Source organism: Qipengyuania sp. BR81-2, assembly GCF_055693895.1.
Window position 1 is genome coordinate 1,676,819 of sequence record NZ_CM146344.1, and the last position, 112,092, is coordinate 1,788,910.

Genomic DNA, 112,092 nt, shown 5'->3' on the forward strand with positions numbered 1-112,092 from the left:
GGTGAAAGTGAGAACGCGCGGCGTCTGGCTGCCGGTGTCCTGTACGATGGTGCCTTCACTAAGGCGCAGGATGATCGTATCGGGATCGTCGGTCGTGGCGAGGAAGGAGCCTTCCTTGGCGCTGATCGACAGCACCTGTCCGCGCTCGTTGGCGACGCGCGCGAAGATGCCTTTCAGGTCGCGTCCGTCATTCTCGCTTTCCTCGATACGCAGGGCCATTCGGTCGGCGAGCGTGGTGAACTCTCCCACCTTGATCGATGCGCCCAGAGCGCCCGAACGCAGCTCGTATTCGAGCCTCTCGTAAGTGAAGCGGCTGACCGGCTGGATGAAGAACACCAGCGCGACGTTGACCGTCATCAGTACGGCGGTGATTGCGAAGGGCACGCGCAGCAGGCGGCCATAGGACAGGCCCACCGCGCGGAACACGTCGAGCTCGCTGGTGGTCGCCAGCTTGCGGAAGGCGAGCAGGATGCCGAGCAGCAGGCCGAGCGGGATCGCGAGGCTCGCATATTCGGGGATCAGCGTCGCCAACATCTGGAAGACGACGCCGATGGGGCCGCCCTCCACCGCGACGAAATCGAGCAGGCGCAGCATCTTGTCGAGCAGCAGCAGCGAGGCGGCGAGCGCGAACACGCCCAGCATTGGCACGATTACCAGCCGGAAGATGTAACGGTCGATTGCGGGAAGGAAACTGAGCACTCGAATTCCGGTCTATCGTCGGTCTGCTGCGGCCCTAGCCGGAAAAAGCCGGTTCGTCATGCCCTACCAGAAACGGCTGCCGGGAATGCCCTTGAAATGGCCCGCCTCGCGGCTGGTGATCCACCCGCCGTAAAAGCCGCCCGGCTGCGGGATGACCTGTTCGCCGTCGACGAGGCATTCGTCGAAAGGCTCGGGGTAGAAAGCGAAAAAGCCGGCGATGCCTGCGAAGCTAGTGGTCGGCTGCGCGTAGCTCCAGCAAGCTGCATCGAAACGGTCCTCGCTGATCAGCACGTCCCAGTACCGCGCCTGCCCCTTCCACTCGCATATCGAGCGGCGTGCATTGGGCGCGAGATATTGCGTCTCGACATCGGCAGGCGGGAGGTAATAGGTCGGCGGATGGCTCGTCTCGAGCGTTCGCCATGCAGAACGCGTATCGGCCAGCGTCACGCCCTGGTGGCGAATGACGATATGGCGATCGGTGGGTTCGGCGATTGCGGGTCGCGGATAGTCCCAGACGCTCTCCTGGCCTTTGCCCACCGGATCGGGCTCAGGGTGGCCGAGGAAGGCTATCTTCTCAGGCCTTTTCCAGCGTGCACTGGAGCGGATGCTGGTTCTGGCGGGCGAAATCCATCACCTGGTTCACCTTGGTCTCGGCGACTTCGTAGGGAAAGATGCCGCAGACGCCGACGCCCTTTTGGTGGACGTGCAGCATCACGCGGGTCGCTTCTTCCATGTCCATGCGGAAGAAGCGCTTCAACACGATCACGACGAATTCCATCGGTGTGTAATCGTCGTTCAGCAGCAGCACCTTGTACTGGCTGGGCTTCTTGGGCTTGGTGCGCGTCTTGGTGGCGAGGCCTGTCTGGCCCTCGCCATCGCGCTGATCGTCATCGCCGCCTGCGGCGCGGATGTTCATGAGATGATGCGACTGGGTCATCGGAGGCGCCAATATCGTAACGCTTTGCCAATTCGCAAGCGTTGATAGCGACAGCATGCGTCGAGGCGGGTCAAGAAAGTGTCAACGCGCGCCCACGCACGGGCTCAAAAGCAAACGGGCCGGACGACACCTTGGTGCCATCCGACCCGCCGTTTCCAACTACCGGGCAAAGGGAGAGAGGAGAGAGATGCCCGGCGGGTTGAAGCTGGTTAATGCGTTTCGCGCTTAGGCGGCCTTGCGGACCTTCTCAGCGGCGAGGCTCATGCGGCTCGAGAGCGGAGCGAAAGCTTCGTTGGCGAGCTTCAGCATGGCTTCGGTGTTCTTCGAGGTGGTCGAAACCATGGCGTCGAAGTTGCGACGTGCGATTTCGCCCTGCAGCTGGAACAGCTCGGTCGGCGACTTCACAGCGGCCATCTTCTTGACGTCGCCCTGGACGGTTTCGGCAGCCGACTTGGCTTCTTCGACATAGGTACGGCCCATGTCCTGCATGCCGCCAGCAAGGATCTTGCCGCTCTCGACGAGAGCTTCGAGGTTGCCCTTCTGGAATTCGACGGCGTCCTGGGTCATTTCTGCACCCTTGTCGTAAGCAGCCTTTGCGCGGGTCTGCATGTCTGCAGCCATTTCCTTCGCCTTGGCGGTGTAGTCGGTGGTCTTTGCGTTCTTGGCAGTGGCCATGATGGTTTCCTTCAACTTGGTAATCGGGGTGGTCGAGGTCTTCGCGGCCTTCTTCGCGGGAGCGGCCTTCTTGGCAGCGACCTTCTTCGGAGCAGCCTTCTTGGCGACCGGCTTCTTTGCCGGGGCCTTCTTGGCAGCAACCTTCTTCGCCTTCTTCGGAGCTGCCTTCTTCTTGGCAGGCGCCTTCTTCGGCTTGGCTGCAACAGCCTCGGCGACCTTAGCCGTCTTCACCGGAGCGGTCGTGTCAGCTTCGACGGCCTTTTCGACAGCCTTGGTGTTCACCTCGGCAGTCTTCTTTTCGGCAGCCTCGGCGTAAGCCTTCTCAGCAGCAGCATCGATTTTGGTCTGGCTCTCGGCCATGGGATTAACCTCGCTTTATGTTGCACTGCACAAAATAGGCATTGCAGCTGCGAAGTCAAGGATTTTTTGTGCAGTGCACAATAGGCCGCGACGAGCTGTTTTTTCAGTCAGTTAAAGCGCAATTCAGCGCGTGGCGACGTAGCGTCCCGGTGCGTCTTCGATGACTTTATCGCCTTTTCCGCCCGGTTTGCGCCTGCCCGTGGCGGGTACGGTTTCGCCGTCCTGCGTGCGCAGCCAGTCGATCCAGTCCGGCCACCAGCTGCCCGGATGCTCTTGCGCCCCTTCGCGGAACTCTGCCAGCGTGCGCGGCGACCCCTCATTGGTCCAGTACTGGTACTTGCCCGAGGAGGGCGGGTTCACCACGCCGGCGATATGGCCGGAGCCAGCCAGCACGAACTTGATCGGGCCGGTGAAGTGTTCCTGCAGGCGCCACACGCTTTCGGCCGGCGCAATGTGGTCTTCCTTGCCTGCCTGCACATAGGTGGGCGTCTTGACCTGTCCGAGATCGATCGGCGTGTTGTCGACGCTCAGCGCATTCGCTTCCACGAGCCGGTTGTCGCGATAGAGGTCGCGCAAATATTGCTGGTGCCACTTGGCCGGCAGGTTGGTCACATCGCCGTTCCAGTGGAGCAGGTCGAAGGCCGGATAGTCCTCGCCCAGCAGGTAATTGTTCACGACGTAGTTCCAGATGAGGTCCGTGCCGCGAAGCAGGTTGAAGGTCGCCGCCATGTAGCGCCCGTCGAGATAGCCGTCGGGCGAGAGCGCCTTGATCGCGCCCAGCTGCTGGTCGTCGACGAAGTTGAGCAGCTCGCCCGCTTTTTCGAAGTCGACCTGCGCAGTAAAGAAGGTGGCGCTCTTCACCTTGTCCTCTTCACCGCGGGAGTGGAGCAGCGAAAGCGTTGCAGCGAGGGTGGTGCCCGCGACGCAGTAACCGATCGTGTGCACGCTCGGCACGTCGAGACGGGTGCGGATATGGTCGATCGCGTCGATCTGGCCGCGCACGTAATCGTCCCAGACCACGTCCTTCATGCTGGCGTCGGCCGATTTCCAGCTGACCATGAAGACGGTTACGCCCTGGTCGACCGCCCATTTCACGAAGCTCTTCTTCTCGTTCAAATCGAGGATGTAGAAACGGTTGATCCACGGCGGGAAGATCACGAGCGGGGTCGCCATGACCTTCTCGGTCGTCGGCGAATACTGGATCAGCTGGTAGAGCGGTGTTTCGTGAACGACCTTGCCCGGGGTCGTGGCGATGTTCTCGCCCAGCTTGAAGGCACTGGCATCGGTATGGGAGAGCTGCCCGCGCCGCATGTCGGCGAGCAGGTGCTCCATGCCCTTCACGAGGTTCTGGCCCTTGGTCTCGAGCGTGCGCTCCATCACGACGGGGTTGGTGAGCGGGAAGTTGGCAGGGCTCGCCGCCTCGGTGATCGCCTTGGTCGTGAAGCGCAGCTGTTCGCGCTGTTGCGGATTGAGGCCATCCATCCGGTCGGCCATCTCCTCGACGCGCTCTGCAAGGAAGAGATAGGTCTGGTGGATCAGCGCGAAGGCGGGGTGCGCGCGCCACTTCTCGTCTGCGAAGCGCCGGTCCTTGCGCGGCAGTTCGACTTCGCCGTCGGCTTTTTCGGAAGCTTTCGGCCCGAGACCGTATTGGCCCAGCACGTCGTTCCACAGCGCCATGCCTTCTTCCCAGAGCACCTTCTGCTGCTCGGCCTGAGCGATCGGCATCTGCTTGTACCAGTCGGTGGCCAGCGCCATCCAGCGCGCGGGATCGAAATAGGGGACCAGCGCCTGCGGATTGCTCATCTGCTCGGTCTGGTACTGCGCCCACAGCGCCTGCAGCTTCGCGCCGGTTTCTGCCCATGCCTGCGCGTCCTCCGGCTTCATCGCCGCCTCGCCCATGATCGCCGGATCGACCGCTCCCGTCATCGGCGCGAAGATCGCGCGCGCCAGCTTGGCCGGATGTTCGAAGAGATTGGTGAAGGGATCGGGCGTTTCGTTCATTCTCTTTCCTTAGCGTGGCGAAGCGCTGTTTGTCGCGGACTTAGAATATTCCGCGCCTCCATGCATCTATGCCGTTTGCGCGTGCCGCATGAATAGGTAATCAGTATGACACGATAAACGCCCGACGGAGCCTAAATGTCCGACGAATTCTACCGCATTAAACGCATGCCGCCCTATGTCATCGCGGAGGTCAACGCGATGCGCCACGCGGCACGCCAGGCGGGCAGGGACATCATCGACCTCGGTATGGGCAATCCCGACCAGCCCCCGCCGCAGCACGTCATCGACAAGCTGTGCGAGGTGGCCTCCAAGCCCGACGCACATGGCTATTCGCAGTCGAAGGGCATCCCGGGCCTTCGCCGCGCACAGGCGAATTATTACCAGCGCCGCTTCGGGGTCGACCTGGATCCCGAAAGCGAAGTCGTGGTCACCATGGGCTCGAAAGAGGGCCTGTCGTCGATGGCGACGGCCATCAGCGCACCGGGCGACGTGATCCTCGCGCCTAGCCCGGCCTATCCGATCCACACCTATGGTTTCATGATCGCCGGCGCGACCATCCGCAGCGTGCCCACCACGCCTGACGAGAACTATTGGAAGGCGCTCGACAACGCGATGGCCTATACCGTGCCGCGCCCGACGGTGTTGGTGTGCAACTATCCCAGCAATCCGACGGCAGAGACGGTCGACCTCGACTTTTACGAGCGGCTGGTCGCATGGGCCAAGCGGAACGAGGTCTGGGTCCTGTCCGACCTCGCCTATTCGGAGCTCTATTACGACGGCAATCCCACGCGCTCGATCCTCGAGGTGTCAGGGGCGAAGGACGTGGCGGTCGAGTTCACCTCGATGTCCAAGACCTTTTCGATGGCTGGCTGGCGGATCGGTTTCTGCGTCGGCAACAAGAAGCTGATCGCCGCGCTGACGCGCGTGAAGAGCTATCTCGACTATGGCGCGTTCACGCCGGTGCAGGCCGCCGCCTGTGCTGCACTCAATGGACCGCAGGAAGTCGTCGAACAGAACCGCGCCCGCTACCAGGCGCGGCGCGATGTCATGGTCGAAAGCTTCACCCGCGCAGGCTGGGCCATTCCCAACCCGCCGGCCAGCATGTTTACCTGGGCCAAGCTGCCGCCCGGTTTCGAACACATGGGCAGCCTCGAATTCTCGAAGCAGCTGCTCCAGCATGCCGAAGTCGCGGTCGCTGCCGGCGTCGGCTTCGGGGAGGAAGGTGAGGGCTACGTCCGCATCGCCATGGTCGAGAACGAACAGCGCATCCGGCAGGCCGCGCGCAACATCAAGAAGTTCCTCTCTGACCACGCCCGGTGATCCCGCCCGGGGTACTCGGGAAATCACCTAAGTATTTGTGCGGAATTTAGAAAAAGTGCGCTGTCAGCCATTGGTTAAGTGACGGGTGGGCATAGGAGTCCACTATGTCCCTTGCTGAGTATTCATGGCTATCGGTCGCGCCGAGCCCTCCGGGCAGGTGGGACCTGCGCATGCTGGGATGGCGGATCAGGCCATACTTCCGCTGCGAGAACCTGCCGTCCGGCATACCGACACTGCTCGACTGGCGGATAGGCTGCCGGTGTCCCGATTGGGGTCTTCTGTCCGACAAGCAGAATGTCATCGCGATCGGCGTCGACGATGCCGAGACCCGCGCCCAGCTGCTGGGCGAAGGCTTCGGCGATGCGCTCGATTCGCAGCACGCACTGGTCGAACTGGCAGCCCGGCTGCTCAAGCTCGACGGGCTGGCAAAGACCATTCCGCAGCAGCGCCGCGTCGGTCCGCTGGTGCTCGACCTCTTCCACCGCGATGCGCGTGTCGACCACCGCTGGATCGGGCTGCACCCGCGCGAATTCGGATTGCTCTGGCGGCTGGCTGAAACGCCCGATCGGCAGGTGTCCCGCAAGGAGCTCTTGCAGGACGTGTGGCGGCTGAAGCACGAGCCGGAAACAAACTCGCTCGAGGTCCATGTGTCGCGCCTGCGCGCCAAGCTTGCAGTCTCCGGCCTCGGCTGGATCGTTCAGACGCATCCCGGCGGCGGCTACCGGATCGGCGCTCCGGACGAGAAGGGCGCAAGTCCCGCCCCGATCGTCGCCATGCGCAAGCTGGACAGCAACGGCCCGATCAAGCAGGAAAGGCGTTCACTCCAGCTGGGAATAGCAGAACGCCATGAGCACAGAGAACCGCGTTACGATTGATCTTGCCGACAACGGCGTCGCGCAGGTCCGTTTCAATCGCCCCGACAAGATGAATGCACTCGACCCTGCGCAGTTCGAGGCGATCATCGCGGCTGGCGAGGAATTGCGCACGATGAAGGGGCTGCGCGCCGTGGTGCTGGCGGGCGAGGGCAGGTCGTTCTGCGCCGGCCTCGACGTGTCGAGCTTCACCGCCACGCCCGATGGCGAGCGCAAGCCGCTGACCGAGCGCACGCATGGCAACACCAACACGTTCCAGGAAGTTGCCATGACCTGGCGCAAGTGCCCCGTACCGGTGATCGCCGCGATCCACGGCGTGTGTTTCGGTGGCGGCATGCAGATCGCGAGCGGTGCGGATATCCGCGTCGTCCATCCGGCAAGCCGCATGGCGATCATGGAGATGAAATGGGGCCTCGTGCCCGACATGGGCGGCTATCACCTGTGGCGCGGCAATGTGCGCGACGACGTGCTGCGCGAGCTGGTTTACACCAATCGCGAGTTCACCGGCGAAGAGGCGAAGGAATACGGCCTCGCGACTTTCGTTTCGGAAGATCCGCTGGGCAAGGCGAACGACATCGCCAACGAGATCGCCAATCGCAATCCCGAGGCGATCCGCGCCGCCAAGCGCCTGCAGGACGCGATGATCGAGCAGTCGGGAGACGATATCTTGATGGCCGAAAGCGTCGAGCAGGCCGGCGTGATGCGCAGGCCGAACCAGATCGAGGCGGTCATGGCCGGCATGCAGAAGCGGACGGCGAACTTTACGGACGTATGAATGGGCGTTGGTCCGCTAACGACCCGATAGCGGACGTAGGCCAACCTTCTATCCTAGTCCGACGGTGGTCGGGCAGATAACGCCCCCATTTCGTCAATCCGACACCATGAAGGCGATAGCCCATGCTCGAATATCTTTTAGGCTGGATCATAGGATCGAACAAAGAGCGATCCGACAAAGATGTCCCCCGTTGGCAGGTTTTGGCGTCCTTGGCCTTCCTCGCGGCTGTGGTGTGCGCTAATATCTATTTTATTGTGGTTGACTGACGAGCTCAGACCTTAATTTGCTCGTCTGCTTCCCACCCACTAACGGACACTCCGATACCTATGCTGTCAGGCTGCTACCGCGCCACCTCGCCATAGATCCACGCGAACGGGCCCGAATAGCTCACGATCGGGGTGTAGTCCTCCACCTGGTAGGCGGGCAGGACCATATCGGTGCGGTTGTCTAGGATGACGAGCCGCCCGCGCTGCTTCACTGCCAGAACTGCATGTTCGCCCTGCTGCCTGTCGCGCAGCAGCACGAGGAACATGTCGTCCGAAGGCACGCCGATCGCCTTGAGCAGCGCCATCTTGGCGAGCGCGAAATCCTCGCAATCGCCGAAGCCGCGCCGGATCGTGGCGGGCGCGCTCGACCATTGGTCGACGCCCGGCGGCTCGTCGCGGTAGCGCACGTTCCAGTTTACCCAAGTGTTGACCATGGCGACCGGATCGCGTGCGCCCGGCTGGCTCGCATTGGTGATGAGTTCGCGCCACGGGCCGGCTTCCTCGCCGAGGTCGGCGAGCCGGACGCTGTCCCATTTCGTCATCGGCGCGGCTGCGTAGCCGACCGGCATGGCAATCATCCGGAACAGGCTGGGGTTCGCCGGACGGACCGGTGGAGGCGGCAGGGGCGGGGCGCAATGATGCGTTTCCTTGGCCATCTCGGGCTCGTCGGAGGGCAGGGTGAAAACAAAGCCGGTCGTGGGCATCACAAATTCCTCTTCGGCGGGCTCTTCGGCCCTTTCCTCGAAGACGCAATTAGCGGTCGGCGGGATCGGCTGGACCATCTGGAGCGGTCCTGCCTGCTCCGTCTGCGCGTGCGCTGCGGGCAAGCCGCTTGTGGCGCTGGCCAGGAGCAGCACTGCCGGAAATGCCTTTGAGAGTGAGTGCCTGTTCATGCGGATCCCGTCGAAGAGGCAAGATGCCAAGCGGCAACGCTGGCGGCAAGCTGGAGGCGTGTCGGTCCGACTCGAATGCAGCACCGCGTGCCGCATGGGGCTTCCGGTTTCCTACAAGCGGATGACGCGCGTCAGCCGAAGATCGCGACGCTCTGCATCCCGTCGAGCACCTGCCGGCCCTCGGTATTCCAGAGACGCAGCCGCTCCGAGGAATAGCCGCCCGCCGCATGCTGGCTGGCGTTCTCCGAAAGCCACCAGCCGTCATCGGTCGTCGGCGCCGTGTCGAGGAGGTTGAACGACCAGTTGATCGAGCTGATCGGCCCTTGCCGCTGCATGGCGCGCATCGCCCCCGGAGGAAGCACGTCGCCGAGGAGGATCAGCTCACTGATCGGATCGAGGCCCTCGCGGTCCTTCAGCCGCGCCCAGCGGCGTACCACCGGCGCACCGGGGCCGCGCATGTCTTGTGCGCGGCGGATCTCGAAATTGTTCTGCAGGAATGCAGGGCCCTTGCCCTCCATCGCTGCATCGGCCTCTTCGGGCGAGCCGGGCCAGTTTTCGACCGGCGCTGCCTCGTGCACTGCATTGGGCTCGCGTTCGGTGCCGAACAGCCAGAAAGCCGTCAGCGTGCACTTGCCCTCGCACCAGATTTCGCTGCGGACCTGCGCCACATTGCGCCCTTGGCGCACGATCTCGCGCTTCAGTTCGACCTCCGGTCCGGTCGGAGAGACGAAGGCCACCTGCCCTGCCCGCAGCGGCGGCAGGTCGTCGAAGGCGCGCACTGCGGCCGTGTAGGCGATGAGCGCCGAGGCCCCGCCATACATGGTCCGGCCCTGCAGCCAGTGTTCGAGGTTTTCAAAGCGGATTTTCCCGCCCTCGGGCGAGATCGGATCGGTCAGGCTGGCAATGCTCATGCCCCTCCATCGCCCGCCAATCTGTCTTCGTCCAGACTGACGTTACGTAAGGCGATTGCAAAGCTTCCTGAGAATCGCTAGTGGGCCGCTTCCCGCCTCCCAAAGGTCGGGCGAGGCCCGATGGCGGAGTGGTGACGCAGAGGACTGCAAATCCTTGTACGCCGGTTCGATTCCGGCTCGGGCCTCCACTTCCCTCCTCGGGAATGTGCCGCTTTAGCTCAGTTGGTAGAGCACATCATTCGTAATGATGGGGTCACGTGTTCGAGTCACGTAAGCGGCACCACCACTTTTCCAGCACTGACAGTCTGACACCCGGCCCGGTCTGTAGACACGAGCCGGGTCGACAGTTTTGCGCTTACGCCAGCGAGATGTGCCGCTTCAGGTGGTGATCGACGCTGCCGAATTCGCTTTCAAAGATCGTCAAGCGCTTGAAGTAGTGGCCGATCGCATATTCGTCGGTCACGCCGTTGCCGCCGTGGATCTGCACCGCTTCCTGACCGACAAAGCGGGCCGACTGGCCGACGCCGACCTTGGCTGACGAGGCCGCGCGCTTGCGCTCCTTTTCGCCAGCATCGAGCTTGAGCGTTGCGAGATAGGTCAGCGAGACCGCGGTCTCGTAAGCGGTGTACATGTCGACCATGCGGTGCTGGAGCACCTGGAACTTGCCGATCGGTACACCGAACTGCTTGCGCTGCTTCGAATATTCGAGCGTCATGGCGTGGGCGACCTTCATCGCCCCGCATGCTTCAGCGCACTGTGCCGCGATGGCCTCGTCCGTGACCTGCTCGATCAGCGGGAGGGCGGCGCCCTCTTCGCCGATCAGCGCGTCGGTTGGGACCGAGACGTTCTCGAAATAGACTTCCGACGCGCGGCGGCCGTCGACGGTCTCGTAATCGCGCGTCACGATGCCGTCGGCGCTCTTGTCGACGATGAAGACGCTCACGCCCTCGGCATCGCGGCGATCGCCGCCGGTGCGCGCGGTGACGATGAGGTGGCTCGCCCAAGGCGCGCCGATGACGACGGCCTTGTGGCCATTGAGGACATAGCTGTCGCCGTCCTTCTTTGCCGTGGTTTCGAGATCGGCGTAATTGTAGCGCCCGCGCGGTTCAGCATAGGCGAAGGCGAAGACGCGGCTGCCGTCGATGATGGTGCAGAGGTGTTCCTCGCGCTGGGCTTCGCTACCGGCGTGCTTCAGGAAACCGCCTGCGCAGACAACGGTGGGGACGAAAGGCTCGACCACGAGACCTTTACCGAATTCCTCCATCACGATCATCGCATCGACCGCGCCGCCGCCGAAGCCGCCGACTTCTTCGCTGAACGGCATGCCGAGGATGCCGAGTTCGGCCAGCTGCGCCCATATCTCGGGCCGCCATCCGGCATCGCTGGCGATCGCCGCGCGGCGCGTTTCCCAGTCGTATTGTTCCCTGACGAGGCGCGAAAGTCCGTCGCGCACCATATCCTGTTCTTCGGTGAAATTAAAATCCACGGGTCTCTCTCCGCTCGTGCTCTGGCCTCAGAGGCCGAGGATCATTTTCGTGATGATGTTGCGTTGGATCTCGTTCGATCCGCCATAGATCGAGGTCTTGCGCATGTTGAAATAGGTTTCCGCCGCATGCGCCGAATAATCGGGGCCGACCGGATATTCGTTGCTGCCGTCGTCGTTCGCGACACTGTGATAATAGGGTGCGGCATAGCTGCCGACCGCCTCCAGCGTGAGTTCGGTCAGGCGCTGCTGGATCTCGGTGCCCTTGATCTTGAGGATTGAGCTTTCCGGTCCCGGACCCTTGCCCGCCTGTTCACCGGCGAGCGTGCGCAGCTCGGTGATTTCGAGTGCGGCAAGGTCGATCTCCAGTTGGCTCACTTTGCGGGCGAATTCGAAGTCCTCGATCAGCGGTTCGCCGTCGACGGTCTCGTTCGCGGCGATCTCGCGCAGCTTCTCGACGCCGCGCTTGGAGCGGGCGACACCGGCGATGCCGCTGCGTTCGTGGGCGAGCAGGAACTTGGCGTAGGTCCAGCCCTTGTTCTCTTCGCCGACGAGGTTTTCGACCGGTACGCGAACGTCGGTCAGCCAGGTTTCGTTGACCTCGTAGCCGCCGTCGAGAAGCTTGATTGGCTTCACTTCGACACCGGGCGTTTTCATGTCGACGAGGATGAAGCTGATGCCTTCCTGCGGCTTGGCGGCGTCGGTGTCGGTGCGGCAGAGGAAGAAGCCCCAGTCGGCATATTGAGCCAGCGTGGTCCAAGTCTTCTGGCCGTTGATGACGTAGTGGTCGCCGTCGCGGACCGCAGTGGTCTTGAGCGAGGCGAGGTCCGAGCCTGCACCTGGTTCGGAATAGCCCTGGCACCACCACACGCTGCCATCGCGGATCCCCGGAAGATGCTTCGCCTTCTGCTCTTCATTGCCGAAGGTGTAGATTACGGGGCCAACCATCGACACGCCGAAGGGTAGCGGCATGACCGCGTTCACGCGGGCATTCTCTTCCGACCAGATGTAGCGCTGCGTCGGGGTCCATCCTGTGCCGCCGTATTCGACCGGCCATGCGGGGACCGACCAGCCCTTTTCGCCAAGGATCTTGTGCCAGGCGAGGAAGTCCTCGCGCGAGAGGTCTTCGCGAAGGCCGACATCGCCGAGGTGTTTGGGATAATTCTCGGCAATGAATGCGCGAACCTCTTCGCGGAAAGCCTGTTCTTCGGGGGTGAATTCGAGATTCATGTGCTCAAGCTCCGATAGTCGTTCAGCCGTGCTCGCCATGCCCTTAGGGCAGTGCCTGAAGGCGGCAGATAACCTCACCTAGGCGAAGGTCAGCGGGAATCGCAATGGGCTGGCCGGGGCCGGCGCGAAGATTCCTTCGGGAGTGCGAAAGCCGCTTCGCCGGCATAGCAGACCGAAGCTCGTCGCGCCTTGCAGGAAGCCGTAACGGAAATATCGTGACCGGAGACGATGGTGGGCGCGGCAAGGATTGAACTTGCGACCCCACCCGTGTGAAGGGTGTGCTCTACCACTGAGCTACGCGCCCGCCCGATTTCGGTGCCTGAAGCACCGGGCAGGGGCGCGCCTTTACGCGGCGAATCGCCCCATGGCAAGCGCCTCAATCGGTGAAGAAGGCAGCCACGCGCGCGAGGAATCCATCGAGCGTTTGCTGCCCCTGCGCCTTGGCAGAAGCGGGCGAAGGGCAGGCGAGGCAATAGGCCTGTGCACCGCGTGCCCTCAGCAGTCGCTGGGCATCGGTGACGATCATCCCGGTGCGCGCGACTTCCTGGCCTGCGAGCATGGCGAACACGTCACGGCCCTCCGCATCTTCTTCGCCGATCAGCAACTGGCGCAGGATCGTATCGGTCCTGCTCGACTGGTCGCCGAGATAGGCTGCGTGCCACTCGCCATCGCCGAGCTCGGCCTGGGCAGCGACCCACGCGAGGGCTTCTTCCATGCCGCCATATTCGTCGACGAGCTGGAGCTGGCGGGCGGTGCCGCCGTCCCAGACGCGGCCCTGACCGACGGTGTCGACCTGGTCGCGGGTCATCGAGCGGGCGGATGCGACGCGCGAGAGGAAGTCTTCATAGCCGTCCTCGATCGAAGCCTGCAGGATGCGGTCGACCTCGGGCGTGAAGCCGCCGATGAGGTCCGGCTGGCCCGAAAGGGGGCCGGTTGCCACGCCGTCGCTGTTCACGCCGATGCTGGCAGCGGCTTCCTCGAAGGTCGGGATGACGGCAAAGATTCCGATCGATCCGGTGATCGTCTCGGGCTCGGCAAAGATGCGGTCGGCCGGGGTCGAAACCCAGTAGCCGCCGCTTGCCGCGACATTGGCCATCGACACGGCGACGGGAATGTCGCGCGCCTTGTGACGCATGATCGCATCGCGGATTTCTTCCGATGCAAGCACCGAGCCGCCGGGCGAATCCACGCGGACGACGAGGCCTGCAAAGTCGCGGTCGAGCGCTTCGTCGAGCAGTTCTGCGATGCGCGCGCCGCCGGCCGTACCGGGACCCGCGTCGCCATCGACGATCTCGCCGGCCACGGTGATTACACCGATAGCCTTGCCGGAACTGTCCCACGGATTTGCTTCGAGCCATGCGTTGAGCGGGGTCGAGGGATAGGCGCCGGGAAGGTCGCTCCACTCGTCTTCGCCCACCAGTTCGGCAACGCGCGCGCCGAACTCAGCGGAGTTACCCAGGTTGTCGACGAGGCCCGCCTCGAGAGCGGCGGTCGCGAGATCGCCATTGGCGGCTTCCACCCACTCAGCAGGCGAATTGGTGACCCGGTCGAGGTCGACCGAGGGACGCGCGGCCTTCACGCTGGCCTGCCATTCTTCCCACAGCGCGCCGTAGAGCGCGTTGGCATTCTCGCGCGCAGGCTCGGACATGCCGCTTTCGGTAAAGGGTTCGACAGCGCTTTTGTAGGTGCCGACCTTGTAGACGCGTGCGTTGACCTTCAGGCGTTCCAGCAGGCCCGCGAAATACAGGCGGTCGCCGCCCGGACCCGCGACGATTGCGCCGCCAAGCGGGCTCATCCAGACCTCGGTCGCGTGTGCGGCGAGGAAGACGCCGTCATCGGCATAGGCGGTGGCATAGGCGAGGACGGGCTTGTCGGCCTTGCGGACGCGATCGAGTGCTTCGCCGATATCGTTCAGGTGGACCTGGCCGGCACCGAGGAACCCGTCGAGGTCGAGTACAACGGCGGTGATGCGATCATCCTCGGCTGCCTTGTCGATCGCACGCACGAGGTCGCGTGACTGGAATTCGCCGATCGGGGCAGTCTGGGAAAGCAGGGCTTCGAAAGGGTCGATCGGGGTGCGTTCCTCGACCACGACACCGTCGAGTTCGATCAGGAGCGCGCCCTCGCGGACCTGCGCCGGGCTCGGCCGCGCGGTAAGGACAGCGAATAGCGCCCAGAAGAACAGCAGCATGAACAGGAGGACGAGACCGTCCTTGATACCGACCAGCAAGCGCCAGACTTTGCCTGCAAAACCCATGAATTCTCGCCCCTTGTTTGCGTCTTTCATCCTAGACGTAGGGAAGGGCGGTGCGATGTGCCACAGGAATATGCTTGAGGCGCTTAAACCACTCGACTAAGGGCGTGGCTTTAATGACAGCTTCGGACACCTCGCCTCACGCGGCCCGCTATCCTGCGGGTGCGCTGGCCTTCCCGCATCGCGACCTGCTCGGCATCGGCCAGCTGGAGCGACACGAAATTCTGTTCCTGCTCGACGAGGCGGAACAATGGGTCGATTTGAACCGCCAGCGAACCAAGCACAGCGATACGCTGGCCGGACTCACCATCATCAATGCCTTCTTCGAAAACTCGACGCGCACGCTGCTGAGCTTCGAGATCGCGGGCAAGCGCCTCGGCGCCGACGTGGTCAACATGCACGCCGCGCAGTCCAGCGTGAAGAAGGGCGAGACGCTGATCGATACTGCGATCACGCTCAATGCCATGCGCGCGGACGCTATCGTGATCCGTCACGGGTCGAGCGGGGCGACCGGACTGATCGCGGACAAGGTCGATTGCCCCGTGCTCAATGCCGGTGACGGCCAGCACGAGCACCCGACGCAGGCGCTGCTCGATGCGCTGGCACTGCGCCATGCGCTGCGCGAACGCGGCGAGACGGCGGACGACTTCACCGGTCTCAAGATCGTGATCTGCGGCGATATCCTGCACAGTCGCGTCGCGCGCTCGAACCTGCTCTGCCTGCAGGCGCTGGGTGCAACCGTGCGGCTTTGCGCGCCGCCTGCGCTGATGCCGAGCGGGATCGAGGCGATGGGCGCCGAAGTCTACCACGATTTCGACGCAGCGCTCGACGGGGCGGATGTCGCTATGATGCTGCGCCTCCAGACCGAGCGCATGAGCGGACAGTTCATTCCCTCGGCGCGCGAATACCACCACCTCTACGGGCTCACGAAGGCGCGCCTCGAAAGGGCGAAGGACGATACGCTGGTGATGCACCCTGGACCGATGAACCGCGGGGTTGAGATCGACAGCGAGGTCGCCGACATGATCGACCGCTCGATCATCACGCGGCAGGTCGAGATGGGCGTCGCCATCCGCATGGCATGCCTCGACGTGCTGACGAGGCGCGGCCGAGGGGTCGAGGGATGGGGAGACGCGGTATGAAGCAGGTTTCCCCCATCACTATCGCCAATGGCCGCATTCTTACGCCCTCGGGCATCGAGGATGGCGCGCTGCGCCTCGCCGACGGCGCGATTGCCGCCATCGGGCAGGACATTGCCGAAGAGGGCGACAGCATCGTCGAGGCGCGAGGCAAGCTGGCCGCTCCCGGCCTCGTCGACCTCGGCGTCTTCGCGGTCGACAAGCCGGCCTTCCATTTCGGCGGGATCACGCGCGCGGCGCTGATGCCCGACCAGTCGCCCATGCTCGATTTACCGAGCCGCGTTTCCTACATCGCCAAGAGCGGCAAGCCCGATTTCTGGGTCCATCCGCTGGCCGCGGCAACGCGCGGCCTCGAAGGCCGTGAAATCGCCGAGATCGCCCTCATGCGCGAGGCAGGGGCCAGGGGCATTGCCACAGGCCGCAAGTGGATCTCGGACAGCGGCGTGATGCTGCGCCTGCTGCAATATGCAGCGATGCTCGACATGCCGGTCATCACCCATGCCGAGGACGCGGCACTTGTGGGCGATGCGGTTGCGACGGCAGGCGAATATGCAACGCGTCGCGGCCTCCCGAGCGCGCCCGCAGAAGCCGAAGCGATCGCCATCGCGCGCGATCTTGCTCTCGCAGAACTGGCCGGGGCCCGGATCCATTTCCGCCAGGTCACGACCAGGGCCGGCCTCGATCTCGTCCGCAAGGCAAAGGCAAGCGGACAGCGCGCGACTGCGGGCGTGACGCCTGCGCACTTCATGCTGTCCGATCTCGCCACCGCCGAGTTCAGGACCTTTGCGCGCCTCTCCCCGCCGCTGCGCAGCGAAGCCGATCGCGGTGCAGTGCGCGAAGCTATTGCCGATGGCACGATCGATGTCGTCTCGAGCGGTCACGATCCGCGCGGCCCCGAAGACAAGCGCCTGCCCTTTTCGGACGCCGAACCGGGTATGGCGGGGGCCGAGACGCTGCTCGCCATGGTTCTTTCGCTGGTGCGCGATGAGGTCATCGACCTGCCGCGTGCATTCGACCTCGTCTCGCGCAACCCGGCAAACCTGCTCGGTGTCGATGCAGGCCAGCTCAAGCCCGGTTTCGAAGCCGACATCGCGCTGGTCGATCCGGACAAGCCCTGGGTCATCCAGAGCGCCAAGATGGCGGCGACGGCGGGCAATACACCCTTCGACGGTCAGCCCACCCAGGGGCGCGTTACCGCGCTGTGGAAGGGCGGGGTCGCAATCGACCTATAGCGCATAAGAAAAGCCCCTCCCGGACGGATCCGGAAGGGGCGAGGCTCGGTGGTATCTCTATCTGTGCGCTTAGCGCGCTGCGACCCGTACCGTTCCGTTGTCGAGCAGTGCGCCCGGCAGCGGGTTATTCTGTGCGTAGGCGATGCATCCGCCGCCCTTGCCCTTGACGCTCGAGCACATGTCGCGGGCCGAGTCCTTGGCATAGCCGACCGCCGCGACGCGGAAGTACAGCCGGCCATTTACGCGGGCCTTGCTGATCGACCGCTCGGCGTCAGCCAGTTCGGGATACATGGCCTTGAACTTTTCCCAACCGGCCAGCGCGTCTTCCATCGTGAAGTAGGAGCCGAGCTGGATGTTGTAGTCACCCTTCGACACCGCGAGGGTCGGAGCAGCTGCCGGCTTCGGTGCCGGAGCAGGCTTTGCAGCCGTTGCCGGTTTCGCGGCAACCGCGGGCTTCGCGGCAACGGCGGGCTTCGCCACCGGCGCGGAAACCTCATCTTCACCATCAAGCGACGCAACCACGACCGGCTTCGAGCGATCAGCATCTACCGGCACGAAGCGCGGCTCGTCGCGCACCGGTGCGGCAGGAGCTGCAGCGGCGACTTCGACTTTGTCACCGGCATCGACGTCGAATGCGACGATCTCTTCTTCAGCGACCGGATCGGCGGCGGGAAGTTCGGCGACGAAAGCGAAGTCGCTATCAGCCTGTTCGACGTTCTCCGATGCCAGCATGTCGACGCTGGGATTGTTGTGCAGCGCGAGCATGGTCGGCAGGCCGGGATCGTTGCTGATCTCGACATTGAGCAGGCTTGCGACGCGGGTGCGATACTGTTCCGGACGGGCGATGGCGCCCCATTCGGCCATGCGTTCGCCGACCTTGTCGGCCGGTACGTCCTCGGCAACCATGATGCGCGCTTCGCGCCACTGGCCGCTCATTGCGTAGGCATAGGCGAGGTTCTGGCGAACCTTGGCAGTGTTCTGGCCATCGCGCAGGGCGTTGGAGAGAACGTGCACGCCGCGCTGCGGCTGGCCGGCAAGGGCGATGGCAAGACCGAAGTCCGCAGCATCGAGAGCGGTTTCATGGCGCTCGAGCGTGTAGATCGCGGCGGCGCGGTCGCCCATGCCGGTCTGTGCCAGCGAGAGGCTCACGACGGTGCGCGGCGAGGTGTCGCCGAGTTCGATCGCGTCCGAGAATGCCTGGGTAGCCGAAGCGAAACGACCGGCCTCCATGTAGGCATTGCCGAGCAGCGTGCGGGCATATGCGTCGCGCGGGGTCGCAAGGACCGCGGCTTCGGCATGGTCGACAGCCTTGCTGCCCTTGCCTTTCTGGAGCGCGGTTTCGGCCTTTGCAGCCGAGTGGGCCGCCGTCGGCGCGACCTTGCCGGTGCAGCCGGCGAGGGCGGTCGAAGCGATCGCCGTCGTGACAGCGAGCCGGATCAAGGTGTTCCTGTTCGTCATTGCATTACCCCTCAAAAGGCGATCCCACGTCCTTCAGGTTTCTCAGTGTGAGCGCTGCTGCACCTGGGCAGCAAGGCTCGCGATTTCCGGCATTTCGGCCAGGAGGCCGTCAAGTGCGTCGGTCACCAGCTGCTGTGCGCTGCTGCCGCGAACGGTGCAGGCTAGGCGCAGCATCAGGTGACGCTCAGGGTCGAGGCGCAGCGTGAAGGCAGCGCGCTTGCCCTTGCTCGCCGCGCTGGTGCGCTTGGCGTGCTTGGTCTTCTTTTTCTTCTTCGGCGCAGCGATGGCGGCGGCAGCGTCGAAGCGAACTTCGGTCGGGCTTGCGACCTCGTCTTCGGCTTCCTGCTGGCCGAGCTGGCTGGCGATCTTGTCGAGCGATTCGCGCACGCTGTTCGCGCTCATCGAATCATCGTAATGGCGCGATCCGATGGGCACGATTTCCGCGCTCGCAGCTTCGTGGTCATGCGCATCGTTGTCATGCGCAAGATCTGCATCTTCGCCGTCTTCGGCAGCACCGCTCTTGATCAGGCCCGTTTCCGCCAGCGTGGGTGCCTTGGGCATGAAGCGGCGTGCTTCGCCGGCATCGGCATCATCGAAGTTAGCGGGCGAGGGTGCAGGGGCGTCTTCGCCCATGTCGTTCCAGCCCAGGTCTTCGAGGTTGGCCGCGGCGGAAACGCCGTCGACCGGGCCCTGTGCCGCCGACTGCGGACGCATGGCAGGCTTCGCGCCGCCCTTGCGTGCGAGCAGGGTCGAAGAAAGAGAAGCGAAATTGGCGTCTGACATCCGGCTGGCCTCCGCCTTTCCTTAGTTGCTCTTACTGTGCCACCCGACGGCCGAAGCCACCGGCTGGGCGATAGGCACCGGGCTGCTGCGCCTGCTGGTTGGGCGCAGAGAAGACGGTGCGGCGGAACTGCTTTTCGAGCCGGTCCGCGACGTATTTCCAAAGAGCGGTAATTTCGGCCGAGGAACGGCTTTCCGGGTCCACTTCCATTACCGTGCGCCCGTCGATCATCGAAGCGGCGAAGTCGGTACGGTGGTGAAGCGTGATCGGGGCAACGGTGCCGTGCTGGGAGAGCGCGACTGCTGCTTCCGAGGTGATCTTCGCCTTGGGCGTTGCAGCGTTGACCACGAAGATCAGTGGCTTGCCGGCGCGTTCGCAAAGGTCGACCGTTGCACCGACAGCGCGCAGATCGTGCGGGCTGGGGCGAGTCGGGACGACGATCAGTTCGGCAACCGAAATCACCGACTGGATGGCCATGGTGATTGCCGGCGGCGTATCGATCACAGCGAGCTTGAAGCCCTGCTGTCGAAGGATCGCGAGGTCCGAAGCGAGCCGTGCAACGGTGGTCTGTGCGAAGGCGGGAAGTTCCGCTTCACGCTCGTTCCACCAGTCTGCAAGCGACCCCTGCGGATCGATATCGATAAGGACGACCGGGCCAGCGCCCGCTCGCTGGGCCTGAACGGCCAGATGTCCGGAGAGCGTGGTTTTACCCGATCCGCCCTTCTGCGATGCCAAAGCCAGTACACGCAAGGCTAGGTCCCCCTATAGCGCCTGTTCAATCAATCTGCCGCGGTGTTTGCGGCGGTCTCGAAACCGGGATCGCAGACTACCCCTAATTTAAGGTTAATCCCGTTAAACATTCCGCATTTTGCGGGTAGCGACGGGATGTTAAGACGCGGCCTGCTATTCCGGTCCCAGCGGTCCGGTGAGGTCCGGCGCCGCTTCGTAATGGATTGGGTTATGGCGATATCTGGTAAACAATTCGTACTGCCCTGCGCCGCGGCGATTGCGGTGCTGGTGACCGCGCCCGCATTGGCGGATACCCGCGCTGGCGTCTCCGCATGGCAGGCCGGCGATTACAGGGAAGCGGTACGCGAATTCGAGGCGGCAGCAGCTTCCGGCGACAGCCACGCGCTCTACAATCTCGGCCAGGCATATCGCTTCGGGCTAGGCGTTGCGCAGGACCTCGTGCGCGCGGAGAGCTATTACGCGCAGGCCGCCGAAGCAGGGAATGAGCAGGCGGCGGACATATACGGCGTGCTCCTGTTCCAGCGCGGCGCCGAAGCCGATGCCTTGCCTTTCCTGAGGGCAGCAGCGCGCCGCGGCGATGCGGCCTCGCGCTATTTCCTCTCCGTCGCGCATTTCAACGGCGACGTCGCGGAACGCGATTGGCCACTCGCCTTTGCGCTGGCCTCTCTTGCGAGTGACGGCGGGCTGCCGCAGGCCGGAAGGGCGCTTGCGCGGATGGAGCCCTATCTGAACGAGGAGCAGAAGAGCGAGGCCGTGATGCTCGCCTCGCGGATTCGCGAAACGGCGCAGGCACCCGCAGCCGACAGCAGGCTCGCTGTTGCATCGCCGTCACGAAGTGCCGCTCGGGCTTCCGTTCCCGCTCCGGCTCCTGCGGCTGTGGCAGCACCAGCGCCACCGCCGCCGCCCTCTCCGGCTCCTGCGCGCCAGGCACCTGCACCTGCAACCGCCACGGCAAGCGGTCCGTGGAAGGTCCAGCTTGGTGCGTTCCGGGTCCCGGGCAACGTCGGCCGGATGTGGCAGAAGGTTGCGGACATGCCCGAATTTTCGGGGCGGCAGCGAGATCGAGACAGCTGCCGGGCGCCTCACGATCCTGCAGGCCGGTGGCTATGCGAGATCGCGAGGATGCACGCCGGGCTTGTGCCGCCCTCAAACGGCGCGGGGACGACTGCCTCGTTACCCGCTGACGAAGCGCGGACGCGTCCCGAAATCTGTGCGGTTACAAGAAGTGCGTATTCCTGCAGCGCCTCCTCGGTCTATGAAGGAGGCATGAGGCGGGAGGAAACGACGTGAGCGATGCGCATTCCGATACAGGGCCGGTGCCAGCCGAGGTGAAGCCGGTAGCCGAGGCAGGGGGACGGATCGCCAGCCTCGACTTCATCCGCGGGATCGCGGTCATGGGCATTCTCGCCGCCAATATCGTGGCCATGGGCCAGCCGTTCACGGCCTACATGTATCCGCCTGCTTTCACGGTCGATCATTCGGCAAGCGAAGACTGGATGTGGGTGGCCCAATTCGTCCTGATCGACGGAAAGATGCGCGGGCTGTTCACCCTGCTGTTCGGCGCGGGCCTTTATCTCTTCATGGAAAAGGCCTGGGCGAAGGGTGCGACGCGCTGGCTTCAGGCGCGGCGATTGGCCTGGCTGGGCGTCTTCGGACTGCTCCACTACTACTTCATCTGGCGCGGCGACATCCTGCTTCTCTACGCTGTGTGCGGCTTGATTGCAGTCGCTCTCTTCATCGGGATGAGCGCGAAGAAACAGATGGTGCTCGGTCTCCTCGGCTATGTCGCTGGCGGCATATTCTACGCGGCGACGATGCTGTTCATGCAGAACATCGCGGAAGGCGATCATGGCGGCAGTGTCGCCCTCGAGCAAATGCAGGAGCAGTTCAACGAAACGCGCGACAAGGACCTCGCCGACGGGGTCGCGGAAACGCGGATCAGGGAGGACGGCAGCTATGCGGATTTGGTGGGACACACATTCGACAAGCACGCCGCAGACCAGCTGAGCATGCTGGGCTTCTTCGCATTCGAGACCCTGCCACTGATGCTGATCGGAATGGCGCTCTACAGGTGGGGTCTCTTCGAAGGTCGCATGGACCGGCGAAAGCAGCGCTTCTGGGGCTGGACCGGCCTGATAGTGGGCGCAGCCGCATTCCTCGTCATAGCGCTCGAGACGATGAAAGGCGGCGTCACCTACTACGGTGCGCTCACCGCGTTCGTCGGCACTTCGCATTTCCCGAGGCTCGCCATGGTGCTCGGCCTGACAGCCTTGCTGGCGCTCTACGCGCCGCACGCAGGCAGCTGGCTGGGCGACCGGGTCTCCGCGGCGGGCAGGGCGGCGTTCACCAACTACCTCGGCTCTTCGCTCGTCATGCTGGTCGTGTTCGGGAACTGGGGGCTCGACCTGTTCGGGCAGCTCGGCCGGACCGAGCTTTATGGCGTCGTCCTCGTCGCCTGGGCCGTCATGCTTCTCTGGTCCAAGCCATGGCTCGATCGTTTTCGTTATGGTCCGCTCGAATGGCTGTGGCGCTGCCTCACCTACGGGAAGCGTTTCGCCTTGCGTCGTTGAAGGCTTGCTAATGCGAATGATTCGCACTACACCTGTTTTTGCGAATCAATCGCAAAGGAAACCCGAGCGCATGTACACCTGCATCTGCAATGCCATTCGTGAAACCGATCTGCGCAATGCAGCGCGCCGGTGTCCGGGCGATGCGGAAGCCTGTTATGCCTCGCTCGGCAAGCGTCCTGCTTGCGGAACCTGCCTCGATGAAGCCGAGGCCATCATCTTCGAAGAGCGCGAACTGGCCTTCAAGCCGACCAGCGTCGCGGCCTAGTTTCCGCTACTGAAAATCGCTCGCAACTGGCGGAATTCCGCCGTTTTTTGACCTTTTCGGCTTGTGCCGTCGACGTGCTGCGCGCATAGAACGCGCAAACATTCCGACGGAGACGAAATCCATGAAGGGCGATGCCAAGGTCATCGAGTTCCTGAACAAGGCGCTCACCAACGAACTGACCGCGATCAACCAGTACTGGTTGCACTATCGCGTGCTAGCCGACTGGGGCGTGACCAAGCTCGCCGAATACGAGCGGCACGAATCGATCGACGAGATGAAGCATGCCGACGTGCTGGCGGAACGCATCTTGTTCCTCGGCGGCCTTCCCAATTTCCAAGCTATTCACAAGCTCAAGGTCGGCGAGACGGTCGAGGAAATTCTCAAGGCCGACCTCGCGGTCGAGATGGAAGCGATCCCCCTGCTTCGCGATGCGATCACGCATTGCGAGGAAGTGCGCGATTACACCACCCGCGAGATCTTCGAGCGTATCCTCGAGAGCGAGGAAGAGCATGTCGACTTCCTCGAGACCCAGTTCGACATGATCGAGCGCATGGGCCTGCAGAACTACGTCCAGCTCAATTCGAAGGCTGCCGGCGAAGGCGAAGAGGGCTAACCCGCCCGCACTTCCCAGAAACAAGCATCTGCGCCGCCTCGCTTGGTCAACCGGGCGAGGCGCGTGCCGTCACACCACAACTCCGCATCGCCTGAGGACACGTTGATATCTGCGATCAGCAGGGCAGTGGGCACATCGAAAGCCTGAAAAGTTACCGGCTCTCCCTCTCGCGCGTCATGCGGGCTTAGGGCAATTTCTATGCGCGGCATGGCATCTCACCCCTCGTGTAGGAAAGACCTTGCGACGCCGATCTTGAAGGACCTGCAACCCCGGCCCTAGGGTGTTGCCGCTAGGTCGGTTGGCGTGCCGCGATCAGGGGCCGAAGCGGCGTTCGTCCATGCGTTCGCGGTTGCGCTTGGCCGCCACTCTCGTCTCGAGCAGGAATGAGGCGAGGCCGGCCATCAGCAGGCCCATCGTCAGAACCCATGTGAAGGCGACCAGCGTGCCGAGCTGCGCCCTGACGAAAGCGCTCACGAACAGCAGCATGATGACGATGCTTATGGTGAATGCTGATGCCGTGCTGAGCATCACGGCGCGCTGGGCATGGACACGCCGCTTCTCCAGCGCCGGAAGCTCGACGAGAAGCTCGCTTCCCTCGTCGCCGTCGCTCACCTTGAGGATTTTCTCGATCTTGTTGGCGACCCAGATCAGGCGGTTGGTCATGACATTCATGACCGCGCCGATGCCTGCGAGCAGGAAGGCGGGCGCCATCGATAGCTGGACCACATTCTGCACGCGGATCGAAGAGCTGGTCCTCTCCAGCAGCTCGATACCAGGGATGAGCAGAAGCGCGTCAGTCACGCCCCTCTCCGCCGGAGAACTTGCCGCCACCGCCGCGGTTCGCATCGTAGGGGTTCTTGGGGCTCTTCAGCACCACGCGCACAGGCACGGCATCGAAGCCGAGCTTCGCGCGAATGCCGTTCACGAGATAGCGCTCGTAGCTCTTGGGCAGGTCGTCCAGCCGCGTCCCGAAGACCACGAAGCGCGGCGGGCGCGTGCTCGCCTGCGTGATGTAGCGCAGCTTGATCCGGCGGCCGCCCGGTGCGGGCGGCGGGTTGGCGGCCAGCGCATCGTCGAACCATCGATTGAGCGCAGCGGTCGGAACGCGGCGGCTCCATGCCTCGCGGATCTCGAAAGCGGCGGAGAGCATGGTGTCGATGCCCTTGCCGGTCTTGGCCGAGACCGCGAACAGCGGCACGCCGCGCACCTGGCTGAGGCCTTCGTTCAGCGCCTCGCGAATGCCGTTGAACAGCGAGGACGCATTCTCTGCGATGTCCCACTTGTTGATCGCGACGATTAGCGCGCGGCCTTCTTCGAGTACCTGGCTGGCGATCTTGAGGTCCTGGTGTTCGAGGCCCTTGGTCGCATCGAGCAGCAGCACCACGACTTCGGCGAAGTCGATCGCGCGGCGTGCGTCGGCGACCGAGAGCTTCTCCAGCTTCTCGGTGACCTTGGCGCGTTTGCGCATGCCGGCGGTGTCGATCAGGCGGATCTCGCGCATCTCGTCGGTCTTGGGATCGTGCCATTCCCAGTCGACGGCGATGCTGTCGCGCGTGATGCCGGCCTCGGGGCCGGTCAGCAGGCGGTCCTCGCCAAGCATGCGATTGATCAGTGTCGATTTGCCCGCGTTGGGGCGTCCGACGATGGCGAGCTTGAGCGGGCCGGACAGGTCTTCCTCGTCCAACTCGGCCTCGATCTCTGCGGCTTTCTCAGCCGCTTCGGCTTTGGCGCCGATGATCGGCCATAGGCCCGTGAACAAGTCTGCAATGCCTTCGCCATGTTCTGCCGACACGCCAAGCGGTTCGCCCAGCCCGAGGCTGTAGCTTTCAAGGATGCCGGCTTCGGCCGCCTTGCCCTCGGCCTTGTTGGCGACGAGCACCACAGGCACTTCCTCGGTGCGCAGCCAGCGCGCGATCTCTTCGTCGAGCGGGGTGAGGCCGGCACGCGCGTCGATCACGAACATTGCGGCATCCGCGCCTTCCAGGCTGACTTCGGTCTGCTTGCGCATCCGGCCCGGCAGGCTATCCGCGTCCTCGTCTTCCCAGCCCGCGGTATCGACCACGGTGAACTCGAGGCCGGCAATTTCGGCATCGCCCATGCGGCGGTCACGCGTCACCCCCGCCTGGTCGTCGACCAGCGCGAGCTTCTTGCCGACGAGCCGGTTGAACAGCGTCGACTTGCCGACGTTGGGCCGGCCGATGATGATGACTGTAGGTTTCTGTGTTGCGCTCATGGTCTTGCCTTGCGGGCAGGTGGGCGATTGCCGGTGGTTTGGCAAGGCCGGGAGGGTGTTCCAACAGCTTGGAACGGATGGAACACGGTCCTGGAAAGAAAAACGCCGCCGCGCGAATTTGGGGCGCAGGCGGCGGTTTTCAACGGTTTCCGGCGGGCGAGAGGCAACATCTTGGTGCCTCCTGCCATCGCGCGGCCCTTGTAGGAAAGAGCAGGGTCAGTCGGCTTTTGCGACCGGCGGATTGTCGCCGAGGTCTTCGAACCAGGCTTCGACGGGGCCGTTGAGCTTAAGGGTCAACGGGTTGCCCTTGCGGTCGACGGTCTTGCCCGCCTGCACGCGCACCCAGCCTTCGGGAATGTTGTATTCCTCGATATCGGTGCGGGTCCGGCCCTTGAACTTGATGCCCACGCCGCGCTGGAGCACGTCGACGTTGAAATGCTCGCTCTTCGGATTGACCGAGAGGTGCAGGGGCGGGGTCTTGGGCTTGTCGTCAGTCTTGGTATCTTCGCTCATGCCGCGCGCCTTTAATCGTGCAGGGGGCCAGCGACAAGCTCAATCAGGCGGGAGCTGCGTTGCGACGTCCATCAATTGCTCGCCTTCGCCGTCGCGTCCGCCTTCCATGGCGGGCTTCATCGCGCGCTCGGCCTCGATGTCGATTTCGCTCGGCTCGTCTGCGCTCGCAAGCACCTTGCCTTCGCTCTCGCCGTCGGCAGCCATTTCGGCGGCGGTTTTCGGGTCCGCATCGGGATCGATCGCTGGCGGAGTGGCAGGTGGAATCGTGGGTGTTTCGTAGTCGCTCATTTCTGCGATCCTTTCACGATGAAAACGGCCTGCCGCACGAAGGCGTTCCCCAATCGCGTTGTCACCCGCCGACACGCTTGCCCTTTTGGTCGCATCCTACTAGAGGCACGCGCCTATATGCGCGGCGTACCCACGTTGGCGCACAGCCTCGCTTTGCGGTTTGCGGGCGTGGCGGAATTGGTAGACGCGCTGGTTTTAGGTACCAGTATCGAAAGATGTGGGGGTTCGAGTCCCTTCGCCCGCACCAGTTTCGCCCTCTTGCAGGCCTCTCGCACAGACAGACAGTAAACCACGAGTTCCAACCCCATGCAGATCAAAGAAACCGCCAACGAAGGCCTCAAGCGCGCCTACGCGATCACCATCAAGGCCAAGGAAATCGACGAGCGTGTCGATTCGGAGATCAAGAAGATCGCCCCGCAGGTGAAGATGCCCGGCTTCCGCCCCGGTAAGGTCCCGGCGAACCTTGTACGCAAGATGCATGGCGAACAGCTTCACGCGCAGGCCGTGAACGACATGATTCGCGAATCGGTCGACAAGACCATGGCCGACAACAAGCTCAAGCCGGCGATGCAGCCGAAGGTCGAGCTGGGCGAAGGCTATGAGGAAGGCAAGGACGCCACCCTCACCGTGGAACTCGAAGTGCTGCCCGAAGTCGAGGCACCCTCGACCGAAGACATCAAGATCGAGCGCCTGACCGTCCCCGTGACCGACGAGGAAGTCATGGACGCGATCGGCAAGCTTGCCGAGAACAACAAGAGCTACAAGGACGCAGCCAAGACCAAGAAGGCAGCCGAAGGCGACCAGCTGATCATCGACTTCGTCGGCCGCGTTGACGGCGAGGAATTCGAAGGCGGCAAGGCCGAGGACGCAGCCCTCGTGCTCGGCTCGGGCATGTTCATCCCCGGCTTCGAAGACCAGCTGACCGGCGTGAAGACCGGCGATGCCAAGACCATCGAAGTGACCTTCCCCGAAGACTACCAGGCGACGCACCTAGCCGGTAAGAAGGCCGAGTTCGACGTTACCGTGAAGAAGGTCCAGGTCGAAGGCGAGAGCAAGATCAACGACGACTTCGCGCAGAAGTTCGGCCTCGACGGTCTCGACAAGCTGAAGGAACTGCTGCGCGGCCAGCTTGAGCAGGAAACTGCCGGCCTCACCCGCACGCAGATGAAGCGCTCGCTGCTCGACCAGCTGGCAGCCGGCCACGACTTCGCCGTGCCGCAGGGTATGGTCGATGCCGAGTTCAGCCAGATCTGGACGCAGCTCCAGCAGGAAGCCGCTCGTTCGGAAAATCCGGAAGAGATGCTCAAGGAGATGGAAGCCGAGAAGGACGACTATCGCAACATCGCCGAGCGCCGCGTGCGCCTTGGCCTGCTGCTGTCGGAAATCGGCCAGGCGAACAACGTGCAGGTCACGCCGAACGAGATGAGCATGCTCATCCAGCAGGCTGCCCAGCAGTATCGCCCGGAAGACCGTGAGCGGTTCATGCAGTACATCCAGGACGAGCCGATGGCTGCGGCCCAGCTTCGCGCTCCGCTCTATGAAGATAAGGTCGTCGACTTCCTCTTCGACAAGGCCGAGATCACCGACCGCGAAGTGACGCGCGAGGAACTCGAAGCCGCTATCGAGGCCGACGAGACCGAGGAAACCAAGAAGCCCGCCAAGAAGAAGGCACCGGCCAAGAAGAAGGCGCCCGCCAAGAAGGCAGCTGCCAAGAAGTCGGACGACAAGAAGGACGAGAAGAAGCCTGCTGCCAAGAAGGCCCCGGCGAAGAAGGCTGCCGCCAAGAAGGACGAGGGCGAGAAGAAGCCCGCGGCCAAGAAGGCACCTGCCAAGAAGAAGGCACCGGCCAAGAAGGCTGCTGCCAAGAAGTAAGCTTCGGGCAGTCTGACGCTATCGAAGGGGCGGCGGGAGCGATCCTGCCGCCCTTTTGCTATTCGGGCTTGGAGGTGGCCTCGATCGCGATGCGGCTGTCATCTGGCGCGAGGCAGGCCATCTCCTCTTCCTGCCCCTCATGAATGTGCGCGCGGCGGCGCTCGACATAGGCGATCAAGGGCCCTGCCACGATGCCGTGGACCACGATCGACAGCAGGATCGTGAAGCTCGCGGTGGCCCAGAGGATATCGAGGCCCTCGAACGTGGCGTGGTTCTGGCCATAAGCGAGGTAGTAGATCGAACCCATTCCGCGAACGCCGAGGAAGGCGATGGCGAGCTTGCCGATCATCGGGAGGTCGCACAGGCTTTCGGACAAGAGGCCGCCCAGTGGACGGATCACGAATACTAGCGCGATCCCGACCAACGCGGCAGGCCAGGTCAGCGCATCGAGCACGCCGCTCGCCAGCATGGCCCCGAAGCCGAACAGGACCGCGACAAGCACGATCTGCTCGATCTGGTCGATGAAGTGGTGGCTGAGCTTGTGATAGCGGCTGCGGTTCTCGCGCTGGCGGGCCGTCACCGCACCGACGAAGACGGCGAGGAATCCGTAACCCTCGGCAAGCTCTGCAAGGCCATAGGCGAGCAGCAGCGTGCCCAGCACGATCAGCCCTTCGCTGGTCGAATACTTCGGCTGGTCGGCGCTGTCCTCTTCCTCGATCTCCTTCATCGGCGCATCGGCCTCGCGCTCGAAGACGTACCATGCGCCCGCGCGGCCCACGGCCCAGCCGACCGCGGAGCCTGCCACGATGCGCCAGACAAGGTCGAGCGCTGCCCATTCGAGCGTCCAGCCGCCGAGCGAGGTCATGCCCACGGCGGCAATCGCGAGATAGGTGAAGGGGAAGGCCAGCCCGTCGTTGAGGCCGGCCTCGACCGTCAGCGAGAAGCGCACGTCATGGCGCTGGTTCTCGCCCGGCGGGCCGACCTGCACGCTGCGCGCAAGCACCGGATCGGTCGGTGCCATCGCCGCGCCGAGAAGCAGCGCGCTCGCCACCGGCAGGCCGAGCGCCCACCAGCCGAGGAAGGCCACCGCCGCGATCGTCAGCGGCATGGCGATCACCAGCAGCGGCCAGATCTGGCCCCAGTTCTTCCAGCTCACCGGACGGTCGATCGCGATCCCTGCCGCCATCAGTGATGCGATGACGATGAATTCCGTAATGTACTCGAGCGCGAGCGCGTCGAAGCCGTCGAGAGTCGGGTTGATGTTGGGCAGCCCGAGGGGCAGCGAATAGAGGACAAACCCGGCCGCGACATAGACGATCGGCAGCGAGAGCCAGAAGCGGGCGAGCCTCTTCTCGAGCGAAACCGCAAGCGTCAGGCCCAGCCCGAAGATGACGAACATCAGGATGCGCGGTTCGAACTCCACGATCCCTTAATCCTGTCAGCGGGTCGCCGGTTCCCATGGGCCGAAGCCCGGCTCGGGCAGCGTGGCGCTGCGCACGCGTTCATAGGCCGCGCCCAGTTGCAGCACTTCGAAGTCCGCCCACTTCGCGCCGAACAGGCTGATGCCGACCGGCAGGCCCTCGATGTCGCCCATCGGAACGGTCAGGTGCGGATAGCCTGCGATCGCGGCGGGAGAACCGAAACCGATCCTGCCGTTGAAATTGTCGCCATTGACGAGGTCCGAGGTCCACGAGGGGCCGCGCGTGGGCGCGGCGAGGAAGGCGACCTGGTGCTCTGCCATCAGCGCGTCGAGCGTCTCCTCGCCCGCGATGCGCACGGCATCGGCCTTCGCGCTCTCATAGGCCTCGCGATCGGTCGAGCTCTCGGCCAGTTCGAACAGGTCCTGCCCGAACCAGCGCATCTCGGCTTCGGCATTCTCCTCGTTGAAGGCGATCAGGTCGGCGAGGCTGCGGGGCATGTTCTCGCCCGGCAGGCTGGCGAGATACTTGCCCATTTCCTCGCGCAATTCGAACATCAGCACGGTGAAGCTGTCGCCATACATCTCGTTGTTGGGATCGAACTCGATATCGACCAGCACCGCGCCTGCGGCTTCCAGATCGGCGAGCGCGGTATCGAACACCTGCGTCAGGTCCTCGCGGTTGCCGACCTGGTTGCGCATGACGCCGATACGCACGCCTTCGAGCGAGAAATTGTCGAGCCCCGTGTGATAATCCGCGCGCCTCGGTACGCCCACGGTCGCCGCGTCGGCTTCGTCTTCCGAAGCGATTGCCGAGAGCAGCAGCGCCGCATCGGCAACGCTTCGCGTCATCGGGCCGGCGGTGTCCTGAGTGCTCGAAATCGGCACGACATGCGTGCGGCTGACCAGCCCGACGCTCGGCTTGAAGCCGACGACGCCGTTGATGCTGGCGGGACAGGTGATCGATCCGTTGGTCTCGGTGCCGATGGCCGCCCAAGCGAGACCGGCTGCCACCGCAGCCCCGCTGCCGCTCGAGGAGCCGCAGCTGTTGCGGTCGGTCGCATGCGGGTTGCGGGTGAGGCCGCCCACCGCGCTCCATCCGCTGGTCGAGGAATTGTCGCGGATGTTGGCCCATTCGGAGAGATTGGTCTTGCCGAGGACCACGCCGCCATTTTCGCGCAGTGCGGCGATCAGCGGCGCATCGCGGCCGGTGAAATTCTCGGCAAGCGCAAGCGAACCCGCGGTCGTCGGCAATTCGGCGGTCTCGATATTATCCTTCACCAGCACCGTGCGCCCGGCGAGCGTCAGGCCAGCCGCTTCCGCTTCGCCTGCCTCGCGCGGGGCATCGGGGTTGACCGAAATGACCGCATTGAGCTGCGGCCCCGCATCGTCGAGCGCTGCGATCCTCTCGAGATAGACACGGGCGTCTTCTTCGGCCTGTTGCGCGGCGGCTGGCGAGGCGATGAGGGCAAGGGCGAGCGCAAGGATCCGGTGCTTCATGGCATCGCAACCTGCCAGCGCGCGGCGCGATTGCAAGCGCGCGCTAGAAATCCCCGCTGATCTGGAAGTTGAAGATCGGGCCGATGCGGCGGTCCATATACTCGCGGAAGGCCACCGGCGCATCGGGGCGGTCGCCCTCGTAGACGGTGCGCTCGAAGTAGTTCCGCGCGCCGAGGATGTTGCCCGCCGTCGCGCGCACGGTCAGCCCGAAGACGTCCTTGTGCTCGGCGAAGAGCCACGCAAACGTCGGGCCTTCCCACCCGCGGCCGACCTCGTAACGGCGCGAATAGCCAGCCGGATTGAAGGTGTTGATGCCGCTGCCCACCGCCCAGTCGCTGTCGGGAATGTCATAGCGGAAATCGACGTTGAGCCGGTCGATCAGGTCGTTCGAGAATGGCCGGTCCTCACCGGTGAAGGCGTCGGTCACGCTCATCCAGCGCTTTACGCCGTTGATATCGAAGCGCGCCCCCTTCCAGCCGATCGGGTCCATGTTGATCGTCGCGTTGAGTTCGAGGTGCGTGCGCGTGGCATTGCCGATATTGCCGCGTGCCTCGCCGCCATCGTCGAGCGGGAACCAGTCGATGAAATCCTCGAACCAGGCCTGCTTGGCAGTGAACTTGAGCGAACCCCATGCGCCCAGGGCCTTGTTGAGCTCGAGATCGACTTCCCAGCTCTGCGGCGGGACGAGCGCGTTGTTGCCGCCGTTCTGGTTGTCGTCATTGAGGTTCACGCTGCCGAGGAAGGCGCCGAATGACAGCTGGCCCACCCGCCGCGCGCCGGTGATGGCCACGTCGAAATCGTCTGCAGGCTTCCAGCTGAGCGCGAGCGATCCCTTGGGACGTTGGAACGAGCGGGCATTGGCCGCCGAGCCGGTCTGCTCGATTTTGGAATACTCGCCGCCCGCAATGGCTTGCAGCGAAAGCGTCGGGCTGAGCTGGGTCGAAAAGCTGAGCGTGCCCTCGTAGCGATCCTCGGTCACACCACCATTGCCGGCCGGGAAAGCGATCTGTTCGAAGTCGCCATTGTCGTCGAGGATGGAGAGCCGAGAGCTTCGATCGAGCCGGTTGAAGGCTGCTTCGCCCGACAGCTGCCAGTCGGCATTCCACATGTTCCAGCCATATTCGAAACGCCCGATGCGCTCCCCTTCGCCATCGCGGCGTTCGAAACGCGATCCCTCGGATGTGCTGCCGTCATCGAATGTGTCGACGACCACGGCGGTCATATTGTCGCGTTGGTAGCGCTCGAGGCCGATCAGCTTGAGCTTCCCAGGGCCGAACGGGAATTCGATGTCGCCGCCGATCTCGTAACGCGGACCGCGCTCGCGCACATGGGCATCTCGGGTCCTGACGGGTCCCGCGACGGGGAATCCGGTCTCGGGCATGTCGCGGAAGATGAAGTTCTCGCCGTAGCTCAAATTGAGATTGGCAAAGGCCCCGCCACCAAAATCATAGGTGAAATTGGTCGCGAGCTTGGGATTGTCGAACCCGCCGGAAAACTTTGTCTGCTGTTCCTCGATGAGCGACCCGTCGGCAGCCGTGACAAGGATGGGTCCGTCCGCGCCGAACCGGTTGTTGTCGTTCGAAAGCGAGAGGGTGAAATCGAGCGGGCCGTCGCTGCCCGTCATCGATATCTCGCCGCCGAGGTAGCGAGCCTCGGTATTGTAGGGGCGAAAGCCGGGCCGCCAGTTGAACTGGCCCGATGCGCCATCGCTTTCATAGATGACGTTGGCGATCAGGCCGGTGAGCCCAGGGATGTCAAGCGAATTGCCGTCAACCAGTTCGATACGGAGGACGTCGCTTGCGGGAATTCGGGCGAGCTGGTCGCGGACCGAGTCCGACTTGCTGGAGAAACGCTCTCCATTGACGATGACGTTCTGGTCCGCCTGGCCGAGGCCGCGCTGGCCCTGGTCGTTGCCGCCCTTGATCGAGAAACCGGGCAGGCGCTGCACCATGTCAAGCGCATTGCGGGGTGCGAACTGTTCGAAATAGGCGGGCTGGAAGACGCGTGCGCCCTCGGTGACGGGCTGCGAGGGCACATTGGGATCGCCGCTTGGCGCCGGATCCTCCGCGTCTGCATGGGCAGGGGTCGCCATGGCGCATGCGATGGCGAAAAGGCTGACGGTGTAAAGACGATGACCCATAATCTCTCCTGCGATCCGAGCCTTCGCCTACATCTGTAGACGCAACGCCCAATCCGGCATCGACCGGGGGCGTTCGGATCACGACGAACGACTCGCTTCATCGACGAACGGCGAGATGGGTGGCGCTTCGAAACCTTACCCGAAGGCGCGCGCTGCGCTCGCGGGGGCGGGGTATGAAGCTGTTGATTTTACGCGAATTGTTTGGCCGGTGCGCAACTTTGACGCTTCAGAAATTCCCCGACACGTTGAAGCGGAAAATCGGCCCGATGCGCAGGTCCCGGTCCTCGGTGAAGAGGACAATACCCGCATCGCGGGGCCCGTCGTAGACGGTGCGGAAGAAGCGCTCGCGGCCACCGAACAGGTTCGATGCGCTCAGGTTCACCGTCAGGCCGAGCACGTCCTTGTGTTCGATGAAAGCACTGACAAAGACGGGGCCTTCCCATTCGCGCGAGATTTCCGACAGGCGGAAGCGCGGGCGGATTCGATTGTATTCGAAACCGCCACCCCAGGCGAAATCGCTGCCGGGAATATCGTGGCGAAGGTCGATCTCGGCCTCGCGATCGGCGCGGCCCGAAAAGTCGCGCAGGAGACCGGTCACCGGGTCGGCGACTTCGCCTTCCTCGTATTCGAGCCGCACATCGAGCTGCGCACCCTTCCAGCCGAGATTGTCGAGCCGCAGGGTCGTCGACCATTCGATCTCGGTGCGCCGGGCCTTGTCGATATTGCCATTGGCCTCACCGCCGCCGGCCAGCGGGATGAGGTCGACATAGTCCTCGATCCAGCGCTGCTCGACCATCAGCGTGGTCGACCCCCAGCTGCCCAGCACCTTGGCGACCTCGAGGGTGATCTCCCAGGTCTGCGAGGGGACCAGCTCGTTGTTGCCCGCGTTCTCATTTTCCTGGTCGAGCGCGACGCTGGCGAGGAAATCGCCGAAGTCGAGCTGGCCCACGCGCCTTTCGGCAGCGAGCGAGATGTCGAGGCCCTCTTCGGGCTGCCAGGCGAGCGAAGCGGTTCCCTTGGGGCGCTGGAAGCTGCGCGAGTTGGCGCCGAAGCCGGTCTGGCGGATGTTCGAATATTCGCCGCCTAGCGATGCCTGCAGCACCAGCCGGTCGGTCAGCGGGCGCGTATAGGTGAGCACGCCCTCGTAGCGATCTTCCTTCACCCCGCCCGATCCGCCGGGGAAGGGGATCTCCACGAAGTCGCCCTGGTCGTCGAGCGTGAATAGGCCCGAGACGCGCTCGAGCCGGTTGAAGGCCGCCTCGCCCGCAAGCTGCCATTCGCCGCCGAGCATGGGCCAATTGTATTCGAAGCGCCCGATCCGCTCGCCCGACCCGCCTTCCGATGCAAAGCGGGTCCCGATCGAGAGCGAGCCGTCCTCGGGCGTGTCGATCACGGTGGCGGAGGATACGTCGCCGTCCCACGCTTCGAGCCCGATCAGCTTCAGCCGACCCGGGCCGAGCGGGAAGGTGAGGTCGGCGCTGATCTCGTATTCGGGCGCGCCGCCATCGCGCGCGTTGAAGCGTGCGATCACGCTGTCGTCCGGGAAGAAGCGGAGCTCGTCCTCGAGCCGGTCGAAATAGGTCCGGGCGAGGAAGGCGTTGACGTTGGCCGTCGTCCCGCCGCCAAAATCGTAGCGCAGCGCGCCGCTGACGCGCGGTTCGTCGAAGGCACCGGTGAAGATGGTTTCCTGCCGTTCGATCACGTTTCCGTCGGCATCGCGGAACACGGTCGGGCCGGTGGAGCCGAAGCGGTTGTTGTTGTTCTCGATGGCGAGGGTGAAGCCGAGGTTGCCGGTGTTGCCCGAGATCGAGACCTCGCCGCCGTACCATTCGGGATCGACCTCCGTGGTGCGCACCGCGCCTTCCCAGATGAACTGGCCCGACAGCCCGCCCGCCTCCACAATGACGTTGGCAACGAGGCCCACGAGACCGGGCACGTCGAGCGTTGCGCCTTCGACCAGCTCGATGCGGCGCACCTTGTCGGCCGGGATGCGGCGCAGCTGGTCGCTGACACTGTCGGACTTGGACGTGAGGCGCGCGCCGTTGACGATGACATTGTCGCTCGCCTGGCCGAGCCCGCGGCCTCCGCCGCCTCCACCGCCCGAGATCTGGAAGCCCGGCAGCTGCTCGACCATGTCGAGTGCATTGCGCGGGGCGAACTGGGCGAAATACTCCGGCTCGAATACGCGCGCGCCCTTGGTCGCCTGCTCGGAAGGTATTTCCGCGGCAGGTGCAGGCTCCTCGTCCTGCGCAGACGCAAGCGTAGGTGCCGTGAGGGTCACGGCAGCAGCAATCCATCTCAAATCAATGATTGTATTCACTCGTATCGTCAGTCCCGCCGCAGGCAGCTAATTGTGTGCTCGCGGCTGTTAAGAGACGCTCGACATATGCAAAACATGGCCCGACGAACCACGTTCCCGCCTTTGCAAAACCCGGTGTTAACCGTTTTCACCTACTGACGAAGGGCGCGAGCCGCCGGGCTGGGGGCCGCAACCATTCGGACAAGGAGCGCTCCTTTGCGGGGGCGGGGTACGCACAATGTCTTTGACGTCTAGGAATGATAACGTTCACAACAGGGGTTTTGGTGTCTTGCAGAGCCTGGTGAGCGGATCAATCGGCAAACAGCTGCAGGGGCTTTTCCTTCTCTGCGCAGCGCTCGTCGTGCTCTTGGGGGCGGCAGCCTCCTACGGCCTCCTGCAGGTGCAGGACCGTGCGTCGCGCCAGCAGGACCTGACGCAGATCGTCTTGCTAACCGCGAAGGTCTACACTGGCGTCTACGATGCCCAGTCGAGCCTCGGGACCTATCTCGACAAGGGCCGTAACCTGTCCGATCTCGACGCTGCAGTCGCCAAGGCCCAGGCGGCGATCGAATATAACGAGCAACTGGCTGACGTCGCGAGAGAGGTCGATCCGGCCTACCTGCCCAAGACCGACCAGCTGCGAGCGGACCTCACCGGCTTCAAGACCAACATCGAGGTGCTCTACGACACGCCCGACAACCAGATCGGCGAAGCCATCCGCCCGATCTTCGACTACGGCTATGCCGCCGGACAGCAGACCATCAGCGTGCGCGAACGGGCCGAGGAGAAGCTGGTCGCGGCGGGCGATACCTCGCTCGACACTATCCAGACGACGCTGACGTGGATGGCGGTGCTCGCGCTCGTGGCCATCGTCGCGGTTCTGCTCGGTCGCTACTTCGTCGCGCGGCGCGTGATCGCACCGATCCGCAATATTGCGGACACCAGCGCCCAGCTCGCCGACGGGGCGAGCGATCTCGAGATTCCGGAAATCCACCGGCAGGACGAAATCGGCGAGATGGCGCGCGCGCTGGAATCGCTGCGCGTCATGCAGGATGCCGCGCGTCTTGATGCCGCCAACGAGCTTGAAAACCAGGTCGCCTCGACCAAGGAGCGCGATCGCAACTTGGCGCAGGTCCAGGAACTGGCCGACGCATTCGAGCGGCTGGTCGGCAATGTGGCGCAGGACGTCGCATCGGCCAGTGGCCAGCTCAAGGATGTCGCACGCACCATGGCCGACAATGCCGAGGTGTCCTCGCAGCGCGTCTCCAACGCCTCGCGCCTTCTGGAAGAGACGTCGAGCGGCGTCACCAGCGCGGCAGCGGCCAGCGACGAATTCGTCATGTCGATCAGCGAGATCAGCCGTCAGGCGGCCTCCAGCGCGGAGCGTGCGGGACAGGCCACCGAAGCAGCACAGCAGGCCGACCGCACGATCAGCGATCTCGACCAGATGGCCACTCATGTGGGTCAGGTCGTCGAGATGATTAGCCAGATTGCCCAGCGCACAAATTTGCTTGCGCTCAATGCGAGCATCGAGGCGGCACGCGGCGGCGAAGCGGGTCGCGGCTTCGCAGTCGTAGCGAGTGAAGTGAAGGAACTCGCCGCCCAGACCGCCCGTGCCACCGAAGAGGTCGAGGCGCAGATCAAGATGATCCAGAATTCCTCTACCGCCAGCGCCGGGGCGCTGCGCCAGATCACCGATGAAGTCGGCAAGCTGGGCGTCACCTCGACATCGATCGCATCGGCGGTCGACCAGCAGGCGGTCGCGGGTCAGGAACTGGCGCGTAATATCGATGCTGCCGCCCGCAACACCGAGGCGGTCAGTAGCGACATGACGGAGGTCAGCCGAATGGCAACCGCGACGGGCGCCGCGGCAAGCCAGGTCCTGTCGGGCTGCACCTCGCTCGAACAGCAGGCCGAGATGCTGCGCGAACAGGTGAGTGAATTCCTCGCCCACGTCCGCGCCGCCTGATCTTGGCGACTGATTTAGCGGGGAAAATCGCAGCCGTGACTTGCGCAGCGGCGCGTTGACCCCGACATCTGGGCAATGGTTTATATCACTGCATCGGGACAGTTCCTCCCCGGAGAACCCGTCCCCAACGAGTGCATGGGCGATCATATCGGTCGCCTGTCGCCGCAGGCCGAGCGCATGGGCAGGCTGGTCCTGCGCCAGAACCGCATCGCCACGCGTCACTACGCAATGCAGCCCGACGGGACGAGCGAGTGGACCATCGCGAAAATGCTTGGGCGAGCGGTGCGCGAAGCGCTCGACGATGCGGAGATCGACGCGAAGCAGGTCGGCTACCTCGCCACCTCGACCACGCAGAACGATTTGATGGTGCCGGGCCTCGCCAGCCAGGTGCATGGCGAGCTCGGCCTGCCGCCGCTCGAGCTGGCCAGCATGCAATCGGTTTGTGCGAGCTCGATGATGGCGCTGAAGAGCGCCTACCTCCAGGTGAAGTCCGGCGAACACAAGGCGGCGCTGGTCGGCGGCGGTGAATTCGCCAGCCGCTATTTCCGGCCCGGTTTCTACGAGGGCACCGACAGCGTTCTCGAAGACGGCGCGCTGCCGTCAGATGCGGGCTTCTTGCGCTGGACGCTGAGCGATGGCGCTGGCGCCGTGCTGATCGAGGATCGCCCTGCCAGCCGCGGCCTCAGCCTGCGCATCGACTGGGTGAGCTTGCGCAGTTTCGCCGACCGGTTCGAACCCTGCATGACGGCCGGCTCGGTGCGCGACGGTAAGGGCGCACTCATGCCGTGGTCGCATCACACCGATATCCGCGCCGCCGCGCAGGCCGGTGCGTTCCAGCTGAGACAGGACGTCGATGCCCTTTACCGGATGCTCCCCGTCTGGCTGGGCGAATTCATGCGGCTGGTCGACGAAGGCCTGATCGAGCCCGATGCGGTCGATTGGTTCGCGATCCACTATTCCGCCCATTCGCTGCGCGAGGAAATGATCCGGCAGGCGACCAAGGCGGGATGCATGATCCCGGAGGAGCGCTGGTTCTCCAACCTCGCGACGAAGGGCAATGTCGGCGCTGCCTCGATCTTCCTCATCCTCGATGACCTGCTCAAGAGCGGGAAGCTCGAGGAGGGGCAGACGGTGCTTTGCGCCGTGCCCGAAAGCGGGCAATGTGTGATGGCTTATGCGGGCATGACCGTCGTCGGCCCGGATGATGTGGAGGGACGCAGGACATGAACGCCGAGACCGGAAGGCCCGATGCGCCTTTGGCAAAGACCCACCGCCAGCTGGCGCAGGTCTGGATCGATTTCGAAAGCGCGCTGGTGACCGTGCCGCTGGTCGCCCGGCTGCATGCGGGCAAGTGGCGGATCGAGGATTACCGTGCGCTGCTGCGCAATCTGCGCCAGCAGGTGATCGAAGGCAGCCGCTGGATTGCGCGCGCCTCGTCCAGCCTCTCGCCGCAGCACGAGGACCTGCGCAGCATGTTTCTCGAACACGCGCAGGCCGAGCATCGCGATTTTCGCATGCTGGAGGACAATTACGTGGCAGCAGGCGGTGCGCGCGAGGAGATCGAGAACGCGCCGAAGAACATCGGCTCAGAAGCGCTTTCGGCTTTCATGTACCACGCCGCATCGAAGCCCGATCCGGTCGGCCTGCTGGGCGCGATGTTCATCATCGAAGGGCTTGGCAACCGTATCGCCGGGCCGTGGTCGGAACTGATGAAGCAGCAGCTCGACCTGCCCGACGAGGCGGTGAGCTTCTTCTCCTACCATGCGGTCAACGACAGCCATCATCTCGACGAGTTCGACGAGGCAATGGAAATGGCGGTGACCAGCGAAGATGTCGGCGCGGACATCGTGCGTCACGCGAAGATCGTCGCGCGGCTTTACCGGCTGCAGCTTGAAGAGATCGACAATGTCTGACGGCGCACTGGCGGGCCGCCCGCATCCCGAGACCGCGCATGATGAGCAGATCGTCCATGCCTTCGGCGTGCACGACCCGGCCGATCCCGATCCCTGGGCGGCGCTGGCGATGGATAAGTCGCTGCCGTTCGATCCCGCCGCCAAGGCCGCGCTGCTACGCGACCAGCGCTCGGGCAGCCGCCAGTTCCTCCTGCCCTTCGTGCGCCCGCTCGCGCGCTTGAGCATCATCCTTGCGCAAGTATTCAAGGCGGTCTTCCCGCGCTTTCCGCACGCGCCCAAGTTCCTGCATTGGATGATCGCGACGGGAATGAAGCGCTTCCTGACGCCCGATGCGAACTGGCTGATCCTGCGCCACTTCCACCTCGGCTCGCAGATCCTGCGCTTCATCGCGGACAATGTGACGCCGGGCTTCCGGCCCCAACTCGAACCGATGGACCCGAAGGACATCGACGGCGTGCGCGACAACCTGTTCCTCAAGCACGACCTCAACATCTACAACTTCCTGATCCAGCTCAATCACGAGATGGACCGGCGCGGCGTGACGCTGCAGCGGGCCGAGAAGCTCGATTTCTCCGCCATCGATCCCGATGCGGTGAAGATCGAGGACATGCCCAAGGGGCGCCTCAACAAGATCGACCTGCAGACCGCGATCGAGATGTACACGCCCGCCTATGCCTTCTGGCTGACCGACCGCGATTTCTGGCGTGCGGCCAATTCGCTCCAGCTCGACGAGACGATCGGGCTTTATTGCGCGCGGCTGACCGGCGAGGAAAAGCATCTCGCAATGGTCACCAATGCCCATCCGCTGGTTCCCGAAAGCACGCTGAAGGCCGGTTTCCGCCTGATGTTGCACGGTCTTTCGACCGAGGTGCTGCACGGCTTCCTGTGCGAACTTAAGGCCCGTCACGAGGCGGAACGGGGAAAAGCGTTGCCGGCGCAGGGTTAACCCCCTTGAACATCGCGATGACGATGGCGACATAGGCGCTCGATATTTTCACGGAAGGATGTTCATGATCGACCTGTTCGGAAGCGACGCACACGCAAGCCAGGGCCAGTTTACCCGCGACCCCGTCACGGGGGCACTGGTGCCCACGGTGGTCGAGCAGTCGAGCCGCGGCGAACGCGCCTTCGACATTTTCAGCCGCCTGCTGCGCGAGCGCATCGTCTTCGTCACCGGTCAGGTGGAGGACAACATGGCCTCGCTGATCGTGGCACAGCTGCTTTTCCTCGAGAGCGAAAACCCCTCGAAGCCGATCAGCATGTACATCAACTCGCCGGGCGGCGTGGTGACTGCCGGCATGGCGATCCACGACACCATGCAGTACATCAAACCGCGCGTTTCGACCGTCTGCATCGGCCAGGCCGCCTCGATGGGCAGCTTCCTGCTCGCAGCAGGTGAGCCGGGCATGCGCATCGCGCTGCCGAATGCCCGCATCATGGTCCACCAGCCCTCGGGCGGTGCGCGCGGCATGGCCTCGGACATCGAGATCCAGGCGCGCGAAATCCTCCGCATTCGCAAGCGGATGAACGACCTTTACGTCCAGTACACCGGCAAGAGCCTCTCCGAGATCGAGAAGGCGATGGATCGCGACACCTTCCTCGAAGCCGAGGAAGCGATGAAGTTCGGCATCGTCGACAAGGTGTTCGAAGCACGTCCCGAGAACGAGGGCGACGACGAACCGGTCAAGGACGAGGACAAGGGTTCGGGCGGCGCGCCTGAGTAAACCCGGAATATCTTTGCATCTGAACGCCTTGGGAGTGTCCCGGGGCAGGACTGTTGCAAATTTGTGCTGGAAATTGGCCAATCCCCTGTCTTCAGCTTATGGCAAGGGGTTGGTGGTAGTCAGTTATTGACCCATCGCGTGACCGGCCTAGAGTCGGCAGAATCCCCTGATTTTCGGGATGTCGCGGGACAGAGCAGGAAATGACCAAGTTGAGCGGAACCGATAGCAAATCCACGCTGTACTGCAGCTTCTGCGGCAAGTCGCAGCACGAGGTGCGCAAGCTGATTGCGGGCCCGACCGTGTTCATCTGCGATGAATGCGTCGAGCTGTGCAACGACATCATCCGCGAAGAGACCAAGGCCGGTATCTCGGGCAAGAAGGACGGCGACGTCCCGACCCCGTCGGAAATCTTCGAAACGTTGAACGACTATGTGATCGGCCAGGACCGCGCCAAGCGCGTCCTCTCGGTCGCGGTGCACAACCACTACAAGCGCCTCAAGCACGGCGGCAAGGCTGGCGACGTCGAACTCGCCAAGTCGAACATCCTGCTCGTCGGTCCGACCGGCTGCGGCAAGACGCTGCTGGCACAGACGCTGGCGCGCACCTTCGACGTGCCCTTCACCATGGCCGACGCGACCACACTGACCGAAGCCGGTTACGTGGGCGAGGACGTGGAGAACATCATCCTCAAGCTGCTCCAGGCTTCCGACTACAATGTCGAGAAGGCGCAGCACGGCATCGTCTACATCGACGAGATCGACAAGATCACCCGCAAGGCGGAAAACCCCTCGATCACGCGCGACGTGTCGGGCGAGGGCGTCCAGCAGGCTCTCCTGAAGCTGATGGAAGGCACGACCGCCAGCGTTCCTCCGCAGGGTGGCCGCAAGCATCCGCAGCAGGAATTCCTGCAGGTCGACACGACGAACATCCTGTTCATCTGTGGCGGCGCATTCGCGGGTCTGGAAAAGATCATTGCCGACCGCCTGCAGAAGCGTTCGATCGGCTTCGGCGCGCATGTCGCCGATCCGGACAAGCGCCGCATCGGCGAACTGCTCGAAAAGGGCGAGCCGGAAGATCTCCTCAAGTTCGGCCTGATCCCCGAATTCGTCGGCCGTCTGCCCGTGATCGCCACGCTGCGCGATCTCGACGTGGATGCGTTGATCACGATCCTGACCGAACCGAAGAACGCGCTGTGCAAGCAGTATGCAAAGCTGTTCGAGCTTGAGAACGTGGAACTAACCTTCCAGCAGGACGCGCTCAAGAAGATCGCCGAGAAGGCTATCGCCCGCAAGACGGGTGCCCGCGGCCTACGTTCGATCGTCGAGGGCATCCTGCTCGACACGATGTTCGACCTGCCCGACATGGACGGCGTCACCGAGATCGTGATCGATGCCGATGTGGTAGAAGGCAAGAAGGACCCGATTCAGGTCCACGGTCCGAAGGAAGAAGCGGCCTAAGCGCCAGCTTCCTACTCGAATTGCAAAGCGCCGCGCGGTCCCGGGACTGCGCGGCGTTTTCCGTTTCGGGGCAAAGTAAAAAAGCCCCGCCATGCCGATGGGGTGGCATGACGGGGCCAAGGTGCGCCGCTCACACGAGGGGAAGCTCGGGCGACGCTTTAGGAGGGCTGAGGATTAGCCCGGGAGGAATACGCCGTTGGTGACGTGGATGACGCCGTTTGCGGTGTTCACATCGGCCATGGTGACCGTGCTGGTGCGGTTGGCGCCATCGGTGATGACGATGTTGTTGTCGCCCGAGAAGCTGGCGGTGAGCTTCTCACCGGCAACCGTCTTGAAGCTGTAGGTGCCGCCGTGGCGCTTGATCGCTGCCGAAAGTGCCGATGCGGGCACACGGCCGCTGACGACGTGATAGGTCAGCACGTTCTGAAGCTGGCCCTTGTTCTGCGGCTCGAGCAGCGTGCTCACGGTGCCGTCGGGCAGGGCTGCGAAGGCATCGTCGGTCGGTGCGAAGACCGTGAAAGGACCCGGTGAGGAAAGGGTGTCGACAAGACCTGCGGCCTGAACGGCTGCCACGAGCGTCTCGTGGACACCGGTGCCGACAGCGGTCTGGACGATGTTGGCCTGCGCCTTGGCAGGCTTCGACTTGTGGTCATGCGCAATCGCCGGGGTTGTGCCGGCAAGGGCGAAACCGCCCATCGCGAGGACGCTGGCAGCTGCTGCTGCGCGAAGCTTGGTGGAAATGGTCATTGGTGTAACTCCTCTTCTCACTAGGCCCCGTCCTGCCTGTGAATGGAGTTACGAAAGCACCGCCGGAGCGGATGCAAATTTTTTCAGATGACCTGCATACGCCCTTCGGCAACCACCGGACCGGCATCGACGCCTACGGGCTTGCCGCCTAGCGGTTCTCGCGTGAGCAGCAGTGCCGAACCGTCGGCGAATTCGGAGGCGACAGCTGTATCGAGAGTGACGCGGCGTTCCACGCCCGGCTCGATCACGCCGAGTGACAAGAGCGGTGTGTCCTCGCTCTGCGGAACCAGCCACAATTCGTGGTCGTGGACACCGTCGGCGGTGAGGCCGCTCGCGGAAACCAGAAGCTCCTGCCGTTCGGGAAGGTAAGTGACCGCAAGCCGCAGCTGCGTATCGCCAATCGGGATCGAGGCGGCGAGCGGTGCTGCGGCCGGCTCTTGCGGGACAGGCGCGATGGCCTGTTGTGCGGGGCTGAGGACTAACAGCGTAACAGCTGCAACGGCTGCTGCTGCGGCAGAGCCCGCGGCGATCTTCCACTGCCTCAACCGCGCGGTCAGCGAGACGATCTCAGCGCTATCGCCAGTGCTTTCCAGCTCGGCGGAAATACGCTGCCACACTTCGGCGCGAGGCGTGCGTGGGTCGATATTGTCGAGTAGCGGTGCCAGCCGGTCCTGCCAGAAGGCGACGTCCTTGGCGAATGCAGCATCTGAGGCTTCGCGGCTGCGCGCGGCGAGCAGTTCCTCGCCTTCGAGCAGGCCGAGCGCATATTCTGCGGCCATCATCTCATCGGGGGCAATATCGTCGCTCATTCGCCCCTCTCCAGACATGTCTTGAGTTTCTGCAGGCCGCGGCGGACCCAGCTCTTCATCGTACCGAGCGGAACGTCCCCAGCCTCGGCGATCTGGGCATAGGTCTGACCCTCGAAAAAGGCGGTGCGGATCGCAGCGCGCGGCTTCTCGTCGAGCTTTTCGAGGCACGTATGGACCCTGGCGCTGCGCTCGGCATCGATCATCATATCTTCTGCGAGCGGAGCCTTGTCGGCAACCGGCGCGGCTTCGTCCTCGGGCACGCTGCCGGCGCGCACCTTGCCCACGCGCAGGCGGTCCACCGCGCGATTGCGCGCGAAGGTGGCGAGCCAGCTGATGGGGCTGGCCCGGGAAGGATCATAGCGGTCTGCGCGCCGCCAGAGGGTGATGTAGACGTCTTGCAAGGCGTCCTCTGCTTCTTTCTCGTCCTTCAAGATACGCAAGCAGATTCCGAAAAGTTTCGCCGAAGTGTTGCGATAAATTTCCTCAAGCGCCGAACGGTCGCCGTCGGCCAGTCTGGCCATCGCCGCCTTGAGGCTTTCGCGTGCTTTAGCGCTGGCAGGCTGCATCAGCACCGTGCCCTGCAATGGATGCGGGATTTTTCGATCTGGATGGTCGCGTGGCCGATCCGGTGCTTGTCCTCCAGCGCCTCGCTGACCTCCTTGAGGAAGGCATCGCCGGGATGTCCGCCAGGCATGACGAGGTGTGCCGTCAGCGCGGTCTCGGTCGTCGACATCGGCCAGATATGCAGCTCGTGGATTTCACTCACTCCCTCGAGCCCGGCAAGGTAACTGCGGACACCGCTTTCGGAAATCCCCTTCGGTACGCCAAGCAGGCTCATGGCTACGCTATCCTTGAGCAGGCCCCAGGTTCCCCACGCGATGACGGCGACGATGAGCAGGCTGACCAGCGGATCGATCCAGATCGCACCCGTGAAGAGGATCGCGACACCCGCGATCACCACGCCGAGGCTGACCAGCGCATCGGCCGCCATGTGAAGGAAAGCGCCGCGGATATTGATGTCATGTTCACGCCCGCGCAGGAAGAGCAGGGCCGTGCCGGTATTGATGACGATCCCGATACCGGCGACGATGACCATGGTCATTCCCTCTACAGGGGCCGGTTCGGCGATTCGGTGCAGCGTCTCGAACGTGATCGCCCCGATGGCGACCAGCAGCAGCCCCGCATTGGCCAGCGCCGCAAGGATGGTCGAGCTCTTGTAGCCATAGGTGAAACGCTGCGTCGGCGGTTTCTTGGCGGCGACACTGGCGCCCCAGGCCAGCAGCAGCGCCATCACGTCGGACAAATTGTGTCCGGCATCGGCGATGAGCGCCATGGAACCGGAAATCCACCCGTAAACCGCCTCGACGACCACGAAGACGGAATTGAGGATAACGCCGATCAGGAAGGCGTTGCCGAAGTCCTTCGGTGCATGGCTGTGCCCATGCCCGTGGTCGTGATGATGGTCATGCCCATGGTCGTGGCTGTGCCCCAGTCCCAATCAGGCTCTCCCCTTCCGAAATCCCGAAACATTGGTCTGGCCAATGCGGCAGTCGCAATCAAGGAAAAAGGCCGGAAAACAGTGTGCTACGCAGAGCCGGGTTCGCCCCTAATCCCGCGTGATCGTGCTACGCTGCGCGTAAGCCCATGAAATAGAGAGGAATTGCGTAGTGGAGCGATCCTACTGGTAAACGCAGGTATCGCGACCTTCGCGTCCGATGGCACCGACGTCTGCGGCGATCCTCTGCCCGTGGCCGCGCAGCCAGCCGCGCGGATTGGTCACAGACCGCTTCTTGGGAAGCGGCAATGCTGCGGCCATGCGTGCCGCCTCGAGCGGGCTGAGCGAGCTGGCACCCTTGCCGTAATAGCGCTGCGCTCCCGCCTCGGCACCGTAAGTCCCGATCCCCGTCTCCGCGACGTTGAGATAGACTTCCATGATCCGCCGCTTGCCCCAGATGTTCTCGATCAACAGCGTGAAATACGCCTCCATCGCCTTTCGCGGATATCCGCCGCCCTGCCACAGGAAGACGTTCTTGGCCGTCTGCTGGCTGATGGTGGAGCCGCCGCGAATGCGGCCGCCCTGGGCGTTGCTCGCAATCGCCTTGGCGATGGCCTCTGCATCGAAGCCGCTGTGTTCGCAGAACTTGCCGTCTTCTGCCGCGATGACCGCACGTACGAGGTTGCGGTCGATATCGGAAAGCGGCTCCCAGTCCTTGGTGATGCCGTTTTCGTCCATCAGCATGGTCGCCGTGACGGGCACGGGGACGAACTTGAAGACGATCACCGACAGGATGCTGAGGGCGATGATCCCCACGATGAACTTGAAGATGAAGATCCTGGCGCGGCGCATGATGCCAGCCTCTAGGATGCGGCGAGGCTGCAGGCAATCGATACGCGGCGTCCAGGCGCAGCCATTGCCGTGCACAAAAGAAAGCCCGCGCCGTTTCGGGCGCGGGCTTGTCTCGCTGTTATCTGTTTGAAGTTGCCTCAGGCGACGCCCGGAAGCAGCCTTTCGCCGGCAATGCGCTGCATCGCCTTCTGCAGCTTTTCGAACGCACGCACCTCGATCTGGCGGATGCGTTCGCGGCTGACGTTATAGACCTGCGAAAGCTCTTCGAGCGTCTGCGGGTTTTCGGTCAGACGGCGTTCGGTGAGGATGTGCTGCTCGCGCTCGTTCAGGGCGTCCATCGCCTCGACAAGCATTTCGTGACGCACTTCCTTTTCCTCGGCATCGGCGACGGTTTCGTCCTGCAGCGGACGATCGTCCGTCAGCCAGTCCATCCACTCGCCCGAGCCTTCTTCGCCATTGCGCATCGGCACGTTCAGTGAACCATCGCCGCCCATCATCATCCGGCGGTTCATGTTGACCACTTCCTGCTCGGGCACGCCGAGGGTGGTAGCGATCTCGTTCACGTCGTCCGGATGGAGGTCGGTGTCCTCGTAGGCATCGAGGTTCTTCTTCATCCGGCGCAGGTTGAAGAACAGCTTCTTCTGCGCGGCGGTGGTGCCCATCTTCACGAGGGACCACGAACGAAGGATGTATTCCTGAATGCTCGCCTTGATCCACCACATTGCATAGGTGGCGAGGCGGAAGCCGCGATCGGCTTCGAACTTCTTCACGCCCTGCATCAGGCCGACATTGCCTTCGGAAATGAGATCCGACACCGGCAGGCCGTAGCCGCGGTAGCCCATGGCGATCTTCGCCACGAGACGCAGGTGCGAGGTAACGAGCTGCGCGGCAGCTTCGCTGTCCTCGTGCTCTTCGTAACGCTTGGCGAGCATGTATTCCTGCTCTTGCGTCAGCACGGGGTACTTCTTGATTTCGGAAAGATAGCGGTTGAGGCTCTGCTCACCGCCGAGCGCAGGCACGCTCATACTCTTGGAATTACTCACTCTAACCCTGACCTTTCTTTCGTCGACCTCGCTCGCCGGACCCCTGATGGGCATCCGGTCTTTCGGGCCACTTGGTTACTTATAGCGCAAACGGCGCGAACTTGCACTGTCTTTCATCGATTTCAACGAGTGGTTTCGTCGATCAGTTCCCGCATATCGGCGGGCAATTCGGCGCAGAAATCCAAGCTTTCACCGCTGATAGGATGTATGAATCCAAGTCGTGCCGCGTGCAGCGCCTGGCGCCGGAAATCGAGGCTCTCGAGAAGGGTGCGCAGCGGTTTGGGAGTGCGCCCGTATGCAGGGTCTCCTAATAGCGCATGGCCGATTGACGCACAGTGAACGCGGACCTGATGCGTACGCCCCGTTTCGAGCCTGCATTCGATCAATGCGGCGTGACTGAGGCGCTTGATCGTCTCATAGTGCGTCACCGCGTGTTTCCCGCGCGTCGCATCGTCGGGCAGCACCGCCATCTTCTTGCGATCGCGGTCCGAACGCCCGAGCCGGCCCGAAATCGTGCCTGAGGGCGGATTGGGGTGCCCGGCGCACACGGCGAGGTAGCGACGCGTGATCGAGTGGTCGGCGAACTGCTTGGCGAGACCCTCGTGTGCGGCATCGCTCTTGGCGACCACGAGGAGGCCCGAGGTGTCCTTGTCGATCCGGTGCACGATCCCCGGTCGTGCCACGCCGTTTATGCCCGAAAGCTTGCCCGCACAGTGGAACAGCAGCGCGTTGACGAGCGTGCCGTCGGGATTTCCGGCAGCAGGGTGGACGACCATTCCGGCGGGCTTGTTCACCACCAGCAGGTGTTCGTCCTCGAACACGACATCGAGCGGGATGTCCTGCGGTTCTGCCTCGAGCGGTTCGGGCGGTGGCAGGGCAATACGGTAGCTCTCGCTGCCCGAGAGCTTGGTCGAGCCCGATTTCGCCGGCTTCCCGCCGATCTCGACTGCGCCATCGGCGATCAGCCCCTTCACCCGCTCACGCGACAGCCCAGTGGCCTCGGCAAGCGCCTTGTCGAGGCGGCCGGCGGTCTCGAGAGTTCCGGTGAGGACATCGGGCGAAGCCATGCTAGGAGCCATGCGCGATGGCGCTGCAAGTCTCAAGCGAAGTTCTCGAACGCATGCTGGCCGAGGCCGGTGCGGCGCATCCGCGCGAATGCTGCGGCATGCTGCTGGGAGAGGGCGGGACGATCGATGTCGCACACACCGCTGCCAATGTGCACCCACAGCCCGAACGCCACTTCGAAATCGACCCCCAGGCGCTGATCGACGCGCACCGCGCAGCACGGGAGGGCGGCCTGCAGGTGATCGGCTATTACCACTCGCATCCCAACGGGCTTGGCGAGCCTTCCGCCACCGATCTTGATCTGGCTGCGGGCGACGGGGCAGTCTGGGCGATTATCGCGGCGGGCGGCGTGCGCTTTTTCCGTAGCGGGGCTGGCGGTTTCGCCGAGCTTCCCTATGAGGTTACGGAGAGCTAGAAGGCTCTGCTCAAAGCGTATTTACGGGAAATCCATGAACGACAGTGAATCCATCGATCTTGCCGCAATGCTTTGCTCGCGGCTGTGCCACGACATGCTCAGCCCCGTCGGCGCGCTCAGCAACGGGCTCGAACTGCTGGCGATGGAAACCGATCCGGAAATGCGCAGGAGCGTCATCGAGCTGCTCGAACAGAGCTCGAAGACCTCGACCAACAAGCTCAAGTTCTTCCGCCTCGCCTTCGGTGCAGCCGGCGGTTTCGGCGACCGCGTCGACGTTGAAGAGCCGAAGGCGCTGATCGATGCGCTGGTGGCCGACAAGGACAAGGTCGAGATCAACTGGGCGATCGATGCGGCCAATCTCGCCAAGCCCGCGGTCAAGGTGCTGCTGAACTTCGCGCAGATCGCGATCGACGCGCTGGTGCGCGGCGGCTCGCTCGATATCGGCGCCGAAGTCCGCGGAAAAAACTGCGAGATCGTGGTCCGCGCAACCGGCTCGAAGATCGGCTTCGACGAAAATATCGGCAAGGCGCTCGACGGCACGCTGCCGCAATCCGAACTCTCCAGCCGGACAGCGGCGGCGCACATGATCGCGCTGCTTGCTGAACAGGCGGGCGGCGGCCTCCAGTATGCCAAGACCGACGAAACGCTGGTGCTCGGAGCGGTCCTGCCCGAGGCTGAGGGGCTGATCGGGTGAGCAAGGATTTCGGCGAGATGGGCTCCGGCTCTCCCGAAACCGACGACGAGCTGGTCGACCGCGAGGTCCTCTCGCCCAATCACGACGAGCGCAAGCTGCCCGTCAGCATGGTGGTCATCCACTATACCGAAATGCAGGACAAGGACGTCGCCATCGAGCGGCTGTGCGATCCTGAAGCCAAGGTCTCCGCGCATTACCTCATCGGGAAATGCGGCGAAGTCGTCCGGCTGGTGCCGGAGGAAAAACGCGCCTGGCACGCAGGCCTCTCGTACTGGCGCGGGGTCAAGGACGTGAACTCCTCCAGCATCGGTATCGAGCTCGATCACCCCGGCCACCTGCATGGCTACGGCCCCTTTCCCGACGCGCAGTTCGAGGCGCTGGTCCCGCTGGTGGCGCGCATCGTCAAAAGCTACGATATCCCGCGCGCCAACGTCGTCGGCCATTCCGACATCGCGCCCGCGCGCAAGATCGATCCGGGCGAGCTCTTCCCGTGGGATCGGCTGGCCGAATACGGGCTGTGTATTCCGCGACCCGAGAAGCTCGAGCGCGGCGATCCCTTCGATAATGACGCGAGCTTCTACCTCGCGCTCGAACGCTATGGCTACGACATCACCGACGGCCACAAGGTGGTCGAGGCCTTCCAACGCCGCTGGCGCCCGGAAAGGATCAACGGCGAGATCGACGGTGAAGTCCGCGCGATCCTGTTCCAGCTGCTGCTCGACCGCGACCGCGGGCTTTCGCGTTAGCGCAATTGATGTGCATCAATGATGTGCTGCACCTGTGCGTGCAGGGCGCTCTTCGACACCAATCGAGGAGCCGCATATGGCGCATACCGAATTCAAGGACTGGCCGGGCATGGCCGCCAATCTCATTCCCGCGATCAAGGAGCTGCACAAGGGCACACCGGGAGTGATGAAGGCCTTTCGCGAGATGGGCGCCGCGGCGCACGAGGGCGGGGCACTCGATGCCAAGACGAAGGAATTGCTCGCAGTAGCCATCTCGGTGGCGGTGCGCTGCGATCCGTGCATCACCTATCACGTCGAGGGCGCGCGCAAGAAAGGCGCCACGCGCGAGGAAATCGCCGAGACGATGGGACTGGCGATCTACATGGGAGCAGGCCCCAGCGCGATGTATGCGGCGCAGGCGCTCGAGGCCTACGACCAGTACACCGATAGCGCGGCAGGCTGAGCACGCTTCCAATCCGGCCCCGCGCACACTATGTGCACCCTTGCCAGGGGGCCGGGCAGCCGCGCTTATGCGAGGAAAGTCCGGGCTCCACGAAACAAGGGTGGCGGGTAACGCCCGCCGAGGGCAACCTCAGGGAAAGTGCCACAGAGAGCATACCGCCGATGGCCCGCAAGGGATCAGGCAAGGGTGAAAGGGTGCGGTAAGAGCGCACCGGGGCTTCGGTAACGCGGCCCGCATGGCAAACCCCACCCGGAGCAAGGCCGAATAGGGGCGGCGCGCTGGAAACAGCAGGTGCGTTTCGTACCGACCGCCCGGGTTGGCTGCTCGAGCCGCGGAGCAATCCGTGGCCCAGACGAATGGCTGCCGCCGCGCGGCTGATGTGCAAGCATATCGCGTGCGGAACAGAACCCGGCTTACAGGCCCCCTGGCACTATCTTCCGGAACCTGTGGCCTTTCTGGCGATTGGGCCGATCATGAGCACTCACACGCATCGCAGCGCATTGCAGCGCATCGCCATCGTCCTCGCCGTGGTTATCCAGATCGGCGCGACCTTCCTTCCGCAGCTCGGCTTCGGAGAGCCCATCGGCGCCCGCTCGGACAGCGTGCGCACGCTGATCACTCCTTCGGGCTGGGCCTTTGCGATCTGGGGACCGCTGTTCTTCGGTTCGGCAGTCTGGGCGATCTGGCAGGCTTTGCCGGGCCAGCGCGACAATGTGCTGCTGGACCAGATCGGCTGGCCCTCGGTCATCGCTCTCTCGATGCAGGGCGTCTGGGCAACCTATACGCAGTTCGCGAATCTGACCGCGATATCGGCAATCATCATCCTCACGTCGCTCGGTGCGCTCCTGGTGATCCTTCGCCGCCTGGTCGCCTTCGAGCGCCCCTTCACCCTGGCCGAGCGGATCATCGTGACGATCACCTTCAGCGCGCTCGCCGCCTGGCTGACTGCGGCAAGCATCGTGAACATCTCGGCGACGCTGGCCTATTACGGCATCGGCGGGAACATGCAGTATCCGCTGATCACCGCGGCCATCGTGGCAGTCGGCGGCGTGATTGCAGCGCTCGCAGTAGGGCGGAGCAGGGGCAATCCCTGGTACGCGCTGGTGTTCTGCTGGGCGCTGCTGGCGATCTACTTTCGCGGCGGACAGGAAAGCGGCGCGATCGCGCTCGCCTGCCTGATCTCCGGCGTGCTTGTGATCGGTGCCGTGGTCGTCGGTCTCAAGGACCGCGCCAACCGCCATCACTGGTTCGGCTGACGCGTCCGGGGCGGGTTAGCCCCGACCGATGCTCGAATATTCGAAGCCAGCAGCGCGGACGTCTTCCGGACGATAGATGTTGCGCAGGTCGACAAGGACCGGCGCCTTGGCGAGGTCCTTCACGCGGGTGAGGTCGAGCGCGCGGAATGCGTCCCACTCGGTCACGATCGCGATCACGTCGGCATCCTTGATCGCGGCATAGGGATCCTCGACCATGGTGACTTCGGGCATCAGCGGCCTGGCGAGCTCCATGCCTTCGGGGTCATAGGCTTCGACCTTTACACCGGCGTCGGTCAGCGTCTGCGCCACCGCAATCGCGGGGGAATCGCGCATATCGTCCGTGTTCGGCTTGAAGGTCAGGCCCAGCAGCGCGACTTTCTTTCCGCGCGCATTGTCTGCACCGCCGAGCGCGTCGAGCACCTTGCGGCCCATCGCGCGCTTGCGCGTGTCGTTGACCTTGACCACCGCCTCGACGATCCGCGTCGGGCTGTCGTAGTCCTCGGCAGTCTTGAGCAGGGCGAGCGTGTCCTTGGGGAAGCACGAACCGCCATAGCCCGGGCCGGCGTGGAGGAATTTCGAACCGATACGGTTGTCCATGCCGATACCCCGGCTGACGTCCTGAACGTCCGCGCCGACCTTTTCGCACAGGTCCGCCATCTCGTTGATGAAGGTGATCTTCGTCGCGAGGAAGGCGTTGGCGGCGTATTTGATCAGCTCGCTGGTACGGCGGCCGGTGAAAAGGATGGGTGATTCGTTGAGGAACAGCGGGCGATAGACCTCGCGCATGACCTCGCGGCCGAAATCGTCTTCCGCTCCGATGACGATGCGGTCGGGGCGTTTGAAATCGCCGATCGCGGCGCCTTCGCGCAGAAATTCGGGATTGGAGACGACCGAGAACCTGTGGCTCGTGCCGCTGTCCTTGAGGATCCGCTCGACCTCGTCGCCGGTGCCGACTGGCACGGTCGACTTGGTCACCACGACCGCGTCATTGGCCAGGTTCTCGCCGATTTCCTTGGCCACGGCATAGACGAAGGACAGGTCGGCATGGCCATCGCCGCGGCGGCTGGGCGTGCCCACGGCGATGAAGATCGCGTCGGCGCCCGCAATGCCTTCGGCGAGGCTGGTGGTGAAGGTGAGACGCCCGGCCTTCACGTTCGATCCGACCAGCTCGGCAAGGCCGGGCTCGTAGATCGGCATGATGCCTTCATGGAGACGGTCGATCTTCGACTGGTCCTTGTCGATACAGACCACATCGTGGCCGAAATCGGCGAAGCAGGCACCCGAAACCAGGCCCACATAGCCCGAACCAACCATTGCGATCTTCATCTACGCATCCACCTTTTGGATAGAAATTGCACCGTCTTCGTCGGCGACGGCCTGGATCGTGCGGCGCCTATCGCCTTCGATCACCATTGCGGTCAAGCGTCCTGTCCGGAACGCGCCGGTGTCGATACCGATCCGGTGCTCCTGATCCTCGACCGCTTCGAAGATCGTGTGGCCATGGATCACGACGTGGCTGAACGGCTCCCTGTGACGCAGGAAACGCTCGCGGATCCACAGGAGGTCGCTGCGCTGCTGCTCGTCGATCGGCTTGGCCGGATTGATGCCGGCATGGGCGAGGACATAGTCGCCCACCACGATCATTTCCTCGAAGGACTCGAGGAATTCGCGATCCTTCTTTGGAACGAGGTCGTGCATCGCTTCCTGCAGTTCGGAGACTTTCAGCTTGTTGTATTCCTTGCGCTTCATCCCGTAGCTCAGCACCGTCTCGCGGCCGCCGTGCTTGAGGAAGTGGCGCAGCACTTCCTTGTCATCGAAGCTCTGGAGGAACATTTCCTCGTGGTTGCCGGCGAGGTAGCGCACCTTGCGCTCCTTGCCCCATTTGCGTGCGAGCTTGATTACGCCGGCGCTGTCCGGTCCGCGATCGACAAGGTCCCCGAGAAACACGACAGTCGTATTCGCGCCGCTTGCCTCGGCATCGTCTTCGTCGATCGCAGCCTTCAGCGCATCGAGCAGGTCCTTGCGGCCGTGCACGTCCCCGATCACGTACCAGCGTTCGCCTTCCGGAACGCGCGCAATGCGACGCGTTGGCTGCGTGAGGCCGAAAATCTTGCGGATGGAATCGAGCATAATTGTTTGTGTGCGGATACGGGAAGCGCCTCCACTTAGGGGGCTGGCCAGAACCCCACAAGGCTTGAGCGCTGCCCGCACCATTTCGCAGTTGCACAATAGCCACGCTTTTTGTTGCGATAGCGAAAAGTTATGAGGCGCATCTTGCGCAGATACCTTCCTTGATGCACGATCATTTCGATTTCGACCGAGGAACCTTGCACAATAATTCCAAGGCCCGTCGAAAACGCAGGTGGGACGAAGCACCAAAACGAACCAACAGGAGTTCGAGAATGCTCACGTCCTTTCGCGGCAAGCTTGCCGCATCTATCGCCCTTGCAACCATGGGCCTCGCCGCGCCGGCAATGGCGCAGTCCGACGAAGAAGAGGAAAGCGGCCCCGTAACGGTGTCGGCCAATGTGGCGCTGACCACCGACTACCGTTTCCGCGGCGTCTCGCTGTCAGGCGGCGACCCGGCCGTGCAGGGCGGCGTCGATGTTGCCCATGAAAGCGGCTTCTATGTCGGCACCTGGGCCTCGTCGATCGACGGCGGACCGGCTTTCGGTGAACTCGAATTCGACATCTACGGCGGCTGGTCGGGCGAAGTTTCCGACGGCGTGACCCTCGACGTCGGCCTGCTCTACTACCTCTATCCGGCGGAAGAGCTCGGCCTCGATACCGACTATCTCGAGCCTTATGCCTCGATCGGTTTCTCGCTCGGCGACGCAGAAGCCACTGTGGGCGTCGCCTATGCTTTCGAGCAGGATTCGCTCGGGGGCGACGACAACCTCTATGTCTACACCGATCTCGGCTACTCGATCCCCGACACGCCGATCTCGCTTTCGGCCCATCTCGGCTACACCGATGGCGCCCTGGCTCCGCCGCTGCTGGCTGGCGATGCCGACGATTCCGGCCTCGACTGGGGCATCGGCGCAAGTGTGAGCGCGGGCATCCTCGAAATCGGGGTTTCCTATGTCGGCGTCGAGGGCCCGTCCATCGACGGCTTCACCGACGACGCAGTTGTGGGAACGATCAGCGCCAGTTTCTGAGAAATCGCTGGCGATGATTGGGGGCGTGCCGGGGGGCGCGCCCCTTTTCCTTTGCGCGCGTGGCACCTAGATGCGGGCCATGGCCAAATATCTCCACACCATGATCCGCGTGTCCGACCCGGACGCCACCGTCGAGTTCTTCAAGCTGATCGGGCTCGAGGAAGTCCGCCGCTTCGACAATGAGAAGGGACGCTTCACGCTGATCTTCCTTGCCGCTCCGGGACAGGAGGGCGCGGCCGAGGTCGAGCTGACCTACAACTGGCCGCCCGAAGACGGAAGCGCACCGGAGGAATACACCGGCGGGCGCAATTTCGGGCACCTCGCCTACCGGGTGGAGAATATCTACGAGACATGCCAGCGGCTGATGGACGCCGGCGTCACGATCAATCGTCCTCCGCGCGACGGGCACATGGCCTTCGTTCGCTCGCCCGATGGTATATCCATCGAGCTGCTGCAAGAGGGCTATCTCGATCCGGTCGAACCCTGGGCCAGCATGGAGAACACCGGCAGCTGGTAAGGCCGCCGGGTTGGGCGCCGAGGTGCCTCAGCCTTCTTCGACGTAGGGGTTCTTCGCATCGTCGGGATGCTGCGCCGACATGCGCAGGATCACGTAGCCCGCCACTGCCGATAGCAGCGATCCGCCAAGGATTCCGAGCTTCGCCTCGTTGATCAGCAACGCATCGCCGGTGAAGGCGAGCCCGCTGATGAACAGCGACATGGTGAAGCCGATCCCACACAGGATCGAGACACCCCAGATTTCCTGCCAGCTGGCATTATCCGGACGCGGTGCGAAGCCGACCTTGTCCGCGATCCAGATGGCCGAGAAGATGCCTACCTGCTTGCCGAGGAAGAGGCCCGCCGCGATCGCCAGCGGAAGCGGTGCGAGCAGTCCTTCGAGCCCGATGCCCGCGAGCGGCACACCCGCGTTGGCAAAGCCGAATACCGGAACGATCAGATATGCGCTCCAAGGGGCGAGACCGTGCTCGAGACGCTCAAGCATGGTGTCATCGTCCTTTCCGACCATCGGAATGGTGAGCGCGGCAACGACCCCTGCGATGGTGGCGTGGATGCCCGAATTGAGCACGAAGTACCAAAGGACGAGCGCCATCAGGATGAAGGGCCACACGCTGGTCACGCGCATCCGGTTCATCGCCATCATGGCGATCACCACCGCGCCGGCGGCGGCGAGCCACATCATCTTGATATTGGCAGTGTAGAACAGGGCGATGACGAGCACCGCGCCGATATCGTCGACAATGGCGACAGTCAGCAGGAACAGGCGCAGCGATGCCGGACAGCGATTGCCGATGAGGCCCAGCACACCCATCGCGAAGGCGATGTCGGTAGCAGCAGGGATCGCCCAGCCGCGCATCAGCTCGGCATCGCCGCCGATCACGCCGAGATAGAAGAGGGCGGGGATCGCCATACCGGCAATGGCGGCAAGGATCGGCAGGCGGCGCTGCTGTGCTGTCGAAAGCTGTCCCTCGATCCACTCTCGCTTCACCTCGAGGCCCACGACGAAAAAGAAGATCGCCATCAACCCGTCGTTGATCCACAGGTGCAGGTCGTACAGCTTGGGTATCGGGGTGAAGGCGAGCTTGCCGTAGAAGAGCTGCTGGTACTCGTCGGCAAAGGCCGAGTTCGCCGCGAGCATGGCGGCCACGGCCACGAGGATCAGCAGGATACCGGCAGAGGCGTCGCTGACGAAGAGCGCGCGGACCGGGGCGAAAACGATGCGGAAAGCTGAAGGACGTTCACTCATATCGGGAGGCTCTCTTTCTCAAAGCGTGCCCCGTTGCAAGGGCCGATTCCCCGCGATAGGGAAGCGAAAGGGGGAAAAGGGTCGTGACAGAAGCCGGGAATTGGATTTTCGAGCTGTTTTTGCTCGTAAAAATGGAGCTGCTGCTGTTTGCGGCGGTCTTCATAGCTATTGGTATGCTCGACGAGCTGGCAGTCGATTTTGCCTACCTCTGGTGCCGGATTACGGGCCGCGCGCGTACCCCGAGGGTCGCCCGCGACAGCGTGGAAGACGTGCCGCTCGGCGGGATGGCCGCGGTCTTCATTCCCGCCTGGCGTGAGGATGCGGTCATCGGGGCGACACTGGCCCATGCGCTCGAGGTCTGGCCGCAGAGTGAACTCAGGCTCTACGTCGGCTGCTATCGCAATGACGTGGCGACCATCGCCTCGGTGGTTGCTGCCGCGCGGGGCGACGATCGGGTGAGGCTGGTTGTACTCGGGGCCGACGGGCCGACGTCCAAGGCCCATTGCCTGAACCGCCTCTATGAAGCCTTGCTCGAAGACGAGAGCCGCCTGGGATCGAAGGCGCACATGGTCGTGCTCCATGATGCAGAGGACATGGCCGACCGTGCCGCGCTACCCCTGCTCGACCGGGCGACTGTCCACGCCGATTTCGTGCAGTTGCCGGTCATGGCTCTTCCGCCGTCCGATTCCCGCTGGATCGCGGGTCACTACGCCGACGAATTCGCAGAAGCGCACGCCAAGAACATGGTCGTGCGCGACGCGCTCGGCTGCGCGATTCCGGGCGCGGGCGTCGGCTGCGCAATCTCCCGTGCGATGCTTGATCGACTCTCCCGGCAGGAGGGCGGACGGCCCTTTGCGGTCACTGCCCTGACGGAGGATTACGAGCTCGGCCTGAGGATCGATGCGCTGGGCGGTTCGAGCCGCTTCCTGAGGGCCCGGACTGAGAACGGCCGCCTGATCGCGACGCGTGCCTATTTCCCGTCCGAACTTGCTACCTCGGTGCGGCAGAAGACCCGCTGGGTTCACGGCATAGCACTGCAGAGCTGGGACCGGCTCGGCTGGTCGGGAACGGCGGTGCAGCGCTGGATGACCTTGCGCGACCGCCGCGGACCGCTGGCTGCATTGCTGCTCTTCATCGCATACCTGCTGGTGCCCGCCACGATTGTATCCTCGCTGGTTCTGGAGAGTACCCAAGTAGCCGTGGCTGCGGATGCCCCGCTTCTCCGGATGCTGCTCATGGCGACATTTGCCGGCCTCCTGTGGCGCATCGGCCTGCGCGCGATCTTCACCGCACGCGAATTCGGGATGACCGAGGGCCTGCGCTCGATCCCGCGCGTGCTCGTTTCCAACATCATTTCGATCATGAGCGGGAGGCGAGCACTGATGGCCTACATCCGCACGCTACGCGGCGCACCTGTCGTCTGGGACAAGACCGAGCACACGGTGCATCCGACCATCGTCATCGCAAGGGAGAAAACCGCATGAGCGCCAGAACCATCACCGCCGGCAAGGGCAGGCCGCTCGTCTTCCTCGTGACGCTGCTCGCGATCTGGGCCGGCGTACGGCTGGTCGTCTGGAACATTACCCCGGTTCCGGCCAACGAGCCTCTGCCGCAACTTGCTGCTTCCGCTGCGCCAGTTGCCAACAGCGAGGCTATTGTCGACGCAACGCCCGCCGCCCGTATCGACGACGCACCGGTACAGGCGACGCTGGTGGAGGGCCTTGACCCAGTACCGAGCGCTAGCGAGCACAGCGCCTACGTGAGCGAAGCGGTTGCGGCCGGTCACGACATGCTCTGGATGGCCGCATCGCAGGATGCGGTGCCCGGCGGAGGGGCTTCGGGCGGCATCTAGGTAACGCCGGGCTTGCCATATCGCATGACAGGCACGGTTCGGCTTTAATACACCTTCGCCGTGCGATAGGGCGGGCAGTATGGACGTCTACCTCCCCATCGCGAATCTTTCGGTGAACGGGCTGTGGATCGTCGCGCTCGGTGCGCTGACCGGCGTCCTGTCCGGATTGTTCGGCGTCGGCGGGGGCTTCCTCACCACGCCGTTGCTGATCTTCTACGGCATCCCACCCACCGTCGCGGCCGCATCGGCTTCGACGCAGGTGACCGGTGCCAGCGTTTCGGGCGTGATCGCCCACGGCAAGCGCAAGGGCGTGGACTATCGCATGGGCGCGGTCATGGTCGGCGGCGGGATAATCGGCGCGGGCTTCGGCGCGCTGCTGTTCCGGTTCTTCCGGTCGATCGGCCAGATCGACGTGGTGATCAACGCGCTCTATGTCGTCCTGCTCGGCTCCATCGGCATCCTGATGGCGCGCGAATCCTTGCAATTGCTGAGAAAAACCGGGAGCGCCAAACAGGTCGCCCGCCGTCGCCACCATCCGCTCGTGGCGAACCTGCCGTGGCGCTGGCGCTTTTACGGTTCGGGTCTCTACATCTCGCCGCTTGCCCCTCTGATCGTGGGGATCGTCGTCGGTGTGCTTACCATGCTGATGGGCGTGGGCGGCGGCTTCATTCTGGTCCCCGCCATGCTCTACATTCTCGGCATGAGCGCGAATGTCGTGGTCGGCACGAGCCTGTTCAACATCCTCTTCGTCACCATCGCGACCACGATCATGCATTCGCTGACAACACGCGCGGTGGACATCGTTCTGGTCGGCCTGTTGCTGATCGGCTCGGTCACCGGCGCGCAGTTCGGCTCGCAGCTAGCAGTCAAGGCCAAGCCCGAAGTGCTCCGGCTGGTGCTCGCCGCGATCGTGCTGCTGATCGCCTTCCGCATGTTCCTCGGCCTGTTCTACCAGCCCGACGAAATCTACACGGTCTACCCGCTGTGAGGGCGCTGCTGATCATCTTCGCAGCGTTCATGCTGATGGGCCAGCGCGATCCCGTGCTCGTTCCCGAGGTGTCGCAGCACGATGTGCAGGTGCGCCAGGGCTTCACAGGCACAGAGCTGCTCCTGTTCGGCGCCGTGCTCGACCCGGCAGGAAGGGCGGGGCAGGACTACGATATCGTCGTGGTTCTCAAGGGCCCAGCCGAGCCGATCCGCCTGCGCGAGAAAGAGCGTTTCGCGGGCGTCTGGATCAATGCCGACAGCAACGATTTCCGCTCGGTCCCGAGCTATTTCGCCGTCGCTTCCTCGCGCCCGATCGCCGACATCGTCGACGACAAGACGGCCGCGATCTACGAATTCGGCACGCGCTATATCCAGCTTTCGCCCAGCGGCAGCATCGACCCGCAGGAACAGCTTCGCTTTGCTCTCGGGCTGGTGGACCTGAAGCGCCGTCAGGGCCTCTACAAGGAAGATTTCGGCGGCGTGCAGATAAGCGAAGGCGTGCTCTACCAGGCGCGTATTTCGCTACCCTCCAACGTCACAACCGGCACCTATTCGGCAGAAACCTTTGCCGTGACGCGCGGCCGCGTGATCGCCTCCGCTGTTTCCGAGGTCGAAGTGCGCAAGGTGGGCTTCGAGCGCTTCGTCGAAGTCAGCGCCAATGAGTGGGGCCTCGCCTATGGCCTCATCGCAGTGCTTATCTCGGTGCTCATGGGCTGGGGCGCGGGCCGCCTTTTTGCCCGTCTCTGACGCCCCGCTGCGGGCGCATCGTTGACGTGATCTTAACCGTTATCCGTCATCACGCTGGCGACAGGCGCATGTGCGCAGAAGAAGGGCCAGGGCATACAGATGAACGACATGGGCAACGGAAACTTCGGTTCCTACGATCCGCAGCGCCAGATGGAGGGCGAGCAGCCCCAGAGCCGCGGTAACAGCCTGCGCGACCGTATCCGTCGCAGCGCGGACAACGAGGAAGCCGAGCGCAGGGGCCAGTCTCGCTCGGGTTATGTTCACCAGCCCCAGGCGGAAGCCCAGCCCGAGGCCGTGCAGCCCGCACCCGCCCAGCCGGAGCCGCAGGCCGAACCCCAGCAGCAGGTCGAAACGCAGGCCCAGCCCAAGGCAGAAGCCGCTTCTGCAGCAGCGCCGACCGCTGCACAGGCAAATCCGCGTGCCGCACCGCCGCGTCCCTCGCAGGCCTCAGCCAAGCCCGCTCCGCAGCCCGCCGCCAAGGACGAAGCGGAAGACCAGCAGCCCAGCGAAAACGCTACCCAGCCCATTGGTGTCGTGCTGGAAATCGCAGGCTCGGGATCGATGATCGCCATCGACCTGCAGCGTCTTTCCGAATGTGGCGACGACGAAGACCCGGCCATCGCCATGGCCGGCCAGGTCGGTAGCCAGATCAAGATCCGCGTCGGCAACAGCTGGCTGCTCGCCAGCGTCCGCAACCAGAGGCAGGACCGTAAGGCAGGTAGCATCCTCGCCAACATCGACTTCCTCGGCGAAGGCATCGAGGAAAAGCTCACCGGCAAGTTGCATGGTTTCCGCCGCGGTGTGACCCGTTACCCGGTCCCGGGCGCGATGGTCTATCCGGCCTCCACCGCCGACCTGAAGCAGGTCTATGCCAGCGACGGCCGCAGCGCGGTCACGATCGGCAAGGTCTATCCGACCAAGGATATCCGCGCCGGTGTCTATGTCGATGCCATGCTCGGTAAGCACTTCGCGCTGCTGGGTTCGACCGGTACCGGTAAGTCGACCAGTGCCGCGCTGATCCTGCACCGTATCTGCGAGGCGGCGCCCGAAGGTCACATCGTCATGATCGACCCTCACGGCGAATACTCGGCCGCGTTCCGCCAGACGGGCGTCATCCTCGACGTGTCGAACCTGCAGATGCCCTACTGGATCATGAACTTCGAGGAGCACTGCGAAGTGCTGCTCACCAGCAACGGCAACGAACGCCAGGTCGATTCCGATATTCTGGCAAAGTGTCTCCTCAAGGCGCGGAGCAAGAGCCGCCTTGCCGAACACATGGGCAAGATCACGGTGGATTCGCCGATCCCCTACCTGCTCTCGGACCTCTCGAACGAGATCCAGGACCAGATGGGCAAGCTCGACAAGGCGACCAACTCGGCGCCCTACATGCGCATCAAGAACAAGCTGGAAGAGCTGAAAGCCGATCCGCGCTACCAGTTCATGTTCTCGGGCATGCTGGTCGCCGACACCATGTCGGACTTCATCAGCAAGGTTTTTCGCATGCCGTCGAACGGCAAGCCGATCTCGATCATCGACGTCTCGGGCGTGCCTTCGGACATTACCTCGACCGTTGTAGCCGTTCTCAGCCGCCTCGTGTTCGACTTCGCCATCTGGGGCCGCGAGGAAAAGACCACGCCGATCCTGCTGGTCTGCGAAGAGGCGCACCGTTACGTTCCGAACGAGAAGAATGCCGACGGCAACTCGGTCGGCACCATCCTAGGGCGTATCGCGAAGGAAGGCCGTAAATACGGAATTTCGCTGGGTCTCATCACGCAGCGTCCGTCCGACCTTGCGGAAGGCGTGCTCTCGCAGTGCGGTACGATCATCTCGATGCGTTTGAACAACGACCGAGACCAGGACTTCGTGCGCGCCGCCATGCCGGAAGGCGCGCGCGGCTTCCTCGATGCGATCCCGGCACTGCGCAACCGCGAGTGCATCATCTGCGGCGAGGGTGTCGCCATTCCGATCCGCGTGAGCTTCGATAACCTCGAAGAGGTCAAGCGTCCGGCTTCGGAAGACCCGAGCTTCATCGAGATGTGGAACCAGCCGGGCGGAGAAGAGGACATCGTCCTTCGCACCGTGCAGCGCTGGCGCTCGCAGGGTTAAGCCCCTCACATATCAGCGCTTCTTCCGCAAAATGGAGGAGGCGCCGCTATTCTGGTATGATCGGCTCCCCAGAACAGGAGTCGGCCATGCACACTCGACCAGCATTTTACCTGCTCGGTGCCGCTGCCTTTCTTGGCGCTTCGGGAGCGTCGCTTGCGGATGGCGGTGATCGGGAACCCAGTTTTGTCCAGCGCGGAGAATGCGCCAAGGGCAAACCCGGCCAGAACGTATACCTGAAGAACAATTCCAACCGGCGGATCCGCGTCACTTACCGGATTTCCTACCGCGACTACAAAGGCAAGGCGATCAAGCGGGAGCGTTTCAAGGTGCTCGCCGGTGGCCGCGAAAGCCGTGTGGGCTGCTCGCGTGTGAACAACGGCAGTTCGTCGGGCCACGGCTCGACCAACGCGACATACGAGATCATCAAGTGGAGCTGAGCGCCCAGGCGCAGGCGTCAGGTGCCGCGCGTATCGCCGAACAGGTGGATATGAAGTCGGTCGCTCATCCGGAAACCGTGCTTCACGCATAGGTCGGCGAGCCATTTCTCGCGTGACCGCAGTGTCTCGCTGTCGGTACCTTCGGGCATCAGGAACACGTGGCCGGGCTTGAAGCGATAGCGTTCGTGCAGCTCGAGGACCTCGTCGAGGTCCGAGGGTTCTGCAATCACGAACTTGAACCACGCCCGCGGGTCGGTGGCATAGGCGTCGAGCCGTTCGGGGATCAGCGCGAGGTCGGCCGGATTGCCGCTGTGCGATAGTTTCGGGCTGACGTTGAACTGGTCGATCCTGATGTCGAGCGCGACGGGTGCCTTGGTCGTCCCGTTGGTCTCGATCTCGACCGCAATATCGGGCAGCAGGTCGAGCAGTTTGGCGAGCGCAGGTGCCTGCAGCAATGGCTCGCCGCCGGTGATGACGAGGCGGTCTTGACCGAGCGCCGTAATTCGCGCGGCAACTTCTTCCTCGTCCAGCGTGACCTGGTTGGCCTTGCGCTCGAAGGTCACCCCGTCGCGGTGCGGGCGGTTATCTCCCTCAAAATGCCAGGTGTAAGCCGTGTCGCACCACTCGCAGGCAAGATTGCAGCGCGACAGCCGCATGAAGGCGACCGGCATGCCGGCGCTCGGGCCCTCACCTTGCACGGAGGCGAAGATCTCCGGCCCGCCGTCGTCATCGGTGGCGAGGACGAGCGCCATGTCAGCTATACACCGTCACTTCGACGCGCATGCCTTCCGGATCGCGGAAGAATGTCGCGGTCTCGCCTTCGAATGCCTGCTTTTCCGGCACTTCGAAACCGGCGGCTGCCATGCCGTCGCGCACGGCATCGAGCGCTGCCATGTCGGGCGCTGTGAAGCCGAGGTGGTTGAGGCCGGGCGCATAGCGCTCGTAATCCGAAGTGCCCGCCTTGGCCTGCTTCAGGTCGATGCTGAGGCCATCGTCGCTCGTCCACACGTGGTCGCGCGTCTTGGTGAACCCGATGAGGTCCAGCAAGGCCGCGTACCACGGCAGGCTCGCTTCGAGCGAGCGAACCAGCACCACCATATGATCGAGCTTCATGCGCCTAACCTAGGCGCGTGAGCGCGGCCTTCAAGCGTTCGATCTCTGCCGTGTGGTGCGCGTAATCGGCGCGGGCCTTCTCGACAGCCTCGGGCTTGGCGCGCTCGACGAAGTTGGCGTTGTTCAGGCGTCCCTCGAGCGATTTCGCTTCCTTGGTCGAAGCCTCCATCGCCTTGGTGAGGCGCGTCTTCTCGGCCTCGATGTCGATCACGCCTTCGAGCGGGACGATGAAGGCATCGTCGCCCGCGGCAATTTGCATGGCAGCTCCGCCGGGTGCTTCGGCGAAGTTCACCGGCGTGAGGCGCGCGAGGCGTTCGATAGCCGCTGCGTTCTCTTCGACGACCTTGCGGCCCAGCGTCGAAGGCGAGGGGCAGAAGGCTTCCAGCTTCGCACCCGGGGCAATCCCGAGCTCGTTCTTCGCCGTGCGCACCGCGCTGGTGAGCGCGATCAGCCAGTCGATCTCGGCCTTCGCTTCGGCGTCCACCTCTGCCTGCGGATCGGGCCACTTGGCGGTGATCAGCGGGTAGTCCGGACGGTTGCCCTGCTTCGACCAGAGCTCTTCGGTGATGAAGGGCATGAAGGGGTGGAGCATGACGAGGATCTGGTCGAGCGCCCAGCCGGCGACGGCCTTGGTTTCCTCGTCGAAATTGCCCTTGATGAGCTCGATATACCAGTCGCAGAAACGGTCCCACACGAAGTGGTAGATCGTGTTCGCGGCGGCATCGAAGCGCAGGTCGGCCATCGCCTGCTCGAGCGCTTTCTTGGTCTCGACGACTTCGCCGATGATCCACTTGTTGACCGCCTGCGTGGCAGCGGGCGCCGCAATGGTGGTGCTCGCGCCGATGCCGTTCGACTGGCAGAAACGCGTGGCATTCCAGAGCTTTGTCGCGAAATTGCGATAGCCCTCGACGCGCTTCTCATCCATCTTGATGTCGCGGCCCTGGCTTTCCATCGCCGACATGAAGAAGCGCAGCGCATCGGCGCCGTACTGGTCGATGAGTCCGAGCGGGTCGACGACATTGCCCTTCGACTTCGACATCTTCGCACCGTCGGCAGCGCGCACGAGACCGTGCAGATAGAGCCGCGGCCACGGCGCCTTCCCGGTCAGGTGCATGCCCTGCATCATCATGCGCGCATCCCAGAAGAACAGGATGTCGAAGCCCGAAATCAGCAGGTCATTGGGATAGTGCTTTTCGAGGAGGTCGGTCTTGTCCGGCCAGCCGAGCGTGGCGAACGGCCAGAGCGCGGAGGAGAACCACGTGTCGAGCACGTCCTCGTCGCGGGTGAGGGCGACGCCTTCACCGGCCTGCGCCTGCGCTTCGTCTGCGGTCATGGCCACATAGGCCTTGCCCTCGGCATCGTACCACGCGGGGATGCGGTGACCCCACCAGAGCTGGCGGCTGACGCACCAGGGCTGGATGTTCTCCATCCAGTTGAAGAAGGTCTTCTCCCAAGACTTCGGGACGATTTCGATCGTGCCGTCCTTCACCGCCTCAATGGGCGCCTTGGCGAGCTTTTCGGCATCGACATACCACTGGTCGGTCAGCCACGGCTCGATCACCACGCCGCCGCGGTCGCCGAAAGGCGTCGCGATGTTGCGCGGCTCGGCGTCTAGTTCCTGTTCCTCGCCCTTCTTGGTTTTGGCGATGTGCGGGATGAGGTAGCCCTGCTCCTTGAGGCGCTGGACGACCAGTTCGCGCGCGCCCTCCACACCGTCGCGCTTGAAGCGGTGGAGGCCGATGAACTCGTCCGGCACCAATCCGTCGGCGGTCTGGCAGACGTTCGCCTCGCCATCGAGCATGTTGAGCATTTCGGCCGGCTTGAAGCCTGCGCGCTTGCCCACGTCGAAGTCGTTGAAGTCGTGACCCGGAGTGATCTTCACGCAGCCCGAGCCGAGTTCGGGATCGGCATGCTCATCTGCCACGATCGGCACGCGGCGTCCGGTGATGGGCAGAACGATGTGCTTGCCGACGACCGATTTGAACCGCTCGTCATCGGGATGGACCGCCACTGCCATATCGGCGAGCATGGTTTCGGGCCGCGTCGTGGCGACGACGAGGTGATCCTTGCCCTCCGACGTCGTAACGCCGTCTTCGAGCGGGTATTTGAAGTGCCAGAACGAGCCCTTCACATCGGTCGTTTCGACCTCGAGGTCCGAGATCGCGGTCTTCAGCTTCGGGTCCCAGTTCACCAGCCGCTTGTCGCGGTAGATCAGGCCGTCGTTATAGAGGTCGACGAAGGTCTTGAGCACGGCATTCGAGAAATGCTCGTCCATCGTGAACTGCTCGCGGCTCCAGTCCATCGAACAGCCGAGGCGGCGCAGCTGGCGCGTGATCGTGCCGCCGCTTTCCTTTTTCCATTCCCAGACCTTGCCGACGAAATCCTCGCGCGAGTAATTCGTGCGCTTGTCCTGCTTCGCTTCCATCTGGCGTTCGACCACCATCTGCGTCGCGATACCGGCGTGGTCGGTGCCGACCACCCACAGCGCATCCTTGCCGCGCAGGCGCTCGTAGCGGATCACGACGTCCTGCAGCGTGTTGTCGAGCGCGTGGCCGATGTGGAGCGAACCCGTAACGTTGGGCGGCGGGTTCACGATGGTGAAGGGCTCGGCGTCCGGCCGCTCGGGGCGGAACAGGCCGTTTTCTTCCCAATGCGCGTACCAGCGCTGCTCGATATCGGCGGGATCGAAGGTCTTGGATAGCTCGGTGCTCATGGCATGGGCCTTTGCCAGCCTGAATTGTGCAACGCAACGCCGTAGGGGACCGGAAATGATACGCGCTTGTTAAGCGAGGCGTTTCCACGCATACCGCGAGCCGCATGACAGGCTTGGCGCAATACGAACTGCAAGAGGGCGACGGGGGATCGGTGCTGAAGCTCACCGGCCCTTACCTTGTGTCGACGATCGGCCCGATCGATCAGGACCTGCGCGTTATCGAGGGCGATATCGTCAGTGTCGATATCTCGGGTGTTCCCGAGATTGATACGGTCGGCGCATGGCTTGCCCGCGAAGTCGCATCGCGCCTCGGTGTCGAAGTTTCCGGGGCGAGCGAGCGCGCACAGCGCCTGCTCGGCGCGCTCGAGGATATCGATGCCGAAGACAATATTGCCGCTCCGCGCCTGCCAGTCTGGAGCCGCGTTCCCGAAGCTATGGGAGAGAAAATTTTCAAGCTGCGGACGGGTACTTACGGTGTCCTGAGCTTCCTTGGCGGCCTGCTGATCGCCGGCTGGTCGTTGATCCGCAACCCGCGCCGCTTTCGCATGGTTGCGCTCGTGCGGCAGGCCGAGCTGGTCGGCGTGTCCGCATTGCCGATAATCGGCCTGATGAGCTTCCTCATCGGCATCGTCATTGCCCAGCAGGGTGCGGTACAGCTGGCGCAGTTCGGCGCGGAGACGCTGACGATCAACCTTGTCGGGCGCATTACCCTGCGCGAGCTCGGCGTGCTGATGACCGCGATCATGGTCGCCGGCCGCTCGGGCAGCGCATTTGCCGCCCAGCTCGGTACGATGAAACTGACCGAGGAAGTCGACGCGATGCGCACGATCGGCATCGCCCCGATGGAGGCGCTGGTCATCCCGCGGATCATGGCCGCGGTGCTGATGATGCCGCTGCTCGGCTTCTACGCTTCGTGCATGGCGATCATCGGCGGCGCGGTGATCGGCGACCTTATGCTCGGCATTCCCTTCTGGACTTTCCTCTCGCGTATCCAGGAAGTCGTTCCGACCTATGACCTCTGGGTCGGCCTCATCAAGGCGCCGGTTTTCGGACTGATCATCGGACTTGCCGGTTGCTATCACGGGCTCCAGGTGCGCGGTAATTCGGAAGAGGTCGGCACCCGAACTACCATGGCCGTGGTCTCGGCGATCTTCGCCGTAATCGTACTCGACGCCTTCTTCGCGGTCTTCTTTACCGAGCTGGGGTGGGGCTGATGAACGCGGCAAAGCAAACCCACAAGCACGAGCGCTACAAGGGCGAATTCCCCATCGTCGTTGAAGGGCTGACCAACCGGTTCGGTCCCATCACCGTTCATGAAAACCTCGACCTCAAGGTGAGGCGCGGCGAGATACTCGGCGTTGTCGGCGGTTCGGGCAGCGGCAAGTCGGTGCTGATGCGCTCGATCATCGGCCTTCAGACTCCGAACGACGGCGATGTAAGGGTCTTCGACAAGTCGATCATCCAGGCCGAACCCGACGAGGAAATCGGCGTGCGCGACCGTTGGGGCGTGCTTTTCCAGGGCGGCGCGCTGTTCTCGACACTTACCGTGGGCGAGAATGTCGAAGTGCCGCTCAAGCAGTTCTACCCGGACATTCACGATACGCTGCGCAAGGAAATCGCGCGCTACAAGGTGCTCCTGTCCGGCCTGCCGGAAGAGGCGGTGCGCAAATATCCGAGCGAGCTTTCAGGCGGCATGAAGAAGCGCGCAGGCCTCGCCCGTGCGCTGGCGCTCGATCCCGAACTCCTTTTCCTTGACGAGCCGACCGCAGGCCTCGACCCGATCGGTGCGGCAGCGTTCGACCGGCTGACGCGCGAGTTGAAGGAAACGCTTGGCCTCACCGTGTTCCTGATCACCCACGATCTCGATACGCTTCACGAGATCTGCGACCGGGTTGCGGTGATTGCCGACAGGAAGATCATCGCGGTCGACACAGTGCCGAACCTGATGGAACTCGATCACCCCTGGATACAGGAATATTTCAACGGTCCGCGCGGCCGGGCGGCGCTCACCGCGCAGGCGCTCGACGAATTGCGCCAGCACATGGAGCTGCCCGTGGCGGCCCATGCGGTCAAAGCGTTGGACAAACCGCCTGCGGGCAAGGATAAGGCTTAGCGAATGGAAACGCGGGCAAATTACGTTTGGGTGGGGGCGGTTACGCTCGCAGTGCTGGCGGCGCTGGCGCTGTTCATCGTCTGGATCGCGCGCTGGGGCGAGGGCGCCCAGAAGGAATACGACATCTTCTTCAAGGAAAGCGTGTCGGGCCTCGCCAATGGCAGCCAGGTGAGCTTTGCCGGCGTTCCCGTGGGCCAGGTCAGCCAGATCGTGCTGTGGGATAAGGATCCCGAATTCGTCCGCGTACGCATCAGCGTGAAGGACGAAGTGCCGATTCTTGTCGGTACGACCGCCACGATCCAAGGCAGCTTCACCGGCGTTTCGACAATCCTGCTCGACGGCGCGCGTAGCGGCGCTCCTGCCATCTCCTGCGAGACCACGGCGTGCACCGAGGGCGTGCCGATCATCCCGCCCAAGCCCGGCGGCCTTGGCGAACTGCTTTCGAACGCTCCGCTCCTGCTCGAGCGGCTGGCCACGCTGACAGAGCGCCTGACCCAGTTGCTGGGCGACGAGAACCAAGGCGAAATCGCGGGCATCCTTGCGAATACGAACCAGATGACCGCCGACCTTGCGCAGACGGCGCCGCAGTTCGAGCGGACGATGGCCGAATTGCAGGTGACCCTGCGCGAAGCGTCCGAAGCTCTCGACCAGTTCGAGAAGGTCACCGCCTCGACCGACCGCCTGCTCAACCAGGAAGGCGCGCAGCTTGCCGAGCAATTGCGCGTGACGCTGAAGCAGGCCGGCGATGCGTCGGAAGAGCTTGAAGGCGTGCTCGCCGAAGCGCGTCCTGCGACCAAACAGCTCGCGGAAAGCACGCTGCCCGCCGCCGAAGCCACCCTTCGCGACCTGCGTGCGACCAGCAAGGCACTGCGTGATGTTACCGAAAAGCTCGACGAGCAGGGCGCCGGCGCACTGCTGAGCAGCCAGCCGCTGCCCGAGTACGAGGACTGAGCATGGGGAACGCAAGAATGATCGACCATCGCAAACTCGCCGTGCTCGCGCCCGCGCTCCTGCTGGCGGGCTGCCTGTCTTTCGGCAGCGAGCCGCCCGACAGCCTGCTGACGCTGACGCCGACCACGACCGCTCCGGCCGGCACCGGCGGATCGAGCGCTTCGGGCTCCGCGATTTCGCTGGTCGAATTCCAGGCACCCGCCTCGATCGACGTGACGCGCGTGCCGGTGCAGGTTTCCGACACCGAGATCGCCTATCTCAAGGAAGCGGTCTGGGTCGAAAAGCCCGCCCGCCTATTCCGCCGCCTGATCGCCGAAACGATCCGTACCCGTTCGAACCGCGTGGTGGTGGATGGCGACGATCCCGGCGCTCTCGCAAGCAACCGGCTGACGGGCACGCTGCGCCAATTCGGCTACGATGCGCGGTCCGGCAGTGTCGTTGTCGTGTTCGATGCCGTTCGTCCCGGCGAGGGTAGCGGGGTAGAGACGCGCCGCTTCGAGGCCACCGTGCCCGGAGTAGCAGCCGATGTCTCGAGCGTCGGACCGGCGCTTAACCGCGCCGCCAATGATGTCGCGGGACAGGTCGCCGACTGGGTCGGCTGACGCCTAGGGGCGCCAGGTCATCTCGACCGGTGCCCAGCCCTGCTTACGGACCATCGACATGCCGCTGTCCTTGTCGAGCGTCGCCTCGTCGAAAGTGTCGAGCACGTAGCAATAGGTCGTGCTGCGTCCGACCCCGTCATCGACGCGCGCGGAGACGTGGTTGAAATAGGCCTCCTCGTCGATGACCGACTGCTCCCAGGTGCCGCGGAAGATTGAGCTGAAATAGGCGTTGCCGCCGGGCTCCGCAGCGGAGGCGACGCAGTAGACATACTGCTTATCGACCGCGCCTGCGTGGACCGAACCCGTCGCCGCGATAGCCGCAAGTGACGCGGCGAACATCGCGCGGGTGAGATTGCCTTGTCGGTGCGCCATGGGACCTCCTCGAAAACCATCGCTGCCGGATGGGAGGACAATGGGCCAAGAAAGCTACCATGCGCCGAATCAAGGCGGTTAACGGGCTTCGGGGATTCCGCTAACGCTGCTCAAGCCTTTGAAGTCGCGAATTATTTCAGGGCAGCGCGTGCAAACTCGATGGCAGCGAGGAAATCGCCCTTGCGCCTGGTGCGACGCTCTTCCGCTTCCTCGTCGCGACCCCACAGGTCGACCTGCCAGTCCTCTTCGAGATTGGCAGCGTCCCACAGGGCCTCGCCGTCTGCCGCCGGCTCAAGGGCTTCCAGGCCGATGCACAGCGAGGCGGCGAGCGAAGTCGTCTGCTCGAGCGCGGTCAGGGTGAAGGCATCGAGCCCCTCGAGCCGCCTGGCGAGCCTCTGGCGCGTCTTTTCGGTCTGCGGGCGATGGACGATGCCGCTGATCCGGTGGAGCTTCACGCCTTCGCGCTCTTCCATGCAAGCGACGATCGGCTCCCACACCTCCTGCTGGCGGCGGTAGAGCGCTTCTTCGGGATCGGCGCGATAGCAAAGCGTGTCGGTCTCAGCGTAGCCGAGGAGCTTTTCGACCACGCCCGACTTGTCACGCGAAAGGACGTCGAGCGCATAATCGGTCATGTCGCGAAAACGGAAAGAAGCAGGGTTGATGGTTTCACCCTGGCTGTCCCACTCGGCAGCCAGCATCTTGGCCAGGGTCTCGCCCGGCACGACCTGCGGTTCGCCGCCCTGCGTCTTGAGCGGGCGACCGTCGAGCGACACCGTCCAGCCGAGGTCGGTCCTGGCGGTCGTTACGTCCTTGTAGAAGCGCTTCATTTCTCGCGCGAGCTCCACCTGCGAGCGAGGAACGTCGGCATCAGGAAGAAGTCGGCCAAACCGACTGCCAGTAGCGCATATCCGACGATATCGGGTGCATCGATCGTGTCGGTCAGGATCAGGATGGCCGCAACGACTAGGATCGCGCCTGCGAGACGCAGCATCTGGATCGTATAGAAGCGGCTCACTGCTGGATCGGGCTCAGCCACCGATCATCTCCTCGAGTTGTTCCATTGTCTCGGCCACGCCCTGCGCGCCGGCGGCGATCAGCTCGCCGGGCTCGTGATAGCCCCATGCTACGCCGATGGCGCGTACGCGCGCGGCCATGGCCATGTCGATATCGAAAGTCGTGTCGCCCACCATGACGGCATCCGCTGCGCCCACACCGGCCTCGGCAAGCGCTTCCTCGATCATTGCGGGATGCGGTTTGCTTGGATGGCGGTCGGCGGTCTGCAGCGTGACGAAGCGGTGCTTGATACCATGCGTCTCAAGGCAGGCGTGCAGGCCGCGGTCGCTCTTGCCCGTGGCGACGCCGAGCAGCCAGCCGGCAGCATCGAGCCTCTCGATCAGTGCCTTCATGCCTTCGTAGAGCGGTTCTTCGAGGATGCCGGTCTCGCGCCGACTGCGATAGCCTGTCTTGTACGCCTCGAGCGCCGCAGCGTGTTCGTCTTCGCTGGCATCGGGTGCAAGGATGCGAAGGGCATGGGGTAGGCTGAGCCCGACCATGCGGCGCACCTCGTTGCGGTCGGGCAAGGCTAGTCCTGCCGCGGCAAAGGCCTCGTCCATCGTGTCGCAAATCGCCGCCTGTCCGTCGACCAGCGTGCCATCGCAATCGAAGATGACGAGGCGGCTCACTTCTTCTTGCCGCGCCCGGCAGGACGCCCTTTGGGCTTGCCGCCGGCCCCGCCGCGCGCCCGGCGCGGACCGCGCTGGGACTTGCGATAGTTCTTCGCGTGCTGGCGCGCCTGCTGTTTCTTTTCCTCGCGCGACTTGGGTGGAGGATCGTCGCGCATCGGCGTTGCATCGCTAGCGTTCACGTCGAAGCCGATCTGCTCCATGCTCGCAGCGAAATGCTCCGGCAGCTCCGCAGTCACGTCGAGCTTGCCGCCATCGGGGCTGTCGATGATCAGGCGGCGGGCGTGCAGGTGCATCTTGCGGCTGACCGACCCGGTGAGGAAGGCGTCCTTCCCACCGTATTTGCCATCGCCCACGATCGGATGACCCATAGCGGCACAATGGACGCGCAGCTGGTGGGTGCGACCGGTGAGCGGCTGGAGTTCGAGCCAAGCGGCTTTCTTGCCTGCCGTATCGACGACGCGGTATTTGGTCTTGGCCGGCTGGCCACCCTCGTGATCGACATGCATCTTCTCGCCGCCCGAACCGGGCTGCTTGGCGAGCGGGGCCTCGATCACGCCTTCCTTGATATCCGGCACGCCGACGACGAGCGCCCAGTAGATCTTCTTCGCGCTTCGGCCGGAAAAGCGCTTCGAGAAGAAGGCGGCACTGCCCGGTGTGCGGGCGACGAGGAGGACGCCGGAGGTGTCCTTGTCGAGCCGGTGGACGAGGCGGGGGCGCTGTTCCTCACCTTCATCCATATAGGCGTCGAGCAGCCCGTCGACGTGGTTGTGCGTGTTGGTGCCGCCCTGCGTAGCAAGGCCAGGCGGTTTGTTGATCACCAGCGCGCTCTTGGTGCGCTTGATGAGCATGTCTTCCGCCTGCTCGCGTTCGGCATTGGTCAGCTCACGCTTTGGCTTCGCCTTCTTGTGCGGAGCGTCGCCGCCCGGGGGCACGCGGATCTGCTGGCCCTGTTCGAGCCGGTCGTCTGGCTTGGCGCGGCCGCCGTCGACGCGGATCTGGCCGGTGCGTGCCCACTTGCTGACCGTGCCGAAGCCGATCTGGGGCAGGTGGCGCTTGAACCAGCGATCGAGCCGGATGCCGTCGTCATCGGCCTCGACTGTGAAGGTGCGAACTTCGTCGGAGGTCTTCATCCCGCCATCCTCATCACTGCCAGCCCGACCATCAGGCCGCTGATCCCCATCGCGAACGACAGGATCGCATAGAGCGAGGCGAACAGGTATTGCCCGCGCTCGATCATCAGGACCATCTCGAGGCTGAAAGCGGAGAAGGTCGTGAAGCCGCCCAGGAGGCCGACCCCCAGGAGCAGGCGCAATTGCTCGCTGCTTTCGTCGCCGTGACGGGCGAGCCATCCGGCCAGCATGCCCATAAGGAGGCTGCCGATCGCGTTCACCGCCAGCGTCGCGAATGGGAAGGCGGTGACGATGGGCGCGCCGAGCCAATGGGTCATCGCGCGGCCGGTCTGGTGGCGCAGCACGGCCCCGGCTGCGCCGCCGATCGCGACATGCAGGGTGGCGGCAAGGGGAGGAAGGGTGGACATCGTCGCTCCCCTAGCGGCTGTCTTGCATTTGCGAAAGCGCGCACTGCACCCTTGCCTTTTACAGCTCGAATCCGTATGTGCGCGCCATTCGAGCCGGTCCGGAACGGATTCGGCGCGTTTTTCGTTCTATTGGCGAAACCGTTTTTTAGGAGGCAAAACCCGCGAGGAGCGGGCTCTGGCCCGCTTAGTTGAGGTGTTTTAATTTATGCAGATCATCGTTCGCGATAACAATGTCGACCAGGCCCTGCGCGCGCTCAAGAAGAAGCTGCAGCGTGAAGGCGTGTATCGCGAAATGAAGCTGCGCCGCCACTACGAGAAGCCGAGCGAGAAGCGCGCACGCGAAAAGGCTGCCGCCGTTCGCCGCGCTCGCAAGCTCGAGCGCAAGCGTATGGAGCGCGACGGCATCAAGTAAGCCGTTGCCAGCACCATTAAGCTAAGCCATGAGGGCGCGGAGAAATCCGCGCCCTTTGCGTATCAGGACACGAGTTACATGACCGAGATCACCCGCGTACCGCTCCAGCCCATCAAGAAGGGCTCGCTCACCAAGCTCTGGCTCGGCGTCCTCGTCGCCATCCTGCTGGGTGCTGGCCTTGCCTGGGCTGCCGCTCCCAAGGGATTGAGCGTCGACACGATCACCGAGGGTACCGGTCCGAATCCTCAGATCGGCGATGTCGTGTTCGTGAAATATGTCGGCAAGCTCGCCGACGGCAGCGAATTCGACCGTTCGCAGCCGCTGCCGATCCCGCCCGGCATCTTCCCGGAAGGCAATCCGCTGCTTATGGAAGAAGGCGCGATCATTCCCGGTTTCATCGAAGGCCTCGCGCAGATGCAGAAGGGTGGCAAGTACGAGCTGACCATACCGGGCGACATGGCCTACGGTGCCGAGCCGCCTCCCGGTTCGCCCATCCCGCCGAACGCCGCGCTGACGTTTGAGGTCGAAGTGATCGACTTCATGAGCAAGGAAGATTTCCAGGCCCGCGCGACCGCTCTGCAGTCGATGATGGGCGCAGGTCCGGCCGGCAACGGCCCGCCCCCTTCGGAATCTCTGCCTGAATAGGATTTTTCGCGCTCGAAGGCGCTTGATGGGGGCGGCGCGCGCGGCTAGTGCGCAGCCCATGTCAGTCACACGCGAAGAAGTGGCCAAGATCGCCTCGCTCGCCCGCATCAAGATGGGCGACGAGGAACTGGATCGCATGGTCCCCGAACTCAACAACATCCTCGACTGGGTCGAACAGCTCGGCGAGGTCGATACCTCGGGCGTCGAGCCGATGACCGCGGTCATCCCGAACACGCTGCGGCTGCGCGACGACGTGGTCGATGCCATCCCCGAAACCTCGGGTGGTCGCCGCGAAGATGTCCTCGCCAATGCACCGGTTGCCGAACACGGCTTCTTCGGGGTGCCCAAGGTGATCGAATAATGACCGACTTTACCCAGCTTGGCGTCAAGCAGATCCGCGACGGCGTGGCCGGCGGCGATTTCACCGCGCGTGAAGTGGCCGAAAGCTTCAACGCTGCCGTTGCAGCGGCTGCCGAACTCAACGCCTTTATCGTCACCACGCCCGACCATGCGCTCGCCGCGGCAGATGCTACGGACGCGAAGCGCGCAAAGGGCGAGGATCTCGGCACGATGGGCGGCGTGCCCATCGGCATGAAGGACCTCTTCGCCACCAAGGGCGTGCAGACGACCGCTGCCAGCCACATCCTCGAAGGCTTCAAGCCCGAGTACGAAAGCACCGTCTCCCAGAACCTGTGGGATGCGGGCGCAGGCATGCTCGGCAAGCTCAATCTCGACCAGTTCGCGATGGGTTCGTCGAACGAGACCAGCTATTTCGGCAATGTCTCCTCGCCGTGGAAGAAGGCAGGCACCAATGCCGCGATGAGCCCGGGCGGTTCGTCGGGCGGTTCCTCCTCCGCCGTCGCCGCGCGCATTGCGCCGGCTGCCACCGGCACCGACACCGGCGGCTCGATCCGCCAGCCCGCAGCCTTCACCGGCATTTGTGGTATCAAGCCGACTTATGGCCGCTGCAGCCGCTGGGGCGTCGTTGCCTTCGCAAGCTCGCTCGACCAGGCAGGCCCGATGGCGCGCTCGGTCGAAGACTGCGCGATCATGCTCGAGGCGATGGCCGGGTTCGATCCCAAGGACGCCACCAGCTTGCAGATGGACGTGCCCAACTGGGAAGCGGCGCTGTCCGCAGACCTGAAGGGCAAGAAGGTCGGTATTCCCAAAGAATACCGGATGGACGGCACCGACCAGGCGATCCTCGACAGCTGGGAGCAGGGCAAGGCGATGCTGCGCGATGCCGGTGCGGAAATCGTCGACGTCTCGCTGCCGCACACGAAATACGCGCTGCCCGCCTATTACATCATCGCTCCGGCAGAAGCCTCGTCGAACCTCGCGCGCTATGACGGCGTGCGCTACGGCCTGCGCGACCTGCCCGAAGGTGCAGGCCTGCAGGACATGTATGCCGCAACACGCGCCGCCGGCTTCGGCGACGAGGTGAAGCGCCGCGTGCTGATCGGCACCTATGTGCTGAGCGCCGGTTTCTACGATGCCTATTACACGCAAGCGCAGAAGATCCGCACGCTGGTCGCGCAGGACTTCGAGAAGGCTTTCGGCGAGTGTGACGTGATCCTCGCGCCGACCACGCCGACCGCCAGCTTCCCGCTGGGTTCGCTCAACGACGATCCGCTGACGATGTATCTGAACGACGTGTTCGCCGTTCCCGCATCGCTTGCAGGTCTTCCCGCGATGAGCGTTCCGGCAACGACCAACGAAGACGGGTTGCCGCTCGGCCTCCAGATCGTCGGCAAGCCGTTCGACGAGCAGGGCGTCCTCAACGCCGGTCTCGCGATCCAGCAGCGTGCCGGGTTCGAAGCGCAGCCGGAGAAATGGTGGTGAGCTTGAAAGGCGGCGCCCTCGACGCCGCCAAGGACCTGCTTCGCGGCGGGCCGATCTTCACTGCCAAGGCGGTTTTCGGAAAAGACCTTCCGCTCGGCGAGGGCGAGAGCATTTCGGTGCGCCCGGGCACGAGCGACGTTGAAGTCGTCCGCCAGGTCTGGCGCGACGAGCAATATGTCATCCCGCAGGACGAACAGCTTGCCCGCCTCAAGCGTTTCGAAGCGGCCATCCGTTCGCGCGGCAAGCTGCCGGTGATCGTCGATGCCGGGGCGAATATAGGCGCGGCGGCCCTCTGGTTCGCCCGTGAGTGGCCCGATGCGCACATCGTGGCCGTGGAGCCGGATGCAGCCAATGTGGCCATGGCGCGGACGAACTGCGCGGGCCGCGAGCGCATCGATATCGTCGAGGCGGCGATCGGCGGCGAGGCCGGTTTCGTCTCTGTCGACAGCGAGGTGGAAGCTTATGCGGTCACCACCAAACGCGCCGACAGCGGCTGCCGCGTGGTCACCGTCGACGATTGCATCGCCATGGTCGAAGGCGGCGAATTGTTCGCGGTGAAGGTCGATATCGAGGGTTTCGAAGACGATCTTTTCGCCGCGAATAACGGCTGGCTTGACCGCGCCGCGCTGGTCTATATCGAACCGCACGATCACATTTTTCCCGACAGGGGCACGAGCAGGAATTTCCAGGCGGAAATGGGCAGGCGCAATTTCGACCTGCTGATCAGGGGCGAGAACCTGGTCTACATCCGCCGCGAGGAGCAGACGACATGAGTACTTACCGCATCCAGGGCGCAACCGGCGAATGGGAGGTCGTGATCGGCCTCGAAGTCCATGCGCAGGTCACTTCCAACGCCAAGCTCTTCTCGGGCGCTTCGACCGCATTCGGCGCGGAGCCGAATACGCAGGTCAGCCTCGTCGATGCGGCGATGCCCGGCATGCTGCCCGTTCCCAACCGCGAGTGCATCCGCCAGGCGGTGCGCACCGGCATGGCGATCGAGGCGCAGATCAACAAGTGGAGCCGGTTCGACCGCAAGAACTACTTCTACGCCGATCTTCCGCAGGGCTACCAGATCAGCCAGCTCTACCACCCCATCGTGGGCGAGGGGCAGCTTCACATCGAGGCCGACGAGAAGGCGGGCATTCCCGAAGACAAGGTCATCGGTATCGAGCGCATCCATGTCGAACAGGACGCGGGCAAGCTGATGCACGACCAGCATCCGACCATGTCCTATGTCGATCTCAATCGCACCGGTATCGCGCTGATGGAGATCGTCTCCAAGCCCGACATGCGCAGCCCCGCAGAAGCAGGCGCCTATGTCCGAAAGCTGCGCTCGATCCTGCGCTATGTCGGATCGTGCGACGGCAACATGGAAGAAGGCTCGATGCGCGCCGACGTGAATGTCAGTGTACGCCGTCCGGGCGAGGAATTCGGCACCCGTACCGAGACCAAGAACGTGAACTCGGTCCGCTTCGTGATGCAGGTCATCGAATACGAGGCGAACCGCCAGGTCGATGTACTGGAGAACGGCGGCACGGTCGATCAGGAAACGCGCCTGTTCGATCCGAACACGGGCACCACGCGCACCATGCGTTCGAAGGAAGATGCGCATGACTATCGCTACTTCCCCGATCCGGACCTGCTGCCGCTCGAACTGGAAGACAGCTTCATCGAGGATTGTCGCGCGTCGCTCCCCGAACTGCCCGACGCCAAGCGTGCGCGCTACGAGAACCAGCTGGGCCTCACGCCCTACAACGCCCGCGAACTGACCGCCGAAGTCGAGACTTTCGGTCGTTTCGAAACGCTCCTCACGGCAACCGCTGCCAAGATCGGCAAGCCCGAGGCAAAGGTCGCGACGCAGGTCGCCAACTGGGCGCTCTCGGTCGCACCGGGTGTCGCCAAGTCGCTGGGTGACGAGGCGGACATGGCGAACGCCACCGCCGAAGCGCAGGCCAGCATCCTCGCCATGCAGGACAAGGGCGAGATCTCGGGCGGACAGGCCAAGGAGATTTACGAATTCGTCCTCAAGGACGGCGGCGATCCCGAAGCCATTGCCGATGAAAAGGGCCTCAAGCAGGTCAGCGATACCGGTGCCATCGAGGCAGCGATCGACGAGATCCTCGCCAATAACGAGGACAAGGTCGAGCAGTATCGCGGAGGCAAGGACAAGCTGTTCGGCTTCTTCGTCGGCCAGACGATGAAGGCGATGCAGGGCAAGGCCAATCCGGCTGTCGTCAACCAAATCCTGAAGTCGAAACTCGACGGCTAACTAAAGCGGTAGAAGACCCCTTTTATTGAGTTGACCATCATCCGATTGCGGCTAGTTCTATCCGCGGATCGTAAGTTCAATTCTTTAATAGGGGGTCGCTAATGGGGTTTTCCCGTCTAGCCCTGCTTGCCTTGCCGCTTTCCGTGGCAGCGCAGGCGCAATACGTCGATGAACCGCTGCCTCAGCGGGAATTTACCGAAGCTCAAATCGAAGCCGTGGCCATGCCCGTGCTGGAGTTCGACATGGCCGAAGCCAAGGTCGACGATTTCGAGAAGTATTTCTACTTCCACCGTCCGGAAAACGATTTCGCGACCGCTTACTACGACATCACCGAGTGTGATGCGCTGGCGAGCGGCATCAGCTTCTACGCCGGCCCGACTGCGGGCGACATGGCGTCGAACATGCTGCAGTACGGCGTCGTCGCAGGTGCCATCGGGGGCGCCATCGGCGGCCTCATGGCCGACGCAATTTTTGGCTCGGGCGAGCGCCGAAAGCAGCGTCGCCTGAACATGCGTAACTGCATGTTCTACAAGGGTTATGATCGCTACGGCCTCGACAAGGACCTGTGGCAGGAATTCAACTTCGAGGAAGGCCTCGGCAAGACCGAGGAAAGCGAGCGCGAAAACAAGCTGCTGATGCAGGCACGCGTCGCATCGGGCCCGCAGCCCGAGCAGGAAAGGCTGGCACCATGAACATCATCCGCAAACTGATTGCCGCCGCGACCGCCGGCCTCGCCCTGGCCGCCGCTGCTCCTGCCGCTGCGCAGGAAGTCGAGTACGATGCCATCGAGGAAAAGAACCTCCTCAAGGGCAAGGCTTCGATCGAAGCCGACAAGGGTTACATCCTTCTCACGCTGCCCGCCCGAGGCAATGGCATTTTCGTGAAGACCCCCGATGCCGACGACATCGCGGAATATAACGAAGAGTGGGAAGAGAAGTACGAGAAGGCTGCCGAGCGCTACGCCAAGAAGCTGAAGAGCTATGAGCAGCAGCTCGCCGCCTGGGAACGTCAGCGCCGCAAGCGTACGGCGCGCCCCGAAAAGCCCGAGGAAGTGACCCGCGAGACCTTCAGCATCGGCGATATCGAGCGTCGCATGCTGGTTTCGTTCGGCCCGCAATACGTGTTCTCGAAGGACACGGATGGCGAGAAGAGCTATTCCTACATGATCCAAGTCGAGCCGGGCACCTACACCTATTACGGTCCGATCTTCCTCATGCCAAACGGGCAGACGCTGGGCACTTGCTATTGCATGGGCTCGGTGAAGTTCGAAGTGGGTGCAGGCGAGATCACCGATCTCGGCACCTTCATGGCACAGGATTGGGCCAGCGACGGGGACATGCAGATGGCAACGGTCGGCTACGAACCGATGGGCCGCGATCCGCAGCCGGTCGAGTACCCGACTTTCGCCAGCCTCGCCGACTACAATGTTGTTCCGGCCGACCTGCGTGCAGCCGGCAAAATGAACAACTTCTTCGGCATTCTGATCGGTCGCCACCCGCCGGTCGAAGGCGTGCTCGCCTACGATCGCGACCGCGTGATCGACGTGAAGGAAGCCGAGGCCATCGCTGCGATGGAAGCCGAGGCCGAAGCGCTTGCGGAAGCGGCCGAAGCTGTCGCCGAAGCCGCCGAAGCGATCGAGGATGCAGAAGCAGCCCTCGGCGAAGTGGTGGCCGAGAGCGCTGCAGAAACGGCTGCCGGTTCGGAAAACTGACGAACCCGGCATGACAGCCAATCAGGGGCACCGCGGGCACAGCGCTCGCGGTGCCCTTTTCATTGCGCGCGAGACGCTGGCCGTGCCCCGTCGGCTCTTCGACGAACGACAAGGGTCGCGGCTTGCGACCGCGCGCCGATAGCCCTAGCGTCGGGCCAGCCCGCGCGAGGGGTCGCGCGTAATCTGAGGGACTTTTTCAAAAATGCGTAAATCCGCCACTGTCGCCGCCCTGCTGGCGTGCGCCGCTTCTGCGCCGCTTGCCGCCAAGGAAGGCATGTTCACGCCCGACCAGCTGCCAGAAATCGCCGAGGACCTACGCGAGACCGGTCTCGAGATCGACGCCGACGCTCTCTCCGACCTTACCGGCTTCCCGATGGGTGCAGTCGTTTCGCTCGGCGGATGCTCGGCGAGCTTCGTGTCGGAAGTGGGCCTCGTAGTCACCAACCATCACTGCGCACGCGGTTCGGTGCAGTACAACTCGACCGCCGAGAACAACTATCTCGAGAACGGCTTCCTCGCGAAGGCTTTCGAAGAGGAGTTGCCCGCAGCTCCCGGCTCGCGCATTTACGTCACCACCGCCCTGTCGGACGTGACCGACCGCGTGCGTGACGGCATCGACGCGATGAGCCCGACCGAGCGCTACGACGCGATCGAGCAGCGCCGCAAGGACATCACCGCCGAGTGCGAAGAGAAGGCTGGCTACCGCTGCCAGGTCGCCAGCTTCTACGGCGGCGCGCAGTACAAGCTGATCGAGCGTCTCGAAATCCGCGACGTGCGCATCGTTTATGCGCCTGCAGACAGCATCGGCAAATACGGCGGCGACATCGACAACTGGATGTGGCCGCGCCACACCGGCGACTTCGCCTTCTACCGCGCCTACGTCGCGCCCGACGGTTCGGCTGCCGACTATTCGGAAGACAATGTCCCCTACGAGCCCGAACACCACCTCAAGGTGAGCGCATCGGGCCTGAAGGAAGGCGATTTCGTGATGGCTGCCGGCTATCCGGGCTCGACCTCGCGCTATGCGACGCTGGCCGAAGTGGAGAACACCTTCAGCTGGTCCTACCCGACCTACGTCACGCTGGTGAACGACTGGATCGACACGATCGAGGAAGCCGCCCCCGAAGGTTCGGACGCGCGCGTGAAGTACGAATCGCTTCTCGCCGGTCTCAACAACTTCGAGAAGAACACCCGCGGCCAGCTCGAAGGCGCACGCCGCGTCGGCCTCGTCGAGCGCCGAGCGGAGCGTGAGGAAGCGCTTGCCGCCTGGATCGCTGCGGACGATAGCCGCGCCGCTTATGGCGAGGCGATTGCCGGCCTGCAGGCGCTCTCGGAAGAAAGCGCCACTGCGGCGCGCCAGGCATTCTGGTACAATTTCGCAACGCGCCCGACGCTGCTCTCGACCGCGCAGCGCCTCTACCGCCTCGCGCATGAGCGCCAGAAGGAAAACGCGCTTCGCGATCCGGGCTTCCAGGACCGTGACATGACCTTCTTCCGCCAGGGCATGCAGGCGATCGACCGCCGCTACGATGCCTCGGTCGACAAGGCGCAGTGGCTCCTGTTCCTCGACACCTACATGGACGAGCCTGCGGGCAATCGCGTTGCCGTGTTCGACGAGGCGCTCGGCCTCACTGCCGATCTCGACGAAGCCGCGCTGTCGGCCAAGCTCGACGCTTTCTATGCCGGCACCACGCTGGGCGATGTCGACACGCGCCTCGCACTGATGGAAGCGACCCCGGCCGAGCTCGAAGCGCTCGACGATCCCTTCATGCAGCTTGCCGTTGCGCTCTACGAATACGAGCGCGGCCTTGAAGCCGAGGGCGAGGAACGCGCTGGCCGCGCACAGGCACTGCGTCCGGCCTATATGGAAGCGATCACCCAGTGGCAGCGCAGCCAGGGCCTTCTGACCTATCCCGATGCAAACTCGACGCTGCGCGTGACCTACGGCACCGTGCTCGGCGGTTCGCCCAAGGATGGCATGGCCTACCTGCCGTTCACCACGCTCGAGGGCATTCTCGAGAAGGACACGGGCGAGGATCCGTTCAACGCGCCCGAGCGCCAGCTGCAGGAAATCCGCGAGAAGGACTACGGCAAGTATTACTCGGCCGAAGTCGGTTCGGTGCCTGTGAACTTCCTTTCGGACCTCGACAGCACTGGCGGCAACAGCGGCTCGGCGACGCTAAATGCGCGCGCCGAACTGGTCGGCCTGCTGTTCGACGGTACGTTCGAAAGCGTCAATTCGGACTGGGACTTCGATCCGCGCACCACGCGGACGATTCATGTCGACACCCGCTACATGCTGTGGGTGATGGACAAGGTCGACGGCGCTCAGGGCCTGATCGAGGAAATGGACGTGGTCGACTAAGCCACTGCCTCCCGCAAACATGATGGGCCGCTGGTGAAAATCGGCGGCCCTTTGTGTTTCGGGCGAAAAGCGATAGCCTTGCTGGCATGAAATGGCTCTTCATCGTCTTCGTGGTGATCTACGCACTGGCGCTTTTCCTGCTGGCAGTGGGCACATTCGGCTGGTTCGGACAGGAGCAGGATCCGCTTTCGGGCATCTTCCTGATGCCTCTGGGCCTTCCTTGGAACATCCTGGGCGACAGGCTGGGGCTCGGCGGACCGCTTCTCGGGATCCTTTCCCCGGCCATCAACGCGGCGATCCTCTACTGGCTCTGGAAGCGCTGAGGGCCTTCAGCGACTGGCAGCAGGCTCGACCCGGCTGACCGGGGCAGCCTTTCCCAGCTCCTGCATGTGCTCGTCCGCTTCCTTCAGTATGGCCACGAAAGCAACGTAGTCTTCATCGAGGCAGCCCGAATTCCACGCGATTTCCGTCGTGGTGGCGCCACGCGTCATGCGCAGCGTGCCGTAAGCCGCATCGGTCATGAAATTCTCGCAGTCCTGCGAATCCGGAGCAGGATCGGGCAGCCTTTTGAGGATTGTTTCCAGTTCGGTGTAATTCGACACCTCAGGCTCGATCTCGTGCCAGGCCTGCGCTGCAGGCACATTGGGCGGCTGGCCATCCTCGCGAACCGCTTCCGTCCAGCTTCCACCGCCATTGGGCAGGATACGCCAGGACGACATCGGTGCGCCCCAGCTCTTCACTTCGAACTCGACGAAATCCCACGGGCCTTCTTCCGCATTTCCTTGTGCATGCAACGCCGTCGCGGAACCGAGCGTGCACAGTCCCGCGACGAGGATCAGCCGAGCGGATGCCTCAGCGGTCATACGCCCGTTCGAAGACGTAAGTGGCGTCACGCGTGATCACACGTAACCGACCCGTCCGCGGGGCAATCTCGAAATCGGTGGCCGATGGCAGTTCGGCCGCCATCTGCTCACCGAAACTCGGTCGTGGGCAGAATGCGCGCGTCGAGGTCATTCCGCTAATGACGATGGTCCCGCTATCCGGACCCGTCTCGCGGGCGCTCCACCGTCCCTGTCCGCGGTTGCAGTCCAACTGGGCGTAGAGGGCACCGTCGCTTTCAAACGTGATCCCGTGGCGCTCGCGCAAATCGGGGTCGAGACGCGTCGAGACACCGTTTTCCCTGATTGCGAAAAGCGACCAGCTCGTTTCGTCGAGAACCGTCTCCTGGCCGAAGCCCGGAATTCCCTCGCAGGCCGGCAGCAAGAGCGCAGCTGCTCCCAGCATGAGGACTGTGTTCAACTTGGTTCTGGCCATGGTGGCCTCCCTTGTTAGTCGGTTTACCCCCGGTGATCAGCGCATCGACGACGACATAGGTTTCAGGCCCGTATGAGATCGTGACCTGGTCACCGTCGCGCGTGGTCTCGAATTCCCATCCAGCAGATCCGTCCGCCTGTGCGCTGTCCGCGCCATAGGGGGTAGTGCCATTGAAAAAGATCGCGCGCTTGCGTCCGTCGGGCTTGGTCACTTCGACCAGATGCGTACCGTCCTCGCCCCAGTTGCGTTTGACGCCTGCATTGCAGCTCTGTTCGGGCGGAGAGTTGTCGAACCCGCAGGGCATGATGGTGGTGGCATTGTAGTCCGTACCGGCGACGGTCGCATCGCCTTCGCCATAGGCCGGCTGCTCATCCGCAGGTTCTCCTGCCGTGTTCGCCACTACCGCGCTTGCGGCAGTTTCGTCCGTCGCATCGGCTTCGGAAGTCGCGGCGCCATCGCCGCATGCGGCAAGGGTCAGAGACAGGGCAGAGGTGACAAGTACAACCCTCATTTTCGCAGTTCCTCCCAGTCGTATCAGAGCGCGCCTTCGCTGCCAGTGTACATGACTTCGCCGACCGTTCCGTCGCGATAGGCGAGGCAGCGCCATGGAGCTTCGGCTCCATCGACATTGACGAAGATCGCAATCGCGGCCTCGCTTTCCTCGATCCGGTTGGTGCCGATCACGCTCGCCCCGGTCGTGCTTGCGACCTTGTCCGCACAGCGCGTCTCGAGGCTGTTTGCGCCGCGAATGGGAACCTCTCGCGGAGCCTCCGTCTGCACCGGACTTGCGACCGGGCCATTTTCTCCCATGCCGACATTGGCATCGCCCATCGGCACGCTGACAAGTCGCACGCCCTCGACATTGCCGACGATGTTTCCGTTCAGTGCCTCGGCCGAAGCTTCGCTGGGACAACCGACGAGAACAGCGCTGTCGTCGAGATAGTTTGAGGTTGCAGCGCTTTCGCCGAGGTTCCGGCAGGGATCGCCTGCATTGGGATAGCCCTCACCGAAGGGCGCGAGGCTTTCGGGAATGGAAACCTGGGTTTCCGCCGTTGTTTCCTCCCCCGAAGCATCATTTTCTGTCGGAGAGCCGCCACAAGCGGCGAGGGCGAGCGCCGAAGCGCCCGCCGCAATTGCCTTGAACTTCATGCTGTCCCTCCTTCGCTCAGCGGCACTGAGGATGGCGACCGATGTCGCGAACGTCGTAGAAGCGTCCGTCGGCAATCGTGACCTGGATGCACTGGCGCGACTGTGAGCGGTACTGGATCGAGTAGCGTGTATTGCCGCTGGTGAAATTATCCACCTGCCGGAAGCCGCGCCTCTCGAGCTGGTCCATACCGCTGCGCGCACGCGCTCCATTCAGGTCGTTGAACTTCGCCTTACGGTCATAGCCGCCATGGCCGTGATGATGTCGTAGGTTGGCGTTACGCTCGTCGACACCGGCCCGGTAGCCATCCGAATATGCGTCCGAGCGATCGTAATTGTGATAGGACGCATTGTGGAGACCGTCTTGGTAGCCGCGCTCGAACTGGCGGTTGGTGTTGCGGTCCTCGTGATGCTTATTGTCGTCGTGGTGGTGCGATTTGTGACCTAGCAGCGCGCCGAGGATTGCAGCTCCCGCGACAACGCCAACTGCGGCGGCCACGTCGTCTCCCTTGTGATGCCCGCAATCCTGATCGCTCGCATCGCGCAGGGAGGAGACTCGGCCGTCATAAGTGGTGACGGCAAGGCAATCATCGTCCTTGCTGTTCCACCAATAGCTGTGTGCAGCGTAGCCGGAATCCTTGTGCGTCGAGACGTGGACGAAACCACGATTGCGAAGTTCGCTTTCGGCGCTGCTTCCACGCATGTCTTGAATATACTGAAGATCACGGGCCTTCTCGGCCATGACGGGAACAGCAGCCATGGCGGCTAGTGCGGTTCCGGCGACAAGATGTTTTAGTCCGACAGTCATTCAGGTCCTCCCTCTCACCTCCGGAATGAAGGCGCTCTGCGTAGAATTCGAATCGACCCGTATCTTCTCTATTTTCGGTCAACGTATCACCAAAAGTGGCGAAATTGTGACGGACCGGCCCCGGCTGGACATCGGGGAATTTCCGATATTTAGTGCAGCTAGTCAGTCTGGAGGGTTATTGATGCATTTCGATTTGGCTCATGCTGCGGTCAGCGCAGTTGTTATTGGCATCCTTGTCTTCCTGTTGCGGGACAAGGGGGAGGGTGGTGCAGGGAAATCCAAATGGAACTGGCGTCTCTTCTTCGCGGTTTTCTTGGTGATGTTCCTCATCAACCTCGTATGGCCTTACGACACGCCGTAATCGAGCGCGCCTTCAAGGCACGAAAAAGGGGCCGCCGGATCGCTCCGGCGGCCCCTTTTCGTTTTTGGTCTGAAAGATCAGCCCTGGCGTTCGCCGGTCAGCGCCATGTCGCCGAAAGCACCGGCGTTGACGGTGCCGGTCAGCTGGTCGCCGTCGACGGTCGCCTTGCAGTTCAGCGTCATCGGCATCGGGACGGTCATGTCCATTGCCCAGGTCAGCTCATTGCCGTCGATCTTGCCGTCCTTGACGTCCATCGAACCCATGCCGCCGGCCATCGAGCCGGTGAAGGTGTTGCCATCGTCACCCGGAACGACAGTGAAGGTGCCCTTCTGGTCGCCCATCGGGCTCTTGACGACGGTGTCATAAGTACCGGCTACGGACATGCGTATTCTCCTAAATTACGGCGGTCACTGGGGGAGCGGACCGCTATGGCTCTGCGCGCTTGTTTACACGTGTGTCAGTTAGGTTCAACCACAACTGGCAGGTGGAGCGAAAGAGGACGGCGGCGCGCCTGCCGCCCTCTTTCCGGTTCTTGGCCTTGGACTTATTCGTCGCTCGGCAGTTCACGGACTTCGATCGGCAGGCCGAGCAGTTCGAGCTGGCTCATCACCTGCTCTGCATCGCCGACCACCAGCCAGATGAACTCGTCCTCGTTGAGCGCTGCACGGGCAGCGGCATCGAGGCTGTCAGTCGTCTGTGCCTGGTACTTCTCGACCAGCGTTTCGTAGTAGTCGTCGCTGCGGCCGTAGAGCGCATTGCTCTGCAGTGCGCTGAGGACCGAGCCCGAGGTTTCGAAGCGGCCCGGAAGCTCGCCGACTTCCGATGCGACATTGCGCGCGAGCTCTTCTGGCGTCACGCCGCGGGTCGAGAGGAACTCGGAAATCTCGCGGCGCACTTCGGCGAGCGAGTCCCCGGTTCGGTCGGCCTGCACGCCGCCAGCGGTGAAGTAGACGACCGCATTCTCGAAAGTCTGCGCACCACCGCGGTAGCCGTAGCTCCAGCCCTTGCTCTCGCGCAGGTTCATGTTGAGACGTGCGAGGAAGTTGCCGCCGAGCGAGTTGTTCGCATTGGTGAAGTCGATGTAATTCGCATCACGCGCATCGAGCGGGGTCAGCTGCGCCCCGACGATGTAGCTCTGCGGCGAGTTCGGCCGGTTGTAGAGGATGATGCGATTGCCTTCGGTCGCCTGTGCGGCAGACGCGAATGCCTTCGTACCCTTGGCAGCGTCCGGTGCACTCCAGTCACCGAACACGGCGTTCAGCGAGTCGACGACATCGGCCAGCGGCTGGTCGGACACGACGAAGACCTCGCCATTGTCGGGCCGGATCCAGCGATCCTTGAAGGCGTAGAGATCGGCGCGGGTGATCGACTGGACGCTCTCAACCGTGCTCGTGCCGCCATAGGGGTTGGCCTCGCCGAAGATCTCGGCCGGCATGGCGCGGAATGCAATGCCGTTGGGCGACTTCATCTGCTGGCGGATGCCGGTGACCGTCTGCGTGCGCACACGTTCCAGATCGGCTTCGTTGAAGGCCGGGTTGCGGATGATGTCGCTCATCAGTTCGAGCGAGGGTGTGAGGTTCGCCGACAGAGCCGACAGGGTGAAGGTGGAACGGTCGGCACCACCGCCGGTCGAAATCGTCAGGCCCAGCTTCTCGCGCTCTTCGGCGATCTGCTGGCTGGTCATGCCTGCCGTGCCTTCGTCGAACAGGTTCATGGTGAGGTCTTCAAGACCGCGCATGCCCGCAGGATCAGCGGCACTACCGGCGTTGAACGACATGGTGACATAGGTCGCCGGTACCGCGTCGCGCTGAGCGTAAGTCACGGCCATGCCGTTGGCGAGCGTCGCGCGCTGGATATCGGGGAAGTCGAGCGTCGCGATAGTGTCGATCGGCGGGGCCGGACGTACCTTGGTGACGGTGATTTCCTCGGCTTCGCGATCACGCTCCGAGGCGTTGTCTGCGCCGCCGACAGATGCCGCTTCCTCATAGGTATCGTCGCGCTCGCCCGGTTCGAGGACGAGGGTGAATGCGGGGCGCGTCATCCAGCGCTCCATCGCGCCCTTCACGTCTGCCGCGGTGAGCGTGGCGAGCGTGTCGAACTGCTTCTTGTAGAAGCCCGGATCGTCGGCAAGCACTTCGCCGCGAGCCAGCGTCACGGCCTTGCCGCCGAAGCCGCCGACCTGTTCGAGGCCGCGGATCGTTCCGGCGAGGTCGTTGGTCGCCGCACGGCGCACTTCCTCTTCGGTCGGACCTTCGGCAATGTATTCGGCGATCAGCTCGTCGAGGCGGTTTTCGAGCACTTCGAGCTCGACGCCCGGCTTGAGCGTTGCGTTGACCAGCAGGATGCCGACGCGCTGGAAGTCAAAGTTGCCTGCGCCGACGCTCACGGCGAGTTGCTCGTCGCGCACGAGGATCTCGTCGAGACGGCTCGAAGCGAGGCCGCCGAAGACGCTCGCGCCCACGTTGAGTGCGGTCAGCTCCTCGCTGGTGATGCCGGGCACTGCCCAGTACTTGGTGATTGTCGTCGCGGCCACATTGTCGCGCATCACGCTGCGCTTGTCTTCGGCGAGAACGGGGATTTCAGCCTGCGCAGGATTGTTGACCGGACCGCGGTTGATCGGGCCGAACCATTTTTCCATCAGCGGGCGCGCTTCGGCGGCCGAGATGTCGCCCGCGAGCACGACCGTGGCGTTGTTCGGGCCGTACTTGTCGCGGAACCAGTTGCGCACATCGTCCATCGAGGCACTGTCGAGGTCGGCCATCGAACCGATCACCGAGTGGCCATAGGGGTGGCCTTCGGGGAACATGTTCTCGAGGATCTCGTAGAAAACGAGGCCGCCGGGCTGGTTGTCGCCCTGGCGCTTTTCGTTCTGCACAACGCCGCGCTGATTATCGAGCTTCTCCTGCGTCACTGCGCCGAGAAGGTATCCCATCCGGTCGCTTTCCAGCCACAGCGCGCGTTCGAGCGCGGGGCGCGGAACGGTTTGGAAGTAGTTGGTGCGGTCGAAGTTGGTCGTGCCGTTGTAATCGGTCGCGCCCATTTCCTGCAGGTACTGGAAATAGTCGTTCGGCGCGTTTTCCGAGCCGTTGAACATGAGGTGTTCGAACAGGTGGGCAAAGCCCGTCTTGCCTTCGGGCTCGTCCTTGGAGCCGACATTGTACCACACGGCAACGCCGACGATCGGCGCCTTGCGGTCCTCGTGGACGATCACGTCGAGCCCGTTGTCGAGCGTGAACTTCTCGTAAGGGATCGCGACTTCATCGACGAGCTCGGTCAGGCTGGCGACTTCGGCAGCGGCCGGTGCCTCGATGGCAGCACCTGTGCTGGCGACCGGAGCGTCGGAATAAGACGAGCACGCCGATACGGCGAGGGCGATGATACTGGTCGAAATCAGACGCTTCATGTGGGTTCTCTCCAAGACAAATCTGTGCGGGGTCTAGGCGGTTACGGTGTGTGCGTCACCCTCTTCCGGCTGACGGCATGGGCGAGGACATCCTCGCGCCAGAAATGCACCGGCTTCAACCGGTGCTGGACGAACAGCTGCATCTGGTCGTCGTAATGCGGGGAATCGGGCCGCGTGGTCGCTGCTCCGAATGGCTGGATCGACTGCGAGGTGACGCGTTCGCCGGGTTCCCACTCCACCCACTGGATGAAGCTGTCGCCATGGCGCAGCGCGAGGCGGCCGTCCTCGTTCACATCCCACAGGGTCGAGGCGCGCAACGTGTCGGACCCGCCATCGAGAGGCAGGTCGACCTCGCCCTGCCTCAGGCGCAGCAGGTCGCTCATCGGCGGATCGATCCGGCCGAAGTGGGTTTCGAGATGCGCGGTGTGCTTCGTCAGTTCCTCGCGCACGTCAGGGCACGGCTTGTTCTGATAGGAGCAGGACATGAACTCGCGGATCATCAGCAGCGCGAGCGCATCGGCCCGGCCTTCGCTGTCGGCGGTGAAATCCCACTCCATCAGCATGTCGCGTGCTTCTCCGAGCCTCGGCTCGTCCGACAGGTCGAGCGCTTCGAGATCGCTCCAGAGCTGCGCGACGTATCCGTCACGCTCGTAGCCCGTGTCGTACTTTATGCGCTTCAGGTTCTCGCGATCGAGCAGCTCCGCGTCGCTCAGCAGCTTCCATGCGCGGCGCGAGCGATTGGTCTGCTTGAGTTCCACGCCGAGTTCGGGCGCGAATTCTTCGGGCGACAGGTCGCTGCCGGGCCCCGCAGCGGTATAGGGCGCATTGTTAGCATTATAGAGCCAGCCCGAGGCCGGGTTCACGTAACGCGGCAATTCCTCGTAATCGACCGGGCCGTTCCAGAGGAGATCCGGATCGCTACCGTCGAGCACGCTGCGCCAGTTCGGCCCCTTCGTCCGGTCGGGAATGGCGGCGTTGTAAACATAGGCGATGTTGCCCGCCTTGTCGGCATAGATGAAATTGGTGGAGGGGATGTCCATCCGGGCGAGGATGCCTTCCCATTCCTCCAAGTTCTGCGCCTTGTTGAGCCGGTAATAGGCGTCGAGCTGTCCGAGATTGTCTATCCCGCCATAACGGAAAGCGAAATGTCCATTCTCGTTGGCGATCACAGGTCCGTGGACGCTGCGATGGATCTCGCGGCGGATCGGCAGGACCACCGGTCCGACTCGTACCGGCAGCGTAACTGTGCGGATCTCGAGGTCCCGCCACTCGCCGCCGAAGCGATAGCGCGTTCCGGTCTCGTCCATTTCGAGCTGGTAGACATCGACCATGTCGGGCGTGTTGACCGTGTTGGTCCAGCCGAGGTCGCGGTTGTGGCCAAGGAATGGGAAGGGCGAGCCGGGGAAGTTCGCACCGGCATAGTGCCAGCCTTCCTCGCTTTCGACGACAAGCTCGTACCATGCGACACCGCCGCGAAGGGGCTGGTGGCTGTTCGAGACAAGCGTGGTCGGACCGCCCGACTTCTCGGGTGCGACGGCAAATGCATTCGATCCGTTGTGCGCGCCGTCGGGTCCGAACGGCGAATAGGCGACGTCCTCGCCTTCGTGCTGCTCGCCAGCACGCAGCGGGCGCGAACCTTCGCGCGGGAAGCCGGGAATGTCGGGGCCGAATTCGCGCCTCAGGTCGTCACCTTGCACGAGCGGCTGGATGACGTTGTTGAGGCCGAAGAAGAACGGCTGGCGCAGTGCGAAACCCGCCGCGACATCCTTGCCGTCGATCGGGAAGAGGTTGGCCAGCTTTATCTCTTCCGGGTTCTGGTGGGCATAATCGTTCATGCCGGTGGCATAGGCTTCGAACAGCGCGCGAGTGTCTTCGGGCAGCTGCGGATAATTCCGTTCTGCCGTGCCTCGTGCATCGAGCAGGTGATATACGTAGTCGATCGCTGCGCCGTCCTCGCCCGCAATCGCACCGTAGCGCCCGCGCGCCATGGCCAGCACGTCCTGCAGCGTGGCGAAATCGTCTTCTGCATGGGCGATGGCCACGCCATAGGCGACATCGCGATCGCGCTCACCGTAGATATGCGGGACACCGTAATCGTCGCGGATGATCTCGGCGGAATAGCTCTCTGTCGTGAGCGCCACCTGGTCACGTTTGGCCCAGAAGGGTTCCCAGCTCGCCAATGCGACGAAACCGACCAGCACGACCACGAACAGGGCGAACAGGATCCGCCCGAACCACTTCCGCATAGAATTCAGTCCTCTCTTGGAGCCTGCCTAGCGAGCGCAGGCCGGACTCGCAATCGTACTGGGCAAAACGATGGTTAGCGCCCTTCCTCCTTCCGGATTCGGCCCGCTAGCCACATGCGCGTGACAGCGCAGATCACCATCGGCCACGAGACGTCCGGAAAGCCGGTCGAATTCGACATCGAGGAACTCCTCGCCACCCGCTTGCTCGTGCAGGGCAATTCGGGGAGCGGCAAGTCGCACCTGCTGCGAAGGCTGCTAGAAGAGAGCGCGGGCATGGTCCAGCAGGTGGTGATCGACCCCGAAGGCGATTTCCCCTCGCTGGCCGAGGAATTCGGTCATGTCGTGATCGACGGCTCGGCCTATTCGCCGGGAGAGATCGAGGCGCTTGCCCGCCGCATCCGCGAACACCGCGCCAGCGTGGTGCTCGATCTCGACGGGCTGGAAGTCGAACAGCAGATTCGCTGCGCCGCACAATTCCTGACCGCGCTGTTCGATGCCCCGCGCGAGCACTGGTACCCTGCTCTGGTGGTGGTCGACGAGGCGCAGATGTTCGCTCCTGCCGCTGCCGGAGAGATGGCTGAGGACACGCGCCGCATGACGCTCTCGGCGATGACCAACCTCATGTGCCGCGGCCGCAAGCGCGGGCTTGCTGGTATCGTCGCCACGCAGCGCCTCGCGAAACTCGCCAAGAACGTTGCGGCAGAGGCCTCGAACTTCCTCATGGGCCGCACCTTCCTCGATATCGACATGGTCCGCGCTGCCGATCTTCTCGGCATGGAGCGGCGGCAGGCCGAACGCATTCGCGAGCTGGAACGCGGGCACTTCCTCGCGCTCGGCCCCGCGATCACGCGCCTGCCGATCGCCTGCAAGATCGGTCCGGTGAAGACCGGCCATCAGGCGCGCAGCGAAGGACTGATGGCCCTGCCAGATACGGCACCCGAAGACATGGCCGACCTGCTGACACGCGACCTTGCCGCCGATGTGGCAACGCCGACGCCTCCGCCCGCTCCCCGCCTGCGCCGCGCATGGACGAGATGGAGGACAGCATCGCCCATGCCGAGGAACGGCAGGTTGATGCACCTGCTGAGCCGGTCGACACCTCGAGTGTGGCGAACCGGATCGCGGAGCTGATTGTGGAAATCGCCGCCGAAGAAGGCATCGCCTTCCAGTCGGCCTCGGCCCAGTACCAGACCTTCCTCACGAGATGTCGCCGCGAGCGTTTGATCGGCCCCATGCCCGACATGCATGCGTTCCGCCGCAAGTTCGCGATTGCCGCTGCCGGCCTCGACGCGCTGGAGGAGGACATGCAGGCGCGCATCATGCAGCTCGCATCGATGGTGGATGAAGACCTGCTCGGCCCCTTCCTCGTCATCGCCAAGGCTGCGCATGCCGGCGAGACGCAGGTCGACGAGCACGAACTGGCCCGCGCTTATGGCACCAGCTCGCCGGGGCGCATCCGCCGCCTGCTCGACCACCTCGAAAAGCAGGGCCTGATCGTCGTGCGCGAGGACTTTGGCGGCGCAAGGACGGTCATGGTGCCCGGGCTCGAAGGCGTGGGCGCAGGCTAGGCCGACCCTTGACCGGAGGCGCGAATTCCTCCCTTTGGGGCGCGAATTCGAGAGAGGACAATCCTTCGTGACCAATTCCGCCCGCCTGCCCGCCCGTTCGCGTTCCTGGCTCTTCGCGCCCGGCGACAGCGAAAAGAAGATGACCAAGGCGACCGAGGGCGATGCCGACATCGTGATCTTCGACCTCGAAGATGCCGTGGCGGAAGACGGAAAGCCCGCTGCACGCGAGGCGATATGCGCTTTCCTCAAGACTCGCGACAATGGCGAGCACGACCGGCTGTGGGTGCGTGTGAACCCGCTGGACGGACCGCATACGGCTGACGACCTTGCCGCGATCATGCCCGCAAGATCGGGCGGGATCATGCTGCCCAAGTCGCGTGGCCGGCACGATGTAGAAGAACTCGATCGCCTGCTCACCCCGCTCGAGATGGAACTCGGCATCGAGCCGGGCTCGACCCCGGTGATCGCGCTGGTAACCGAAGTGGCTGCAGCGATGTTCACCACCGGCGATTATGCCGGGGCGCCGCGTCTCGTGGCGATGACCTGGGGCGCGGAGGACCTCGCCGATTCCATCGGGGCCATGTCGAACCGTGGCGAGGACGGCGAATATACCTTCACCTACGAGCTGGCGCGCAGCCTGACGCTGCTAGGGGCAGCCGCTGCCAATGTTCCCGCGATCGAGACGATCGACGGCGACTTCCGCAACCTCGAAGGCCTCAAGGCGCGCGCGGAGAAGGTCCGGCGCGACGGCTATCGCGGGATGCTGGCGATCCACCCTGCGCAGGTGCCGGTCATCAACGCCGCCTTTACGCCGAGCGAGGAAGAGATCGCCGAAGCGAAAGAGATCGTGGCGGTGTTCGAGGCCAATCCCGGTGCGGGGACCATCGGTCATAATGGCAAGATGCTCGACCGGCCGCACCTTAGCCGTGCGCAGCAGCTGCTGGCGCAGGTCGAAGACTAGGCGCTCAACTTCGCCACTTCGGCGAGCACACGCTCTGCCCATTCCGGACGGCAGATGAGCAGGTCGGGCATGTAGGTGTCGGCCTGGTTGTAGGTCAGCGGGCTACCGTCGATCCGGCTGGCATGCATGCCGTGCGCGAGGGCGACTGCCGCAGGTGCGGCGCTGTCCCATTCGTATTGCCCGCCGGTGTGGAGATAGATCTCTGCCTCCCCGCGCACGACGGCCATTGCTTTCGCCCCCGCAGAACCCATGCCGACCAGTTCCGCCCCGATGGTCTCGGCAACGGAAACCGCTTCCTTGGCGGGGCGGGTGCGGCTCACGACCATGCGCGGGCGCTCGGCCGCTGCGGGCACGTCGATCGGCGCATCGGTGCGCAGGACCGTGTCGAGGCCGGGCAGGGCGACCGCGCCCGTTTCCGGCCTGCCGTTCACACAGAGCGCGACATGCACTGCCCAGTCGCTGCGTGCCTCACCATATTCGCGCGTGCCGTCGACCGGATCGACGATCCAGACGCGCTCTTTGTCGAGGCGGGCCGCATTGTCCTTTTCCTCTTCCGACAGCAGCCCGTCGTCGGGCCGCTGCTGGCGGATCGCATGGCAAAGGAACTGGTTGGCCGTTTCGTCACCTGCCTTCCCGAGCGCCTTGCCCTCGAACATGCCGCTTGTCCGCACTTCGATCAGGATCTTGCCCGCCACTTCTGCGAGATGGGCGGCGAGTTCGGCATCGGTCATCGAGAGTGTCGGTCCTTCAAAAAGTTCGGGGGCCGCATGGCAGACCTCAGCCTCCTTGCGAACCCCCGGATTGGAGTTAATCCAAGCGGATATCAGGCGATGGCAGGCTTCCTTGCAAAGATGCCGAAGGCCGCGATGACGGCATAGCAGACGATCGGAATGATCATTGCAGTCGCCAGACTGCCGCCCGTTGCGTCTGCCACCACGCCGTAGAGCAGCGGCACGATCGCGCCGCCGCAGATGGCGACGTTGATGATGCCCGACCCGTCTGCCGCCCGCGGACCGAGCTTCTCGCAAGCAAGCGAGAAGATCGTCGGGAACATGATCGAGTTCATCAGGCCGACTGCCAGGAGCGTGTAGGCCGCGACCTGTCCGCTGGTCATGGTCGAGATGATGATAAGCAGGATCGCCCCGGTCGCGTTGAAGGCGAGGATCTTGCCGGGCGAGAAGATGCGCAGGAAGTAGGAACCGATGAAACGGCCCACCATCGCGCCGCCCCAGTAGAGGCCGATCATCCAGCCGATCACGCTCTCGGGCTGGCCGAGCACGCGCTCTTCGGAAAGGTAGTTGATGATCACCGAGCCGATTGCGACTTCACCGCCCACGTAAAGGAAGATGCAGAGCGCCCCGAAGCTGAAGCGCGTGCGGGTGAGCAGGCTGTTATCGTAGAGCCAGACAGCAGGCGCAGCGAGGATCAGCGCCACGCCGAGCCAGGGGCTGATGGCTAGAGCAGCCCAGACACCGCCGATAACCAGCGCGAGGCCGACGAGATAGCGGCCCCAAGTGACGAGTTCGGTATCGCCCATCATTTTCGCATCGTGCGGCAGGCGATTGCGGAACATCCAAACGGCAATGGCGACCACTGCGATCAGCCCGGCAAGGCCGAGGTAGCCCTGCCAGATTGCCTCGCTTTCGGCCTGGCGGTATTCGATCAGGGCCTGACCCGAGAGCTGGTCTGCCGTCACCGTGGCAAGACTGCCGAGGATTACAACCGCGCCTACGATCGGGAAGACCGTAGTGCCGAGCGAGTTGAAGGCCTGCGCAAAGGTCAGGCGGCTATGCGTAGTGCTGGGCGGGCCAAGCAACGAGATAAGCGGGTTGGCGACCACCTGCACGATCACCACGCCGCTGGCGAGCACGAACAGTGCGCCCAAGAAGACGATGTATGTGGCCGTCTGGCTTGCCGGGATGAAGAGCAGGCAGCCGAGCATCATGGTCAAGAGACCCGCGACCGCGCCGCGCATATAGCCCAACTTCTTGACCAGCTTCGCACCCGGGATCCCGATGATCAGGTAAGCTGCAAAGAAGCAGAACTGGACGAGCATGGCCTCGGTCCAGCTGAGCGTGAAGAGTTCCTTCAGCTTCGGGATGATCACGTCGTTCAGAGAGGTGATGCCGCCGAAGATGAAGAACAGGCCGAAGACGAAGTACTGCAGGCCCGGTGCGTCTACCGGCGGAGTATCGTCATCAATTTCGATTGGATTCGGATCGGTGCTTGTCGCGACGTCCGGTGCGATTGCCATGTTAGTGTCCCTCCCAAGTCCCGGTACGACCTGTTGTTGTCCGGGCTGTTTATCATTCACCTGTTTGGCAGCGTTTCGCCGTCACACAAAGCGAATATGAATGCATGCTCAGAACGAGCAGTCGGTCCCTTCCGCAAACTCTTCGCGCACGATAGTTCCGATGTTGATCTCGAACGCGCCTTCCGAAGCTAGGGCAAGCGACGGGCCGAGATCAGTGGCGCAGGCGCCCGTGACGACCATTTCACGCCAGCCCTTGCCGGCAGCGACCGAAAGCTCTTGCGTGATATCGAGAGCCTCGCCCGAACCGACCTTCAGCGTCACCGCGCCGCGGGGCCGCTCGAGAACCTGGTAGGCGATTCGGTAGCCGAGGCCCTTGTCGCCGCCGCCCTGCGCGAACTCGAGCGAGGAGCCGGGAGCGAAGGATACGGTGCGCGCGTCTTCCTGCGCATTGCGGTCGAGGCCGATGGCAGTGATCCCGCCTGCCCCACCGCGAAGGTTGTCGAGCTTGCCAGTCGCCGTATTGGCGAGCACGCCGTCCGCTAGGCGGCCGTTCACGTACCAGTCGAGCGCAGCGCCCATGGTGAGCGGGGCGCATTCCTCGTGCAGGGCAGGCAGTGCACCGCCTTCACCGAAGGACAGGCCGTAGCCGACTTGGAAAAGCGCGCCTTCGGCGCCGTTGACCGGACCGAAGTCGCATTCGGCAGGCCAGCTGAAACCGAGCTTGCCGGTCGCCGGCATGGCGCCGGTTAGCACATCGGCAATGCCCGCACCTTCACCGCCGGGCAGCCAAGATGCGACGAAGGCATCGGCGGCATTGAGTTCGCGGTTCATCCACATGGGGCGCCCGGAGAGGAAGACGGCCACGGTCGGTACGCCGTCGGCCTTGAATTTGCGGAGCAGATCGAGGCCTTCGGTATCGGTGAAGCCGAGGTGCTTACGGTCGCCTGCGAATTCGGCGTAAGGTTCCTCGCCGAAAACGACGATCGCGACATCGGGCTTGGCCGTGTAGCTGCCGTCCTCGGACAAGGTGGCCGTCCCGCCGCCTGCTTCGACTGCCGTCTCGATACCCGACCAGATCGAGGTTGCCCCAGGGAAGTCGTCATTCGTGAGATCGCCGCCGCCCTGCCAGGTCAGCGTCCAACCGCCCGAAGCCTGCGCGATATCGTCAGCAGCCGTGCCCGCGACGAGGACGTCGGCACCCGCCTTGAGTGGCAAGATGTCGTTGTTCTTGAGCAGCACCTGCGACTTGGCCACCGCCTCGCGCGCAATCGCGCGATGTTCGGGCGAACCGATGAGGCTGTAATCGCCCGCGTTCGGCCGGGCCGAAGGCTTCACGAATTCATCGAGGAGGCCTGCGCGCATTTTCATGCGCAGCACGCGGCCGACCGCCTCGTCGAGGCGCGCCATCGGTATCGTGCCGTCCTCGACCTGCGAAACAAGCGTTTCGAGGAGGCCCTTCCAGTCGTCGGGCACCATGTAGATGTCGAGACCTGCGAGCAGTGACTGCGGGCAATCTGTATTGGTGCAGCCGGCAACCTGCCCGTGGCCGTTCCAGTCGCCGACGACGAGGCCATCGAAGCCGAGCTCGCCGCGCAGCACGTCGGTCAGCAAAGCCTCGTTGCCATGCATCTTGCGGCCATTGATCGAGTTGAAGCTCGCCATGATCGTTTCGACACCCGCGGAGATGGTCGCGGGGTAGGGGGCTGCGTGAATGGACTTGAGAGCTTCGATGTCTCCGTTCACATCGCCCTGGTCGACACCCTGTTCGGTGCCGCCGTCGCCGAAGAAGTGCTTGGCTGTGGCGATCACATGACCTGCTCCGAGACGGTCGGGATCGCCCTTTCGGCCCTGCAGGCCCTCGACCAGCGCCGCGCCGAGCGGGGCGACGATGGCAGGATCCTCGGAATAGCTTTCGTAGGTCCGGCCCCAGCGATCGTCGCGCGCGACGGCCACCGTGGGAGAGAAGTTCCAGTCGATGCCGGTCACTTCGATTTCGACCGCGGTGGCTTCGCCGATGCGGCGGATCAGGTCGGCATCGCGCGTTGCACCCAACCCGATGTTGTGCGGGAAGATAGTGGCCTGCACGATATTGGTGTGGCCATGTACGGCGTCGGTGCCCCAGATGGTCGGGATGATGGGTTCATCGCCTTCCATCGGTGCGATCGAGGCGAGATACATCTCGTCGGCATAACGCAGCCACTCGCTGGCCGGGGCGAATTCATCGCCATAGGGTCCGCCATTGCCGCCGTTGAGGTAGCTGCCGAAACGATAGCGGCGCATGTCTTCGGGCGTAAAACTGTTGATCTGCGGCTGGATGAGCTGTGCGACCTTGCGCTCAAGGCTCATGCGCGAAAGCAGGTCGGCAACGCGCTCGTCCTCGCTCATCTGCGATGCCGAAGCGACTGGTGCCCCGACCTTCGCAGGAACGGTACTGCAGCCGGCCAAGCCAATCGCAGCCGCCGTTGCCATCCAAAACGCTTTCATATTGCTCATCCCTCTCCGCTCCCTACCGATTGAGAACGTTATCAAACGCTAGGATTGCCATGCAGGAATGGCAAAATCAAGCCGCTAGTTGCTGCGCGGCATGGTAATCAGCAGCAATGTTGCGAGCGCTGCAAGAGCGGCGAGCACGACGAATAGCCCGCCGAAGCCGAAGACCGGAACAAGGGCAAGTGTCAGCCATGGCATGATGAGGCTCGGAACGGTGTTGGTGAGGTTGAATATGCCGAGGTCGCGGCCTCGCGTGGCGGGTTTCGGTAATACTCTCAGGGTCTGGCTCGAATGGAGCGCGAGGAAGACGCTCGTCGAGAGGCCGAACACGACATAGCCGATGATAGCGCCTGCCATGTCCTGCGCCAGCGCCATGATAACCAAGCCGACCGCTCCCACACCTGCACTCAGAGCCAGCGGCAGGATCGGGCGATCCTGGCTGTCGGACCAGCGCCCTGCGATGAGTGCGAGCGGTACGGACAGGGCAAGGACGATGGCAAACAGGCGGGCGGTGTCATTGTCGCTGAAGCCCGGATCCACGCTCACCAGCCAGATCAGGAGGTATGCAAATAGCGCCGCTTCGGCGATCTGGACGAGCAGGCGGGCGAGCCACATGCGCGAAACTGCACCGCGAGAAAACGTGCGGACGGTCGCGTCGGTTTCTCTTGCCGCTCGCATCAGCTGCGGCATCGGTTGCGGCTTGCCGAATAGAAGCACTGGAAGGACCATTGCTGCGACGAGCCCTGCCACTACAACCAATCGCTCGTCCGGGTCGGCAAGGCCGGGAATGGTCACAAGAGCACCCGAAGCCGCCCCAAGCGCAGGGGCGAAGGATAGCAGGCCGCCCAGAAAACCCTTCTGGCCATCGGGCACGACATCGCCAGCCCATGCAGCGAGCGGGGCCAGCATCATGTTGATGGAGAGCTGCCAGATGACGATCACCCCGATGAGTTGCAGCGGATCGGACGCGGTACGAACGCTCACCAGCATCATGCAGGAAAGGACAACTCCGCCGAAAATCCACGGCTTGCGCGAGCCGGTCAGGTCGCTGAGCCAGCCGAAGCCGATATTGGCTACGCTCGCGGTGATGGCCCCCGCGAACGCGATGTACGCCAGCAGGTCGATGTTGCCCTCGGCCACCAGGTCGGTGACACGAACCGGCAACAGCAGGGTAAGGAACGGCACGTAGCTGACCGCGCCGCCTGCCGCAGCGAGAGCGTAGAGCCACATGAAGCGCAGCGACTGGCGCTGCGCCGAACGGGCCTCAGCTTCCGCCACGCTTGGGTGCACGTGCGGTCGAACCGCGAACCACGAGTTCGCCAAAAACTGCGATCTTGCCTTCGGGCGGCGCTTTGCGGCGCGCTTCGATCAGCAATTCGACTGCGCGCGATGTCGTTGCCGCGATGGGTTGGTCGACTGCGGTCAGCGGCGGCTGGGTGAATCGCACGATGGGGGAGTTGTCGAAACTGACCAGCGAGAGATCCTTCGGCACGTCCAGACCACGTTTGCGCGCCACCTCGAGCGTTGCCAACGCCATCTGGTCGCTGCTGGCGATGATAGCGGTGGGCGGGTTGTCCATATCGAGCAACTTGTTCGCCGCATGGATGCCGCTCGCGAAGCCGAAGTCGCCCCTTTCGCAAAGGCCTTCGGTGGGCAGTTCGGCATCATCCATACCGGCTTTCCAGCCGTTGACGCGCCGGTCCGAAAGGCTGAAATCTGCAGGGCCGGCGATGAAGCCGATCCGTTCGTGGCCCAATTCGATCAGGTGATCGGTCGCAAGGCGCGCATTGTGCGTATCGCCCATGGTGATGGCGAAGCCGGGGCCAGGCTGGGTCGTGCCGATCCGCGCGAAGGGGATACCCCGATCGGCGAGCAAGCCCGTGATCAGCGGGTTCTCAGAATGCGGCGGGGTGAGGATCACACCGTCGGGCTGGAGCGCCGCGATGGCCGCGCCGAGTTCCCGCTCGACATGGTCGTTATGCGTGTCGACCAGCTCGATCAGCATGCGATAGCCGTGCGCCGCGCATGTCTCCATCCCGCCGAGCAGCATCTGGTCGACCCAGTCGCGGCCTTCGCGTGCCTTCCAGTCGGCGATCGTGAGGTCGCGGTCGTTGAGCGCGAGGATGATGTAGGAGCGCGAGCCGCTCATGCGCTGCGCCGCGATCGAAGGGACATAGCCGAGCTTGTCGATGCTCGCCTGCACCCGCTCCTTCATGGCGGGGCGGACATTGGGCTCGTTGTTGATGACGCGGCTGACGGTCTGCAGGGAGACCCCCGCATCGGCTGCCACATGCTTGATAGTCACCGACTGACGGCGCCGACCCATGTCATTCCCCTCGCTGCCGCATGGTGAAAACCCCTCGTGCCGTCGATCCCATCTCTTTCTCAGGCACTTGCGACGACGCTCCTGCATGAGCGTTGCATCGCACAATAAAGAACGGGCCCCGGTCTTGCAACCGAGGCCCGTCCTTATCCAGTCAGCCGATCAACTCAGAAGTTGAAGCGGGCGAGGAAGGTGTAACGACGGTCGTTACGGAACGCGTTACTGATCGTCCGGGTGCCGTCGTAATCGACCACAGTCGAGAGCGTGGTGACCTCGTCGAGAAGGTTCACGCCCTGGACGCCGACCTTAATGTTCTCGTTGATCGCGTAGAAGATCGAGGCATCGAGCTGGCCGCCCGATTCCTGGAACGTCGGCGAGAACGGGAAGAGGTCGTCGCGCGGCGTCACGAGGAACTCGCTACGCCAGTTGTAGGCCGCACGTGCCGAGAACGGTCCCTTCTCGTAGAACACCACGCCGTTGATCGTGTGCTCGGAGAAGCCACGCAGCGGCAGCTGCGCCTGGAACGGTCCGACGTTCTGCGGTCCGGCACCGTCTGCAACCGACGGCGAGCCGATTGCCGACAGGGTCGGGTTCGTGAAGTCGCCGGCATCCACATAGGTGTAGGACGCCTGGACACCGAAGCCGCTGAGCAGACCGGGCAGGAAGTCGAACTTGTGCTGGTAAGCCAGTTCGGCACCCTTGAGCACGCCATCGTAATCGTTGGCGGGGCCGGTGATGATAACATCGGCGGATGTTCCGCTCGGTGCGGTGTAGTTCACAAGGCCAGTACCCTGGTCGACCAGGCCCTGGATATCCTTGATGAAGAACGCCGCGGTAAGCGAGCCGACGTCTGCGAAGTACCACTCGGCCGAGAAATCGTAGTTCCACGATTCCACCGGACGAAGGCCGCGGTTGCCGGTCGTGATCGACAGCAGCGGACCGCTGTCGACACGTCCGCTGAAGCCGAAGACGCCGCTGGCGCTGAAGGCATTCAGGTCAGGACGCGTGATGCCCTTCGAAACGGCGCCACGCAGGACGATGCCGGTACCGCTGTCGAGCCTGATATTGAAACTCGGCAGCCAGTGATCGAAGCGGATGTCGCGGGTGTCCGAGATGAACTCACCCGTGAACAGCGAGGCGTACTCGTCAAGACGGGCACCCGTCAGTTCGCAGTAGAGGATCTCGCGGGCGAAGGGCGATCCGGTGTCCGGATCGATCGGTGCCCCCGGCGGAAGCTGCGGACAGGTCTGGGTGATTTCCCCAGGCTGCACGATGCCATCGCCGTTGCCGCCGACATTCACCCCGTTTTCGATGCGCACCGCATCGAACTGGGCGGGGTTGGGGAAGGCGACGAAGGAGTCGGCTTTCACCAGAGTATCTGCGTAGCGCAGGCCGATGTTACCCGCGATCGACCAGCCACTGTCAAAATCGAGACCGAAGTCGACGCGGGCATAGGCTGCCGATGTCGATTCCTGGACGTCCGAGATTTCAGGCGGGCAGAACGGGTCGCAAACGAAGCTCGTGCCGTCGAAGCGCGTGAACACGCGGTCGTTGACGCCGAGATTGAAGCGTTCCGGGGTCTGCGAGAAGGTGGTGATCTGGTCCCATTCGCCATCGGTGACACCATTCAGGTAATCCTGAAGGAAGTCGTCGCCGCCGTAGAACCATGCCGCACCGCCCGGGATCGGAGTGCCGGCTTCGCCGCGCTGGAAGTTGTTCGCGAAAGGCGAACGCAGCTGCGAGAATTCCGGGAAATCATCGGTGAAGGCACCGCCCGCGATTGCGAATTCCTGACCCGGAAGGCCGGTGTAGAAGCGACCCGGCGTGAAGCCCGACCAGTCGGCAGTGTAGGGGCCGGGTTCGCTGAAGCAGCCCGGGCCTTCGCCCCAGGGAGCACAGCCGCCGCGGCCGGCCCAGGGAGCCGAAAGGTTGCCCCAGGTGCTGAAGTTGGTGTTGCGCGTGACACGGTCACGAGCAGCCCAGCGTGCGCCGAAACGTGCCTTCTTGAAGAAGCCATCGTCGCTGATGTCGTATTCGAAGTCACCGCGCAGGCTGAACATGTCAGCATCGTTCTTCTCGCGGCTGTCGAGGCCGAACCAGTAATAGGTGTAGAAGCCCGAGCTAAAGTAATCCGACGGAGCGCCGATCGGAGCGATGAACTGGACGTTCGGCGTTTCGCCCGAAAGGTCGAGATCGATGTCTGCCCAGGTGCTCATGGCGCCAAAGACGGAGTCGCGCTCAAGATCCGACGTGATGTACTGCATCTCGAAGTTACCGCGGAAGCGGTCCGAGAACACCGTGTCGATGTCGAGCGACAAGTCTTCGGTGATGCTGGTGGTGTCACGCAGGAAGCGCAGGCTGTCGAGCGGGATACCGCCGAGGCCGAACGGCGTCGCGTACGCATCGCCGACATTGTCGGTCAGGATGCCGCTGACGAAGCGACCGTTCTCGAATACCCAGTTGCTGTCCGAGCGCGGCTCGGGGGCGGAGACACCATCGTCGATACGGCCGATGAGCGCAAACTCTTCGGTCGAGAAGGTCGTTTCCGAACGCAGATATTCCAGCGTCATCAGGAGGCCGCCGTCGAGGCTTTCGAACTGGGCTACTGCCGAGATGGCTTCGCGATCACGATCGAGATCGGTGGTGCGAACACCTGCATACTGCGGCACGAGGACCGAGTTTGCCGGCGGGAACTGGTCCGGCGTGAAGTTGGGCTCGTCACCGAAACCGCCCGAGTTGAGGTCGAACACGCGCTGACACCCTGCGCTCAGGTCGGCGGGGCGGTAGCAGGTGTCGATCGCCTGCGAGGAGTCGGTGCGGCTCTTCAGCTGCGAGTTCGAGTAGCTGAGCTGCACGCCGAAGGTGCCGGCTCCCGAATCGAAGGTGTCGGAGACGAGGACGTTGAACGTCGGGGACCACTCTTCGCGAAGGTCGCCATAATTCGCCTCGATCGAACCCGCGAGGTTGAGGCCCGGCTTGTCGAGCGGCTTGCGGGTCACGAGGTTCACGAGGCCGGAAATCTGGCCTTCGATCATGTCGGCGGTGACGTTCTTGAAGACTTCGACGCGGCCGACCAGTTCGGGCGAAACGTCTTCGAAGCTCAGGCTGCGACCACCGGTGGCCGAAAAGATGTCGCGGCCGTTGAGTTCCGAGCGGCCAAAATTGTCGGGGAGGCCACGGATGATGACGCCCGTACCTTCGACCGAGAAACGGGTCGGGTCGGAAGTCTTCTCGAAACGGCCGATGTTGATGCCGGGTACGCGCTGCAGCGCTTCGGCAACCGAGCGGTCTGCAAGTGCGCCGATGTCTTCGGCGGTGATCACGTCGACAACGGTGTCGGCGCGCTCCTTGAAGTCCTGCGCACTGCTGAGCGATGCGGCGATGCCGGTCACGATGATGACGTTGTCGTCATCGGTTTCCTCTGCCACCGGCTCTTCGACCGGGTCGGCATCCTGTGCCCAAGCGGGCTGAGCGGCAACGAGCGCGAGGCCCGACGCCGTGGTCAGCGCTGCAATGCGACGCGAATACGGCGCGACGCCGGTTAGTTTCTGAGACATTGTTCCTCCCTATCCCATGCGACATTGTCAGGACGAATCCTGCAATCTGCTTGTAACATATCGAGGGTTGTGAGCGTTCACAAGTTAGAATATTCCCCTGCCACAGGACCGTTGCGGTCTGGCAACAGGCACGTTTTGCTGGCATGGGTTTTGGGATGGCTATCGAACATATCGTAATCGTGGGCGGGGGAACTGCAGGCTGGATGGCAGCGGCGGCGCTTTCGCGGATCCGTGACGGTCGCAAGCTGGCGATCACAGTGGTGGAATCGGAGCAGATCGGGACTGTCGGTGTCGGCGAGGCGACCATCCCGCCCTTCGTCGAGTTCAACCAGGCGCTGAACATCAACGAACGCGATTTCCTGTCCTTCACGCAGGGCAGCTTCAAGCTCGGCATCCAGTTCGAGAACTGGGGTCAGGTGGGCGAGAGCTACATCCACCCATTCGGCGCCTATGGCTACGATATCGGCGGGATCGGCTTCCACCAGGTCTGGCACAAGATGCGCGAGCGCGGCGACAAGCGCCCGCTGCAGCTGTTCAACCTCGAGACCATGGCGGCCTATTACGGCAAGTTCTCGCGGACCGAGGATTATGCGCGCGACGACCTGCCGCCGATCAATTACGCCTATCACATCAACGCGACTGCCTATGCGCAGTACCTGCGCAAATATGCCGAACAGCGCGGCGTCGTCCGCCACGAGGGGATCGTCAAGGATGTGGCGCTCGATGGCGAGAGCGGTTTTGTCACCAAGCTGACCCTCGACGACGGCACCGAGATCGAGGCCGACTTCTTCGTCGACTGCACTGGCTTCCGCGGCCTCCTAATCGAGCAGGCGCTCGAGACCGGATACGAGGACTGGACGCACTACCTGCCATGTGACCGCGCAGTGGCGCTACCGTGCAACCGCGACGATGGCTCGCCGCCGCCGCCATTCACCAAGGCGACCGCGCACAAGGCCGGCTGGCAGTGGCAGGTGCCGCTGCAGCACCGCAACGGCAACGGCCATGTCTATTGCAGCCAGTTCATGGAAGCAGACGAGGCGACCGACATCCTTATCGCCAACATGGCGGGCAAGCCCACGGCCGACCCGAACCACCTTCGTTTCGTGACCGGCCGGAGGAAGAAGTTCTGGAACAAGAACGTCGTCGCACTGGGTCTTGCATCGGGATTCATGGAGCCGCTCGAAAGCACCTCGATCCACCTGATCAATACCGGGGTGAACAAGCTGATCGCGACCATGTCGCTGGACGGTGTGACTGAAGCGCAGGCGAGCACCTTCAACCGCCTCACGGTCCGCGAGTACGAGCGTATCCGCGACTTCCTGATCCTGCACTACAAGGCCACGCGCCGCGACGATTCCGAGTTCTGGAATTACTGCCGCACGATGGACGTGCCCGACAGCCTCACCGAGAAGATCGAGGTGTTCAAGGCGAACGGACAGGTGTTCCGCGAAGAGGACGAGCTCTTCACCACCACCAGCTGGGCGGCGGTGATGCTCGGACAGGGAATCACGATGGACGGCACCAGTCCGATGGCAGATGGTGTCGCCGATGCCTCGGCCAAGGAAGTCGACGAAATGGCCAAGTCAATCCAGTGGCTCGTGCAGCGCATGCCGGGGCACAAGGAATACCTCGAGCGCTACTGCCCCGCGCCCAAGGTCGCTGCCTGACGCTTGCCCTTCGCACACAGGCGCTATAGCGGACTGCGAAGATGTTCGATCCCCTCGCTTTCCGCAACGCGCTCGGCTCCTTTGCCACTGGCGTGACCATCGTCACCGCGCGCGATGCGTCGGGCGCGCCCGTGGGGCTGACAGCCAACAGCTTCAACTCGGTTAGCCTCGATCCGCCGATGGTGCTGTGGAGCCTGTCGCTGCACTCGGGAAGCCTGCCGGTGTTCCGCGACGCAGAGACCTGGGCGGTCCACGTGCTCGCGGCGGACCAGCAGGGCATGTCCGACCGGTTCGCAAGGCCCGGCCAGAACAAGTTCGAGGGGCTTTCTCCCGCCGATGGGCCCGAAGGCGCTCCGCTTATCGAGGGATGTGCTGCGCGCTTCGGCTGCCGCGCGCGCTTCGAATATGAGGGCGGGGACCATGCCATCTTCCTCGGCGAGGTCATCGATTTCGACCGCCGCGAGGCGGAGCCGCTGATCTACCATGGTGGCCAGTACGGGCGCATCATGCGCGCACCGACCGGAGCCGATCTCGAGCGCGAAGGACTGGCCGAAGAGGCGGGCGAAAAGCTTTCCCTTACGGAACGGGGGCAGCAGTTGCTCGAGGCGCTGGAGCGGGTCGCGAAGCGCTAGACTCTCCCTTCTCCCCCGATACCGGTTGCAAAACGCAATCAGACTTGAGGAGAGGCCCCATGAAAACCCGCATCACCGAAATGTTCGGCATCAAGCACCCGATCATCCAAGGTGGCATGCACTATGTCGGCTTCGCCGAAATGGCGGCGGCAGTATCGAATGCGGGCGGCCTCGGCATCATTACCGGCCTCACGCAAGGTACACCCGAAAAGCTCGCCAACGAGATCGCGCGCTGCAAGGACATGACCGACAAGCCCTTCGGTGTGAACCTCACCTTCCTGCCCACGGTCAACGCACCCGATTATCCCGGACTTGTTCGGACCATCATCGAGGGCGGTGTGAAGATCGTCGAGACAGCGGGCAACAATCCGGCGCAGGTCATGCCCTTCTTCAAGGATGCGGGCGTCAAGGTGATCCACAAGTGCACCAGCGTACGCCATAGCCTGAAGGCGCAGTCGATCGGCTGCGACGCGGTCTCTGTCGACGGCTTCGAATGCGGCGGTCACCCGGGCGAGGACGATATTCCGAATATGATCCTGTTGCCCCGCGCAGCGGACGAGCTGGAAATCCCCTTCGTCGCTAGCGGCGGCATGGCCGACGGCCGCAGCCTCGTGGCCTCGCTCGCCATGGGTGCGGACGGCATGAACATGGGCACGCGCTTCATCGCGACCAAGGAAGCTCCGGTCCACGAGAACGTGAAGAAGGCAATCGTTGCAGCCTCCGAGCTCGACACCCGCCTCGTCATGCGCCCGCTGCGCAATACCGAGCGCGTGATGACCAATGACGCGGTCGAGGAGTTGCTCAAGATCGAGAAGGAGAAGGGCGACGACCTCAAGTTCGAGGACATCATCGAACAGGTCGCAGGCGTCTATCCGCGCATCATGACCGAAGGCGACATGGATGCAGGCGCATGGTCCTGCGGCATGGTGGCAGGCCTCATCAACGACATCCCGACCTGCCAGGAACTGATCGACAACATCATGGCCCAGGCCGAGGAGATCATTACCCAGCGCCTCGCCGGTTTCCAGAACGCCTGAGGGACCGACCCATGCTCGATACAAGCAAGCGCTTCGCCTACAACGACGACCACGAGGCCTTCCGCGACACGGTGCGCAAGGTTTTTGCCGAGCACATGGTCCCCTATCTCGACAAGCACGAGGAAGAGGGCATCGTCGGGCGCGAGGCGTGGAAGGCGCTGGGCGAAGCGGGCATGCTCTGCCCGACCGTTGCCGAGGAGAACGGCGGGCTCGGGCTCGACTTCGGCTTCAACTGCGTGATTGCCGAGGAGCTCAGCTACATGGGTTCGTCTGCCGGTTTCACGCTGCAGAACGACATCACGGTCAACTACTTCGAACGCCTCGGGACCGAGGAACAGAAGCAGAAGTATTTGCCGGGCATGGTGTCGGGCGACATCATCACGGCAATTGCCATGACCGAACCGGGCGCTGGCTCGGACCTGCAGGGCGTGCGCACGACAGCGAAGCTCGACGGCAACGAATGGGTCATCAACGGCTCAAAGACCTACATCACCAACGGTCAGAACGCCGACTGCGTGATCGTGGTCTGCAAGACCGACCCCTCGCAGGGCGCCAAGGGCACTTCGCTGATCCTTGTCGATGCGGGCACTCCCGGTTTCGAGCGCGGGCGCAATCTCGACAAGATCGGCCAGCATGCCGCGGACACGTCCGAGCTGTTCTTCAATGACTGCCGCGTCCCTAAGGAGAACCTGCTGGGCGGAGAAGGCCGGGGCTTCATCCACCTGATGGAAGAGCTGCCGCAGGAGCGCCTGTCGATCGCCGTCGGCGCGCAGGCGGGTGCGCAGCGCGCATTCGACGAGGCGGTGAATTTCACCAAGGACCGCAAGGCTTTCGGCAAGACCGTTTTCGAGTTCCAGAACACCAAGTTCACGCTCGCCGATCTTGCCGCCAAGCTGCAGGTAGGCTGGGCGCATCTCGATTGGGCGATCCAGCGTCACCTGAAGGGCGAGCTGACCACGGACGAGGCGAGCGCTGCCAAGCTGTGGCACACCGACCTCCAGTGGGAATGCTGCGACGCCGCGCTCCAGCTGCATGGCGGGGCCGGCTATATGAACGAATATCCCATCGCGCGGCTTTGGCGCGATGCGCGCGTCCAGCGCATTTATGGCGGCACGAACGAGATCATGAAGGAAGTCGTGAGCCGCGCGATCTGAGGAGAGAGACAGATGACCGACCCGCTCGACTATTCCAGTAAGACCGTCCTCGTGGTGGGGGGCACGAGCGGGATCGGAAACGGCATCGCGCAGGGCTTTCGCCAAGCCGATGCCACCGTCCACGTAACCGGCACGCGAGGGTCGGTGGATGATTATCCGGACAGCGACATGGATGGCCTCGCCTTCCATACGCTCGATGTCTCGGACCGCGACGCGGTAGATGCTTTCGACTGGCCCGATACGCTCGACGTAGTCGTGTTGTGCCAGGGCATCGCGCGCTATGGCCGCGAGGAATTCACCCGCGAGGGCTGGGACGCGGTCATGGAGGTCAATCTCGACAGCCTGCTCGATTGCGCCAATGCCACGCGCCAGAAGCTCGCCGACACCGGTGGCTCGCTGATTATCGTAAGCTCGATCGGCGGTTACCGCGGCCTCATCGGCAACCCAGCATATGGCGCGAGCAAGGCCGGCGCAATCAGCATGGTCAAATCGCTTGGCGTCGCTTTCGGCGCAGAGGGCATCCGGGTGAACGGCATTGCGCCGGGCTACGTCCACACCAAGATCAACGACGTCTTCCTCTCGAACGAGGGGTTCCAGAAACAAACCATCGCCGCCACACCCCGCGGGCGGCTCGGTCTGCCCGAAGACATGGCAGGCGCTGCACTGTTCCTCGCTTCGCCGCTGGCGGATTTCGTTGTCGGCCAGACCATCAGCGTCGATGGCGGTCTGAGCGTGGGGAACTAGCGACATGGAATACGTCAATCTCGGGCCCAGCGGGCTCAAGGTATCGCGTCTTTGCCTCGGCTGCATGAGCTATGGTGACACGACCAAGGGCTGGCACGGCGACTGGGTTCTCGGCGAAGATGAAAGCCGCCCCTTCATTCGCGAGGCGGTAGAGGCGGGGATCAACTTCTTCGACACCGCCAACATGTATTCCAAAGGCGCTTCGGAAGAGGTCGTCGGCAAGCTGCTGCCCGAGTTCACTCTGCGCGACGAGATCGTAGTGGCGACCAAGGCTTTCCTCCCCTGGCGCAACACGCCCAATGCCGGCGGCAATTCGCGCAAGAGCCTGTTCCAGGCGATCGACGACAGCCTTGGCCGGCTGAAAATGGATTACGTCGACCTCTTCCAGATCCACCGCTGGGACGAGACGGTGCCGGTCGAGGAAACGATGGAGGCGCTTCACGACATCGTGAAGGCAGGCAAGGCGCGCTATATCGGCGCGTCCTCCATGGCCGCCTGGCAGTTCGCCAAAGCGCAGGAAATTGCCCGCGCGCGCGGCTGGACGACCTTCATCTCGATGCAGAACCACGTGAACCTCCTCTACCGCGAGGAAGAGCGCGAGATGATCCCTCTGTGCCGCGACCAGGGAGTGGGAATCATTCCTTGGTCACCGCTCGCCAGGGGCAAGCTGGCGAG

Annotated in this window: 105 protein-coding genes, 4 tRNA genes, 1 other RNA gene and 1 pseudogene (2 of these 111 only partly in view); 56 read left to right on the forward strand and 55 right to left on the reverse strand. The window is 63.5% G+C overall.

Annotation, left to right across the window (positions count from 1 at the left end; all coding sequences use genetic code 11):
* The 5 genes from ACZ1G8_RS08410 to ACZ1G8_RS08430 form a co-directional block, all read right to left on the reverse strand.
* A protein-coding gene (locus ACZ1G8_RS08410) for an LptF/LptG family permease (RefSeq protein WP_472679000.1) crosses the window boundary here: on the reverse strand, nt 1–699 show its 5' portion. The gene continues 522 nt to the left of window position 1, outside the view; the window shows 699 of its 1,221 coding nt (coding positions 1–699); its start codon is at nt 697–699; its stop codon lies off the left edge, out of view.
* A 63-nt stretch (nt 700–762) separates the two neighbouring features.
* Complete coding sequence (locus tag ACZ1G8_RS08415) at nt 763–1,236, reverse strand: DUF427 domain-containing protein (RefSeq protein ID WP_472679001.1); 474 nt, start codon at nt 1,234–1,236, stop codon at nt 763–765.
* Nucleotides 1,237–1,273: 37 nt separating this feature from the next.
* Entirely contained in the window at nt 1,274–1,615 is a 342-nt protein-coding gene (clpS, locus tag ACZ1G8_RS08420; protein ID WP_244922094.1) for an ATP-dependent Clp protease adapter ClpS, read from the reverse strand.
* A 246-nt stretch (nt 1,616–1,861) separates the two neighbouring features.
* Complete coding sequence (locus ACZ1G8_RS08425) at nt 1,862–2,671, reverse strand: phasin family protein (RefSeq protein WP_472679002.1); 810 nt, start codon at nt 2,669–2,671, stop codon at nt 1,862–1,864.
* A gap of 123 nt (nt 2,672–2,794) precedes the next feature.
* Entirely contained in the window at nt 2,795–4,672 is a 1,878-nt protein-coding gene (locus tag ACZ1G8_RS08430) for a PHA/PHB synthase family protein (protein WP_472679003.1), read from the reverse strand.
* A gap of 135 nt (nt 4,673–4,807) precedes the next feature.
* Between ACZ1G8_RS08430 and ACZ1G8_RS08435 the strand changes: the two genes are divergently transcribed.
* The 3 genes from ACZ1G8_RS08435 to ACZ1G8_RS08445 all read left to right on the forward strand — a co-directional run bounded on the left by ACZ1G8_RS08435 (nt 4,808) and on the right by ACZ1G8_RS08445 (nt 7,639).
* Nucleotides 4,808–5,992 carry an LL-diaminopimelate aminotransferase gene (locus ACZ1G8_RS08435; protein ID WP_472679004.1) on the forward strand — a complete coding sequence of 395 codons (1,185 nt, stop codon included), beginning with the start codon at nt 4,808–4,810 and terminating at the stop codon, nt 5,990–5,992.
* A 104-nt stretch (nt 5,993–6,096) separates the two neighbouring features.
* Complete coding sequence (locus tag ACZ1G8_RS08440; RefSeq protein ID WP_472679005.1) at nt 6,097–6,867, forward strand: winged helix-turn-helix domain-containing protein; 771 nt, start codon at nt 6,097–6,099, stop codon at nt 6,865–6,867.
* Entirely contained in the window at nt 6,839–7,639 is an 801-nt protein-coding gene (locus ACZ1G8_RS08445; protein WP_472679006.1) for a crotonase/enoyl-CoA hydratase family protein, read from the forward strand. Before ACZ1G8_RS08440 ends, ACZ1G8_RS08445 begins: the two co-directional genes overlap by 29 nt.
* Nucleotides 7,640–7,979: 340 nt before the next feature.
* Here ACZ1G8_RS08445 and ACZ1G8_RS08450 read toward each other — a convergent pair whose 3' ends face one another.
* Together ACZ1G8_RS08450 and ACZ1G8_RS08455 are read right to left on the reverse strand one after the other, a co-directional pair.
* Nucleotides 7,980–8,798, reverse strand: coding sequence for a transglutaminase-like cysteine peptidase (locus tag ACZ1G8_RS08450; protein ID WP_472679007.1), 819 nt, complete (start codon nt 8,796–8,798; stop codon nt 7,980–7,982).
* A gap of 131 nt (nt 8,799–8,929) precedes the next feature.
* Nucleotides 8,930–9,709, reverse strand: coding sequence for an acyl-CoA thioesterase (locus ACZ1G8_RS08455; RefSeq protein WP_472679008.1), 780 nt, complete (start codon nt 9,707–9,709; stop codon nt 8,930–8,932).
* Between the two features lie 114 nt (nt 9,710–9,823).
* Between ACZ1G8_RS08455 and ACZ1G8_RS08460 the strand changes: the two genes are divergently transcribed.
* Together ACZ1G8_RS08460 and ACZ1G8_RS08465 are read left to right on the forward strand one after the other, a co-directional pair.
* Nucleotides 9,824–9,897: transfer RNA gene (locus tag ACZ1G8_RS08460), tRNA-Cys, on the forward strand.
* 19 nt (nt 9,898–9,916) lie between these two features.
* Nucleotides 9,917–9,992, forward strand: a tRNA-Thr gene (locus tag ACZ1G8_RS08465).
* A gap of 72 nt (nt 9,993–10,064) precedes the next feature.
* Here the strand turns inward: ACZ1G8_RS08465 and ACZ1G8_RS08470 are convergent.
* The 4 genes from ACZ1G8_RS08470 to sppA form a co-directional block, all read right to left on the reverse strand.
* Complete coding sequence (locus ACZ1G8_RS08470; RefSeq protein WP_472679009.1) at nt 10,065–11,195, reverse strand: acyl-CoA dehydrogenase family protein; 1,131 nt, start codon at nt 11,193–11,195, stop codon at nt 10,065–10,067.
* Nucleotides 11,196–11,222: 27 nt separating this feature from the next.
* Nucleotides 11,223–12,422, reverse strand: coding sequence for an acyl-CoA dehydrogenase family protein (locus ACZ1G8_RS08475; RefSeq protein ID WP_472679010.1), 1,200 nt, complete (start codon nt 12,420–12,422; stop codon nt 11,223–11,225).
* 229 nt (nt 12,423–12,651) lie between these two features.
* Nucleotides 12,652–12,726: transfer RNA gene (locus ACZ1G8_RS08480), tRNA-Val, on the reverse strand.
* A 72-nt stretch (nt 12,727–12,798) separates the two neighbouring features.
* Nucleotides 12,799–14,679: a signal peptide peptidase SppA gene (gene sppA / locus ACZ1G8_RS08485; protein WP_472679011.1), complete on the reverse strand. Its 1,881-nt coding sequence runs from the start codon at nt 14,677–14,679 to the stop codon at nt 12,799–12,801.
* Between the two features lie 113 nt (nt 14,680–14,792).
* On the opposite strand from sppA, the gene ACZ1G8_RS08490 reads away from it, so the two are divergent.
* Together ACZ1G8_RS08490 and ACZ1G8_RS08495 are read left to right on the forward strand one after the other, a co-directional pair.
* Nucleotides 14,793–15,818: an aspartate carbamoyltransferase catalytic subunit gene (locus ACZ1G8_RS08490; RefSeq protein ID WP_472679012.1), complete on the forward strand. Its 1,026-nt coding sequence runs from the start codon at nt 14,793–14,795 to the stop codon at nt 15,816–15,818.
* Entirely contained in the window at nt 15,815–17,047 is a 1,233-nt protein-coding gene (locus ACZ1G8_RS08495; RefSeq protein WP_472679013.1) for a dihydroorotase, read from the forward strand. Before ACZ1G8_RS08490 ends, ACZ1G8_RS08495 begins: the two co-directional genes overlap by 4 nt.
* A 69-nt stretch (nt 17,048–17,116) precedes the next feature.
* Here ACZ1G8_RS08495 and ACZ1G8_RS08500 read toward each other — a convergent pair whose 3' ends face one another.
* Genes ACZ1G8_RS08500 through ACZ1G8_RS08510 form a run of 3 tightly spaced genes read right to left on the reverse strand, consistent with a single transcriptional unit; the run spans nt 17,117 to nt 20,036 of the window.
* Nucleotides 17,117–18,505 carry an SPOR domain-containing protein gene (locus tag ACZ1G8_RS08500; RefSeq protein ID WP_472679014.1) on the reverse strand — a complete coding sequence of 463 codons (1,389 nt, stop codon included), beginning with the start codon at nt 18,503–18,505 and terminating at the stop codon, nt 17,117–17,119.
* A gap of 42 nt (nt 18,506–18,547) precedes the next feature.
* Entirely contained in the window at nt 18,548–19,288 is a 741-nt protein-coding gene (locus ACZ1G8_RS08505) for a hypothetical protein (protein WP_472679015.1), read from the reverse strand.
* Nucleotides 19,289–19,319: 31 nt separating this feature from the next.
* Nucleotides 19,320–20,036 carry a ParA family protein gene (locus ACZ1G8_RS08510; protein WP_221429228.1) on the reverse strand — a complete coding sequence of 239 codons (717 nt, stop codon included), beginning with the start codon at nt 20,034–20,036 and terminating at the stop codon, nt 19,320–19,322.
* A 210-nt stretch (nt 20,037–20,246) separates the two neighbouring features.
* Here ACZ1G8_RS08510 and ACZ1G8_RS08515 point away from each other — a divergent pair, with 210 nt between their 5' ends.
* The 4 genes from ACZ1G8_RS08515 (at nt 20,247) to bfr (ending at nt 23,484) form a co-directional block, all read left to right on the forward strand.
* On the forward strand, nt 20,247–21,326 hold the full coding sequence (locus ACZ1G8_RS08515; RefSeq protein WP_472679016.1) for a tetratricopeptide repeat protein: 1,080 nt from the start codon (nt 20,247–20,249) through the stop codon (nt 21,324–21,326).
* Nucleotides 21,323–22,606, forward strand: coding sequence for a DUF418 domain-containing protein (locus ACZ1G8_RS08520; RefSeq protein WP_472679017.1), 1,284 nt, complete (start codon nt 21,323–21,325; stop codon nt 22,604–22,606). The genes ACZ1G8_RS08515 and ACZ1G8_RS08520 overlap by 4 nt, the downstream gene beginning before the upstream one ends.
* A 70-nt stretch (nt 22,607–22,676) precedes the next feature.
* A complete protein-coding gene (locus tag ACZ1G8_RS08525; RefSeq protein ID WP_221429226.1) occupies nt 22,677–22,871 on the forward strand; it encodes a (2Fe-2S)-binding protein in 195 nt (64 codons plus the stop codon).
* Nucleotides 22,872–22,992: 121 nt separating this feature from the next.
* Nucleotides 22,993–23,484: a bacterioferritin gene (bfr, locus tag ACZ1G8_RS08530; RefSeq protein WP_221429469.1), complete on the forward strand. Its 492-nt coding sequence runs from the start codon at nt 22,993–22,995 to the stop codon at nt 23,482–23,484.
* Nucleotides 23,485–23,796: 312 nt separating this feature from the next.
* On the opposite strand, the gene ACZ1G8_RS08535 is transcribed toward bfr, so the two are convergent.
* The 4 genes from ACZ1G8_RS08535 to ACZ1G8_RS08550 form a co-directional block, all read right to left on the reverse strand.
* A complete protein-coding gene (locus ACZ1G8_RS08535) occupies nt 23,797–24,285 on the reverse strand; it encodes a DUF2721 domain-containing protein (RefSeq protein ID WP_472679018.1) in 489 nt (162 codons plus the stop codon).
* Nucleotides 24,278–25,717 (reverse strand): ribosome biogenesis GTPase Der, encoded by a 1,440-nt coding sequence (der, locus tag ACZ1G8_RS08540; protein WP_472679019.1) that lies wholly within the window; start codon nt 25,715–25,717, stop codon nt 24,278–24,280. Before der ends, ACZ1G8_RS08535 begins: the two co-directional genes overlap by 8 nt.
* A 216-nt stretch (nt 25,718–25,933) precedes the next feature.
* Nucleotides 25,934–26,230: a DUF3297 family protein gene (locus ACZ1G8_RS08545; protein ID WP_472679020.1), complete on the reverse strand. Its 297-nt coding sequence runs from the start codon at nt 26,228–26,230 to the stop codon at nt 25,934–25,936.
* A 39-nt stretch (nt 26,231–26,269) separates the two neighbouring features.
* Complete coding sequence (locus ACZ1G8_RS08550; RefSeq protein WP_472679021.1) at nt 26,270–26,518, reverse strand: hypothetical protein; 249 nt, start codon at nt 26,516–26,518, stop codon at nt 26,270–26,272.
* 162 nt (nt 26,519–26,680) lie between these two features.
* On the opposite strand from ACZ1G8_RS08550, the gene ACZ1G8_RS08555 reads away from it, so the two are divergent.
* Nucleotides 26,681–26,765: transfer RNA gene (locus tag ACZ1G8_RS08555), tRNA-Leu, on the forward strand.
* Nucleotides 26,766–26,824: 59 nt separating this feature from the next.
* A complete protein-coding gene (tig, locus tag ACZ1G8_RS08560) occupies nt 26,825–28,390 on the forward strand; it encodes a trigger factor (RefSeq protein ID WP_472679022.1) in 1,566 nt (521 codons plus the stop codon).
* Nucleotides 28,391–28,448: 58 nt separating this feature from the next.
* On the opposite strand, the gene ACZ1G8_RS08565 is transcribed toward tig, so the two are convergent.
* From ACZ1G8_RS08565 to ACZ1G8_RS08580, 4 genes are all read right to left on the reverse strand, one after another.
* Nucleotides 28,449–29,813, reverse strand: coding sequence for a cation:proton antiporter (locus ACZ1G8_RS08565; RefSeq protein ID WP_472679023.1), 1,365 nt, complete (start codon nt 29,811–29,813; stop codon nt 28,449–28,451).
* Between the two features lie 15 nt (nt 29,814–29,828).
* Complete coding sequence (locus tag ACZ1G8_RS08570; protein WP_472679024.1) at nt 29,829–31,430, reverse strand: amidase; 1,602 nt, start codon at nt 31,428–31,430, stop codon at nt 29,829–29,831.
* Nucleotides 31,351–33,447: a TonB-dependent receptor plug domain-containing protein gene (locus ACZ1G8_RS08575; RefSeq protein WP_472679025.1), complete on the reverse strand. Its 2,097-nt coding sequence runs from the start codon at nt 33,445–33,447 to the stop codon at nt 31,351–31,353. The genes ACZ1G8_RS08570 and ACZ1G8_RS08575 overlap by 80 nt, the downstream gene beginning before the upstream one ends.
* 226 nt (nt 33,448–33,673) lie before the next feature.
* Nucleotides 33,674–35,728 (reverse strand): TonB-dependent receptor plug domain-containing protein, encoded by a 2,055-nt coding sequence (locus tag ACZ1G8_RS08580; protein ID WP_472679026.1) that lies wholly within the window; start codon nt 35,726–35,728, stop codon nt 33,674–33,676.
* A 319-nt stretch (nt 35,729–36,047) separates the two neighbouring features.
* Here ACZ1G8_RS08580 and ACZ1G8_RS08585 point away from each other — a divergent pair, with 319 nt between their 5' ends.
* From ACZ1G8_RS08585 to clpX, 6 genes are all read left to right on the forward strand, one after another.
* Nucleotides 36,048–37,715, forward strand: coding sequence for a methyl-accepting chemotaxis protein (locus ACZ1G8_RS08585; protein WP_472679027.1), 1,668 nt, complete (start codon nt 36,048–36,050; stop codon nt 37,713–37,715).
* Nucleotides 37,716–37,790: 75 nt separating this feature from the next.
* Complete coding sequence (locus ACZ1G8_RS08590; RefSeq protein ID WP_472679028.1) at nt 37,791–38,942, forward strand: 3-oxoacyl-[acyl-carrier-protein] synthase III C-terminal domain-containing protein; 1,152 nt, start codon at nt 37,791–37,793, stop codon at nt 38,940–38,942.
* Nucleotides 38,939–39,628 (forward strand): iron-containing redox enzyme family protein, encoded by a 690-nt coding sequence (locus ACZ1G8_RS08595; protein ID WP_472679029.1) that lies wholly within the window; start codon nt 38,939–38,941, stop codon nt 39,626–39,628. The genes ACZ1G8_RS08590 and ACZ1G8_RS08595 overlap by 4 nt, the downstream gene beginning before the upstream one ends.
* A complete protein-coding gene (locus tag ACZ1G8_RS08600) occupies nt 39,621–40,574 on the forward strand; it encodes a DUF6999 family protein (RefSeq protein ID WP_472679030.1) in 954 nt (317 codons plus the stop codon). The genes ACZ1G8_RS08595 and ACZ1G8_RS08600 overlap by 8 nt, the downstream gene beginning before the upstream one ends.
* A gap of 64 nt (nt 40,575–40,638) precedes the next feature.
* Nucleotides 40,639–41,352, forward strand: a complete 714-nt coding sequence (locus ACZ1G8_RS08605; RefSeq protein WP_221429213.1) for an ATP-dependent Clp protease proteolytic subunit — start codon at nt 40,639–40,641, stop codon at nt 41,350–41,352.
* Nucleotides 41,353–41,552: 200 nt separating this feature from the next.
* A complete protein-coding gene (gene clpX / locus ACZ1G8_RS08610; RefSeq protein ID WP_472679031.1) occupies nt 41,553–42,809 on the forward strand; it encodes an ATP-dependent Clp protease ATP-binding subunit ClpX in 1,257 nt (418 codons plus the stop codon).
* A gap of 174 nt (nt 42,810–42,983) precedes the next feature.
* On the opposite strand, the gene ACZ1G8_RS08615 is transcribed toward clpX, so the two are convergent.
* From ACZ1G8_RS08615 to ACZ1G8_RS08645, 7 genes are all read right to left on the reverse strand, one after another.
* Nucleotides 42,984–43,556, reverse strand: coding sequence for a fasciclin domain-containing protein (locus tag ACZ1G8_RS08615; RefSeq protein WP_472679032.1), 573 nt, complete (start codon nt 43,554–43,556; stop codon nt 42,984–42,986).
* A gap of 83 nt (nt 43,557–43,639) precedes the next feature.
* A complete protein-coding gene (locus ACZ1G8_RS08620; RefSeq protein WP_472679033.1) occupies nt 43,640–44,365 on the reverse strand; it encodes an anti-sigma factor in 726 nt (241 codons plus the stop codon).
* Nucleotides 44,362–44,931, reverse strand: a complete 570-nt coding sequence (locus tag ACZ1G8_RS08625) for a sigma-70 family RNA polymerase sigma factor (protein ID WP_472679034.1) — start codon at nt 44,929–44,931, stop codon at nt 44,362–44,364. Before ACZ1G8_RS08625 ends, ACZ1G8_RS08620 begins: the two co-directional genes overlap by 4 nt.
* Nucleotides 44,931–45,863 carry a cation diffusion facilitator family transporter gene (locus ACZ1G8_RS08630; RefSeq protein WP_472679035.1) on the reverse strand — a complete coding sequence of 311 codons (933 nt, stop codon included), beginning with the start codon at nt 45,861–45,863 and terminating at the stop codon, nt 44,931–44,933. The genes ACZ1G8_RS08625 and ACZ1G8_RS08630 overlap by 1 nt, the downstream gene beginning before the upstream one ends.
* 180 nt (nt 45,864–46,043) lie before the next feature.
* Nucleotides 46,044–46,712 carry a monofunctional biosynthetic peptidoglycan transglycosylase gene (mtgA, locus tag ACZ1G8_RS08635; RefSeq protein WP_472679036.1) on the reverse strand — a complete coding sequence of 223 codons (669 nt, stop codon included), beginning with the start codon at nt 46,710–46,712 and terminating at the stop codon, nt 46,044–46,046.
* 137 nt (nt 46,713–46,849) lie between these two features.
* The gene (gene rpoH, locus ACZ1G8_RS08640) at nt 46,850–47,737 is read right to left on the reverse strand and encodes an RNA polymerase sigma factor RpoH (RefSeq protein WP_472681222.1); all 888 of its coding nucleotides are present in this window, start codon (nt 47,735–47,737) and stop codon (nt 46,850–46,852) included.
* A gap of 140 nt (nt 47,738–47,877) precedes the next feature.
* On the reverse strand, nt 47,878–48,822 hold the full coding sequence (locus tag ACZ1G8_RS08645) for an RluA family pseudouridine synthase (protein WP_472679037.1): 945 nt from the start codon (nt 48,820–48,822) through the stop codon (nt 47,878–47,880).
* A 17-nt stretch (nt 48,823–48,839) separates the two neighbouring features.
* Between ACZ1G8_RS08645 and ACZ1G8_RS08650 the strand changes: the two genes are divergently transcribed.
* The 6 genes from ACZ1G8_RS08650 (at nt 48,840) to ACZ1G8_RS08675 (ending at nt 52,373) form a co-directional block, all read left to right on the forward strand.
* Entirely contained in the window at nt 48,840–49,235 is a 396-nt protein-coding gene (locus tag ACZ1G8_RS08650) for a M67 family metallopeptidase (RefSeq protein WP_472679038.1), read from the forward strand.
* A 34-nt stretch (nt 49,236–49,269) separates the two neighbouring features.
* A complete protein-coding gene (locus tag ACZ1G8_RS08655; protein WP_472679039.1) occupies nt 49,270–49,929 on the forward strand; it encodes a histidine phosphotransferase family protein in 660 nt (219 codons plus the stop codon).
* A 17-nt stretch (nt 49,930–49,946) separates the two neighbouring features.
* A complete protein-coding gene (locus tag ACZ1G8_RS08660) occupies nt 49,947–50,675 on the forward strand; it encodes an N-acetylmuramoyl-L-alanine amidase (protein WP_472681223.1) in 729 nt (242 codons plus the stop codon).
* 76 nt (nt 50,676–50,751) lie between these two features.
* A complete protein-coding gene (locus ACZ1G8_RS08665) occupies nt 50,752–51,117 on the forward strand; it encodes a carboxymuconolactone decarboxylase family protein (RefSeq protein WP_221552310.1) in 366 nt (121 codons plus the stop codon).
* 43 nt (nt 51,118–51,160) lie between these two features.
* Nucleotides 51,161–51,549, forward strand: an RNA gene (gene rnpB, locus ACZ1G8_RS08670) — RNase P RNA component class A.
* 41 nt (nt 51,550–51,590) lie between these two features.
* Nucleotides 51,591–52,373 (forward strand): hypothetical protein, encoded by a 783-nt coding sequence (locus ACZ1G8_RS08675; RefSeq protein ID WP_472679040.1) that lies wholly within the window; start codon nt 51,591–51,593, stop codon nt 52,371–52,373.
* A 15-nt stretch (nt 52,374–52,388) separates the two neighbouring features.
* On the opposite strand, the gene ACZ1G8_RS08680 is transcribed toward ACZ1G8_RS08675, so the two are convergent.
* Entirely contained in the window at nt 52,389–53,699 is a 1,311-nt protein-coding gene (locus ACZ1G8_RS08680; RefSeq protein WP_472679041.1) for a UDP-glucose dehydrogenase family protein, read from the reverse strand.
* Nucleotides 53,700–54,503 carry a metallophosphoesterase family protein gene (locus ACZ1G8_RS08685; RefSeq protein WP_472679042.1) on the reverse strand — a complete coding sequence of 268 codons (804 nt, stop codon included), beginning with the start codon at nt 54,501–54,503 and terminating at the stop codon, nt 53,700–53,702.
* Between the two features lie 272 nt (nt 54,504–54,775).
* Here ACZ1G8_RS08685 and ACZ1G8_RS08690 point away from each other — a divergent pair, with 272 nt between their 5' ends.
* Both ACZ1G8_RS08690 and ACZ1G8_RS08695 read left to right on the forward strand, forming a co-directional pair.
* A complete protein-coding gene (locus tag ACZ1G8_RS08690) occupies nt 54,776–55,531 on the forward strand; it encodes a TorF family putative porin (RefSeq protein ID WP_472679043.1) in 756 nt (251 codons plus the stop codon).
* 79 nt (nt 55,532–55,610) lie between these two features.
* Nucleotides 55,611–56,048: a VOC family protein gene (locus tag ACZ1G8_RS08695; protein WP_472679044.1), complete on the forward strand. Its 438-nt coding sequence runs from the start codon at nt 55,611–55,613 to the stop codon at nt 56,046–56,048.
* A gap of 27 nt (nt 56,049–56,075) precedes the next feature.
* On the opposite strand, the gene nhaA is transcribed toward ACZ1G8_RS08695, so the two are convergent.
* Nucleotides 56,076–57,293, reverse strand: a complete 1,218-nt coding sequence (gene nhaA / locus ACZ1G8_RS08700) for a Na+/H+ antiporter NhaA (protein WP_472679045.1) — start codon at nt 57,291–57,293, stop codon at nt 56,076–56,078.
* Nucleotides 57,294–57,376: 83 nt separating this feature from the next.
* On the opposite strand from nhaA, the gene ACZ1G8_RS08705 reads away from it, so the two are divergent.
* The 6 genes from ACZ1G8_RS08705 (at nt 57,377) to ACZ1G8_RS08730 (ending at nt 63,422) form a co-directional block, all read left to right on the forward strand.
* On the forward strand, nt 57,377–58,777 hold the full coding sequence (locus tag ACZ1G8_RS08705; RefSeq protein WP_472679046.1) for a glycosyl transferase family protein: 1,401 nt from the start codon (nt 57,377–57,379) through the stop codon (nt 58,775–58,777).
* Complete coding sequence (locus ACZ1G8_RS08710) at nt 58,774–59,145, forward strand: hypothetical protein (RefSeq protein ID WP_472679047.1); 372 nt, start codon at nt 58,774–58,776, stop codon at nt 59,143–59,145. The genes ACZ1G8_RS08705 and ACZ1G8_RS08710 overlap by 4 nt, the downstream gene beginning before the upstream one ends.
* A 79-nt stretch (nt 59,146–59,224) precedes the next feature.
* Nucleotides 59,225–60,133, forward strand: coding sequence for a sulfite exporter TauE/SafE family protein (locus tag ACZ1G8_RS08715; RefSeq protein WP_472679049.1), 909 nt, complete (start codon nt 59,225–59,227; stop codon nt 60,131–60,133).
* A gap of 35 nt (nt 60,134–60,168) precedes the next feature.
* Nucleotides 60,169–60,879: a TIGR02186 family protein gene (locus ACZ1G8_RS08720; protein ID WP_472681224.1), complete on the forward strand. Its 711-nt coding sequence runs from the start codon at nt 60,169–60,171 to the stop codon at nt 60,877–60,879.
* Between the two features lie 99 nt (nt 60,880–60,978).
* Nucleotides 60,979–62,985: an ATP-binding protein gene (locus ACZ1G8_RS08725; RefSeq protein WP_472679050.1), complete on the forward strand. Its 2,007-nt coding sequence runs from the start codon at nt 60,979–60,981 to the stop codon at nt 62,983–62,985.
* Nucleotides 62,986–63,071: 86 nt separating this feature from the next.
* Entirely contained in the window at nt 63,072–63,422 is a 351-nt protein-coding gene (locus tag ACZ1G8_RS08730; RefSeq protein ID WP_472679051.1) for a hypothetical protein, read from the forward strand.
* Nucleotides 63,423–63,439: 17 nt separating this feature from the next.
* Here ACZ1G8_RS08730 and ACZ1G8_RS08735 read toward each other — a convergent pair whose 3' ends face one another.
* The 3 genes from ACZ1G8_RS08735 to ACZ1G8_RS08745 are packed head-to-tail and all read right to left on the reverse strand — an operon-like array spanning nt 63,440 to nt 67,248.
* A complete protein-coding gene (locus tag ACZ1G8_RS08735) occupies nt 63,440–64,174 on the reverse strand; it encodes a 7-carboxy-7-deazaguanine synthase QueE (protein ID WP_472679052.1) in 735 nt (244 codons plus the stop codon).
* 1 nt (nt 64,175) lies between these two features.
* Nucleotides 64,176–64,535, reverse strand: a complete 360-nt coding sequence (locus tag ACZ1G8_RS08740; protein ID WP_472679053.1) for a VOC family protein — start codon at nt 64,533–64,535, stop codon at nt 64,176–64,178.
* 4 nt (nt 64,536–64,539) lie between these two features.
* Nucleotides 64,540–67,248 carry a valine--tRNA ligase gene (locus ACZ1G8_RS08745; protein WP_472679054.1) on the reverse strand — a complete coding sequence of 903 codons (2,709 nt, stop codon included), beginning with the start codon at nt 67,246–67,248 and terminating at the stop codon, nt 64,540–64,542.
* A gap of 104 nt (nt 67,249–67,352) precedes the next feature.
* Between ACZ1G8_RS08745 and ACZ1G8_RS08750 the strand changes: the two genes are divergently transcribed.
* Genes ACZ1G8_RS08750 through ACZ1G8_RS08765 form a run of 4 tightly spaced genes read left to right on the forward strand, consistent with a single transcriptional unit; the run spans nt 67,353 to nt 70,914 of the window.
* On the forward strand, nt 67,353–68,462 hold the full coding sequence (locus ACZ1G8_RS08750; protein ID WP_472679055.1) for an ABC transporter permease: 1,110 nt from the start codon (nt 67,353–67,355) through the stop codon (nt 68,460–68,462).
* Entirely contained in the window at nt 68,462–69,361 is a 900-nt protein-coding gene (locus ACZ1G8_RS08755) for an ABC transporter ATP-binding protein (RefSeq protein ID WP_472679056.1), read from the forward strand. Before ACZ1G8_RS08750 ends, ACZ1G8_RS08755 begins: the two co-directional genes overlap by 1 nt.
* A 3-nt stretch (nt 69,362–69,364) precedes the next feature.
* Nucleotides 69,365–70,312: an MlaD family protein gene (locus ACZ1G8_RS08760; protein ID WP_221429188.1), complete on the forward strand. Its 948-nt coding sequence runs from the start codon at nt 69,365–69,367 to the stop codon at nt 70,310–70,312.
* 17 nt (nt 70,313–70,329) lie between these two features.
* Entirely contained in the window at nt 70,330–70,914 is a 585-nt protein-coding gene (locus ACZ1G8_RS08765) for an ABC-type transport auxiliary lipoprotein family protein (protein ID WP_472679057.1), read from the forward strand.
* Nucleotides 70,915–70,917: 3 nt separating this feature from the next.
* Here ACZ1G8_RS08765 and ACZ1G8_RS08770 read toward each other — a convergent pair whose 3' ends face one another.
* The 6 genes from ACZ1G8_RS08770 to crcB form a co-directional block, all read right to left on the reverse strand.
* A complete protein-coding gene (locus ACZ1G8_RS08770; protein WP_472679058.1) occupies nt 70,918–71,286 on the reverse strand; it encodes a hypothetical protein in 369 nt (122 codons plus the stop codon).
* 131 nt (nt 71,287–71,417) lie between these two features.
* Complete coding sequence (locus ACZ1G8_RS08775) at nt 71,418–72,113, reverse strand: ATP12 family chaperone protein (RefSeq protein WP_472679059.1); 696 nt, start codon at nt 72,111–72,113, stop codon at nt 71,418–71,420.
* Nucleotides 72,110–72,322 carry a hypothetical protein gene (locus ACZ1G8_RS08780; RefSeq protein ID WP_472679060.1) on the reverse strand — a complete coding sequence of 71 codons (213 nt, stop codon included), beginning with the start codon at nt 72,320–72,322 and terminating at the stop codon, nt 72,110–72,112. Before ACZ1G8_RS08780 ends, ACZ1G8_RS08775 begins: the two co-directional genes overlap by 4 nt.
* Complete coding sequence (locus tag ACZ1G8_RS08785) at nt 72,315–72,968, reverse strand: HAD-IA family hydrolase (RefSeq protein WP_472679061.1); 654 nt, start codon at nt 72,966–72,968, stop codon at nt 72,315–72,317. The genes ACZ1G8_RS08780 and ACZ1G8_RS08785 overlap by 8 nt, the downstream gene beginning before the upstream one ends.
* Nucleotides 72,965–74,101, reverse strand: coding sequence for an RluA family pseudouridine synthase (locus ACZ1G8_RS08790; protein ID WP_472679062.1), 1,137 nt, complete (start codon nt 74,099–74,101; stop codon nt 72,965–72,967). Before ACZ1G8_RS08790 ends, ACZ1G8_RS08785 begins: the two co-directional genes overlap by 4 nt.
* Complete coding sequence (crcB, locus tag ACZ1G8_RS08795) at nt 74,098–74,508, reverse strand: fluoride efflux transporter CrcB (protein ID WP_472679063.1); 411 nt, start codon at nt 74,506–74,508, stop codon at nt 74,098–74,100. Before crcB ends, ACZ1G8_RS08790 begins: the two co-directional genes overlap by 4 nt.
* A gap of 205 nt (nt 74,509–74,713) precedes the next feature.
* On the opposite strand from crcB, the gene rpsU reads away from it, so the two are divergent.
* The 10 genes from rpsU (at nt 74,714) to ACZ1G8_RS08845 (ending at nt 84,075) form a co-directional block, all read left to right on the forward strand.
* The gene (gene rpsU, locus ACZ1G8_RS08800) at nt 74,714–74,920 is read left to right on the forward strand and encodes a 30S ribosomal protein S21 (protein ID WP_034952298.1); all 207 of its coding nucleotides are present in this window, start codon (nt 74,714–74,716) and stop codon (nt 74,918–74,920) included.
* 78 nt (nt 74,921–74,998) lie between these two features.
* On the forward strand, nt 74,999–75,565 hold the full coding sequence (locus ACZ1G8_RS08805) for an FKBP-type peptidyl-prolyl cis-trans isomerase (protein WP_472679064.1): 567 nt from the start codon (nt 74,999–75,001) through the stop codon (nt 75,563–75,565).
* Between the two features lie 58 nt (nt 75,566–75,623).
* The gene (gene gatC / locus ACZ1G8_RS08810) at nt 75,624–75,926 is read left to right on the forward strand and encodes an Asp-tRNA(Asn)/Glu-tRNA(Gln) amidotransferase subunit GatC (protein WP_006834589.1); all 303 of its coding nucleotides are present in this window, start codon (nt 75,624–75,626) and stop codon (nt 75,924–75,926) included.
* Nucleotides 75,926–77,407 (forward strand): Asp-tRNA(Asn)/Glu-tRNA(Gln) amidotransferase subunit GatA, encoded by a 1,482-nt coding sequence (gene gatA / locus ACZ1G8_RS08815; protein WP_472679065.1) that lies wholly within the window; start codon nt 75,926–75,928, stop codon nt 77,405–77,407. The genes gatC and gatA overlap by 1 nt, the downstream gene beginning before the upstream one ends.
* On the forward strand, nt 77,404–78,180 hold the full coding sequence (locus ACZ1G8_RS08820; RefSeq protein ID WP_472679066.1) for an FkbM family methyltransferase: 777 nt from the start codon (nt 77,404–77,406) through the stop codon (nt 78,178–78,180). The genes gatA and ACZ1G8_RS08820 overlap by 4 nt, the downstream gene beginning before the upstream one ends.
* Nucleotides 78,177–79,676, forward strand: coding sequence for an Asp-tRNA(Asn)/Glu-tRNA(Gln) amidotransferase subunit GatB (gatB, locus tag ACZ1G8_RS08825; RefSeq protein WP_472679067.1), 1,500 nt, complete (start codon nt 78,177–78,179; stop codon nt 79,674–79,676). Before ACZ1G8_RS08820 ends, gatB begins: the two co-directional genes overlap by 4 nt.
* Nucleotides 79,677–79,777: 101 nt before the next feature.
* Nucleotides 79,778–80,368, forward strand: coding sequence for a hypothetical protein (locus tag ACZ1G8_RS08830; protein ID WP_472679068.1), 591 nt, complete (start codon nt 79,778–79,780; stop codon nt 80,366–80,368).
* Nucleotides 80,365–81,387 carry a hypothetical protein gene (locus ACZ1G8_RS08835; protein WP_472679069.1) on the forward strand — a complete coding sequence of 341 codons (1,023 nt, stop codon included), beginning with the start codon at nt 80,365–80,367 and terminating at the stop codon, nt 81,385–81,387. The genes ACZ1G8_RS08830 and ACZ1G8_RS08835 overlap by 4 nt, the downstream gene beginning before the upstream one ends.
* Nucleotides 81,388–81,589: 202 nt before the next feature.
* On the forward strand, nt 81,590–83,752 hold the full coding sequence (locus ACZ1G8_RS08840; RefSeq protein ID WP_472679070.1) for a S46 family peptidase: 2,163 nt from the start codon (nt 81,590–81,592) through the stop codon (nt 83,750–83,752).
* Between the two features lie 86 nt (nt 83,753–83,838).
* A complete protein-coding gene (locus ACZ1G8_RS08845; RefSeq protein WP_472679071.1) occupies nt 83,839–84,075 on the forward strand; it encodes a hypothetical protein in 237 nt (78 codons plus the stop codon).
* A gap of 6 nt (nt 84,076–84,081) precedes the next feature.
* Here ACZ1G8_RS08845 and ACZ1G8_RS08850 read toward each other — a convergent pair whose 3' ends face one another.
* Genes ACZ1G8_RS08850 through ACZ1G8_RS08870 form a run of 5 tightly spaced genes read right to left on the reverse strand, consistent with a single transcriptional unit; the run spans nt 84,082 to nt 87,020 of the window.
* Nucleotides 84,082–84,645, reverse strand: a complete 564-nt coding sequence (locus ACZ1G8_RS08850; protein WP_472679072.1) for a hypothetical protein — start codon at nt 84,643–84,645, stop codon at nt 84,082–84,084.
* Nucleotides 84,605–84,937, reverse strand: a complete 333-nt coding sequence (locus ACZ1G8_RS08855; RefSeq protein WP_472681225.1) for an META domain-containing protein — start codon at nt 84,935–84,937, stop codon at nt 84,605–84,607. Before ACZ1G8_RS08855 ends, ACZ1G8_RS08850 begins: the two co-directional genes overlap by 41 nt.
* On the reverse strand, nt 84,870–85,577 hold the full coding sequence (locus ACZ1G8_RS08860) for a hypothetical protein (protein WP_472681289.1): 708 nt from the start codon (nt 85,575–85,577) through the stop codon (nt 84,870–84,872). The genes ACZ1G8_RS08855 and ACZ1G8_RS08860 overlap by 68 nt, the downstream gene beginning before the upstream one ends.
* A gap of 23 nt (nt 85,578–85,600) precedes the next feature.
* Nucleotides 85,601–86,215, reverse strand: coding sequence for a hypothetical protein (locus ACZ1G8_RS08865; protein ID WP_472679073.1), 615 nt, complete (start codon nt 86,213–86,215; stop codon nt 85,601–85,603).
* A gap of 16 nt (nt 86,216–86,231) precedes the next feature.
* Entirely contained in the window at nt 86,232–87,020 is a 789-nt protein-coding gene (locus ACZ1G8_RS08870) for a hypothetical protein (protein WP_222441830.1), read from the reverse strand.
* Between the two features lie 25 nt (nt 87,021–87,045).
* Between ACZ1G8_RS08870 and ACZ1G8_RS08875 the strand changes: the two genes are divergently transcribed.
* On the forward strand, nt 87,046–87,381 hold the full coding sequence (locus ACZ1G8_RS08875; protein WP_472679074.1) for a hypothetical protein: 336 nt from the start codon (nt 87,046–87,048) through the stop codon (nt 87,379–87,381).
* 77 nt (nt 87,382–87,458) lie between these two features.
* Here ACZ1G8_RS08875 and ACZ1G8_RS08880 read toward each other — a convergent pair whose 3' ends face one another.
* From ACZ1G8_RS08880 to ACZ1G8_RS08890, 3 genes are all read right to left on the reverse strand, one after another.
* Nucleotides 87,459–87,764 carry a hypothetical protein gene (locus ACZ1G8_RS08880; RefSeq protein ID WP_472679075.1) on the reverse strand — a complete coding sequence of 102 codons (306 nt, stop codon included), beginning with the start codon at nt 87,762–87,764 and terminating at the stop codon, nt 87,459–87,461.
* 161 nt (nt 87,765–87,925) lie between these two features.
* Complete coding sequence (locus tag ACZ1G8_RS08885; RefSeq protein WP_472679076.1) at nt 87,926–90,784, reverse strand: M16 family metallopeptidase; 2,859 nt, start codon at nt 90,782–90,784, stop codon at nt 87,926–87,928.
* A 41-nt stretch (nt 90,785–90,825) separates the two neighbouring features.
* Complete coding sequence (locus tag ACZ1G8_RS08890; RefSeq protein WP_472679077.1) at nt 90,826–93,030, reverse strand: penicillin acylase family protein; 2,205 nt, start codon at nt 93,028–93,030, stop codon at nt 90,826–90,828.
* A gap of 120 nt (nt 93,031–93,150) precedes the next feature.
* Between ACZ1G8_RS08890 and ACZ1G8_RS08895 the strand changes: the two are divergent.
* Nucleotides 93,151–94,598 (forward strand): annotated as a pseudogene (locus tag ACZ1G8_RS08895) (ATP-binding protein).
* Nucleotides 94,599–94,737: 139 nt separating this feature from the next.
* A complete protein-coding gene (locus ACZ1G8_RS08900) occupies nt 94,738–95,559 on the forward strand; it encodes an HpcH/HpaI aldolase/citrate lyase family protein (protein WP_472681227.1) in 822 nt (273 codons plus the stop codon).
* Here the strand turns inward: ACZ1G8_RS08900 and ACZ1G8_RS08905 are convergent.
* From ACZ1G8_RS08905 to ACZ1G8_RS08930, 6 genes are all read right to left on the reverse strand, one after another.
* The gene (locus tag ACZ1G8_RS08905; protein WP_472679078.1) at nt 95,556–96,290 is read right to left on the reverse strand and encodes a 3'(2'),5'-bisphosphate nucleotidase CysQ; all 735 of its coding nucleotides are present in this window, start codon (nt 96,288–96,290) and stop codon (nt 95,556–95,558) included. The two genes, ACZ1G8_RS08900 and ACZ1G8_RS08905, sit on opposite strands and share 4 nt — an antisense overlap.
* Nucleotides 96,291–96,382: 92 nt before the next feature.
* Entirely contained in the window at nt 96,383–97,813 is a 1,431-nt protein-coding gene (locus tag ACZ1G8_RS08910) for a sugar MFS transporter (RefSeq protein ID WP_472679079.1), read from the reverse strand.
* A 108-nt stretch (nt 97,814–97,921) separates the two neighbouring features.
* On the reverse strand, nt 97,922–100,306 hold the full coding sequence (locus ACZ1G8_RS08915) for a glycoside hydrolase family 3 protein (RefSeq protein WP_472679080.1): 2,385 nt from the start codon (nt 100,304–100,306) through the stop codon (nt 97,922–97,924).
* Between the two features lie 75 nt (nt 100,307–100,381).
* Nucleotides 100,382–101,581: an MFS transporter gene (locus tag ACZ1G8_RS08920; protein WP_472679081.1), complete on the reverse strand. Its 1,200-nt coding sequence runs from the start codon at nt 101,579–101,581 to the stop codon at nt 100,382–100,384.
* The gene (locus ACZ1G8_RS08925) at nt 101,568–102,629 is read right to left on the reverse strand and encodes a LacI family DNA-binding transcriptional regulator (protein ID WP_472679082.1); all 1,062 of its coding nucleotides are present in this window, start codon (nt 102,627–102,629) and stop codon (nt 101,568–101,570) included. Before ACZ1G8_RS08925 ends, ACZ1G8_RS08920 begins: the two co-directional genes overlap by 14 nt.
* A 164-nt stretch (nt 102,630–102,793) precedes the next feature.
* Nucleotides 102,794–106,183 carry a TonB-dependent receptor gene (locus tag ACZ1G8_RS08930; RefSeq protein ID WP_472679083.1) on the reverse strand — a complete coding sequence of 1,130 codons (3,390 nt, stop codon included), beginning with the start codon at nt 106,181–106,183 and terminating at the stop codon, nt 102,794–102,796.
* Nucleotides 106,184–106,338: 155 nt separating this feature from the next.
* Here ACZ1G8_RS08930 and ACZ1G8_RS08935 point away from each other — a divergent pair, with 155 nt between their 5' ends.
* The 6 genes in view from ACZ1G8_RS08935 to ACZ1G8_RS08960 are tightly spaced (at most 59 nt apart) and all read left to right on the forward strand, a layout consistent with a single transcriptional unit that may run on beyond the window.
* The gene (locus ACZ1G8_RS08935; protein WP_472679084.1) at nt 106,339–107,850 is read left to right on the forward strand and encodes a tryptophan halogenase family protein; all 1,512 of its coding nucleotides are present in this window, start codon (nt 106,339–106,341) and stop codon (nt 107,848–107,850) included.
* Between the two features lie 41 nt (nt 107,851–107,891).
* Nucleotides 107,892–108,482 (forward strand): flavin reductase family protein, encoded by a 591-nt coding sequence (locus tag ACZ1G8_RS08940; protein WP_472679085.1) that lies wholly within the window; start codon nt 107,892–107,894, stop codon nt 108,480–108,482.
* Between the two features lie 59 nt (nt 108,483–108,541).
* Nucleotides 108,542–109,519 (forward strand): NAD(P)H-dependent flavin oxidoreductase, encoded by a 978-nt coding sequence (locus ACZ1G8_RS08945; RefSeq protein WP_472679086.1) that lies wholly within the window; start codon nt 108,542–108,544, stop codon nt 109,517–109,519.
* A gap of 11 nt (nt 109,520–109,530) precedes the next feature.
* Complete coding sequence (locus ACZ1G8_RS08950; RefSeq protein WP_472679087.1) at nt 109,531–110,673, forward strand: acyl-CoA dehydrogenase family protein; 1,143 nt, start codon at nt 109,531–109,533, stop codon at nt 110,671–110,673.
* A 12-nt stretch (nt 110,674–110,685) separates the two neighbouring features.
* Complete coding sequence (locus ACZ1G8_RS08955) at nt 110,686–111,417, forward strand: SDR family NAD(P)-dependent oxidoreductase (protein ID WP_472679088.1); 732 nt, start codon at nt 110,686–110,688, stop codon at nt 111,415–111,417.
* 4 nt (nt 111,418–111,421) lie between these two features.
* Nucleotides 111,422–112,092 carry the 5' portion of an aldo/keto reductase gene (locus ACZ1G8_RS08960; protein ID WP_472679089.1) on the forward strand. 352 nt of this gene lie beyond the right edge of the window, so only the first 671 of its 1,023 coding nucleotides appear in the window; it begins with the start codon at nt 111,422–111,424; its stop codon lies off the right edge, out of view.

Excerpts from the sequence above, each read along its gene's own strand:
- clpS (WP_244922094.1), bottom strand. The coding sequence starts at position 1,615 with ATGAACATCCGCGCCGCAGGCGGCGATGACGATCAGCGCGATGGCGAG.
- ACZ1G8_RS08425 (WP_472679002.1), bottom strand. The coding sequence starts at position 2,671 with ATGGCCGAGAGCCAGACCAAAATCGATGCTGCTGCTGAGAAGGCTTAC.
- ACZ1G8_RS08430 (WP_472679003.1), bottom strand. The coding sequence starts at position 4,672 with ATGAACGAAACGCCCGATCCCTTCACCAATCTCTTCGAACATCCGGCC.
- ACZ1G8_RS08435 (WP_472679004.1), top strand. The coding sequence starts at position 4,808 with ATGTCCGACGAATTCTACCGCATTAAACGCATGCCGCCCTATGTCATC.
- ACZ1G8_RS08440 (WP_472679005.1), top strand. The coding sequence starts at position 6,097 with ATGTCCCTTGCTGAGTATTCATGGCTATCGGTCGCGCCGAGCCCTCCG.
- ACZ1G8_RS08445 (WP_472679006.1), top strand. The coding sequence starts at position 6,839 with ATGAGCACAGAGAACCGCGTTACGATTGATCTTGCCGACAACGGCGTC.
- ACZ1G8_RS08450 (WP_472679007.1), bottom strand. The coding sequence starts at position 8,798 with ATGAACAGGCACTCACTCTCAAAGGCATTTCCGGCAGTGCTGCTCCTG.
- ACZ1G8_RS08455 (WP_472679008.1), bottom strand. The coding sequence starts at position 9,709 with ATGAGCATTGCCAGCCTGACCGATCCGATCTCGCCCGAGGGCGGGAAA.
- ACZ1G8_RS08475 (WP_472679010.1), bottom strand. The coding sequence starts at position 12,422 with ATGAATCTCGAATTCACCCCCGAAGAACAGGCTTTCCGCGAAGAGGTT.
- sppA (WP_472679011.1), bottom strand. The coding sequence starts at position 14,679 with ATGGGTTTTGCAGGCAAAGTCTGGCGCTTGCTGGTCGGTATCAAGGAC.
- ACZ1G8_RS08490 (WP_472679012.1), top strand. The coding sequence starts at position 14,793 with ATGACAGCTTCGGACACCTCGCCTCACGCGGCCCGCTATCCTGCGGGT.
- ACZ1G8_RS08495 (WP_472679013.1), top strand. The coding sequence starts at position 15,815 with ATGAAGCAGGTTTCCCCCATCACTATCGCCAATGGCCGCATTCTTACG.
- ACZ1G8_RS08500 (WP_472679014.1), bottom strand. The coding sequence starts at position 18,505 with ATGACGAACAGGAACACCTTGATCCGGCTCGCTGTCACGACGGCGATC.
- ACZ1G8_RS08505 (WP_472679015.1), bottom strand. The coding sequence starts at position 19,288 with ATGTCAGACGCCAATTTCGCTTCTCTTTCTTCGACCCTGCTCGCACGC.
- ACZ1G8_RS08515 (WP_472679016.1), top strand. The coding sequence starts at position 20,247 with ATGGCGATATCTGGTAAACAATTCGTACTGCCCTGCGCCGCGGCGATT.
- ACZ1G8_RS08525 (WP_221429226.1), top strand. The coding sequence starts at position 22,677 with ATGTACACCTGCATCTGCAATGCCATTCGTGAAACCGATCTGCGCAAT.
- bfr (WP_221429469.1), top strand. The coding sequence starts at position 22,993 with ATGAAGGGCGATGCCAAGGTCATCGAGTTCCTGAACAAGGCGCTCACC.
- der (WP_472679019.1), bottom strand. The coding sequence starts at position 25,717 with ATGAGCGCAACACAGAAACCTACAGTCATCATCATCGGCCGGCCCAAC.
- ACZ1G8_RS08545 (WP_472679020.1), bottom strand. The coding sequence starts at position 26,230 with ATGAGCGAAGATACCAAGACTGACGACAAGCCCAAGACCCCGCCCCTG.
- ACZ1G8_RS08550 (WP_472679021.1), bottom strand. The coding sequence starts at position 26,518 with ATGAGCGACTACGAAACACCCACGATTCCACCTGCCACTCCGCCAGCG.
- tig (WP_472679022.1), top strand. The coding sequence starts at position 26,825 with ATGCAGATCAAAGAAACCGCCAACGAAGGCCTCAAGCGCGCCTACGCG.
- ACZ1G8_RS08570 (WP_472679024.1), bottom strand. The coding sequence starts at position 31,430 with ATGCGCCGGTGGCCTTCCGCGAGTATATGGACCGCCGCATCGGCCCGA.
- ACZ1G8_RS08575 (WP_472679025.1), bottom strand. The coding sequence starts at position 33,447 with ATGGGTCATCGTCTTTACACCGTCAGCCTTTTCGCCATCGCATGCGCC.
- ACZ1G8_RS08590 (WP_472679028.1), top strand. The coding sequence starts at position 37,791 with ATGGTTTATATCACTGCATCGGGACAGTTCCTCCCCGGAGAACCCGTC.
- ACZ1G8_RS08595 (WP_472679029.1), top strand. The coding sequence starts at position 38,939 with ATGAACGCCGAGACCGGAAGGCCCGATGCGCCTTTGGCAAAGACCCAC.
- ACZ1G8_RS08600 (WP_472679030.1), top strand. The coding sequence starts at position 39,621 with ATGTCTGACGGCGCACTGGCGGGCCGCCCGCATCCCGAGACCGCGCAT.
- ACZ1G8_RS08605 (WP_221429213.1), top strand. The coding sequence starts at position 40,639 with ATGATCGACCTGTTCGGAAGCGACGCACACGCAAGCCAGGGCCAGTTT.
- clpX (WP_472679031.1), top strand. The coding sequence starts at position 41,553 with ATGACCAAGTTGAGCGGAACCGATAGCAAATCCACGCTGTACTGCAGC.
- ACZ1G8_RS08615 (WP_472679032.1), bottom strand. The coding sequence starts at position 43,556 with ATGACCATTTCCACCAAGCTTCGCGCAGCAGCAGCTGCCAGCGTCCTC.
- ACZ1G8_RS08620 (WP_472679033.1), bottom strand. The coding sequence starts at position 44,365 with ATGAGCGACGATATTGCCCCCGATGAGATGATGGCCGCAGAATATGCG.
- ACZ1G8_RS08625 (WP_472679034.1), bottom strand. The coding sequence starts at position 44,931 with ATGCAGCCTGCCAGCGCTAAAGCACGCGAAAGCCTCAAGGCGGCGATG.
- mtgA (WP_472679036.1), bottom strand. The coding sequence starts at position 46,712 with ATGCGCCGCGCCAGGATCTTCATCTTCAAGTTCATCGTGGGGATCATC.
- rpoH (WP_472681222.1), bottom strand. The coding sequence starts at position 47,737 with ATGAGCGTGCCTGCGCTCGGCGGTGAGCAGAGCCTCAACCGCTATCTT.
- ACZ1G8_RS08645 (WP_472679037.1), bottom strand. The coding sequence starts at position 48,822 with ATGGCTTCGCCCGATGTCCTCACCGGAACTCTCGAGACCGCCGGCCGC.
- ACZ1G8_RS08650 (WP_472679038.1), top strand. The coding sequence starts at position 48,840 with ATGGCGCTGCAAGTCTCAAGCGAAGTTCTCGAACGCATGCTGGCCGAG.
- ACZ1G8_RS08655 (WP_472679039.1), top strand. The coding sequence starts at position 49,270 with ATGAACGACAGTGAATCCATCGATCTTGCCGCAATGCTTTGCTCGCGG.
- ACZ1G8_RS08660 (WP_472681223.1), top strand. The coding sequence starts at position 49,947 with ATGGGCTCCGGCTCTCCCGAAACCGACGACGAGCTGGTCGACCGCGAG.
- ACZ1G8_RS08665 (WP_221552310.1), top strand. The coding sequence starts at position 50,752 with ATGGCGCATACCGAATTCAAGGACTGGCCGGGCATGGCCGCCAATCTC.
- ACZ1G8_RS08675 (WP_472679040.1), top strand. The coding sequence starts at position 51,591 with ATGAGCACTCACACGCATCGCAGCGCATTGCAGCGCATCGCCATCGTC.
- ACZ1G8_RS08680 (WP_472679041.1), bottom strand. The coding sequence starts at position 53,699 with ATGAAGATCGCAATGGTTGGTTCGGGCTATGTGGGCCTGGTTTCGGGT.
- ACZ1G8_RS08685 (WP_472679042.1), bottom strand. The coding sequence starts at position 54,503 with ATGCTCGATTCCATCCGCAAGATTTTCGGCCTCACGCAGCCAACGCGT.
- ACZ1G8_RS08690 (WP_472679043.1), top strand. The coding sequence starts at position 54,776 with ATGCTCACGTCCTTTCGCGGCAAGCTTGCCGCATCTATCGCCCTTGCA.
- ACZ1G8_RS08695 (WP_472679044.1), top strand. The coding sequence starts at position 55,611 with ATGGCCAAATATCTCCACACCATGATCCGCGTGTCCGACCCGGACGCC.
- nhaA (WP_472679045.1), bottom strand. The coding sequence starts at position 57,293 with ATGAGTGAACGTCCTTCAGCTTTCCGCATCGTTTTCGCCCCGGTCCGC.
- ACZ1G8_RS08710 (WP_472679047.1), top strand. The coding sequence starts at position 58,774 with ATGAGCGCCAGAACCATCACCGCCGGCAAGGGCAGGCCGCTCGTCTTC.
- ACZ1G8_RS08715 (WP_472679049.1), top strand. The coding sequence starts at position 59,225 with ATGGACGTCTACCTCCCCATCGCGAATCTTTCGGTGAACGGGCTGTGG.
- ACZ1G8_RS08720 (WP_472681224.1), top strand. The coding sequence starts at position 60,169 with ATGGGCCAGCGCGATCCCGTGCTCGTTCCCGAGGTGTCGCAGCACGAT.
- ACZ1G8_RS08725 (WP_472679050.1), top strand. The coding sequence starts at position 60,979 with ATGAACGACATGGGCAACGGAAACTTCGGTTCCTACGATCCGCAGCGC.
- ACZ1G8_RS08730 (WP_472679051.1), top strand. The coding sequence starts at position 63,072 with ATGCACACTCGACCAGCATTTTACCTGCTCGGTGCCGCTGCCTTTCTT.
- ACZ1G8_RS08735 (WP_472679052.1), bottom strand. The coding sequence starts at position 64,174 with ATGGCGCTCGTCCTCGCCACCGATGACGACGGCGGGCCGGAGATCTTC.
- ACZ1G8_RS08740 (WP_472679053.1), bottom strand. The coding sequence starts at position 64,535 with ATGAAGCTCGATCATATGGTGGTGCTGGTTCGCTCGCTCGAAGCGAGC.
- ACZ1G8_RS08745 (WP_472679054.1), bottom strand. The coding sequence starts at position 67,248 with ATGAGCACCGAGCTATCCAAGACCTTCGATCCCGCCGATATCGAGCAG.
- ACZ1G8_RS08750 (WP_472679055.1), top strand. The coding sequence starts at position 67,353 with ATGACAGGCTTGGCGCAATACGAACTGCAAGAGGGCGACGGGGGATCG.
- ACZ1G8_RS08755 (WP_472679056.1), top strand. The coding sequence starts at position 68,462 with ATGAACGCGGCAAAGCAAACCCACAAGCACGAGCGCTACAAGGGCGAA.
- ACZ1G8_RS08760 (WP_221429188.1), top strand. The coding sequence starts at position 69,365 with ATGGAAACGCGGGCAAATTACGTTTGGGTGGGGGCGGTTACGCTCGCA.
- ACZ1G8_RS08765 (WP_472679057.1), top strand. The coding sequence starts at position 70,330 with ATGATCGACCATCGCAAACTCGCCGTGCTCGCGCCCGCGCTCCTGCTG.
- ACZ1G8_RS08770 (WP_472679058.1), bottom strand. The coding sequence starts at position 71,286 with ATGGCGCACCGACAAGGCAATCTCACCCGCGCGATGTTCGCCGCGTCA.
- ACZ1G8_RS08775 (WP_472679059.1), bottom strand. The coding sequence starts at position 72,113 with ATGAAGCGCTTCTACAAGGACGTAACGACCGCCAGGACCGACCTCGGC.
- ACZ1G8_RS08790 (WP_472679062.1), bottom strand. The coding sequence starts at position 74,101 with ATGAAGACCTCCGACGAAGTTCGCACCTTCACAGTCGAGGCCGATGAC.
- crcB (WP_472679063.1), bottom strand. The coding sequence starts at position 74,508 with ATGTCCACCCTTCCTCCCCTTGCCGCCACCCTGCATGTCGCGATCGGC.
- rpsU (WP_034952298.1), top strand. The coding sequence starts at position 74,714 with ATGCAGATCATCGTTCGCGATAACAATGTCGACCAGGCCCTGCGCGCG.
- ACZ1G8_RS08805 (WP_472679064.1), top strand. The coding sequence starts at position 74,999 with ATGACCGAGATCACCCGCGTACCGCTCCAGCCCATCAAGAAGGGCTCG.
- gatC (WP_006834589.1), top strand. The coding sequence starts at position 75,624 with ATGTCAGTCACACGCGAAGAAGTGGCCAAGATCGCCTCGCTCGCCCGC.
- gatA (WP_472679065.1), top strand. The coding sequence starts at position 75,926 with ATGACCGACTTTACCCAGCTTGGCGTCAAGCAGATCCGCGACGGCGTG.
- gatB (WP_472679067.1), top strand. The coding sequence starts at position 78,177 with ATGAGTACTTACCGCATCCAGGGCGCAACCGGCGAATGGGAGGTCGTG.
- ACZ1G8_RS08830 (WP_472679068.1), top strand. The coding sequence starts at position 79,778 with ATGGGGTTTTCCCGTCTAGCCCTGCTTGCCTTGCCGCTTTCCGTGGCA.
- ACZ1G8_RS08835 (WP_472679069.1), top strand. The coding sequence starts at position 80,365 with ATGAACATCATCCGCAAACTGATTGCCGCCGCGACCGCCGGCCTCGCC.
- ACZ1G8_RS08840 (WP_472679070.1), top strand. The coding sequence starts at position 81,590 with ATGCGTAAATCCGCCACTGTCGCCGCCCTGCTGGCGTGCGCCGCTTCT.
- ACZ1G8_RS08845 (WP_472679071.1), top strand. The coding sequence starts at position 83,839 with ATGAAATGGCTCTTCATCGTCTTCGTGGTGATCTACGCACTGGCGCTT.
- ACZ1G8_RS08860 (WP_472681289.1), bottom strand. The coding sequence starts at position 85,577 with ATGAGGGTTGTACTTGTCACCTCTGCCCTGTCTCTGACCCTTGCCGCA.
- ACZ1G8_RS08865 (WP_472679073.1), bottom strand. The coding sequence starts at position 86,215 with ATGAAGTTCAAGGCAATTGCGGCGGGCGCTTCGGCGCTCGCCCTCGCC.
- ACZ1G8_RS08870 (WP_222441830.1), bottom strand. The coding sequence starts at position 87,020 with ATGACTGTCGGACTAAAACATCTTGTCGCCGGAACCGCACTAGCCGCC.
- ACZ1G8_RS08875 (WP_472679074.1), top strand. The coding sequence starts at position 87,046 with ATGAAGGCGCTCTGCGTAGAATTCGAATCGACCCGTATCTTCTCTATT.
- ACZ1G8_RS08880 (WP_472679075.1), bottom strand. The coding sequence starts at position 87,764 with ATGTCCGTAGCCGGTACTTATGACACCGTCGTCAAGAGCCCGATGGGC.
- ACZ1G8_RS08885 (WP_472679076.1), bottom strand. The coding sequence starts at position 90,784 with ATGAAGCGTCTGATTTCGACCAGTATCATCGCCCTCGCCGTATCGGCG.
- ACZ1G8_RS08890 (WP_472679077.1), bottom strand. The coding sequence starts at position 93,030 with ATGCGGAAGTGGTTCGGGCGGATCCTGTTCGCCCTGTTCGTGGTCGTG.
- ACZ1G8_RS08900 (WP_472681227.1), top strand. The coding sequence starts at position 94,738 with ATGACCAAGGCGACCGAGGGCGATGCCGACATCGTGATCTTCGACCTC.
- ACZ1G8_RS08905 (WP_472679078.1), bottom strand. The coding sequence starts at position 96,290 with ATGACCGATGCCGAACTCGCCGCCCATCTCGCAGAAGTGGCGGGCAAG.
- ACZ1G8_RS08910 (WP_472679079.1), bottom strand. The coding sequence starts at position 97,813 with ATGGCAATCGCACCGGACGTCGCGACAAGCACCGATCCGAATCCAATC.
- ACZ1G8_RS08915 (WP_472679080.1), bottom strand. The coding sequence starts at position 100,306 with ATGAGCAATATGAAAGCGTTTTGGATGGCAACGGCGGCTGCGATTGGC.
- ACZ1G8_RS08925 (WP_472679082.1), bottom strand. The coding sequence starts at position 102,629 with ATGGGTCGGCGCCGTCAGTCGGTGACTATCAAGCATGTGGCAGCCGAT.
- ACZ1G8_RS08930 (WP_472679083.1), bottom strand. The coding sequence starts at position 106,183 with ATGTCTCAGAAACTAACCGGCGTCGCGCCGTATTCGCGTCGCATTGCA.
- ACZ1G8_RS08935 (WP_472679084.1), top strand. The coding sequence starts at position 106,339 with ATGGCTATCGAACATATCGTAATCGTGGGCGGGGGAACTGCAGGCTGG.
- ACZ1G8_RS08940 (WP_472679085.1), top strand. The coding sequence starts at position 107,892 with ATGTTCGATCCCCTCGCTTTCCGCAACGCGCTCGGCTCCTTTGCCACT.
- ACZ1G8_RS08945 (WP_472679086.1), top strand. The coding sequence starts at position 108,542 with ATGAAAACCCGCATCACCGAAATGTTCGGCATCAAGCACCCGATCATC.
- ACZ1G8_RS08950 (WP_472679087.1), top strand. The coding sequence starts at position 109,531 with ATGCTCGATACAAGCAAGCGCTTCGCCTACAACGACGACCACGAGGCC.
- ACZ1G8_RS08955 (WP_472679088.1), top strand. The coding sequence starts at position 110,686 with ATGACCGACCCGCTCGACTATTCCAGTAAGACCGTCCTCGTGGTGGGG.